The sequence below is a fragment of the Microbacterium karelineae genome (assembly GCF_009745985.1).
GTDB lineage: Bacteria > Actinomycetota > Actinomycetes > Actinomycetales > Microbacteriaceae > Microbacterium > Microbacterium karelineae.
Map to the genome: position 1 here is coordinate 627,820 of NZ_WFIX01000190.1, position 103,366 is coordinate 731,185.

Genomic DNA, 103,366 nt, shown 5'->3' on the forward strand with positions numbered 1-103,366 from the left:
TCCGCGCCGCACGCGACGACGACGTCGCCGGGCGCGTCGATCGGCGGCTGCTCTCCCCAGTCGCCGAATCGGAAGGATCCGTCTCCCGACAGATCGCCCGCGAGGAAGTCCCGCGGCAGAGGATCCCCCACCGCGGAGATCGTCATCTCCCCCTGCGGTGTGTCTCCGGTGCCGAGGTAGACGGACGTCGTCTCCGCGTCGGGAGCGGGTTCCATGACCGCCACGGACTCGACCGACGTCAGCAGCGTGCGCACGAGCTCCGCGGGGTCGAGCAGCGGCTCCCATTCGGCGAGCACGGCCCCGGGCGTGGGAAGGCACACCCAGCCGGAGGCCACGCGGCCGATGCCGATGTGGTCGGCGTAGGCGGCGTCGCCGGTCACGTAGGTGCCCCGCTCCGTGGCGATGATCCGGACGGTCATGCCATCGGCCGAGAGCTCGGCCATCATCTGCCCATCGGAGCCCGTGTACGCGACCTCGAGGGTGCGTCCCGGCGTCGGATCCTCCCGGGTGTTCTCCGGGACGATCAGCTCGGTCACCGTTCCCGAGTACGTCACGGCACCCGCCTCGCGCACCGCGCGCGTGATCTGCGAGATCACCCCGTCCTGAGGGATGAGCCAGATGCCGTTGCCGGGGTGCTCGGGGTCGAGGCGACCGACGTCGACGGCCGGCGGCACCGCGTCGTTCTTCTCGCGGTCGGCGGAGCAGCCCGACAGCGCGAGAGCGCTCGCGACGGCGACGGCGAGGATCCGCGCGCCGCGCATCAGGATCCCGCGTCGGCGATGCAGGTGCTCTGCGCGCCCTGCGCGGCGAGCTCGGCGGCGCCCAGCGTGACCGGGAGCTCGACGTGCTCGGCGCTGCGCACGACGAAGCAGGTCGTGTCGGTCCAGGTGCCGGTCGCCGAGGGCAGCCACGCGTCGGTGCTCGCCAGAACGAACTGCGTGAGGTCGGTCACGGCCCCGTCGCCGTCGACGGCGTACAGGTTGTAGGCGGCGTCGGGGCCGCTCCAGTCGACGCGCGCGTTGCCTCCGTCCAGCTCGATCGAGATATCGCTCACGACGACGTCGCTCGAGAGGATCGACGACACGATCATCCAGGCGGTCATGCCGAGGAGCGCCAGCACCGTCAGGATCGTCGAGACGAGCAGAGCGGGGTGGCGCCACCACGCCCGGGGTCTCTGCTGCCTGGCCGTCAGCTGGGGGAGCGGCCAGCCGCCCGGGCCGAGCGGCGGCTTGGCGCTCGGCGTGCGCAATCGCGTGTGGCCGGTCTCGCCGCCGATGACGACGCCGCGCGCGGCGCCCGCGCCGAACTGCGGATCGCCCGTGCTCGACGTCGCGCTCATGTCCCACCCCCACTGAAGCTGCGGTCTACCATGGTAAGCCGCTGCTCGGCGGCGTCTGTGACGAGCGGTATGGCGGGAGGGTGAATGCGTGCACGATCGGTCGGCGCTCTGGTGTGCGCCGCGCTCGTGCTCCTGCCCGTGAGCATCGCCGCGGCGGAGCCCGGCGACTCGGATGCCGAATCGGAGCGGCGGCGCACGGTGCTCTACGAGGGTCCCAACGCCGTCACGGTGCCCTATCTCGGCGAGGCCGAGACGGTCGTCGCGGACGGATGGCGGATCACCGACTGCGACGCCGTCGCGCGGGGATCCGACCTCATCGTCGGATGCTCGGAGGCGGGCTTCGTCGCGCGCGCCGACAGCTACGATCCGCGCTACGGGCACGACATCGTCGACGTGCCGATGACGAACGGCCGCACCACGACCACGATGCAGTACGTCGTGCAGCTCGAACCGCCGGAGGCGCCGGATTCGGCGCTCGCCCGCTATCCGAACCCCGCCCCGGCCGGAGGGGTCCTGATGATCCCGCTGAGCGATCTCGCGATCGACTGCGCGGCGTGCGAGGACGGGGGAAGGGTCGAAGCGTTCTCGGTCGCTCCCGCCGGCGCCGCCGATGTGTCGGTCACCGAGACCCACGTGATCGTGCGTGCGCGGGCCGAGGATCCGGAGGACCTCGAGATCGTCCTGCGCGTCGCCGACCAGTTCGGCGGCTGGTCGCAGCAGATCGCCTTCCGGGTGCCCGTGTCCTCGCCCTCGGGTGATCCGCTGCGCGGGCTCGCCGTGTTCCACGAGATGCCGGGACGCGACGGGACGACGATCGCCGTCGACGACCTCGTCGTCGGAGACGCGGATCGGGTGACGGTCATCGGCTGCGGCGAAGCGCTCGACGGCACCGTCTCCTGCGGGACGGGCGACGGGGTGCGATACCGCCCGGGCGGCGCCGACGTCGACCAGGTGAGCGTCCAGCTCGCGCGCGGCGCGGATCAGGCCACGGCGTCGATCACCTTCGTGCGCGCCGGCGATGACGCGCCGCTTCCGACGGACGGGGTCGTTCCGACGGTCCCGTTGGGTGAGATCGATTGGGCGTCCACCGCCGAGCTCGAATCGCTGCAGTCCGCGGAGGATGAGCGTCAGGCGGAGGAGGACGAGTCGGAGGGTGCGGCGCCCGAGGGAGATGCCGACCAGAGCGATGCGGAGCTGATCGGGATGCGCGTGTCGACGCCGATGCCGTTCCCGCAGCCGCCCGCCGAGCAGACGGGCGAGGCCGGCATGTTCGCGGTCTTCCGCGAGATCCTCGACCGAGTCGGGCGGGGAGCATGAGGGTGGACCGCGGCGCTCGCCGCGGGGGTGAGCAGGCGAAGGAGACGAGATGAGCGTACGGGTGACGCTGGGCGCCGGTGGCGCGGAGGAGCGGTCGTGGCTCCTCGACGTCGACGAGGCGACGACCCTCGGCGAGGTCGCGGAGTCGCTCGACGTCGCCCCGCAGGCGCTCGTCCCCGCAGCGGCGCCCGATACCGTGCTCGCGCAGTCGGGCCTGCTCTCGGGTGCCGTCATCCCGCCCCGCGACCTCTCGGAGGAGGTCGCGGGGACGGTGCGCATCGAGATCATCGGCGGCCCGTTCGCGGGTGCGACGGTGCCCCTCGCGCGCGGCGGACAGATCGCTCTCGGATCGGGTGAGCAGGCGGACCTCCGCATCATCGATCCCTCGCTCGCGCCCGTGCATCTGGGGATCCATATCGCGGCGGGCGAGCCGGATGCGCCGCTCCTGGCGATGCTGACGCCCATCGGCGACGCCGAGGTGCTCGTGAACGGCACGCGCGTCACCGAGCCGGAGCGGATCGTGCCCGCCGACCTCGTGCAGATCGGCAGCGTCGTCCTGCGCATCGGCATGGCGCCCGTCTCCGATGCCGACCTCACCGAGACCGTCGGCGGACGCGGGTTCAACCGGCCGAGCCGCATCCTCCCGAGCAAGCCGCAGCCGCTCATCGCGCTGCCCGGCGACAAACCCGACGATCAGGACCAGTCGCCGCTTCCCTGGCTTTCCGCCGTGATCCCGGTCGTCCTCGGCGTCACGATGGCGATCGTGTTCAGCCGGCCCATCATGCTGATGATGGCGGCGGCGAGCCCCATCATGGTGATCGGCTCGTTCCTGACACAGCGTCGTCTCGCGAAGAAGAAGGGCCTCAAGACCGAGCAGCAGTGGATCGACGAGATCAATCGGGCGGGCGAGCGCATCCGTGAACTCGTGACGCGGCAGCGCCTCGAAGCGTGGTTCCGTCTGCCGGACCCGGTCGTCATCCGCGACATCGCCCTGCGACCCCTCGCGCGCCTGTGGGAACGTCGTCGCGCCGACGCAGACGCCGCGACGCTGCGCGTGGGCGTGACGGAGATCGCCCTCGATGTGAACTTCGAAGGCGGCGGCTCCGATCGAAGCGCCGATCGTCGCGTGGGCGTCTCGCCCGCCCCCGTCGGCATGGATCTGCGCCAGGGCGTCGCGGGGATCGCGGGGCCGTCGGATGCCGTCCGCGCGCTCGCCCGCTCGATCGTGACGTCGTTCGCGACGCTGCGGAGCCCGCGCGAGTCCGAGCTGATCGTGCTGTGTGACGACGGGGGCGACGTCGAATGGGGGTGGGCGTCGTGGCTGCCCCACACGCACATGGGCGACAGCATCCCCGCGATGATCGGGAACGACGACGACACCCGCCGCGAGCGGCTGCGCGAGATCAGCGTGGCGCTCGACCTCCGGATGCGCATGAAGGGTCAGCGCGGATACGCGCCCCCCACCGAGGTGCTCGTCGTCGTCGACGGCGCCAGGCGCCTGCGCATGCTCCCCGGCATGGTGCCGCTCCTCGAGCACGGTCCGGCGCACGGCATCCACGTTCTCGCGCTCGACAGCGACCGAGCGCGGCTGCCGGAGGAGGCGAAGAACGTCGTCGTCGTGGACGGCGACGACCCTGCCCTCGCGACGCTCGAGACCCCCACCGCATACTTCTCGTCGGTGCTCCTGGACGGGACGAGCGTCCCGCAGGCAGAGCGCATCGCACGCAGCCTGTGCTCGATCCAGCACGTCTCGGGCGTCGGCGACGAGGCGCTCCTGCCCACGAGCGTCCGCATGGTCGACCTGCTCGGGATCGATCTCGAGGACCCGTCTCCCCTCGTGCGCCGGTGGACGGCGTCGCCGAGGAACACCTACGTGGTGGTCGGCGCGAACGCCGACGGGGAGTTCGCCGTCGACATCTCCCGCGATGGCCCGCACGCGCTCGTCGCGGGCACGACGGGATCGGGAAAGTCGGAGTTCCTGCAGGCGCTCGTGGTGGGGCTCGCGATGGCGAACCGTCCGGATGCCCTCAACTTCGTGCTCATCGACTACAAGGGCGGATCCGCCTTCGCCGACTGCGAGCGCCTGCCGCACACGGTGGGCATGGTCACGAATCTCGATGCCCGCGAGACGGAACGTGCGCTCGCCTCGCTCGACGCCGAGCTGAAGCGCCGTGAGCAGGTGCTGCGCGACATGGGGGCGAAGGATCTCGACGCGGCGTGGGCGCGGGATCCCGAGGGGGCGGCTCAGCGCGGCCTCGCGCGGCTGATGCTCGTGATCGACGAGTTCGCCGAGCTGAAGACCGAGCTGCCGGCGTTCATCGACGGCCTCGTCCGGATCGCCCGCGTCGGGCGGTCGCTCGGGGTGAACCTCGTCCTCGCCACGCAGCGGCCGGCGGGCGTCGTGACGCCCGAGATGCAGTCGAACATCAATCTGCGCGTGGCGCTGCGCGTGACCGACCGCAGCGATTCGAGCGACATCATCGGCTCCGCCGAGGCCGCCCTCATCAGCCCGTCGACTCCCGGCCGCGGATACGTGCGGGCGGGATCGTCGTCGTCGCCCGAGGCGTTCCAGACGGCGCGCGTCGCCGGGATCCGCCCCGGGGCGAAGCGAGACGTCAAGGTCCTTCCGCCGAAGGCGCCCATCGAGTGGGACCTCCTCGGCTTCCCGCCGCGATTCCCGCCCGCGCAGAAGCAGGCCGAGAACAGCGACCATGACGACACCGATCTGCGCGCCCTCGTCGACCTCGTGACGGCGGCGACCGACGAACTGGGGATCCAGAAGAACCCGAGCCCGTGGCTCATGCCGCTTCCCGCGGTCCTGCCTCTCGACAGATTCGACGCGGAGCCGCGCGCGGACGGCGAGATCGTGCTGGGGCTCGAGGACGTGCCCGCATACCAGGCGCAGCGCACCCTCACCTGGAATGCCTTCTCGGGTTCGCATCTGATGTTCATGGGCGGCGCGCTCTCGGGCCGGACCTCGGCGCTTCGGGTGCTGCTGGCACAGGTCGTCAGCCGGTTCGCCCCCGAGGACGTGCACCTGTATGTGTGCGACTTCGGCAACGGCGCCCTCCTTCCCCTCGCCGATGCTCCGCACTGCGGCGCCGTCGTCACGCCGCTCGACGGCGAGCGGCTGCCGCGCCTCATGCAGCGCGTGCTCGACGATCTCGCCCACCGGCAGTCGGTCATCTCGGCCGCCGGCGTCGGCAACATCGGGGAGCAGCGCCGCGCCGCGGGCCCGGGCGAGGCGTTGCCGTATGCGGTCATCGCCATCGACGGGTGGGAGCGCATGCTGTCGACGATGAACCCGGATCAGCTCCTGACGTTCCGCGACCAGGTCATGCGGGTGCTTCGCGAGGGTCCCGCCGTCGGCGTGCGCGTTCTCGTGACGGGTGACCAGGGGGTCGTGGGCGACAAGATCGCGACGTTCATCGATACGCAGTACGTGCTGCCGGTCCGCGATGTCGCCGACTATCGCACGGCCGGGATCCATGCGAAGGACGTGCCCGACGACCTGCCGGCGGGACGAACCCTCTTCGGATCCGACGCGAAGGAGGCGCAGCTCGCGGTGCTCGGTCGCGACACGAGCGGAGAGGCGCAGACGACCGCGTTGCGACGCGTCGTCGAGGACGTGCTCGATCAGCACGATCAGCGCGTCGCGGACGCGGGCGGCGTCGTCCCGGTGCCCGTTCCGTTCCGCGTCGACCCGCTGCCGAGGTTCCTCGCGATGAGCGCCGCCCGCGAGCTGCCGGTCGCCGAGGGGTGCGCACCGGACGGACTCGTCGTGGCCGTCGGCGGCGACCGGCTGTCGCAGTACACCCTGGACTGGCCCATGGACGGCGGATTCATCGTCTCCGGCGGCCGCCAGACGGGCCGCTCCTCGACGCTCGCGGCTCTGCTCGACCAGCTCGTGGCGAGGGGGTCCGCGACGCTCGTCGTCGCGCTGCGTCCGTCGATCCTCACGGAGCGCGCCGAGGCCGCCGGTGTCCGCGTTCTCGGATCCGACGCGCTGGCGTGGGGCCCCATGGAGATCGCGTCGGCGCTCCCCGATGCCGACGGGCGGACCCTGTCGATCGTCGTCGACGACGTCGAGCAGCTGAAGAACTCGCCGCTGGACGCCACCCTTGCCTCGCTGAAGGATCGTGCCAGGTTCCTCTGCGCGGTCGACATCGAGATGACGGCGACGCTGTTCGGCGGTCCGTTCGCCGAGGCGAAGCGCGCCCGCCGTGCCGTGGTCCTGCGGCCGGGGGCATCGCTGCACGGAACCCAGGTGACCGGCACGCCGATCCCGAAGTTCATGCTCGGTGCGACACCCGCCGGCGGCGGCGTCTTCGCCGCGTCGCACGGGTGGATGCCCGCTCGCGTGCCTGACCTGCGCGAGTAGCCGCGCCTCGCACCCCTCGTCGCCCCTCCAGGAGATCACCGATGGCATCTGCCCGCTGCGTTCACTGTCGTTCCACGCTCGAGCCGAACAGCATGTACTGCCTGGGATGCGGGCAGCTCATCGGCTCCCGCATCGAACGCGAGGAGGTCGACGAGGGGTGGCGGTCGCGCCCCCGCCCGACCAGGCGGCAGCCGGATCCGGCCCCCGCGGCGGAGGATCGGACGATTCTCGCGCCTGAGCCGCCGCTTCGGCGCCGGTCGGGCAGGTCGTGGCCCGCGCGCGTCGAGCTGCGGTTCTCGACGGGGTTCGAGGCGATCGTCGGTGGGAGCGCCGTCATCGGCCGCAAGCCGGAGCAGGCGGCCGCGAACATGGGGGCGCAGGCGATCGAGATCGACGACACCACGCGATCCATGTCGCGTGTGCACCTCTACCTCTCGCTCGACGGCGGGCATCTCCGCATCGGCGACGCGGGATCGAGCAACGGCTCGACGATCGAGCGCGGAACGCGGACGATCCCGCTCGAGGGCGGCGGCGAGCACCGGGAGGTCCTGCCGGGAGACGTCGTGACGATGGGCGATGTGCGGATCTCGATCACTCCGGCGTGATCGGCGACCTCGCGCTGGCAGAGGCATGGGCAGTTCTGCCCATGCTCTGTGCGCGTGGTTCGGGATATCGTGACAGCGAGCTTTCCATCACACCCCGGAGGAACCCATGGCAGAAATCAAGGTCACATCCGACTCCCTCGCCAGCGTCGCGGGCCAGCTGTCGAGCGGGTCGCAGTCGATCGAGTCGCAGCTGTCCAACCTGAAGACCCTCGTCGAGGGGCTCATCGCGGGCGACTGGAACGGCCAGGCATCGCAGAGCTTCAACGAGCTGTACTCGCAGTGGGACCAGGCGGGCATCCAGCTCAAGGAGTCGCTGCAGGGCATCAGCGACCTGCTGAACCAGGCTGCGCTGTCGTACGAAGACAGCGAGACGGCGATCGCGGGCACGTTCCAGGGCTGATCTCGCATCGGTCGGCGGCGCAGAGATGTGCCGCCGACCTTTCGTCGGCGTCTAGGGGGATCTCATGGTGCATTTCAGCGTTCGAGCCAGCTCGCTGACCGAGGTGGCGGCGCTGCTCGGCAGCGTCGTCGCCACGTTCGACTCCCACGTGGCGTCGGTCGACTCGTCGGTCCAGAGCACGCTCGGAACCTGGAAGGGCGACGACGCGACCGCGCTCCAGGAGAACTGGAAGACCTTCGTCTCGCTGTCGGAGGCCGTGCGCATGTCGTTGACCAACCTGCAGACGGGCCTCATGCACGCCAGTGCGGGGTACGACACGACCGAGACCGGCGTGCGGCGCTCGATGGCGCAGGCGACCCCCAGCGTGCAGGGGCTGCGCAAGCACGCCCAGAAGTTCGGCGCGGGCGTCGCGCGCGGCGAGGAGCGGGCCGAGGACATGGCCGAGTTCTTCGGGCGCGACTATGCGGGCGATGACGAGGTCGAGGAGTTCGGAGGCGGCGCCGTGCGCGGCTCCAATGGGCGGTACACCGGCGGGCGCCGCGGCGACACCGACGGTGACGGCGACGACGACTCGATCGGCACCGGCCCGTTCCTGTCGAACGAGTCGATCGAGGAGCTCGGCGACGCGACGGATGCGGAGCCGGCGGGCTTCGTGCACGGCGACGACGGCACGATCTCGCAGTCGCCTGACGCCGAGGGCGGATCGGTCGAGCCAGAGTCGCCGGAGACCGACGGCGGCGACGCGCCGGAGGCCGGCGGCTCTCAGGAGGGCGCGGTTGACGCCGACGGCGCCGAGGGATCCGAGAGCGACGCCGACGGCGCCGAGGACGGCGGCGATGCGCCGGACGGATCCGATGAGGCCGATGGCGAGGTCGACGGATCCGCTGACGAGGCGGGCGATGCCGACGGCGCGCCGAATGGGATCGGTGGCTCGGGCGGCGACGGCGATGGATCCGACGCACCCGTGTACGAGGGTGGGCCGGCTGAGGTCGCACCCGACCAGCTGAGCGGCGACCGGGAGTTCTCGACGATGCCCGCGTCGGCGGATGGCGTCGATCTCTCGGATGCGCCCGGGGCGACGGGTGACGGCGGGTTCTCGAGCATGCCGGCGTCGGTGGACGGGGTCGACTTCTCGAACATGCCGGCCTCGACCGGCGACGGCGAGTTCTCGACCATGCCCGGCTGGATGTCGGATACGGGGCTCGCCGGAGGCGATGCGCCGAGCTTCGACGCGATGCCGGGCGACGTCGACGGAGCAGAGGCATGACCTGGGCGATGGCGGTGAACGGGGGAGCGCATGGTTGATCAGCACGCCGATACGACGGACCTGAACGCACTCGTCCAGTCCCTGACCGAGCTCGTGACGTACTGCGAGGCGCTCAAGAGCGGCGCCTCCGGATTCGCGTACATGCTGCCGAACGATTGGCAGGGGCCGGCGATGTCCGCGTTCCTCGGCGCGTTCAACACATGGGCGCTCGGCGCGGACGCGATGGTTCAGCAGGCCGAGGCGCTGAGGAAGCAGGCCGATGCGGCCCACAAGGCATACGACGGGGCGATCGGCGACATGGATACCTACTGGAGCTCGCTCGAGGGATCGCTGGGTGACTGATCATGGGAACTGAAGTCAAGATCACCGCGAGCACGATCGAGTCGGATGCTGCGACGTTCCGTCTGACGGCCATGGACATCGAGTCGGCGATCAGCACGCTCCAGGGCGTGCTGAACGCGAACGCGGGCATGGCGGGCGACGACAACGCCGCCGAGGAGTTCGTCGAGGGCGAGGACGGCTACGACGCCTCCGCCGAGGGGCTGCTGACCTCCGCGCAGTCGGTGGCGAACGGGTTCTGGGTCTATGCCGCCGCGCTCGAGAACACGGCGCGCACGTACAACGCTGCGCAGGCCGCCGGGGCGGGCGAGCAGCCGGACGTCACCAAGTCCGAGGCGAGCGAGGTGAAGGACCCGCCCGATCAGCGGGTCTCGTCGGCCCTCGGCCCGGGGTGGCCGGGTGCCCTGGGCGAGATGCAGGAGGTCATCGAGTGGGGCCTGCAGCAGGTCGGCGTCGTCATCCCCACGGGTGACGAGGACAAGCTCAAGAGCGCCGCGAGCGGGTGGGAGACGTTCTCGAGCAGCCTCAGCGCGGCGTGCCGGCGATCCTCCGGAGGTCTCACCTGGGCCGGGTCGATGGTGATCCCCCAGACCAGCGGAGTCGAGGCATCGCGCAGCGGGCTCAACTCGTCGATCACGAGCCTCCAGGGCTACGCCGACGGCATGGTGACGTGGGTGAACGACTATGTCGACCAGCTTCACATCATGCGCGAGCAGCTGAAGGACTTCCTGCAGCAGATGGCGATCGAGCTCGCGGCGGATCTCGCGATCACCGCGATCCTCAGCGTCTTCACCTTCGGCCTCGGCGCGATCGCGGGATCCGCGAAGGCCGCGGCGACGGTCATCAAGTGGGCCAAGCGCATCAAGGAGCTCATCGACAAGCTGAAGAACTTCCTGCGTGGCCTGCGCGGGATCGGCGGCATCTCGGCTCGCGCGGCCGTGCGCGCCGGCAAGGAGGGCCTCCAGGCGGCCGTCGCGAGCACCTTCGCGACGAGCGTCATGAACGCGACGCACGGCGACAGCGACTCGGCGGGTGACCAGGCCTATCAGCAGCAGGACGTGACGACGGCCTTCTTCTCCGCATTCGCGGGCGGCGCGGTCGCGTCGCCGATCACGCGGGGCCTCGGCGGATCCCCGAACGCGACCGGCGTGCGCGCGGGTCTGCGGCGGTACGGAGGCGAGGTCGTCGGCGGCGGAGCGGACGGCATCGCGGCGGCCGGCGTCGAGTACGTCGCGGATCCCAGCCAGGGGTTCGACCCCCTCAGCGCGGCGGTCGGCGGATCGATCATCGGCGGCATCATGTCGCCGATCGCGGGCGGTGCCCAGCGGGTCATGCCGTCTCGCCCTCGGCGTCCCGCCGGCGACGGCCCGAACATCGACGTCGATGGCCCGGGCGGCGACAGCTCGTCGTCGCCCGCCGACGGCGGCGCGCCGGGGACGATCCCTGCCCGACCGCAGCGGCCCGCGGGCGATCGGCCGACGGTCGACGTGGACGGCCCGAACACGAGCGGCGGATCCACCTCTCCGGCGGGCAATGTCGGCGGGGGGACTGCCGCGCCCGATACGTCGAGCAGTTCGCCGACGCCGGGCGGCGGAGGCGCGACGCCGACCCCGGCAGGCGGCGGATCCGGCTCGGGATCGAACACATACGACGGTCCGCAGCCCGGCGGCGGCGCCGGAGCCGCGCCTCAGGGCGGGGGCGGATCGGGGTCGAACTCATACGACGGCCCGCAGCCGGGCGGCGGCGACGCCGGCGGCTCCACGGGAGACGGCGGCGGCGTCGATGTCTCGAACGACGCACCCACCGCGCCCGACAGCCTTCCGAGCGACGGACCCGGCGGTATGCCGGATGGTGCGCAGCCCGATGGGGCGATGCCGGATGGCGCCCAGCCCGACGGTGCGATGCCGGATGGTGCGACGCCGGATGGCGCCCAGCCCGATGGTGCGCAGCCTGACGGTGCGATGCCGGATGGTGCGCAGCCTGACGGTGCGATGCCGGATGGTGCGCAGCCGGACGGTGCGATGCCGGATGGCGCGCAGCCTGATGGCGCGACGCCCGATGGCGCCCAGCCTGACGGTGCGACGCCGGATGGCGCGATGCCCGATGGTGCGCAGCCCGATGGCGCGACGCCTGACGGTGCGACGCCGGATGGTGCGCAGCCTGACGGTGCGATGCCGGATGGCGCGCAGCCGGACGGTGCGATGCCGGATGGCGCGCAGCCGGACGGTGCGACGCCGGATGGCGCGCAGCCTGATGGCGCGATGCCCGATGGCGCGCAGCCTGACGGTGCGACGCCGGATGGCGCGATGCCCGATGGTGCGCAGCCCGATGGCGCCCAGCCCGACGGTGCGACGCCGGATGGTGCGCAGCCCGATGGCGCCCAGCCCGACGGTGCGACGCCGGATGGTGCGCAGCCGGATGGCGCCCAGCCCGACGGTGCGATGCCGGATGGTGCGACGCCGGATGGCGCCCAGCCCGACGGTGCGCGGCCCGATGGCGCAGACGCCGATGCGGCCCCACAGGACGCGAGCCCGGAACCTGACTCCGCCCGCTCCGAGGACGCCCCTGCTGGTGGGGTGCCACGACGGGATACGGGGTCGACGGATACCGACGCGACCGCGGACCCAGAGGGGGCGACTCCCGACGCCGAGGCTCCTACGGCGGCCGACATCGACGGTGCGCGCTCTGATGGTGCTGGTCCGGATGGTGCGACGCCGGACGGTGTGCTGAGCGACGGGACGACGCCGGAAGGCGTCCACCAAGACGGAGCCACGTCCGATGGGGCCGGCCCCGACGGCGTGTCGCCGGATGGAGCGACCACCACGGACGCGTCACCGCGCGACGGTGAGGATGGTCCTGATGCGCCGATGTCGCCGGAGGCCGCCGTTGCGGCCGCCGCGGTCGCGGGTGGTGCCGCCCTTGTCACACCCACGCTCAGTTCGCCGGCGCCGGGACGGGGCGCGCCGACGACGCCGCGTTCGCCCGACGCCGCCGCGAGGAATGCCTCTCCCGAAGCCTGGCATGCGGACGACATCGTCGACTCGTCCGATCCTGCGGGCGACGGATGGGAGCGTCTCCAGGATGTGCAGGACCTCCCGGAAGGCCAGGGGCGTCGCACGGAGTGGGACAAGCCGATCGATCCGGATTACGGAAAGCCGGACTCTGACCGTGGGGCACCTGACTTCCAGGACGGGTGGCAGGCGCATCCGGGGCTGGACGCTCTCTCGCCGGAGGTCCGTGCGCTCGTGTCCGATGCGGATGCGCCGTATGGGCGTGACAGCGAGGGCAACCCGCTCAGCGAGCAGGGATTCCGCGAACGCTTCCTCGAACCCGATGGCGGGTACGACTACCCGGGCAACGCCGGCGCCGTGCCTGGTTCGTCGGTCAGGATCACCGACCTGGGTGCCTTCCGCGAACAGTACGGGAACCAGATCGACCGTCTGGGAAGCGACAGGGGCGATTACTTCGGGCTGCCCGGCTCGTCGTTCGAGTCACGCTCCCTCCCGCCGAGCAACCTGACGCAGCCATATACGATGTCCGACCTGCGAAGCCTCCCCCCGGGCGGTTCCATCGAGGTGTCCCGGATCGCTCCCGCATTCGGACGGGATGGCGGGGGACTCCAGTTCCGCATCCTTGACAGCGATGACAGGCCGCAGTCCAGGCAAGCGCTGCTGGACAACGGGCACCTGGCGCCCTCGACGCGAGACTCGTCGTCCGCGCGAAGCGGTGGCCCGGTCGCGGAGAGTCCCACACCCTCCCGCGTGGATCGCCTGGACGGTGGCCCGTCAGGCACCTCGACGACCTCGGATGGTACGCGCGCCGATGCCGGACGCGATGGAGATCCAGCGGCACGCGACCAGGAATCCACCCCACACTCAGATGGCGATGCGCGCGACGGCGGGTCTGATCGCGCCGACGGCCCAGATGATTCGTCGATCGATGATTCCAGTGTGTCCGACGCCGATTCGTCGGGAGATCCATCCGACGAGCCATCGGCGATGCGTGACCCCGAGTCACCGTCGTCGACGGATACGCCGGAACAGATCCGCGACAAGATCGACGAGGCGCTGACGCAGTCGAACACGGGCTTCGACCCGCACGACCTGTCGAACGGGTACGCGACCAACTGCGGGAACGTGTCGGTGAACATGCACGACTTCCTGAACGGGAAGCCGATCGCCGATGCCGGCACGGGCACGCTCGACATCCCCGATGTCGAGGCGCGAACGGGTCTTCCGCAGACCGAGGCGACGCCCTCGCAGATCGAAGCGTCGCTGCGCGCCCAGGGACCGGGTGCGAACGCGGTCATCGGCATCGACCGCGGCCCAGATCAGCCGGGCCACTGGTTCAACGCTGTCTTCGACGGCGAGCAGGTGTGGGTCGTCGACGGCCAGGACGGCACGCGCTCGCCGTGGCCGCCCCACGAGCCGGATGCGACCTACTGGGATGCATCGATCGACCCGTCGAACCTGGTCGACGCGGGGGAGACGCCCGATCGCGGCCCGGGCGCCGAGTCGACGTCCGGTGACGGTTCTCGTGAGGGCAGCAGTGCGCGCACCCGTGTGACGGGCGGAGAGGGCACGCCGAGCAGCCCGTATCAGGTCGACTGGAACAGATCCCAGACTCCCTTCGCGCGCCAGACGGATCTCGAACCCGATTCGACCTACGAGGTCCCTGGGCGCGGAACCTTCCACACCGGCCCCGACGGTCGAGTGGTGCGCGTCGAAACCACGTACGGCCCGACGAAGCTGAACTTCGAGCTGCACAAGCTTCAGCCGGACACGACCTACGTCGTGACGACCGAGAACGGCGCGAGCACCCACACGTTCCGGACGGATGACCTGGGCCGCACGATCTCGGCACACACCGACAACCTCGACTTCGACGATGCACGGCGTGCGGAGGGCGTGCAGAGCTCGATCGGCGGCGAGGGTGGTTCCTTCTTCGACGGAGGGCATCTCTTCGGGAATCAGTACGGCGGCGGCGGCGAGCGCGTCAACGTCGTCCCGATGCTCCGAGACGTGAACCAGGCGCTCAACCCGGGCAGCTTCTACGCTCTCGAGTCGCACTGGGCCGACCTGAAGAGGGCGAACCCTGACACGCCGCTGGAGGTGCTCGTCGAGCCGATCTACGGCGACGATTCCACGACGCCGATGCTGATTCACGTCAGCTGGGTCGAGAATGGCATCGTGCACACCGACACGTTTGAGAATTTCGATGACTGATGCGAATGTCCCGCCGATGATCGCCGAGGCGGAACGCCGAGCTGCGATCGCCCAGGAGCTCGTGGCTGCCGCGCCCGAAGGCTGGGCACGAGTCGTCCTCTCCGCGGCGAGCGTCGGCGGGGCGACGGACGTGCTCGTGACGGTCGTGCTCGAGGACGGCGATTCGCGGTCGATCGGCGCGCCTTCGGGGATTGCACTCCCTCTCTCACGACTGCGCCGAGTCCTGTATGAGGCGGGACGCGGCACATGGTTCTCGATGGAGCTCGTCGTCTCGAGCGGAGGGGCCGCCGAGGCGAGCTACGACTATGACAACCCGCCGCGGAAGTTCGCGGCCCTCGTCCCTCATCTATGGCTCGCGGACCAGAAGCGGTTCCCGCGCTCTCCCGAGAACCGCCCTGCGTGGCTGCAGGCGAAGCTCGCCGAGGCGGGGTTCGTCGAGGAAGGGCCGGATCTCGATCGTCTCGTGGCGGTCGGGACGGAGCTGTGGCGGCGGATGGTGCCGCCGGACGCGCCGCTGACGCATCGGGAGGTTCCGGAGATCGGCGGTGTCGCGGTGTCGCATGCGGTGCGCGGCGGCGGCACGATCTATGTCGGTCCTGATGAGGGCGTGCTGTTCTCGTCGTCGAGCGCGACGGCGGACCAGTCGATCGAGGTGTTCCGGACCGGAAGGCGCACGCCGCTGGAGCACTTCCGGCCGGCTGAGCCGCGGCGGGCCCGATGACTGAGGTCGATGTCGAGTACGCGGTGGCGTTCGCGGACCGCGTCGGCGCAACCACAGGACTTCGGCACTGGGATCCGCGGGGCGCGCAGCTGTTCGCCCTCTATGATGGCGAACTCGGTTACTCTGCGGAGCCGGTTGCTGGTGGGTTCGCGCTGCATCTCCGGAACCGTGGGGGCGGGGGTGAGATCGGCGTCGCGTCGCATGTCGATGATGTCCTTCGCCTGCTCGCCATCGACGTCGGCTGGACGGCTGAGATCGGTCTGATGCGATGGGGCGCGCCACGCGGGTTCGCGTACGAGGAAGCGGCTCGCGGCGTCGTCGCTCGCTGGGAGGACCGTTCGGGAGCGGAGCGTGCTGTCTCTGTCCGAGGGGGGTCGAATGCGCGCGACACAGCGTTGAAGCTGGGTACGTGGGCTCTCAAGGACCTGGACGAGATCGTCGATCTGGTCGAGGAGGCGCACCGCCGTCGCGAGGAGCGCCGAACCCGCTGACCTACTCCTCGGCGCGGAAGCGCTCGAGAGATCCGCTCACGAGCAGGTCGCGGATCCCCGTGAAATCCTGCGCGAGCGTGCAGCGCAGGCCGCCGCCCGCTTGGCCGAACCACGGCTGTGCGACCTCGACGCGAACGAGGATGTCCGCGCGCGTGAGGAACGCATGGCGACCGGAACCCTCCGCGAGGGTGCCGAACGGCGGCAGCGAGCGCGCCTCGTAGGACGTGCCGTACGGGAAGAACATCGTGCCGTCGATCGCGCCGATGCGGTCGACGACGACGCCCGCGGGGATCTCGATGAGGAGGGATCCTTCTGCCGCCCGCGCCCTGAGATCCGCGAAATGGGGCGTCGCCGCCGCCACGGCCTCGTCGACCTCGGAGGGCGGGAACAGGGCCAGCGGCGGGAGGGGACGATCGAGATACGCGAGCACGATCTCCGCGGCCTGCTGCTCGTCCTCGGCGGATCCCAGGAGAAACGCGGTGCCGTAGTCGACCGTCTCGAAGAGCCAGCCGTCGCCGTCCTGGCGCAGCCGCAACGCGCCCTCCATCGGCGGGTTCTCGTCGCCGGGCAGCGATACGGCGGCGGCGGGAACCAGCCGCCTCGACAGCTCGTGGCGCAGAGTCTCGAACATGCTTCGAGCCTACTGGGCGCGCCCCGGCGAGCGCGTCCGTCAGCCGGGCAGGAGTCCCCCGTCCGAGGCGTCCCGTTTCGTTACGATGGGCGGACACCCCCCCGTCGTCAGAAGGAGCACCTGTGGCCGAGACGCTCGAACAGCGCTGCGAGCGACTTCGCGAGCCCATCCTGCAGCTCGCCGCGCTGAGTCTCGGATCCGCCGTGAGCCCGAAGGACATCGACGAGACGCTCGCCGCGGCGAGGCGCGTGCAGCAGATCCTCGACGACGACACGTCCGGCATCGCGCCCGGCGGATACCTCGACTGGGTCCCGACCGGACGCCGCGTGATCTCGGACATGGTCGCCGCGCTCGAGCGGGGAGACCGGGCCGAGTCGTATCGGCTCTTCACGGACAAGACCGATGGCTTCTATCGCCTCGGCCTGGGGTGCGCCGGCTTCCCCGGCTGGTGACACGGAGACGAAGGACGACGAGAACGTGCAGGAGATCGAACGCGCCTATCTGCGCGCCCAGCCCGACCGCTTCATCCGCGTGGCCTCGCGGCGCAAGCGCACCGGGTTCCTCATCGCCGCAGGGGTGTTCCTCGTCGTGGCTCTGGGCGTCGCCGTGGGCGCGCCGGCGATGTGGGCGCACTTCAGCGGGCAGGCGCAGGCGGGATACGAGTCGGTTCGCCCGTTCCGCGGATCCGGGATGGCGTTCTTCGGCATCATGATCGTCGGCGCCATGTGCCTCATCCTCGGCGTGATCTGCGCCTGGCTGGCGGCGACGAAGGCGGCCGACTGGATCGATTCCCGCACGGGGAACCGCCTCCGCACCGGTCGCGTCGCGCGGTTCCCCGACGCCGCGGCGTTCGAGCGCATCGCCCGCGAGATGTATGCGGGAACGCTGGCCGAGATCCCCGAGATCCGCGACCAGGCGGGATCCGGGAAGATGATCCTGCAGACGATGGAGGATCGCGAGGCGCAGCGCGTGCACGTGTGGCTCGAGTCATCGGACGGGCGCACGGCCTCGGCGGAGCTCCACGGGGCGGCGTGGGGTCGCCTCGCGACCCATCGCACGGTGTGATCGTGCGGATCGACGACACCGGCGTCCAGAGGGAGGCGGCGTGAGCGGCTGGGCGATCATCGACGACCGCGAGGCGGCGCCCGAACCGACTCCGGTGAGCGCGGAGCGCGCCCACCTGCTCGGGATCCGGCGCGCGCCGTTCGGACGACGGGTCGCGGCGACGATCATCGACGTCCTGCCGATCCTCGCGTTCATCGCGCCGCTCCCGTTCGTCGCGACATCGCTCGTCGGGCCGGACGGGCGCATCGACGTCCTGCTGCTCATCGCCGGATCCGTATGCGCCCTGCTTCTCCTGCTCTATGCGATCCTGCAGCTCGCCTCTCACGGTCGCCGTGGGCAGACCCTCGGCAAGCAGGCCACGCGCCTGCGCACGCTGCGCGCGACGACGCTGCGCCCCATCGGCTTCGGCCGGGCGCTTCTGCGGGTGTGCGTGTTCGGTCTCTCCGGCGTGCTGCCCGGCGTCGGACCGCTCCTCCTCGCACTGTCCGCGCTCTGGGATCCGCAGAGGCGAGGGCGCGCCTGGCACGACCACGTCGTCGACACCTGGCTCATCGACATGCTGGAGGTCGATCCGACCGATCCGGTCGCGTTCGACGCCGCCCGCGCGCGTGCGCGCGTGCAGAGCGTCGCGCTCGGGGCGGCGCCGGAGGGCGCGTCGGTCGCCGCGAGCCCGCTGATCTCCCGTGTCCCGCTCGCGAAACGCGTCCCGCCGTCGGATCCGCAGCCAGAACGCCTGCGCCCAGAGGACCAGGCGGGCGAGACCGTCGGGCGCGGCCACGATCCGTCGCGCCCGGAGATCGAGGCCGCCTCGCCACCCACGCTGACGCTCGACGATGGCACGGCGATCGTCGTCGCCGGGCTGACGCTCCTCGGGCGGCAGCCGGCCGCCGCGCCGGGTGAGATCGCGCACCTCATCCCGATCGCGGATGGTTCGAAGTCGGTGTCGAAGACGCACATCGCGCTCGATTCCGACGCGCATGGCCTCATCGTCACGGATCGCGGCTCGGCGAACGGCACGACGATCGTCCGCGGAGCGGCGTCGTCTCGGGCGACGCCGCGGGTGCCGCTTCGCGTGCGCCCCGGCGACGAGATCCACATCGGCGAACGGACCCTCACCGTCGGCTGATCACGGTGTGATCACGATTAATATCGCGTCGGCTTCGGATATCGGGGCGAAGTTTGCCATGATGGGCCCATCATGAGCGAACGCGAGTTGCCCCAGGTTGATGACGGCGTCGAGGTCGACACGGCGATTCCCGGGCGTGAGCAGAGGGCGGCCCTGAGCGCCGTGCGCGTCGAGTTCTCCGGCGAGACCTACTCGGTGGACCCGGGGGAGACGTTCACGATCGGGCGCGAGGGCGACCTCGAGGTCGACGACAATCCGTACCTTCACCGGGCGTTCCTCGAGCTCTCGTGCGTCGACGGCATGTGGTGGCTCGCGAACATCGGGTCGCGGCTGTCGGCGACGGTCTCGAGCGCCGGCGGCGCCGTGCAGTCGTGGCTGTCTCCGGGCGCGCGCCTCCCCCTGGTGTTCGAGAACAGCGTCATCGTCTTCACCGCGGGGCCGACGACCTATGAGGTGTCGGTGCACGTGCACTTGCCGACCTACGCCGTCTCCAACCAGGTGCAGACCTCGGTGTCCGGCGAGACCACGGTCATGCCGGTGCGCTTCACGCCCTCTCAGAAGCAGCTGATCGTCGCTCTCGCCGAGCCGATGCTCCGGCGCGAGGGGGTGTCGGTGAGCGATCTGCCGTCGTCCGCGTCGGCGGCTGAACGCCTCGGCTGGTCGATGAGCAAGTTCAACCGCAAGCTCGACCACGTGTGCGAGAAGCTCGACCGCATGGGCGTGCAGGGTCTGCGGGGGGCACCGGGGAAGCTCGCGATGAACCGTCGCGCGCGCCTCGTCGAGTACGCCGTGTCGTCGCAGCTCGTGAGCCGGGCCGACCTGCCCCTCCTCGACGCGGGCGATCTCGACGAGGACTGAGAGGCGCCTACAGCCTCCCGTCCAGCACCTCTCCGAGGATCCGCGCGGCGTCCGGGAACCGGTCTGGTGACGGACCCGAGTAGTTCAGGCGCAGGAACGGGCCCGAGGGCTCGGCGGGGAACCACTCGTCTCCGGGGGCGACGAGGAGCCCCCGGCGCTCGCACGCGGCCGCGACGTCGCCCGCCGAGAGGTCGTCAGGGAGGCGCGCCCAGAGGTTGAGCCCGCCGGCCGGAACCGCCTCGACATACGCCTGCGGCGCGTGCTCGGCGACGGCGTCGGCCAGCAGATCGCGCCGTGCGCGCAGCGCCTGCCGCAGGCCGCGCAGGTGCGTCGCCCACGCGGGCCGCGTGACGACGTCGAGCGCGACCTCCTGCAGCACCCCGCTGACGTACATCGACTCCGCCTGCGTCTCGGACAGGATCCGCTCGCGGGCGGGACCGCGGGCGATGAGCCCCGCGACCCGCACCGCGGGTGAGATGCTCTTCGTGAGCGAGCGCAGGTAGACGACGTGGCCGTCGACGTCGCGGGCGGCGAGGGGGCGGGGATCCGTCGTGATCCCGAAGTCGTGCGCCCAGTCGTCTTCGATGATGAACGCCCCGTGGGACACCGCCAGCTCGAGGACGCGGTCCGCCACCTCCTCCGACCACTGCGCCCCCGAGGGGTTCGCGTAGGTGGGGTGGGCGTAGAAGGCGCGGGCGCCGGTGCGGGCGAAGGCGCGCTCGAGCTCGTCGAGATCCGGCCCGTGCGGGCCGGAGGGGACCGGGATGAGGTCGACGCCGACGCGCGCGGCGGCCGCGATCGCGCCCCAGTACGTCGGCGACTCGACGAGCAGCGGCCGACCCGCCCCGACGAGGGCGTGGAACGTCGTGCCGAGCCCGGTCTGGCTGCCGGGGATGACGATCGCGTCGCTCGCCGCGGGCGGCGTGTGCCCGCGGGGCGCGAGGCGGGCGAGCTCGGTCGCGAACCACGCCTGCAGCTCCGGCAGGCCGGCGACGGGCGCGCGGTCCTGCGCGGCGTGATGGCGGGCCGCGCGCGCGAACGCGGAGCGCACGAGCGCCTCGGGCAGCAGCTCGCGATGCGGATATCCCGTGTGGAGGGCGTAGCGGCTCTCGCCCGCGCCGCGCAGGGCGGCGGGGGAGCGGGGGATCCGGTGCGTGCGCGGGGCGAGCGCGGCGCTCTGCCATCCGAAGTCGCTCGGGCGCGCGACGGGCGCGCGGCGAGCGAACGTGCCGACCCCGGGCCGCGTCTCGATCAGTCCCTCGGCGCGCAGGGCGCGCAAGGCCTTCTGCACAGTGACGGGGCTCGCGCCGTACTCGGCCACCAGCTCGCGCGTCGACGGCAGCTGCGCGTTCGCGGGCGCGGAGCGGATCCGCTCCGCGAGCCCGCGGGCGATGCGCGAACTGCTATCGTTGCTCATGAGAGTAAACGATAGCGCTACTGTTCTGAATCGGCCAGTGGTATCGGCCGGTGTCGCCTGGGGCTTCCTGGGCGTCGCGGCGTTCTCCTTCACGGTGCCGCTCACCCGCGTGGCCATCGACGGGGGCCTCGATCCGCTCTTCGTCGGATCCGCACGTGCCGTCGTCGCCGCCGCGCTGGCCGCGATCGCGCTCGCCGCGACGCGACAGAGGCTCCCTCGGATCCGGCAGTGGGCGCGGCTCGCGATCGTCGCTCTCGGCGTCATCGTCGGCTTCCCGATCCTCACCTCGTTCGCGCTCGTCACCGCCGACGCGAGCCACAGCGCCGTCGTCATCGCCCTGCTCCCCGCCGCCACGGCGGTCGCCGCGGTCGTCCGGGCCGGGGAGCGACCCGGCCCGGCATTCTGGACGGCGGCCCTGCTCGGCGCCGCCGTCGCGGTGGGCTTCGCGATCGTGCAGGGCGGCCTCGACGGGCTCGCCTGGGCCGATCTGCTGCTGTTCGGCGCGGTCGTGGCGGCCGCGATCGGCTATGCCGAGGGCGGCCTGCTCGCCCGGGAGCTCGGTGCCTGGCAGACGATCTCGTGGGCGCTCGTCCTCAGCGCGCCGGGGATGCTCGTCCTCGCCCTCGTGTCGCCTCCGTTCGGGGGGCCGATCGGCGCCGTGCCGTGGCTCGCCTTCGGCTATCTCGCCGTCGTGAGCATGCTCCTCGGCTTCTTCGCGTGGTACCGCGGCCTCGGCATCGGACCCATCGCGACAGTGAGCCAGATCCAGCTCGCCCAGCCAGCCCTCACGGTCGCGTGGGCGGTGATCCTCCTCGGCGAGCCACTCACGCTACCGACGGTCATCGGGGCGATCGCCGTCGTCGCCTGCGCGGCGATCGCAGTGCGGGCGCGATGACGCGACCTACTTCAGCTTCGACCGGACGATGCTCTCGGCGAGGCCCGCATACGTCGCGGGGGTGAGGGCGAGGAGTCGCTGCTTCGCCGCATCGCCGATGTCGAGGCGCCCCACGAACTCGGCGAGATCGTCGGCGCCGATGCGGTGCCCGCGGGTGAGATCCTTGAGGAGCGCGTAGGGGTCGGCGATCTCGGAGCGCCCCGCGACGACCTCGGCGCGGATGACGGTCTGGATCGCCTCAGCCAGGACCTCCCAGTTGCCGTCGAGATCGGCGAGCAGCACGTCGCGGGCGAGCGCGATCTGGTCGAGGCCGCCCGTGAGGTTCGAGAGCGCCAGGAGCGAATGGCCGAAGGCGACGCCGATGTTGCGCTGCGTCGTCGAGTCGGTCAGGTCGCGCTGCAGGCGCGAGGTGACGAGCGTCTGGCCGAGCGTCGTGAACAGGCCGCCCGCGATCTCGAGGTTCGCCTCGGCGTTCTCGAACCTGATGGGGTTGATCTTGTGGGGCATCGTCGACGATCCCGTCGCGCCGGCGACGGGGATCTGCGTGAAGTACCCGAGCGAGATGTACGTCCAGATGTCCTGCGCGAGGTTGTGGAGGATCGCGCCCGCGTGCTTGACGTGGTCGTACAGCTCGACCTGCCAGTCGTGCGACTCGATCTGCGTCGTGAGCGGATTGAAGGTGAGGCCGAGGCCACCCTCGACGAACTCGCGCGTGATGGTCGGCCACGCGGCCTTCGGCTCGGCCGAGAGGTGCGCCGACCAGGTGCCGGTCGCACCCGAGAACTTCGCCATGTACTCCGTCGCCTCGATGCGCGTCAGCACGCGCTGGAGGCGCCACACGAAGACTCCGAGCTCCTTGCCCATCGTCGTGGGCGTCGCCGGCTGCCCGTGGGTGCGGGCGAGCATGGGCGCATCGGCCAGCTCGAGCGAGATGCCGCGGAGCTTGTCGATCGCGGCGCGGAAGGCGGGCAGCCATACGTCCTCGACGCCGCGCTTGATCGTGAGCGCATATGCCGTGGAGTTGACGTCCTCGCTCGTGCACGCGAAGTGCGTCAGCTCGGCGAGGTGGTCGAGGCCGAGCTGGGTGAGGCGGTCGCGCACGAAGTACTCGACCGCCTTGACGTCGTGGCGCGTGACACGCTCGCGTTCGGCGAGCCAGTCGATCTCCTCCTGGCCGAAGCTCAGGTAGGCGAGGCGCAGCTTCTCCTTCGTCTCGAGCGGCAGGGGCTCGGTGCCGAAGAGCTTGCTGTCGGTGAGGTGGATGAGCCATTCGACCTCGACCTCGACGCGGGCGCGATTGAGGCCGGCCTCGGAGAAGAACTCCGACAGGGGAGCGACGGCAGGACGGTAGCGACCGTCGAGCGGGCTCAGCGGCTGGGTCGGAAGAGTGGTCATGGGCACCTCCGGATCGAGGCGGGCAGGATGCGACTCCCAGCCTAAAGGGATGCCCCGACATCCGCCGCCGGCCGCCGGGGTCAACGTGTCCACAGGCGCCGATCTCGCCGAGTTATCTGAGGATCCGCGCGATCGGCCAGGCAGAGGACGCGCGCCGCCCGGCATCCTGCCGCCATGAGCATGTCGAACTTCGAGGCGGCGCAGCTGCTGTGGCAGGCGCGGGACGAGATGGACGCGGCATCGGACGAGATGCGCGCGGCCCAGGAGGCGATGGCGGGCGCCGCCGGCGACATGGCCTGGCGGTCCGTCGCGGCGCGTCGATTCAGCGAGCGCGTGGCCGAGCTGGCCGACGAGGCCGCGTACGCCATGTCCACCTGCGCCGATGAGGCGAGCGTCCTGCTCGCCCGGGGGAACGCGGCGGTGCTGTCGTGACTCTCGACGTCACGCAGGGGTCGATCGTAGCGGTCGACCCGGATGAGCTGCGCACCCTCGCGGACAGGATCCAGATGGCACGCGATGGCGCCGAACGCGCCGTCGCGCGGGGCGAGCAGTCCGCGTTCCTGCAGAGTCAGCTGCCCGTCGAGCACACGGTGTTCTGGGCCTGGCCGGGTCAGGCGCGCATGCGCTGCGGCGGCTTCGCGGACGGCGCGGCCGAGCTCGTCACGGGGCTGCGGGTCGCGGCCGACGCGTACGAGGCGGTCGAGCTGCGCACGATGCTCGCGATGCACGGCGAGGATGCCCAGACCCCCGACGGCGCCCTCGCGCGCGACCGCCTCGACGACCTCCTCGAGTCCAATCCGGCGGCGAGGGCCCAGGCCGATCACCTGTGGGCGGCCTGGCGCGCGATGGAGGGCCGCGACCTCGTCGAGCACTGGTCGGGCGCGGGCAGGGCGGGCGCCGTCGCGATGATGGGGCTCCTGGCCGCGATCCCGCGTCTCCGCGGCGCGCTCGGCATGGGGGCCGGATCCCTCGGCGAGCCGGACCGGGCGCGGATGCGCGAGGGTCGCGTGGCCGGATCCTCCGACAGGTTCGTGCCGATGAAGGAGGGGTTCGAGATCCGCGGCCAGGCTCCGACGGGGCTCGCCGATGCCATCACACGCATCCCGAACGCGGAGGGGGCGTGGAACTTCGACGACAATGCGCGCGTGCGGATCGACGCGTACACGATGCCCGACGGCGATACGCGCTACGCCGTCAGCATCGCCGGCTCGAGCGAGATGCCGTGGGACACGAGCGACCCGTTCAACTGGGGCAACAACCTCGGGCTGTACGCCGGCACGCCCGAGTCGGAGGGATACGACTTCGTGCTCGAGGCGCTCGAGCGAGCGGGGGCAGGGCCTGGTGACGTCGTCGACGCGACGGGCTTCTCGCAGGGCGCGATGATCGCGCAGCGGCTCGCGACCGACAGCGACTTCGAGGTGCAGCACGTCACGACGATCGGCGCGCCCCTGCGTCTCCCGCTGGGCGACGGCGTGACGTCGATCACCCTCGCCCACGACGACGATCCCGTCGCGGCGCTCGCCGACGGCGGATCCCCGATGTCGCTCGGTTCGGACGAGAGCCTGCTCATCCGTCGCCCCCATGAGGAGCGCGACACCGGCATCCTCGAGTGGGACGCCGAAGCCCACCGCGTCGGCTCGTACGCCGAGACGGCGCGCATCTTCGAGGAATCGGGCGACGCGCGGGCCGCCGCCGTCCGCGCCTATTACGAACGCCTCGGCGAGGCGACGTCGGTGCGATCCACCACCTTCTACGCGCCGGAGGACCGCCCGCCGCGCGTCGTCGCCGATCCGCCGCCCGGGAAGGACGGGTCGTGAGTCAGCGGCGCTTCCTGCGCTGGGGGCGCAGGATGATGCCGAAGATCCAGTTGATGATGCTGAGGAGGATCCCGGCGAGGACGCCAGGCCAGAAGGCCCCGACGTCGAGCCCCCAGCTCCAGAAGCCCGTGATCCAGGCGGTGATGATGAGCAGCACGCCGTTGAGCAGGAGGGAGATGAGGCCGAGCGTCAGGACGAAGAGCGGGAAGGCGACGATCTTGATGACCGTGCCGATGATCGAGTTCACGAGGCCGAACAGCGCCCCGAGCGCGACGAGGGTGATGACGAACTGCAGGTCGCGGCCGGGCGGAAACGGCGTGATGGCGATCTGCAGCAGCGGGATCAGCGAGAGCACCCAGAGGGCGAAGCCGTTGACGACCGATCGGATGATGAACCCCATCTTTCGAGTGTCGCACCGCCCGGCAGGAAGTGCGCCTGTTCACGGCGCCCGCACAGCGACCACGCGACCGAGACGGAGGCAGAGACCGGCCCGCCGGCAGGGTGCCCTCCGGCCCATGCCGCCTTAGGATCGTCGGGTGAGCTCCGACCCCGTGCTGCCCCGAGTCCGCCCCGAGATCGCGGCACTGCCCCCGTATCGGCAGGGCAGGCCCGCCGCGCCGGACGGCTTCAAGCTGTCGAGCAACGAGAACCCGTTCGACCCGCTGCCGGGAGTGCTCGACGCCGTGCGGGGCGCGGACGCCCTCAACCGCTACCCCGATGCCACGGCCGGCCGCCTCCGCGCGGCGCTCGGCGCACGCTACGGCGTGGCCGCCGATGAGGTGATCGTCGGCGCGGGCAGCGTGTCGCTTCTCGCCGCCTTCATCCAGGCCGCAGCCGGCCCCGGCGACGAGGTGCTGTACGCCTGGCGTTCGTTCGAGGCGTATCCCGGCCTCGTCCTCGTGGCGGGCGCCGCGAGCGTGCAGGTGTCGAACCGCGAGGGCGGCGGGCACGACCTCGACGCGATGGCGGCGGCGATCACCGACCGCACGCGCGTCGTCATCGTCTGCACTCCGAACAACCCGACGGGGCCGATCGTCACGAGCGAGGAGTTCGCCGCGTTCCTCGCCCAGGTGCCGCGCGACGTGCTCGTGCTGCTCGACGAGGCCTACGCCGAGTTCGTCACCGACGACGCCGCCGTCGACGGGCTGGGCGAGCGTCTGCCGGAGCGCCACCCGAACGTCGTCGTCCTCCGCACGTTCTCGAAGGCGTATGGCCTCGCGGCCCTGCGCGTCGGATACGCGATCGGGCATGCGCGTGTGCTCGACAGCGCCCGCGCCACGCAGATCCCCCTCTCGGTCACGGCCCAGGCCGAGTCCGCGGCGCTCGCGAGCCTCGAGCGCGAGAGCGAGATCGACGAGCGCGTCGCCGACCTCGTCGGGCGCCGCGAGCGACTCCTCGCCGGTCTGCGCGATGCGGGCTGGGACGTTCCCGCCTCGCAGTCGAACTTCGTCTGGCTCCCGACGACCGACCCCGCGGCCGCGGCGTCGTTCGACGCGGCCGGTCTCGTCGTCCGCCCCTTCGACGACGGCATCCGCATCTCGGTCGGCGAAGAGGAGTCGCTCACCCGCGTCCTCGACGTCGCGCGGAGACTCCTGTAGACCCTCGCCACAGGATCCGCGATTCCGTTGTCGAGCGCGTCACCGCGCGGTGGTGCGTGAACGGGCCTAGCGTGGAACGGTGACTTCGGCAGAGACTCCCGCTGTGCGCTTCCTCGCGCCAGACGGCTCGTTCGCACCTTCGCCCGACGCCGAGCCGTATCGCGAGATCGTCGACGGGCTCGACGATGACGCGCTCGGGCAGATGTACCGCGACATGGCGGTGATCCGGGCATTCGACCAGCAGGCGACGATGCTGCAGCGTCAGGGTCAGCTGGCGCTGTGGCCGCCGTCGCTCGGCCAGGAGGCGGCGCAGGTCGGCTCCGCGCGCGCGACGCGACCGCAGGACACGATCTTCCCGTCGTACCGTGAGCACGTGGTCGTGAAGATCCGCGGCGTCGACCCGGTCGACATCCTCGCTCTCATGCGCGGTACGACGCACGGCGGCTGGGATCCGGCGGATCCGAAGAACGGCAACACGCGCCTGTACACGCTCGTGCTCGGCACGCAGACGCTGCACGCGACGGGCTTCGCCATGGCGCTGAACCTCGATGGCCGCGCCGGCACGGGGGACGCGTCGACGGACGAGGCGGTCGTGGTCTACTACGGCGACGGCGCCGCGAGCGAGGGCGATGTGCACGAGGCGATGGTCTTCGCGGCCTCGTACCGCACACCGCAGCTGTTCTTCCTGCAGAACAACCAGTGGGCGATCTCCGTCCCGGTCTCGACGCAGTCGCCGGTTCCGCTCGCCGAGCGATCGGCGGGATACGGGATCCCCACCGTCCGGGTCGACGGCAACGATGTGCTCGCGTCGTATGCCGCCTCGCGCATGAGCCTCGACGAGGCGCGCGCCGGCGGCGGTCCGCGCGCGATCGAGGCCGTCACCTATCGCATGGGCGCGCACACGACGAGCGACGACCCGACGAAGTACCGCACCCGCGATGAGGAGGAGTCGTGGGCGCGTCGCGATCCGATCGCGCGCATGCGCGCGTTCCTCGAGAACCGCGGCGCCGAGTCGGCTTTCTTCGCGGACGTCGACGCCGAGGGCGAGGCGCTCGCGGCGGATGCGCGGGCGCGCGTCGCGACGTTCGAGGCGCCGTCCCCGGAGAGCATGTTCGCGCACGTGTACTCGGATCCGCATCCGCTCATGGAACGGCAGGCGCAGTGGCTCGCCGAGTACGAGGCGTCGTTCGAGGGAGGCGCCGCATGACCCGCGAGACGATGACCTTCGCGAAGGCGATGAACGCGGGGCTGCGGGCCGCGATGGATGCCGATCCGCGCGTGATGCTGATGGGCGAGGACATCGGGAAGCTCGGCGGCGTGTTCCGCGTGACCGAGCACCTGCAGCGCGACTTCGGCGAGAACCGGGTCCTCGACACACCGCTTGCCGAGGCGGGTCTCGTGGGCACCGCGATCGGCCTCGCGATGGGCGGGTTCCGGCCCGTCGTCGAGATCCAGTTCGACGGATTCGTGTTCCCCGCGTTCGACCAGATCACGACGCAGCTGGCGAAGCTCACGAACCGCCACGACGGAGCGCTGTCGATGCCCGTCGTGATCCGCATCCCGTACGGCGGCCACATCGGCGCGGTCGAGCACCATCAGGAGAGCCCGGAGGCGTACTTCACGCACACGGCCGGCCTGCGGGTGGTGAGCCCGTCGACGCCGAACGACGCGTATTGGATGATCCAGGACGCGATCCGCTCGAACGATCCCGTGATCTTCATGGAGCCCAAGAGTCGCTACTGGCAGAAGGGCGAGGTCGAGATCGACGCGGCGCCCGGCTCGCTCCACGCCTCGCGGGTGGTGCGGAAGGGCACGGACGTCACGCTCGTCGGCCATGGCGCCATGGTCGCGGTGCTGCTGCAGGCGGCGGCGATCGCCGAGGGGGAGGGCACGAGCTGCGAGGTCATCGACCTGCGATCGCTGTCTCCCGTCGACTACGACCCCATCGTCGAGTCGGTCCGATCGACCGGCCGCATGGTGTGGGCGCAGGAGGCGCCGGGCAGCACGAGTCTCGGCGGCGAGATCGCCGCGACCGTCGCGGAACGCGCCTTCTACTCGCTCGAGGCGCCGATCATGCGCGTGGCGGGCTACGACGTGCCGTTCCCGCCCGCGAAGCTCGAGGGCGTCTATCTTCCCGACGCCGACCGCGTGCTCGAGGCCGTCGACCGCGCACTCGCCTACTGAACCCGGAGGACCTTCCATGGAGACGTTCCACCTTCCCGACGTGGGCGAGGGCCTGACAGAGGCCGAGCTCGTCGAGTGGCGCGTGAAGCCCGGCGACGTGATCGCCGTGAACGACACGATCGCCGACATCGAGACCGCGAAGAGCGTCGTCGAGCTGCCGTCGCCGTTCGCCGGCACGGTGGGCGAGCTGCTCGTGAACGAGGGCGACACGGTCGATGTCGGGTCTCCGATCCTCACGGTCGCGCAGGCCGGATCCGCGCCCGCCGACGAGCCGGCCCTCTCGTCGGCGGACGGCGGGGCGACGCCCGAGGCGCCGGCCGACGCCTCCGATTCGGCGGTCCTCGTCGGATACGGCAGCGGCGCCGAGGCGAAGACCCGCCGTACGCCGAAGTCCCACGAGACGGTCGTGCAGTCGTCGGTCGGCGTCGTGGCGAAGCCGCCTGTGCGCAAGCTCGCGCGCGACCTGGATGTCGCGCTCTCGGAGGTCACGGGGACGGGACCTGCGGGTGAGGTGACGCGTGACGACGTGCTGAAGCACGCCGAGCAGGCGTCGGTGTTCCGCAACCTGTCGACGCCGGCCTGGCCGACGGAGCGCGAGCGGACCATCCCCGCTCCGCCTGCATCGACGGATCCGCGCTACGAGGCAGTGCCCGTCAAGGGCGTGCGCAAGGCGACGGCGAATGCGATGGTCGGCTCCGCCTACACGGCACCGCACGTGTCGGTGTGGACCGACGTCGACGCGACGCGCACGATGGAGTTCGTCGCGCGCCTGAAGAAGCAGCCGCAGTTCGCGGACATCCGGGTCTCGCCGCTGCTCGTCTACGCCCGCGCCGTGCTGTGGGCGGTCCAGCGCACGCCCGAGATCAACTCGGCGTGGATCGAGAAGGACGGCGGCGCCGAGATCCAGGTGCGGAACTATGTCAACCTCGGGATCGCGGCCGCGACACCGCGGGGCCTGATCGTGCCGAACATCAAGGACGCGCACGATCTCTCGATCCGCGAGCTCGCGCTGGCGCTGCAGAACCTCACGGTGACGGCGCGTGACGGGAGGACGCGGCCCGAGGACATGTCGGGCGGCACCATCACGATCACGAACATCGGCGTGTTCGGCATGGATGCGGCCACGCCGATCCTCAACCCGGGCGAGGCGGGCATCATCGCGATGGGCGCGATCCGGCAGAAGCCGTGGGTGGTGGACGGCGAGGTGCGGCCAGCGTGGGTGACGACGGTGTCGGGATCCTTCGACCACCGGATCGTCGACGGCGACAAGATCAGTCGCTTCGTCGCGGACGTCGCGGCAGTCCTCGAGGAGCCGGCGCTGCTCCTGGACTGAGAGGCGGGCGCGCGCGTCCCTGGGGATCAGACGGGTATACCGTATGACCTCCTTGAGAGCGCGTCCGGGCGGGTCTAGAGTGACGAGAAGCTCGACACGCCCGCGATACCCGCGTGGGCGGTCGAGTGGAACACGGCGTCGTCACGCACCCTGGCAGGGCGGCGCTCAGACCGGTGCGGAGGCGCCGTAGCCCGAGTGCGCCCTCGTGCCGGGGCGTCGTGCGTTCGAGCGCGTCGCCGATGCGACCCCTACTCGGGCAAGGGGAGGCCAGCCATGGCCACGTGGAACCACCTCAGAGACATCACCGAGTCGGCTCGCCGCCGCCCGTGCCGGCGTCGCGCAGTCGAGTCGGCGGATAGGCGACGATGAGCGGCGATTGGCTGGCGCCGATCGAGCGTCGATTCCATGCCGAGCGCGCGCATGTCAGCGACTCCGTCGTCGACTCCCTCGTGGCACGGATCCGAGGGGGCAGTCTGCGCCAGGGCGACCAGATCAACACGGTCGAGCTCGCCCGCGAGCACGGTGTGGCGCGCGCGAGCGTGCGCGAGGCGGTCTTCCGCCTCGAGCGCGTCGGCGTCGTCGTCGCCGAGGCCGGCCGCTACACGCGCATCGCCGATGTGACCTCGGACCTCGTGTCGTGGGTGAGCGAGGCGGCGGCGCACGACCTCGCGTTCGCCGCGAAGCGCGGCGCTCCAGACCTCGATGCGACGGCTCGCGCGCGGGCGCGCGAGCTCGCGGAGAGCATCTCGGACTGCATGGGATGGAGCGAGGCGGTATCGGGGCCGGGGCTCGAGCTCGGCCAGCTCTTCGCCGACGCCCACCCCAATGCGCTGCACCGCACCCGCGTGCGCGAGCTCGCGCCCGCCATCGCATATTTCCTGGGAGCGGCGAAGGTGCGCCCGCACATCGACCTCGATGACGTCGCGGGGCGACTCGTCGAGGCGATCAACGCCGGAGACGGTCCCGCGGCCGCGGGCGCCATGCGCCGCCTCTACACGCCGTAGGCGGTCACCCGGCGACGCCCTCCCACGCCGGGAACGGATCCTCGAAGGCACGCCACGCGGTCGGCCCCGCCGCGAACTCGTCGTCCGTGAGGCAGGCGTCGTCGAGCGCGGCGAACAGTCCCGCACGATCGATGTCGAGCCCGAAGAAGACGATGTCCTGGCCCGCGGTCAGAAGCTCCTCATCGTCTCCCAGCTCGTCATCGGTCGCGGCGGGCGGCAGCGACAGCACGGTGCCGACGTGCTCCCAGTGCGCGGTGATCCCCGGCCGCGTGGCCAGGCGGCAGAACCCTGCGGAACGGAGGATCATGCCGTGCCGGCCCGACTCGACGTGGTCATCGAGAAGCGTCGACAGCCGCGTGGGGTGGAAGGGGCGCAGCGCGGCGTAGTGCACCGTGCTCACGCGCGGGTCGGTCATGTGCGGGGCGAAGTCATCGCTCAGGACTCCGATCCATCCCGGGCGGTTCTGCACCGCCGTGAACGCCGTGGGGATCTCGGGGGCGGGCATCGGCGCCGGGTGCAGGCGGATCCGGGCTCGGGGGCTCAGGGCGCTGACGACCGCCATCGCGATCGACAGCTCCGGTGTCGGAAGCGACTCCCAGCCGACGAGCGCGATGGTCGAGGCGTACTCGATCTGGGTCGCCGTCACGAGTGATCGCGCGCGGCGCTCCTTCTCTCCCGTGCGCGAGGTCCTGACGATGTGGTCCTCGCGCAGGAGGTCATCGATCAGGTGCATCGCGTCGACGACGCACGTCAGCCCGATCAGCCGGGTCGGCGAGGCCGGGTGGGCGAAGCGCCCGATGATCTCCGTCGGCGAGACGGTCGCGGGGAACTCGATGACGGCGCCGGATGCGGTGTCGGCCCACGGTGCGAGCGCCTGCGCCTCGTCGACGGGATCCGGGGACATGTCGAGCCGGCGCGCGGTGAAGAGCGTGCGCGACGCCGTGCGCGCCGCCTCGGCGGCGTAGTTCCTGCGCTCGGGGGCGCAGGTTCCCATCACTCCGACGACATCGACCTGCTCCATCGGCTTCCCTTCTTCGGCGTCAGTGGTCATCCACGTTAGTATAGTGATAACCATTATCAATAGGAGGTCGCCATGAAGGTCCGTTCGTCGCTCAAGTCGCTCAAGAACCAGCCCGGTGCACAGGTCGTACGCCGCCGCGGCCGCGTGTACGTCATCAACAAGCTCAACCCGCGCTTCAAGGGTCGCCAGGGCTGAGCCCCGCGCGGTCGTGCGGGCTGAGCCCTCGCCTGTCAGGGGTCCCGCATAGTGTGAACGCGTGCTGATCCTGACCCCCGAACACGCCGCCGGGCTGTTCCTGCCCGACGATGCCGAGGCGGGGCGCATGCTCGTGGACCGGCTGCCGATCCGGGTGACGCGGTGCGAGCTCGGGCGCGAGGTCTCGACGGCGCTCGTCTCGGTCGGCGCGCTCGCGGTCGCCGTCGAAGCCGAGCTGCACGACGACCACCTGGGTGACATCAGGTGCTGGTGTCCGCACGACGGCGACGCGTGGTGTGGTCACGCCGCGGCGGCGCTGTTCGTGCTCGCCGAGCGCGACGAGCCGTTCGGTGTCGGCGGGGTCGGGCGGCATCCCCCGCGGCCGGCGCCGGCGCACGAGCCGTGGGAGCGCACGCTGCGCGGGCTCTTCGACGACGATCCCGGCGGCGACGGCGCCGACGAGCCGTCCGAGATCGCGCTGCTGTTCGCGGTGCGCCCCAGCGAGCCCGGCGATCCGAAGGGCGAGGGCATCGCTATCCGCCCGGCGGTGCGCGGAAAGCGCGGGGCGTGGATCCGCTCCGCCGTCACCTGGCAGCACATCGCGGATGAGGAATCGGGCGACGCCCGACGCCGCGCCCTCGCCGAGCTCGAGGCGCTCCACGCCTCTCGCGAGAACTTCGCGGCCGTCGGCGAGCGCATGCGCTCGCGTGGCGGGCACCGCTCGTACTACGGCGGCGGCTGGGGCGCACCCGACTGGATCCGCCTCGACGCCGTGCCTTCGCGTGGCCTGTGGCAGGCGCTCGCCGACGCGCACGAGGCGGGCGTCGAGTTCGTCGCCGACGACCCGGCGCAGAGCACGGTGACGCTCGATGCGCGCGCTGCCGAGGGGCGCATCGACCTCCGCACCGTGCGCGGACGCCTCTGGGTCGAGCCGGTCTTCGCGGCGGACGACGCGGAGCCCGTCGGGCGGGCGCTGCCGGTCGGCGCCCCGACCGCCGCGATCGCACGCATCGGCGGCGAGCACGCGAGCGTCGCGACGATCGCGCCCCTCGCCTCGCCCGTCGGGCCCGAGTTCGACACGCTGCGCAGATCGGGCCACGTGTCGGTGCCCGCTGATCGCATCGACGAGTTCGCGCGCGACTTCCTGCCGCGGCTGCGCGAGATCGCGCCGCTCGTGTCGAGCGATGCGAGCTTCGAGATCCCCGCGGCCCCGCGCCCCGTCCTCGTGCTCGCGGTGCGCCACGCGGATCCGGTCTGCCGGCTGTTCTGGGAATGGGAGCGACCCGGCGGTGCGCGGCGTGCGCGCGCCGCCGAATCCGAGATCCTCGACCGCGTCGAACGGGCGGCCGGGCGCTTCCGCCACCTCATCGGGCGGCGGCGCGCCGATGCCGTGCCGCCCGCGCGCGATCTCGGGCGCGACGAGACGGTCGAGTTCCTCGCCGAGGTGCTGCCGGCTCTGAAGGGGCTCGACGATGTGCGGGTCGAGCTGCACGACGAGGTGCCGTCGTACGAGTTCGCGACGGAGGACCCGGTCGTCTCGATCGGCGTCGACCCGTCGGGCCACGACTGGTTCGAGCTGAACATCGTCGTGTCGATCCAGGGCGAGCCCGTCTCGAGCAGCGCGCTGCTGACGGCGCTCGCGCAGGGGCGCACGTACTTCACGCTCATGAGCGGTACGACCTTCCCGCTGCTCGGTGAGCAGTTCGCCCGGCTGCGCGACATCCTGGCCGAGGCGCGGGCACTCGACGACCCGACGTCCGACCGGGTGCGCGTCAGCCGCTATCAGATCGATCTCTGGGAGGAGCTCGCCGAGATCGGCATCGTCGCCGCACAGGAGAGCGCGTGGTTCGACGCGGTGCGCGCGCTGCGCGGCCAGGCGGTGGAACGAAGGGATCCGCCCGCGACGTTCCGCGCAGAGCTGCGCGACTACCAGCGCGACGGCTTCAGCTGGCTCGACTTCCTGCGCCGACACCGGCTGGGCGGCGTGCTCGCCGACGACATGGGCCTCGGCAAGACCGTGCAGGTGCTGGCGGCGCTCGACGCCGCGCACGCCGACGAACCCGCGTCCCGCTTCCTCGTCGTCACGCCGACGAGCGTCGTGGGGCACTGGGTCTCCGAGGCCGAGCGGTTCGCGCCCGAGCTCGGCGCCGTCGCGATCGGCGAGACGGCGTCGAAGCGCGGCATATCGGTCGCCGACGCCGCCGCCGACGCGCGGCTGATCGTCACGAGCTACGCGATCTTCCGCTTCGACCACGATGAGTTCGAGCGGATGGGGTTCCGCGTGCTCGTGCTCGACGAGGCGCAGCAGGTGAAGAATTCGGCCTCGCGCGGATACGCGGCGGCGCGCACGATCGACATCCCCACGAAGTTCGCCGTCACGGGCACGCCCATGGAGAACGACCTCATGGAGCTGTTCGCGATCGCGACGCTCGTGGCCCCCGGCCTGTTCGGCACGCGCGCGCACTTCCGCGAGGAGTATCACCGGGCGATCGGCCGCGACGGCGACCGTGGGCGGCTCGATCGGCTGCGCTCGCGACTGCGGCCGTTCCTGCTGCGGCGCACGAAGGAGCACGTCGCGCCCGAGCTGCCGAAGAAGACCGAGCAGGTCATCGAGGTGGCGCTGCGATCCGAGCACCGGCGCGCCTACGACAAGCGGTTCCGGCGGGAGCAGCAGCGGCTCCTCGGCCTGCTGGAGGACGTCGACCGCAACCGGGTGCAGATCCTCGCCTCGCTCACGACACTGCGGCGCCATGCGCTCGATCCGAGCTTCGCGGGCGTCGACGGGCCGTCCGCGAAGCTCGAGGCGCTCGGTGCGCTGCTCGACGAGATCGTCGCCGACGGGCATCGCGTGCTCGTCTTCAGCCAGTTCACCGAGTTCCTGGGGATGGCGGCGCGCGTCGCCGAGGAGCGAGGCGTGCGGTACGCGTACCTCGACGGATCCGCGAGCCAGAAGCGTCGCCAGGGGATGATCGACCGCTTCCGATCGGGGGAGGTGCCCGCGTTCTTCATCTCGCTGAAGGCGGGCGGCGTCGGGCTCACCCTCACAGAGGCCGACTACTGCGTCCTGCTCGATCCGTGGTGGAATCCCGCCGCCGAGAACCAGGCGATCGACCGCACGCACCGCATCGGCCAGACGCGCCCCGTGATGGTCTACCGCCTCATCTCCGAGGGCACGATCGAGCAGAAGGTCGTCGATCTGCAGGACCGCAAGAGGAAGCTGTTCGAGGATGTCCTGGGGTCCGGTGACGCAGACGGCATCCGCGCCCTCACGGCCGACGACTTCCGTGCGCTCCTTGCGTGAGGGCGGGGTGTGGGGCAGTGGCGTGAGGGGCGCCGGGCCGTGGCGGCCCCTGAGCGCCAGCTGATAACGATTCTCATTGAGTGTAGAATCGCCGCATGCTCAATCGTCGTGCCCTCATCGCCGTTCCCCTCGTCGCCGTTCCCGCGCTCGCGCTCGCGAGCTGCAGCGGATCCGCCGGCGGTTCCGAGGCGGAGGGGGATGGCGCGGGGTACACGATCGTCGCGTCCACGAGCGTCTACGCCTCGCTCGCGGAGCAGGTCGTCGGCGACCACGCCGAGGTGACCGCGATCATCGATTCCGCGACGCAGGATCCGCACGACTACGAGGCCACGGCGCGCGACCAGCTGGCAGTGCAGGGCGCCGACCTCGTGATCATGAACGGCGGTGGGTACGACTCGTTCATGGACGAGCTCGTCGAGGGTGCGAACAACGGATCCGGCGCCGAGGCGATCACGGTCGTCGCCTTCAACCACGACTATCCGAACGACGGCACCGACGGCGACGAGCATGCGGAGGGCGAGCATGCCGACGACGAGCACGCGGAGGACGAGCATGCCGACGACGAGCACGCGGAGGACGAGCATGCGGACGATGAGCACGGCGAGCACGAGCACAACCACATCGAGGGCTTCAACGAGCACGTCTGGTACGACCCGCACACGATCGAGCACTTCGTCGAGACGCTCGCGGAGGGGCTCGAGGAGCGGATCCCTGACGCGGCCGACGAGATCGCCGCGAACGCGGAATCGGTGATCGCCGATGTCGCGGCCCTCGAGGATCAGCTCGCGGAGCTCGAGACCGCCCACGAGGGCGACGCGGTGTTCTTCACCGAGCCGATCGGCGGCTACCTCGCGGCCGGGGCCGGCCTCGAGGACGTGACGACGGAGGGCTTCGCGGAGGCGGTCGAGGAGGGGCAGGACGTCGCGCCCGCGACCCTGCTCGCCGCGCTCGAGGCCGTCGAGGGCGGCGATGTCGACGTGCTCGTCGTCAATGCCCAGACAGGCGGATCTGAGACCGACCGGCTCATCGACGCCGCGAACGGCTCGGGCGTTCCGATCGTCGAGTTCGCCGAGACGCTGCCCGACAGCGCCACCTACTCGGAGTGGATGTCGGACAACATCGCCTCGCTCGCGGCGGCCCTCGACTCCTGACGCTCGCCCGGCCCGCCCGGGTACGACGCGCCACCGTACACGACGCGACATGCCGGCGCTGCAGAGCCCGACCGCCAAGATCGGCGTCGTTGTGCATCTCGTCACAGCCGGATCCGCGACGCCGACACCTCCGCGATGCTGACAACACAACGCAGTCGATCCGACCGCCGGAGGGCCACTGTGCCCGAAATCCCACACTTCGGCGCAGAATCGACTGCGTTGTGCTGCACACAGCGGCCGCCCAGCTGCTTTCAGAGAACGATTATCAGTGCGGGCGTATTCTGGTGTGATGGCTGAACCCGTCCTCCACATCGCCGATGCGGCGCTGCGCCTCCGCGGGCGCGAACTGTGGCGAGGGCTCGACCTCGATGTCGCCCCGGGGGAGTTCGTGGCCGTGCTCGGCCCGAGCGGATCGGGGAAGACGACGCTGCTGCGCGCGATCCTCGGCCTGCAGAAGCTGAGCGCGGGCGAGATCCGCGTCGCGGGCCGCCCCGTTCGGCGCGGGAACAAGCGCGTCGGATACATCCCCCAGCAGCGCCCGTTCCCGCTCGGCACGAACATGCGGGCGAAGGATCTCGTCGCGCTCGGCGTCGGCGGCACGCGCTTCGGGCCGCCCCTCCCTCGCCGCGGGGATGCGCGCCGTGTGAAGGACCTGCTGCACGCGGTCGGCGCCTCGTCGTTCGCCGACGACCCTGTCGGCTCCCTGTCGGGTGGCGAGCAGCAGCGGCTGCGCGTCGGTCAGGCGCTCGTCGATGCGCCGACGCTGCTCCTCTGCGATGAGCCGCTCTCGAGCCTCGACCTGGCGAACCAGCGCGCCGTCACGAACATCATCGATCACGAGAGGCGGGATCGCGGGGCCGGCGTGCTCTTCGTCACGCACGACATCAACCCCGTGCTGGGCGCCGTCGACCGGATCCTGTACCTCGCGGGCGGGCGGTTCCGCCTCGGGACGCCCGACGAGGTGCTGCGCAGCGAGGTGCTCACCGAGCTGTACGGCGCGCCGGTGCAGGTGATCCGCGCGGCGGGGCGCCTTCTCGTCGCCGGGATCCCCGACGCGGAGCCGCACCACCCGCACCACGAGCACCACCATGACGACGACGAGGCGGCGGTGTTCTGATGGAGTGGTCGGACGTGTTCTCGTTCGAGGACTACGGCGCGCTGCTGCAGCTCATGACGAACTCGATCGTGGCGGCCGCCGCGCTCGGGATCGTCGGCGGCCTGATCGGCGTCTTCGTGATGCAGCGCGACATGGCGTTCGCCGTGCACGGCATCAGCGAGCTGTCGTTCGCCGGCGCGGCCGCCGCGCTGCTGTTCGGCGGGTCCGTCGTCGCGGGATCCCTCGTCGGCGCGATCGTCGCGGCTCTCCTGATCGGGGTCCTCGGGGCGAAGGCGCGGGATCGCAACTCGATCGTCGGCGTCCTCATGCCGTTCGGCCTGGGCCTCGGGATCCTCTTCATCTCGCTCTACTCGGGGCGCTCCGCCAACCGGTTCAGCCTGCTCACGGGGCAGATCGTGTCGGTGTCGAATCCCGACCTGAACGGGCTCATCGTGATCAGCGCGATCGTCCTCGTCGGCCTGATCGTCGTGTGGAACCCGCTGCGCTTCGACTCGCTCGACCCGCAGTCGGCGGAGGCACGCGGGCTGCCGACGCGCGGACTCAGCATCGTGTTCATGCTGCTCCTCGGCGCGATCGTCGCGGCCGCGGTCCACATCATCGGCGCGCTGCTCGTGATGGCGCTCCTCGTGACGCCGGCCGCCGCGGCGATGCGCGTGAGCCACGGTCCTGTCGCGGTCCCGGTGCTGGCGGCCCTCTTCGGTCTCGTCTCGGCCGTCGGCGGGATCCTCCTGGCGATCGCGGGCACGCTGCCCGTCAGCCCGTACATCACGTCGATCTCGTTCGTCATCTACCTCGTGTGCCGCGTCGTCGCCGCGCGACGCGATCGCACGCTCCGCATGCGCCTCGACGAGGCCACGCTCGACGCGGCGGGGAAGTAAGGTCGGATCATGGCCCAGCGCAACACGTGGCAGCGGGAGCGCGTGCGCGAAGCCCTCGCCGAGAGCGACGGCTTCGTCAGCGCGCAGGACCTGCATGCCCTCATCCGCGACGACACCGGCATCGGCCTCGCGACCGTCTACCGCGCGCTCGCCGGCCTCGCGAAGTCGGGCGAAGCGGACAGCCTGCAGAGCCCGGAAGGCGAGAACCTCTTCCGCGCCTGCGTGACGAGCGGGCATCACCACCACCTCATCTGCCGGCGCTGCGGGCGCACGGTGGAGATCGAGGCGACGGCGGTCGAGGACTGGGCGCGCGACACCGCGGCGAAGCACGGTTTCAGCGAGGCGGAGCACGTCGTCGACATCTTCGGCCTCTGCGCCGAGTGCGCGGCGAAGCAGACCTGATCCGCACATGACACAGCACCTGCGCCCGTCTCACCAGCACAACGCAGTCGATTCGGGCAGGTCAGCCCGGACACGCCGCTCCGGACGATCCACGCGCAGCGTATTGACTGCGTTGTGTTGTGGGGTGGCGGTCGTCGCGGCCGTGTTCGCGGCCGATGCCCTGATCCCGCAGCTGTTCGCGGATCCGCTCCCGACGCGTGCGCAGGACGGCCTGACGCTCGCGCTCAGCGTCCTCATCGAGTCGATGCCGTTCGTCGCGCTCGGCGTGATCCTGTCGATCGTCATCCAGGTGTGGGTGCCGGCCGAGGTCGTGCACCGCGTGCTCCCGAAGCGCGCGTGGGCGCGCCGTATGGTGCTCGCGGCGCTCGGCATGCTCATCCCCGTATGCGAGTGCGGCAATGTGCCGTTCGCGCGCGGCCTCATGATGCGCGGGCTCACGCCGGCGGACACCCTCGCGTTCCTCGTCGCGGCGCCCATCGTGAACCCCATCGTCATCATCACGACGCACCAGGCGTTCGGCTGGTCGAACGGGATCCTCGTCGCGCGCATCCTCGGCGGATACGGGATCGCGCTGCTGATCGGCTGGCTGTTCAGCCGCCATCCGGATCCGCAGAGCATGCTCACCGAGCGATTCCGCATGACGTGCGAGGAGGCGGCCGATGCACAGGGCGATCGCCTGACGCGCAGCCTCGCTCAGCTGGTCGTCGAGCTGCGCGCCGTCATGCCGGCGCTCGTCATCGGATCCGCGATCGCCGGCGCCGTGCAGGTGCTGATCCCGCGCACGGCGCTCGTCGCGATCGGGTCGAACCCCGTGCTGTCGATCGTCGCGATGATGCTGCTCGCCGTCACGGTCGCGATCTGCTCGAACGTCGACAGCTTCTTCGCCCTGTCGTTCGCGTCGACGTTCACGACGGGATCTCTCGTCGCCTTCCTCATCGTCGGCCCCATCGTCGACGTGAAGATGATCGCGCTGCTGCGCACGACGTTCTCCACCCGCGCGATCGTCGGCGTCGTCGCCGTCGTGGTGCTCGCCGCGTTCGCGCTTGGGACGGTGATGAACCTTGTTGCCTGATGTGGGATCCCGCTGGCTGGGGGTGGGGATCGCGTCGGTGCTGTCGATCGTGACGATCGGGCTGACCGTCACCGATCGCCTGCAGCTGTACATCAACCCCGCACAGGCGTGGTTCGCGTGCGGGATGGCGGTGCTGCTCCTCATCGGCGCGGTCGCCTCGTTCGCGCTCCCGCTCGGATCCGAGCATCACGCGCACGGCCATGATCACGGTCCCGCGTCGCGCGCGAGCGCGGTCGGCATCGCGGCGACGGTCTCGGGTGGCGTCGTCGCGACGGCGGTCGCCCTGGCGGCGGTCGTGTTCCCGCCGGCGACGCTCTCCGCGGAGCTGGCGATGGAGCGCGACACGGGATCCGCGCCCCTGTTCGCGGGGGCGGACGACGTGCAGCTCGGCATCGTCGACACATCGAGCTTCGGCGTCGGCGACTGGTCGGCGACCTTCGCGACCGCGACGAGCCCCGAGCGCTACGCGGGCGAGCCGGTCACCCTCACGGGCTTCGTAGCGTCTGGCGACGGCGGATCCCTCAGCCTGAACCGCCTCGTCATCACGCACTGCGTCATCGACGCACAGCCGGCGTCGCTCCCCGTCGAGGCGGAGGGCGGGCCGGGTGATCTCGCGACGGGGGAGTGGGTCGAGCTGACGGGCGAGATCGTCGTCGACGACGCCGGCGCGCTCCGCATCGAGGCGGCGTCGATGGAGCGCATCCCGGAGCCCGAGGAGCCCTATGAGTACTAGGGCGTCGCGCCGCAGGGCGCGCGGGCGCGGGCGGTTCCTCGCCGCGTTCGCCGTGGTGCTCGGCGCCTTCGCGGTCGTGGGCGCGACTGCGGCGGGCGTCAGCCTGACGCAGGGCCCGCGGGCGACGGAGATCCAGGTGGATCCGGCGGCGGCGACGCGCGAATCAGGCAGCCGGGTCATCTTCACGGCGAACCAGGCCCTCGGCGCCATCGATCCCGCGCAGGTCACGGTCGAGCCCGCGACCGACTTCACCGTCGACGCGGCGGGCCGCACGGTCGGCGTGCGATTCCCGACCGCGCTCGACGCGGGCGTGACGTACTCCGTGCGCGTCGAGGGCGCGACGGGCATCGGCGGCGGCCCGTCGTCGACCCTCGAGACGACGTTCACGACGCCGCCGGCCGAGGTCTTCTCGCTGCAGCGCGACGCGTCGGGAGCCGACACGATCGTGCGCTCGACGGTCGGCGGTGATGCCGTGCCCGAGCCGGTCCTCGAGGCCGAGCAGATCGACGACTTCCGCGCGACGAGCAGGTACCTCGTCGCGACGATCGTGCAGGACGACGGGATGCACGTCGTGGCGCTGGACCTGGAGTCGCGGACCGATGAGGGCGCGACGCCGTACCGCATGGAGGAGATCCGGCTGCCCGGCGCGGGCGTCGTCATGGGACTGCAGGTGTCGGAGCGCGGCCAGCTGTTCGGCTTCACCTTCACCGACCGACACCTCTCTGCCGAGGGCGGGCGCGAGAACGTGCTGTTCACGGGATCCCTGCGCGATGCGTTCGGGGACGGTGCGGAGGTGGATCCCGTCGTCGTCGGCGGCGAGGAGCCGAGCATCGACCGATGGCGCTTCGTCCCCGAGACCTCTTCGCTGCTGCTGAACGACTTCGCGGGCGATCTCACGCTGGTCGATCGCACGACCACGGACGGCGAGGTGTCGTCGTTCGGGACGGCGCTCGGGATCGAGGGCGTCGCGCGGTCGACGTACACCGCGCTGATCGACCGCGCCGATGAGGGCTTCGTCGAGCTCGATCTCGCGTCCGGCGAGCAGGAGCCCATCTCCGACGTCGACCTCGGCGGTGAGACGCTGCTGAATCACATGATCCCGCTGGCGGACGGCGGGACGCTGCGGGCGTATTCGGAGATCGTCGACGGCCTGCCCGCCGACGCGCGCGTCGTCGTCGTCGACGCGGACGGCGAGGTGCGCGACGTCGCCACGGTCGCGCAGGGCGACGCCCTCGAGCAGGTGTGCGCCTCGCCGAGCGCGCAGTACGCCGCCGTCGCCGTCGCGCCGGATCTCATCGGGAATCCGTACGACGGCGGGCTGCAGCCGCTTCCGCAGAACGTCGAGACACGGATATACGACATGGATTCCGGCGATAGGATCGATGTCATCGAGGGTTTCGATCTCAGCTGGTGCGAGGTCGGTCCCTGGTGACGGTGCCGCGCGAGAGGGCACGTCGGGCGGTGCCCGGAGAGGTGACGGATTCTGCTTTCGCGACAGGTCGCACAGATTTTACTTGTCGTGCCGATCGGTATGTTGCTAGGGTCGCGTGCAGGCGGCGGGAACGGCTCGCCGTCGAGTGAAAGGGAAGCACATGGACCTGATCGGCACCATCATCGACCTCATCACCGGCCTCCTCGGTGGGCTGCTTGGCGGCCTCCCCGTCTGAGGGCTCACGTGAAGGGGGAGGCGCGATGGCGCCTCCCCCTTCACGCATGCGCGGCGCGTTCTCCGGGGGTCTCAGCGTCCTCGTCGGTGTGCCGGATGCCCCGGCTGGGGTGCGACCGCGGTCGTCTGTGCTGTGAACGTGCGCGTCAGGGCCTGTGCGTCCACTGGGCGCGAGAGATGTGGGTGTGGTATCGTTGATCTTTGTCTGCGCACGCTCCTGTGCGCAGTTCGTGCGTTTCCCTCTCGAACACAGCCCGGCGACGGGCGGGCGGGGAGCGTGCAGGCAAGAGATCTTGGGTGGCCCGTTCTGGGCCACGGTATCGAAGGAGAGTGAACTATGGCTGCTGTGTGCCAGGTGACGGGAACCACCCCCGGTTTCGGTCACAACGTCTCGCACTCGCACCGTCGCACGAAGCGCCGGTTCGACCCGAACGTGCAGAAGAAGACGTACTTCGTCCCCTCGCTGGGACGCAAGATCACGCTGAACGTCTCGGCTAAGGGCATCAAGGTCATCGATGTCCGCGGCATCGAGTCGGTCGTGAAGGACCTCATCGCGAAGGGTGTGAAGCTCTGATGGCGAAGAAGAGCCAGGACGTTCGTCCGATCATCAAGCTGCGCTCGACGGCGGGCACGGGGTTCACCTACGTGACCAAGAAGAACCGCCGCAACAACCCCGACCGCCTCGTGCTGAAGAAGTACGACCCCGTGGTCCGCAAGCACGTCGACTTCCGCGAGGAGCGTTAAGCATGGCCAAGAAGAGCAAGATCGCGCGCAACGAGCAGCGCAAGGTGATCGTGGATCGCTACGCCGAGAAGCGTCGCGAGCTGAAGAAGACCCTGGTCGACGCGAACGCGAGCGACGAGGCGCGCGAGGCCGCTCGCGTCGGGCTGCAGAAGCTGCCCCGCAACGCGTCGCCCGTCCGCGTCCGTTCGCGCGACGTCATCGACGGTCGCCCCCGTGGCGTCCTGACCAAGTTCGGTCTGTCGCGTGTCCGCTTCCGCGACATGGCGCACCGTGGCGAGCTGCCCGGCATCACGAAGTCCTCGTGGTGATCTGACGGCACCTGCCTGAACGAAAGGCGGATCGGCTTCGGCCGGTCCGCCTTTTCGTGTGTCCGTGACCACTTCCCTACGTGCATAGACCCTATGGATATAGGTATATGATGACGGCGCACGCGACGACGCGGATCCAGAGCACGTACCGAAGAAGGCACCTCCTCTATGTCACAGACTCAGACCACGACCACGAACCGCGATCTGCGCGGTCACCTCGAGCACGCACCCATGACGGCGTATCAGTGGGCGATCGTCGCGATCGCCGTCCTGCTCAACGCCAATGACGGATTCGACGTCGCGGCGATGTCGTTCGTCTCGCTCGGCGTCGAGACCGAGTTCGGCCTCACGGGCTCGGAACTCGGAACCGTCATCAGCGCGACGCTCATCGGCATGGCGATCGGGGCGTTCGCGATCGGTCGTCTGGCGGACATCGTCGGGCGCCGCTGGACGGTGGTCGGATCGGCCGTCGTCTCGACGGTCGGGATGTTCCTCGCCTCGTCGTCGGCCGACGTCGTCCAGCTCGGCGTCTGGCGTGTGCTCACGGGCCTCGGCGTCGGCGGGATCCTCGCGAGCATCACGGTGATCACGGCCGAGTACTCGAACCGACGCTGGCGCGGGTTCGCGATCGGCCTGTACACGGCCGGATACGGCGTGGGCGCCTTCCTCGGCGGCATCGCCGCCAACGGGCTGCAGGAGGGCTACGGCTGGCGCGCCGTGTTCCTCGTCGGCGCGAGCGTGAGCGTGCTGATCGTCATCGCCCTCGCGCTCATCGTGCCCGAATCGGTGCAGTTCCTCGTCGCGCGGCGCCCCGCGTATGCGGACCGGGCTCTGCGGGGGATCGCGAAGCGGGTCGGCTTCGATCCGGAACGCGCCTCCCTTGACGCGTCGGGCGGATCCGGGGCGCACGAGACGGGCGCCTCGCGCATCGGGGACCTCTTCCGGGGGCGGATGCTGCTCGTCACCGTCCTCATCTGGGCGGCGTTCTTCACTGTGATGTTCGGGTTCTACTTCGTCAACTCGTGGACGCCGCGCCTCATGGTCGAGGCGGGGATGACGGCCCAGCAGGGCGTGTACATCGGGATGGCTCTCGCGATCGGAGGCGCGGTGGGATCCGTGCTCTACGGCCTCGTCGCCGTGCGCGTCTCGCGGGAGCGGGCCCTCGTCGGCTTCCTCGTCCTCACCGCGATCGCGATCGTCGTGTTCGTGCTGTCGACCGCAGTGCTCACCGTCGCGTTCGTGCTGGGCGTCGTCACGGGGCTGCTCGTCAACGGGTGCATCGCCGGTCTGTACTCGGTCGCGCCCGCCCGGTACGGCACGGCGACGCGCGCGACGGGCGTGGGGGCGGCGCTCGCCGTCGGGCGCGTGGGGGCGATCTTCGCCCCGATCGCCGGCGGTGCGCTGCTCGACCTGGGGTGGTCGACCTTCGCTCTCTACGCCTCGACGGCGGCGCTCCTCCTCGTCGGGGCGGTCGTCACGGTCGCCCTGGGGTGGATCCCCGGATCGGACGACGGCGACTGACACGTCGCCCGCGCCTGCGCGCGCGGATCCGAAATATCGTCACATCCGTCACGACTGTCACGGATCGAGGGCGACACGCCGGGGCAATTCGCCCGCAGACCGCGGAAATACGCGGAAATCCGGGGCGAAGCGTTAGTTTTGTGCTCGGTCGCACGACCGAGCCGGGGGCTGGCGCTCTCGGTCCAACGATTCGTCACGGCGCCCCGGTGCCGATGGAGGAACACAATGGCCGACAAGAACATCACCAAGACCGAACTCGTCGCGAGCATCGCGAGCGCCACCGGTCAGAGCCAGGCCACCGTCTCGGGTGTCCTCGACTCGCTCTTCACGACGGTCTCCGAGGCCGTCGCCAAGGGCTCGAAGGTCTCGATCCCCGGCTGGCTCGCGTTCGAGCAGGTCGACACGGCCGCCCGCACGGGCCGCAACCCGCAGACCGGCGCCGAGATCAAGATCCCGGCCGGCAAGCGCGTCAAGGTGACCGCGGGCTCGAAGCTCAAGGCCGCCGTCAAGTAAGACGACGTCGTCTGACGCCGCGGGCGCCCTCCCCCCCCGGGGAGGGCGCCCGCGGCGCGTGTGGCAGGGGCGCTTCGCAGCGCCTCCGCTCCCGTCGCTCGCGACGCCCGGGGGCGCGTTCAGCCGACCCGAATAGGATCGTCGGCGTGAACCCCCGCGCGATGCGGGCCGCCGGGCCCCTGCTCCTCCTGCTCGCCGCGTGCGTCGCCCTCATCGGGTCGCTCGTGATCGCGGGTGGCGCGGATCCGCTCGCGCTGCAGGATCCCGGACCGATCGTCCGGTGGTCGCTCCCGGCGGCGAAGCTCCTCGTGAACGTCTCCGGATCCGTGATGCTCGGATCCCTCGTGCTCGCGCTCTTCGCGCTCGGGACCGAGGAGCGCGCGTTCGGCATCGCGCTCGACACGGCCTCGATCGGCGCGGCGGTCTTCACGATCGCGAGCGGCGCGACCACCTTCCTCAACTACATGCTCGGGCTCAACCCGCAGCTGTCGCTCAGCTCGGAGTTCGGCGCGCAGCTCGGCAGCTACCTCACCACGCGCGAGATCGGGCAGGCCTGGCTCATCCAGACGATCGCCGGCGGCATCGTCACGGTCCTCGCCTTCGCGGTGCGCGGGTGGACGTCGACCCTCATCACGACGATCCTCGCCGCGGCGAGCCTCGTGCCGATGGCGACGCAGAGCCACTCGGGCGACCTCGCCGACCACTCCCTCGTGATCACCTCGATCGCGGTGCACATCCTCGGATCGGCCGTGTGGCTCGGCGGGCTCGTCGTGCTCGTCGCGGTCCGGCCGGCGCTCGACGCCCGGCGCATGCGGGTCGTCCTCGAGCGCTACTCGTCGATCGCGCTCGCCGCGTTCATCGTCGTCGCGGTCTCCGGCTTCCTGCGGTCCCTCGCCTCGATCGCGTCGCTCGATCAGCTCGTGGCGGATCCGTACGGGCTCGTCCTGCTCGTCAAGATCGTCATGCTCGCCGCGATGGGCGCGCTCGGCGTCTGGTATCGGCGCCGGCTCATCGCGAGGAGCGCCGAGCGGAACGCGATGTTCTGGGCCGTGCTCGCGCTCGAGTTCGTTTTCATGGGGATCGCCTCGGGCGCGGCCGCCGCGCTCGCGCGATCCGCGTCACCGCTCACGGAGGCCAGCGCGCCGATCCAGGAGACGCCCGCCGAGATCCTGAACGATGCGCCGCTGCCGCCCGAACTCACCGCGCACGCGTGGTTCACCCAGTGGGAGATCGACCCGCTCTGGCTGCTCGTGGGCCTGTTCGCGGCCTTCTTCTACGCGGCGGGCGTGCGCCGCCTGCGGCGCCGCGGCGACGCGTGGCCCGTGTACCGCACCGTCATGTGGATGATCGCGATCGCTCAGCTGATCTGGGTCACGAGCGGCCCCCTCAACGCCTACGGGCACTACCTGTTCAGCATGCACATGCTGCTGCACATGCTGCTCAGCATGGACATCCCGCTTCTGCTCGTCGCAGCTGCCCCCGTCACGCTCGCGTCGCGCGCGATCAGCAGGCGCGACGACGGCACGCGCGGCGGTCGCGAATGGATCCTGTGGGCCGTGCACAACCCGCTCGCGAAGGTCCTCACGAACCCGTTCGTCGCGGCGGGGCTCTTCATCGGATCCCTCTGGGCGTTCTACTTCTCCGACCTGTTCCGCTGGAGCCTCTACGACCACCTCGGGCACGAGTGGATGATCGCGCACTTCCTCGTCACGGGGTACCTGTTCGCGATGACGCTCGTCGGGATCGATCCGGTGCCGTGGCGCCTGCCATATGCGGGACGGCTCGTCCTGCTGATCGTCGTCATGGCCATGCACGCGTTCTTCGGCATCGCGATCATGAGCCAGGAGGGCCTCATGGTCGCCGAATGGTACGGATCCATGGGGCGCGACTGGGGCCCGACACCCCTCGAAGACCAGTACACGGGCGGTGGGATCGCCTGGTCGATCGGCGAGATCCCCACCGTCATCACGGCGATCACGGTCGCGATCCAGTGGAGCCGCAGCGACGAGCGGCAGCAGAGACGGCGCGACCGGCACGCCGACCGGACGGGTGATGCCGAGCTCGAGGAGTACAACGCGCGCCTCGCGCAGATCGCCGAGCGCGACCGGGCGCGCGGGCTGTAGGCGGCGAGCGCCCGCGACCGATCCGGTCGCCGGATGCCGCCTGAGGCCGCTGCCGCCGCTCAGCCGTCGTCGCCGGCGCGGTCGATCGTGATGTGCACCGCGCCGTCGTCGCGCACGTCGACGTCGGCGACCATCGTGAAGTACACCTCGCGCTCGACGGGGACGAGGGCGCCGGAGTAGTAGTCAAGCACCGTGAGCGACAGCCGGGCCATCCCTGACGTCGCCGACACCGTCCAGTCGTCGCCAGCGGGGACGAGCGCCGTGCGCGGCGGGTCGGCGAGCTCCCACACGATGTCGGACTGGGCGATTCCCGTCGCCGAGACCTCGGGCGGCGCGCCGAACGGGCATCCCGAGGGCTGCAGCACCGCCTGTGTCGTGCACTGCGAGACGAGATACTCCTCGACCTTCGTCTGCACGACATCGCTCAGCTCGTCGGTGGGCTGCGTCTGGATGTCGACGGGGATCACGTCGAACGGCTCCGTCGCCCGGACAGGCTGCGGAGCGGCGATCGTCGCCGGGGTGTCGACCGCGATCTCATAGTCGCCGGGGGAGAAGGTCAGGAGGGAGACCGCGTCGAGCGGCTCGGCTTCGAGCCCCGCCGGCGAGATCTGGCGCTTGTCGATCTCGAAGTCGTTGACCGTGAAGCGCCACGCGCCGCGCACCGTCAGGTCGATCACCGAGAGGGGGCTCTCGGCGAAGCCCCACTCGGGCACGATTCCCGTCGCCCCCGTGCGCTCGACCTGGAACACCATCTGCTGAGCGCTGCCGTCGAGCGTGAAGGAGACCGTGACCTCCGTGACCTCGCCGTCGTCCCCCTCCACCGTGCGCTCGCCGACGGCGGCGATGTCGGCGATCTCGCTCGTGAGCGTCGCGGAGCGCAGCAGCGTCTCGGACGCGTATCCGCGCCCGATCGCCTCGAGATCGGCGTATTCGGGGGCGACGCCCGGCATCGCGAGAGCGCCGGACGCATCGGCCTCGGCGATCTTCTCGACGTACCGTTCGGCGAACGAGCTCGCGCTCCAGAACTCCTTGTAGAGCGAGAGGAAGCCGACGACGATCGCCGCGAGGAGCACGCCGAAGAGCACGAGCACGACGACGAGCTGCAGGATCGGATGCCGTGAGCGGCGCGCGGGCGCGTGCTCGTCAGATCCGGTGGACATGGGCACAGTCTAGAAACGCTTCGCCTGTGGAGACGCTCCCCGTCGGCCAGTCGTTGCACGACCGTGCTCTCGTACGATGGGGAGATGCCCGCTCCGACGCTCTCCGCCGAACAGGAGGCCCTGTTCCGGCTGATCGAGGACACGCAGGAGCACGTGTTCGTCACGGGCCGCGCAGGCACCGGCAAGTCGACGCTCCTGCGCCACCTCACGTGGAACACGAAGAAGCAGATCGCGATCTGCGCCCCGACGGGCGTCGCGGCGCTCAACGTCGAGGGGCAGACGATCCACTCGCTGTTCAAGCTTCCGATCGGCCTCATCGCCGACAGCGATCTCGACCAGTCCGATGCGACTCGCAAGCTGCTGAACGCGATCGACACTCTCGTGATCGACGAGATCTCCATGGTCAACGCCGATCTCATGGACGGGATCGATCGCTCGCTCCGACAGGCCCGCGCCCGCAGGCGCGAGCCGTTCGGAGGGGTGCAGATCGTCATGTTCGGCGATCCGTACCAGCTCGCTCCCGTGCCGCCGCGGGGCGACGAGGCGAAGTACATCGACGACCACTATCGCTCGTTCTGGTTCTTCGACGCGAAGGTGTGGGCGGGCGATCAGGCGGGCGACGGCCTGATCGAGATGGGGCGGCACGGCGCCGAGCTGCACATCCGCGAGCTGACGCAGATCCATCGTCAGGACGACGATGCGTTCAAGGCGATGCTCAACGCCGTGCGCTACGGCCGCGTCACGGCCGACATCGCGCAGGCGCTCAACGACGCCGGGGCGCGCACGCCGCCGGAGGACGCTGGCGACCCGGTGATCACGCTCGCGACACGCAACGACCGCGTCAACTCGATCAACGCGAAGCACCTCGACGCGCTCCCGGGGCGGGAGCAGACCGCGGTCGCCGAGGTCACGGGCGACTTCGGTCGCGGCGACATCTACCCGGCGGACGAGCACCTCAAGCTCAAGATCGGTGCGCAGGTGATGTTCCTGCGGAACGACACCGGATCGGGCGGAGAACCGCCCCGCTGGGTCAACGGGACGATCGGCACGGTCACGAAGATCCAGGGCGACAGCGTGCGCGTCGATGTCGACGGCGACGAGTTCGACGTCGAGCCGGCGGTGTGGGAGAAGTATCGCTACGCGTACGACCCGTTCCAGAAGAAGCTCTCGCGCGATGTGGCGGCAGAGTTCACGCAGTTCCCGCTGCGCCTCGCGTGGGCCGTGACGATCCACAAATCGCAGGGGAAGACATACGACCGCGCCATCGTCGATCTGGGATCCGGGGCGTTCGCGCCCGGCCAGACCTATGTGGCGCTGTCGCGGCTGACCTCGCTCGACGGCCTGTACCTGACGCGCCCCCTGCGGCCGCGCGACATCCGGGTCGATGAGAACGTGCGGCGATTCATGAGGAACGCGTGGGAGAAGCAGGGCGCCGAGATGCGCGCCGCATCCGGGTGATCCCCGATAGGCGCACACGCACTCGCCGCATAGACTCGGGGCAGTCTGCATTCCAGGGGGTTACATGGCTTTCTCGCTTCGCCGCGGACGCATCGTCGGCGTCTCGTCCGTGCTCGTCGGCGCGCTCGCGCTCGCCGGATGCACCGGCGGCTCGAACCCGGAGCCCGCAGACATCTCGAACCCCCTTCCGGGCGACGTCGTGGAGCAGATGCAGGCGGCGACGGAACGGGCGATGGCGGGCGGCGGTGCGCCGGGCGCGATCGTGGGCGTGTGGGTGCCGTGGGCCGGCGAGTGGGAGGCGGGCCTCGGTGAGACGGCCCCCGGATCCGGCACTCAGCCGACCACGTCGATGTCGTTCCGCGCGGGCGAGATCACGCGGTCGATGACGTGCGATCTGCTCTACGCGATGGACGGCGGAGTCGTCGATCTCGACGACGAGGTCACGACCTTCGTGCCGACGGTGCCCCAGCTCGAGGGCGTGACGCTCGTCGACCTGTGCGACGGGCTGTCGGGCCTCGCCCAATCGGAATCCCGACTCTGGAATCACCTGCTCGGCAATCTCGACCGCGTCTGGAATCCGCGCGAGTTCGCGGGGGCGGGCCTCGGCGCCGGGGTCGGGAACCGCGACGCCTGGTCCGACTCGGACACGGCCTACTTCCTGCTCGGCATCGCGCTCGAGAACGCGTCGCACACATCGCTGCGCGAGCTGTACGCCGAGCACATCGCCGAGCCCCTGGGGCTCGATCGCACCTACCTTCCGGCGGACGCGGCGGCGACCCCGGGCACGGACACGCTGCCCGGCTTCTACTCCGGCTCGCGGACCCAGCAGGAGGGCTGTGTCGCGGAACCGCGCGACGTGACCGAGCTGTCCGCGTCGATCGGCTACGCAGACAGCGGCGTCGTGTCGAACCTGGACGATCTGCGCGACTATGCGGCCGATCTCGCGGAGCGCGCCGGATCGAGCGAGGAGCTCGAGCCGCGATGGGCCGAGTCGATCCCCGTCGATGCCGGCGGTGACCAGTGGGTGCGCGCCGCGGGAGGGGATCGCCTCCTCGGCTCGATGATCGGCCAGCAGGGCGAGATCCTCGGCTACAGCACGGCGGCCTACAGCGACGTCGACACGGGCCTGACGGTCGTCGTCGCCCTCAACAACTCCGCGGGCGGCGGCGAGCTCGCCGGCGCGCTGGCGCGGGAGCTCGCGGCGATCGCGATGGAGGCGCCGAGCGATGACCGGCCGGAGGTGTCGCTTCCCTGGACGGCCGAGCAGGCGCACGGGCTCGTCGGCGACGCCGCGGTGTGCCCGATGGAGTGACCGGCTCCACCGCTCCGTGTATTGTTCCATTGACAGGACAATTGCGGATCACGTGGGGCGAAGGGGCGCGACGATGGGCGAGAACCGAATTCAGGCTGGCGACACGGCACACGATCAGTGGGCGATGGACGTCACGCCCGAGCGCGCCGGGTGGGCCTGCAGCGGCATCCGCTCGATCGAGCTGAGCGCCGGCGAATCGGCCGCGTTCGCGACGGGCGACGACGAGGTCATCCTCGTGCCGCTCGAAGGCGCCTACCGCGTCGCCGTCGACGGCGAGGGGGAGTGGGACCTCTCCGGGCGGACCGACGTCTTCGCGGGGCCCACGGACGTGCTCTACGTTCCCCGCGATTCGGCCATCACGGTCACCGCCCAGACCGCTGGCAGGCTCGCGATCCCGACGGTCCGCGCGGAGAACCGCCATCCCGTGCAGCATGTGGCGGCCGATGACGTGCCGGTGTTCGTGCGCGGCGCGGGGCCGTGGTCGCGCCGCGTGCGCGACTTCGGCAACGCGAGCGTCATCGACGCCGACCGCCTCATCGCCGTCGAGGTGATCAACCCCGGCGGCAACTGGTCGGGGATCCCGCGGCACAAGCACGACACGGCCAGCGCGCACGAGTCGCAGCTCGAGGAGATCTACTACTTCGAGGCCGCGCCCACGCCAGGCGGCCCAGGATACGGCCTCATGCGGGTGTCGTCGTCGGAGGCGGGCGACATCGACGTGACCGAGGAGGTGCGCTCGGGCGACGTCGTTCTCGTGCCCTACGGGTGGCATGGCCCGGTGACGGCGCCGCCGGAGAGCGACCTGTACTACCTCAACGTCATGGCGGGATCCACGGGGCGCAGCTGGAACATCACGAACATCGCCGAGGATGCGTGGGTCTCGGAGCGCTGGGCCGACATGGAGCCTGACCCGCGCGCCACCCGCGAGGGCCTCCCGAGCGCCCGCTGACCCGGCGGCCGCGGATCCGCCACAATGAGGGGATGAGCCCCTCCCGCCGCGCGACGATCCGCGATGTCGCGGCGGAGGCGGGGGTGTCCAAGTCGCTCGTCTCGCTCGTGTTCTCGGGTGGGCGGGTGAGCGACGACCGCCGCGCCCGGGTGCTCGCCGCCGCGGAGCGGCTCGGGTTCCGCCCCAACTACGCGGCCCGGTCCCTCGCGGCGACGGACGGCGGATTCACGGGGATCCTCGTCGCCGACCTGCACCATCCTGCGCTCGGCGAGATCGTCGATGCGGCGCGCGTCGAGCTCGCGCGCTCGGGGCGCAGCGCGCTGCTCACCGCCGCGACGATGCCGGGCGACGATGGATCCGCTGGCCTCGATCGCCGCACACTGCACGTGTTCGGCGATCTGCGGCCGCGCAGCATCATCGTCATCGGATCCGTGCCCGACGCGGGCGCGATCGCGGAGTCCGCGCCGGGGATCCCGATCGTCGTCGCGAGCGCCGTCGCCGACGCGGCGGATCCCGTCGCGACGGTGCGCTCGGACGACGAGGCGGGCATGCGGCTCGTCGTCGATCATCTCGTCGAACGCGGGCATGCCCGCATCGCGCACGTGGGCGGGCGCGGCGGGATCGTCGCGGAGCGACGCGCGGCGGCGTATGCCGCCGCCATGACCGCGCATGGACTGGGCGACCAGGTGCGGGTCGCCGACGCGGGCTTCTCCGAGAGCGCCGGATACGCGGCGGGGCGAGCCCTGTGCGCGGACCCGCCGACGGCGATCGCGTGCGTGAACGACGCGGCGGCCGTCGGCGTGCTCGCGGCCGCGGACGATGCGGGCGCGCGGATCGCCGTCGCAGGCTACGACGACTCGCCCATCGCGCGGCTGCGGCAGGTCTCGCTCACGAGCGTGGATCCGCACGCCGCGGAGATCGGCCGCGCGGCGGCCCGACGCGCGATCGACGCCGAGGAGGGGCGCGCGCCGATCGCGCGTGAGACCCTCGTGGAGCCCGCGCTCGTCGTGCGGGCCTCGACGGCGGCCTGACGAGCGGATCGCGTCAGCCGCGCACCATGCGCAGCAGCTCGGCGACGATCTCGTCGCGGCGCGCGGCGGGATAGGGCGCCTGCTGCATCGCTTCGTCGATCCAGATCCCGTCCGCGGCGGCGAGGGCGACCTGCTGCTGCAGCGTGAGCGTCGCGACGTCGCCCACCCACCGGTCGCGGAAGTCGATCCACACGCTCGCCAGCTCGCTGTCGTGCATGACGTCGACGAGCACCGAGAGGTCGCCGACCGCGTCGAGTTCGCCGTCGGTCTCGATCGACGACAGCAGGAAGGCGGCGATGCGGTCCTCGCGAGAGGCCGTCTCGAGGGGCGCCCCGAGCTGCCGCTTCGCGTCCTCCTCCCAGGCGCCGATGAGGCGCTCGATGACCGCGCGCGCGAGGTCGTCCTTCGAGGGGAAGTGGTAGAGGACCCCGCCCTTGGTCTTGCCGGATTCGGCCGCGACGGCGTCGTAGGTGAGGGCGCCGAGTCCGACCCGCGACGCGACGCGCAGCGCGGCCTCCTCGACCTCCGCTCTGGCGCTGGGGCGACTCATGGGATCCTTTCGCAGCCCGATCGGTCCAGGCTAGCGGCTGCTGGCCAGGGGCTCGTCGGCGGCTTCAGCTGAGGAGGCCTTTGAGCGCATGGAGGTGCGCTCGGGTGAGCCCCGCGGCGGCATCTGCGTCTCGCGAACTGATCGCCGCGCAGATGTGTTCGTGAACGCCCTGGTCATCGTCGTCGCCGTGGTGGCCGCGGAGGTGGAGCATGTCGGTCATGGATTGACGGCTGCGGGGGGCGAAGCTGTCGAAGAGCTCCAGCAGGATGGGGCTGTGCGCCGCCGCGACGATGCCCCGGTGGAAGGCCATGTCGGTCGCGACGTGTTCGTCGATGTCGGCGCGGCGGGCAGCGCGCATCTCCAATGCCTGTCGCAGCGCTGCCAGTTCGGCAGAGGTGCGGCGTTCGGCGGCGAGGGCGGCGGCCTCGACCTCGATGGCCGTGCGGGCCTCGATGACCCCGACGATGTCGGCGTATCGGAGGGAGGCGTTCCAGGCCTCGGCGGCGTCGGCTGTCGCGATGACGAACACGCCCGCTCCTTGGCGAGTGGCGAGCACGCCGCGGCCAGCGAGGAGGCGGATCGCTTCCCTGGCGGTGGAGCGACCGACGCCGAGCTGAGGGGCGAGCGTCGTCTCGCCGGGCAGCTTACCGCCGACCTCCCATTCCCCGTCCTGGATGCGGACGAGGATGAGTTCAGCGGCCTTCTCGGCGAGGGATTCGCGGCGAACGGTCGTCATGCGGTCATCCTCCCACGGACGAGCACTCCTCTACTTGTCTGAGGAGTTGTGGTACCCTCGACTCATGCCCACCTCCTGCGTCCTTCTCCTTCGCCGCCACGGCGGGGCTTAGCCGGACCGGCTCCCCGACGTGGAGCCGAAACACCTGCCGGTCGATCACATCCGAACGATCCGGACAGGAACCAGACCATGACCAGCACCGCGTTCCACACTCTCTCGACGCCCGAAGGTCCGATCCCGGCTGAAGCGCCGATGTGGAATCGCCAGCGGCATTCGCAGATGCCCTCCCATCGGTACCGGGACGTGTACTCCCGTGTCCAGGTGCCGCTCGTCGACCGCGACTGGCCGGGCAGCAGGCTGAGTCACGCACCCCTGTGGGTGCCAGTGGATCTCCGTGATGGCAACCAGGCGTTGTCCGAGCCGATGGACCCCGGGCGGAAGCGGCGCTTCTTCGAGCTGATGGTCGCCATGGGGTACAAGGAGATCGAGGTCGGATATCCATCTGCCTCGCAGACGGACTACGACTTCGTGCGCCTGATCGCGGAGGCCGATATCGCGCCCGACGATGTGACGATCGTGGTGTTCACGCCGGCGCGACGCGAGCTGATCCAGCGCACCGTCGAGTCCATCCGCGGTATCCGGAACCCGGTCGTCATCCACATGTACACCGCCACGGCACCCACCTGGCGCGAGGTCGTCCTCGGGCGCGACCGAGACGCGCTCGCGGACCTGATCCTCGCCGGCGGCCGCGATCTGCTCGCGCTGGCGGGGCACCTCTCGGGTGTGCGGTTCGAGTTCTCGCCAGAGGTGTTCAACCTCACGGAGCCCGACTACGCTCTCGAGATCTGCGACGCGGTGACCACGCTGTGGGATGCCGCCCCCGACCGCCCCGTGATCCTGAACCTCCCGGCGACTGTGGAGATCGCGACGCCGAACGTCTATGCCGATCAGATCGAGTACATGCACAAGAACCTCGCGCGCCGCGACGCCGTGATCCTGTCCGTGCATCCCCACAACGACCGCGGAACCGGTGTCGCATGCGCAGAGCTCGCCGTCCTCGCCGGTGCGCAACGTGTCGAAGGCTGCATCTTCGGCAACGGCGAACGCACCGGGAACGTCGACCTCGCAACGCTGGCGTTGAATCTGCATGCCCAGGGCGTCGACCCGATGATCGACTTCACCGACATCGATGAGATTCGGCGCACCGTCGAGAACTGCAACCGCATCGAGATCCACCCTCGCCATCCCTACGTCGGAGACCTCGTGCACACTGCGTTCTCGGGGACGCACCAGGACGCGATCAAGAAGGGCTTCGCCGAGCACCGATCACGCGCCGCCGCCGAGCGTCGCCTCGAGCGGGATGTCGAGTGGCGCGTACCGTACCTGCCGATCGACCCGGCCGACATCGGACGAACCTATGACGCCGTGATCCGCGTCAACTCCCAATCCGGCAAGGGCGGCATCGCCTACCTGCTGGAGGTCGAGTACGGCATCGAACTGCCTCGCCGTCTCCAGATCGACTTCGCGCACCACATCCAACGCCGCGCCGACGAGACGGGGAGCGAGGTCACTGCGGGGCAGCTCTGGCACATCTTCCAGGCCGCCTATCTCGCCGCACCGGCTGAAGCCCTGGTCGAACTCGTCGCCGCCGACTCGACCGAACAGGGCACGACGATCACACTCCGTGCGAACGGCGCCGAGAGCACCAGCGTGCACGACGGTGTGGGTCCCGTCGAGGCGCTCACTGCTGCGCTCGCGCAGATCGGGTCCGCAGTCGAGATCCTGAGCCTCCACCAGACCGGCGCGAGCGCCGGCAGAGGCGGCGATGCGATCAGTCTGGTCGAGTATCGCGGCCGACGCGGCATCAGGTGGATCGCGGGCAGAGGCCGATCCGTTCTCGCCGCCTCCCTCGCGGCCGTCACGAATGCGGCAGCGGTCGAGGCGGCAGCGCTCGCATGGTGAGCAGGAGGCGGAACGCGACGCGTCTGCTGCTCACCATCTGCCCAGTTTCTATACCGACCGTACGGTACAGTAACTCGCATGGTCCAGACAGATGTGATCGCGCGCGAGGCGCGCGCGGGCGTGCGGCAGTGGGTCGCGCTCATGGTCCTCACGCTCGTCATCGTGCTGCTCGCCGTCGATGCGACGGTGCTCGCGCTCGCCATCCCCGCACTGACGGAGGCGCTCAGCCCCTCCGCGACGCAGGTCCTGTGGATCGGTGACGCGTACTCGTTCGCGATCGCCGGCCTGCTCGTCACGATGGGCAACCTCGCCGACCGCATCGGGCGCAAGCGCCTGCTGCTGATCGGCGCCGTCGCGTTCGGCCTCGCGTCGATCGTCGCGGCCTTCGCCCCGACCGCGGCCATGCTCATCGCGGCGCGCGCCCTGCTCGGCGTCGCGGGCGCGACGATCATGCCGTCGACGCTCGCGATCATCCGCGACATGTTCCGCGACGCCCAGCAGCGCACGCTCGCGATCGCCGTCTGGTCGGTCGGCTTCACGGTCGGCGCGGCTGCGGGGCCCCTGGTCGGCGGCGCGCTGCTCGAGCACTTCTGGTGGGGATCAGTGTTCCTCATCAATGTGCCCGTCATCGTCGCCTCGGTCGCGCTCGGCATCTTCCTGCTGCCCGAGTCGCGCAGCGCGCGCCCCGGCCCCATCGACATCGCGTCCTCGCTGCTGTCGGTCGTCGCGATCGTCCCCGTGGTCTACGCGATCAAGCAGGTGGCGAAGGGTCAGCTCGGGCTCGACGCGGCCCTCGCGGTCGTCGTCGGCGTCGCGGCCGCGTGGGTGTTCGTGCGGCGTCAGCGGGCGCTCGAGGTGCCCCTCGTCGACATCGCCCTGTTCCGGGTGCCGGCGTTCTCGGGGGCGATCGCGGCGAACCTCGTGTCGATCTTCGCGTTCAGCGGCCTCATCTTCTTCTTCTCGCAGTATCTGCAGCTCGTGCGCGACTTCTCTCCGTTCCAGGCCGGCCTCGGCGAGCTTCCCCTGTCGATCGGATCCGTGCTGGTCGTCGCGTTCATCGCTCTCATCGTGGCGCGCTTCGGGCAGGGGCGCGCAGTCGGGGCGGGCCTCGTCGCCGTCGCGGTCGGCCTCGCGGGACTCGCTGCGGCCGAGGCGCTGCCCGGCTACGCGTGGATCGCCGTGGCGCTCGCCGTCATCGGCGTCGGCATCGGCGTCTCGACCGCCGTCGCGACCGACGCCGTCGTGGCGGCCGTCCCGCGAGACCGGGCCGGCGCGGCATCGTCGATCTCCGAGATGGCCTACGAGCTCGGCGTGGCGCTCGGGATCGCGGTGCTGGGATCCGTGCACACCGCGATGTACCGGGGTGCGCTCGAGCTGCCGCAGGGCACGCCGGCGCCGCTGCGCTCCGCGGCTGGGGAGTCGCTGCCCCAGCTGTCGAGCGCGGCGCACGCCGCGGGCGGATCCGAGGCCGTCCTCGAGGCGGGGCGCGAGGCGTTCACGATCGCGATGCAGCAGGCGTCGATCGTCGCGGCCGTGCTCGTCGCCATCGCGGCCGTCATCGCGTGGCGCGTGATCCCGTCCGCGCGGGCAGCGCGGTATAGCGGCCGGGACGGTGGTTCACCGCGATGATGAGGTTCATCACGACGACGCCGATCGCCGAGGCGACGACGGCCGGCCACGCGGCGACCGAGAAGGACGCCAGCACCACGATCGTGTCGAGCACCATCATCACGTAGCCCGCGCGCAGGTGGAATCGCTCCTGCAGGAGCAGGCCGACGATGTTGAATCCACCCATGCTCGCGCCGTGGCGGAACATGATGATGACGCCCACGCCGGCGACGACGGATCCCGTGATCGACGCGTAGAACGGATCGAGCGCGACGTCGCCGAGCACGCCGATCCCGGGCGTCGCGTGGAAGGCGGCCGCCGCCGAGACGAGCGTGATGGCGAGGCAGCTGCGCAGCACGAAGCCCCAGCCCTTGCCGCGGATGGCGAGAAGGAAGAACGGCACGTTCACGGCGAAGAACAGGACCCCGAATGGGATGGGGGTCGCGTAGCTCAGCAGGAGGGCGATGCCCGCCGTGCCGCCGGAGACGACGCCGCCCGCGCGCAGCAGGAACAGTCCGATCGAGATGACGACGGTGCCGCACAGGATCCCGAGGATGTCGTCCACGATCGAGTGCGCGGGCGCCGGGTGGGGGACGGGGATCGAGCTCGTCATCCCTCGAGCCTGCGGTGTGGTGAGCGGATCGCACAAGCTGTGCGGAGAATGATGAGCTGATTGACGGTTACCACCCGCGCATCTTTGGCGATATGGCACCAGCGCGGTGGGCCGTGTCGCGCGCCGTTCAGAGCAGGCGTCGCGCCGACGCCCACGCCGTGAGCTCGTGTCGGGACGAAAGCTGCAGCTTGCGCAGCACGGCCGAGACGTGCGACTCGACGGTCTTGACCGAGATGAACAGCTCTGCCGCGACCTCCTTGTAGGCGTAGCCGCGGGCGATGAAGCGCATGACCTCCTGCTCACGGGCGGAGAGGCGGTCGAGTTCGTCGTCGGCCTGGGCCGTCTCGCCGGCGGCCGCGCCGAACGCGTCGATCACGAAGCCGGCGAGGCGCGGGGAGAACACGGCGTCGCCGCTCGCGATCGTGTGGACGGCGCGAGACACCTCGGATCCGGAGGCGCCCTTCGTGATGTAGCCGCGGGCGCCCGCACGGATCACCCGCACGACGTCCTCGGCCGCGTCGGAGACGCTGAGGGCGAGGAAGCGCGTGTCGGGCACGGCGGGCGCGGCGCGGCGGAGGACGTCCTCGCCGCCCGTCGCGGCGGTCGCGGATCCGGGAAGATGCACGTCGAGCAGGACGACGTCGGGCCGCGTCTCGGTGATCGTCGTGACGGCCGCATCGACGTCGGCGGCCTCGCCGACGACGTCGATCGTGTCGTCGAGGTCGTGGCGCAGCCCGGATCGGAAGATCGAATGATCGTCGACGATCACGACGGTGAGGTCAGCCACGGACGCCCTCCGGCATCGAGGCGTGACGGATGTGCACCTCGGTGCCCCCGGCCACGCCCTGTGTGACGGCCGCCGACCCGCCCGCGCGGCGCATGCGCCCGATGATCGACTCGCGCACGCCGAGGCGATCCTCCGGCACGGCGTCGAGGTCGAAGCCGGGCCCGCGGTCGCGCACGAAGACGTCGACGGCTCCGTCGGATCCCTCGATGTACACCGACACGTCGCCGCCCGCGTGGCGCGCGGCGTTGAGCATCGCCTCGCGCGCGGCGGCGGCGACCTCGCCCGTGGCGCGCTCGGTCGATGCGCCGGTCGCGACGACCGTGACGGCCGCCGAGTAGTCGAGCTCAAGTGCCGACCCGTAGTCGCGCAGATCGGTCGCGAGGTCGCTGTCGGCCGGGGTGTCGCCGTCGTAGAGCCACGCGCGCAGCTCGCGCTCCTGCGCGCGCGCCAGCCGCCCGGCCTCGCTCGACGCGCCGGCGCGGTTCTGGATGAGGGCGAGCGTCTGCAGCACCGAATCGTGCAGGTGCGCGGCCATCACTGCGCGCTGCTCTTCGCGGATGCCCTCGATGCGGGCGACCTGCAGCTCGCGGAAGCGCTGGATCCAGGTCGACGACCACACGAGCGCGATGCAGGCGAGGGCACCGAGCGCGAGGAGGCCGAGGGCGAACTGCTGCGTTCCGGATGTCGCGATCACGGCGGCGAAGGCCGCGCCGACGAGCAGGATGGTCGCCGCGGTGCGCGTGATCGCGGAGTGCCGGGGGCCGCGCGCGGGATCGGCGCGGTCGACGAGGGCGGACCACAGGCCCGCGCCCGTCGTGAGGGCGACCCCCGCGAGAAGGGACAGCGCGAGGACAGGGGATGCGTATCCGAATCTCACGATCTCGACGACGTAGGGGATCGTGATGACGCCGCACATCGCCGCCGTGACGAGCAGGGCGACGGCGACCGGGATCCGCCGTGTCACGCGCTCGCCGCCGGCCTCGAGGGGTGCGAACGCCCACAGCCAGATGTAGAGCAGCGCGCCGAGGCCGCCGAGCGCCGTGCCGACGGCGAACAGCGCCCGCATCGGCCCGGTCCGCAGCCCGAGGTGGTCGGCGAGCCCGCCCGCCACGCCGGCGATCGCCGCGCTCCGGCGTCGCGTGAGCGGCGGGGCGGGCGGCGGCGAGGCCAGGGCGATCGCGGTCATAGGTTCATGTAACCACCCACCGCCGACATCCGTACGGGAGATCAGGGTCGGTTCAGGGGCATCCCTCATGGCGAGACCGGCAGGCGACCCGGCACGATCGACGTATGACCGACCCGCAGCCCGCCGTGCCCCGCGAGGGATCGTTCCGCGCGTGGGTGAACGACCTCGGCTATGTGCGCCGGGACGGGTGGGTCGGCGGCGTCGCCTCCGGCATCGCCCGCCGGATCGGCGTGGATCCGATGATCGTCCGCGGCGCCTTCGTCGTCACGGCTCTCATCGGCTTCCCCGCCCTGTGGGTGTACGCGTTCGTCTGGGCGGCGCTGCCTGATGCCGACGGCAGGACGGTCTTCAACCGCGGACGCGGCGGGGCGCGGGTGGGGCTGCTGCTGACGGCTGTTCTCGCGGGGATCGGCACCGTGGCGACGGTGGTCGCCTTCGGCGTCCTCCTCGACGCGAGTGTGATGTACGGCATGACGGCGAACATCATTCCCATCCTGACCTGGGCCGGATTCCTCGTGGCGACGATCGCGGTCCTCGTCTGGTCCGCGCGCCGCACGCCGGCGCACATCGACTCCCCCCTCATCGAGGGGGCGCGTGGCGAGGCCGTGGGGGCCGACGCCACCGGCGGGGCGGCCCCGGGTGCCGCCCCGCCCTCTTCTCCGGGCGAGGCGCCGACGCCTCCCGACGGATCCGGCGACATGGCCGCGTGGCGCGAGCAGTACGCCGCGTGGCGGCGGCAGCACGACGAGTGGCGCCTGGCGCTCGCCGCGCAGGAGCAGGATCCGCGTGCGGCCGAACGCGCGATGCGGCGCGAGCAGCAGGCGGCGTTCCGCGCCGAGTCCGCCCGCGTGCGTGCCGAGCGCCGCGCGGCCAGGCCGCGCACCTCCCTCGCCTACATCGGTGTCGCCGTCGGCCTCGCGCTGCTCGCGGGCGGAGCGACGGGCGTCGCCGTCATCTCCGGGCACGGCATCGAGACCGCCGTCACGGCGGGAGCGTTCGCCGGATCCTTCGCGCTCGCGGCCGCGATGGTGACGGCGGGATTCCTGCGCCGCCGCAGCGGCTTCCTCGCGCTCCTCACGATCGCCGCGCTGCTGCTCGGCGGATCCGGACTCGGCCGCGCCGCCCTCGACGACTTCGTCCTGCCGGGGGCGACGCGCTACCCGGGTGCCGTGCCGCTGACGATCGATCAGCCGTTCGGCACGCTGTTCCTCGAGGTCGGACCATGGGACGGCGGCGACGGTGTCACGACCGTCACGAAGGGCAGCGGCGACACCTATGTCATCGTCGCGCCGGATGTCGACGTCGACGTCCGGGTGCACACCGACGACGGCGGCGTGAGCATCATGCGCTGGGTGCAGGGGCGGGGCGAGACCGAGCGTGTGCTCGACGCACGTCCCGACGGCGCCTACCGCTGGGTCGTAGACGCGGAGGACGAGCGCGCCACGCGCACGATCGAGATCGCGCAGAACAGCGGATACGTCTACATCCACGTGCAGGAGCGATGATGGCCGACAGCGGACGACGACCTTCCATCCGATGGGCGGGCATCGCCTTCGGCGCCCTCTTCGCGCTCGCCGCGACGGCCGGGCTCGTGATCGCGCTCGACGAGGGCATCCTCGGCGCGGTCCAGGAGTGGGCTCGCCCGTACGCGTTCAGCATCGGCCCGTCGACCGGTCCCTTCGCCCTCGTCATCGCACTGGGCGTCGTGATCCTCGCGCTCGCCGTGGTCGCGCTCGTGCGCCGCGCCCGAAAGGCCGACCGCGACTAGGATCGCGCAGGTGGAACACACCAGCTATTTCGAGCGCATCGGCGCGCGCGAACTCCAGCCGACGCCCGCCACAAGCGGCGCCTGGAACCCCGCCGAAGTGCATATCGCCCCATTCATCGGCCTGCTCCTGCACGAGATCGAGCGCGACGCGGCCGACCGCCGCGGAGACGACGCCCTCGTCGCCACCCGCGTCGCATACGACATCTACGGCGCCTTCCCCGTGGCGCCCCTGCGTGTCGACACCCGCGTCGTGCGTCCCGGGCGCACGATCGAGCTCGTCGAGGCGAGCCTCAGCCAGGGGGATCGCACCGTGCTCGCGGCGCGGGCGTGGCTGCAGCGCGCGGGCGACACCGCCGCGATCGCGGGCTCACACGACGCGCGGATCCCCGGCCCTGACACGATGCCCGTCGCCTCGCAGGAGGCGTGGTCGGGTGGCTTCGTGCAGTCGATCGAGGTGCGCCGCGGCGAGTGGCAGCCTGGCCGCGGCGCCTTCTGGGCCCACAGCGATCTCGCCCTCGTCGCCGGGGAGGAGGAATCGGATCTCGCGCACGCGGCGCGTCTGTTCGATCTCGCCAACGGTATGGCTCCGCGGGCCGCCCCCGACGAGGTGCTGTTCCCCAACATAGACCTCACGCTGCACGTCTTCCGGCGTCCCCGCCGCGGGTGGGTGGGCTTCGACACCTCGGTCGCGTTCGGCCCGGACGGCCACGGGCTGACGTCGGCCATCCTGCACGACGACGAGGGATCCTTCGGGCGGGTGTCGCAGACCCTGACGGTGCGGCCGCGCTGAGGCGGTGCGCTCACCCCACCAACACAACGCAGTCGATCTGAGGCCGATCCAGCGGGAACCCGGTTTCCCGGCCGCCCGAAGCTCGAATCGACTGCATTGTGTTGCGCGCCGTGGGAGCAGAACCCTTGACTAACCCGGTTAAGTGCTGTTGCGTGCCGTGTTGTCGGCGACCAGCCGACGTCGAACTCGAAGAGGAGATCACATGTCCAGGACCACGAGTCCCACGTCGCGCGCACGTCGCACGCTCGCCGCAGCCGCCGTCGCGGCCGGCGCTGCGGCCGTCGCGATCGGCGGCCCCGCCGCAGCCGCCCCCGGCGCCCCCGGCGTGCCCGCCGAGCAGGCCGCCGACGCCGCCTTCGCCGCCACGGGGAATGGCGACCCGCTGACCGTCGCGTACGTCGAGGTCAACAGCAACGAGCTGCGTCACGTCGGCGACTATGAGCTCGAGGACGGTTCGAACGCGCTGGACGTCGCGATCATCTTCGCGGCGAACATCAACACCGACGCGTCGGGCGAGGCCTATCTCCATCTCAACGAGAAGGTGCAGGCGACCCTCGACGACGCGGCCACCCAGATCCGCCCGCTGCAGGAGAAGGGGATCAAGGTCACCCTCTCGCTGCTCGGCAACCACGATGCCTCGGGGTTCGCGAACTTCCCGACGCGGGAGGCGGCTGAAGCGTTCGCCGACGAGGTCGACGACGTCGTCACCACCTACGGCCTCGACGGCGTCGACATCGACGACGAGTGGGTGCGGTACGGATCCGATGGCGTGCCCGCGGCCAACGAGCACTCCGCCGCGTGGCTCGTCGATGCGCTCGACGCGAAGCTGCCCGAGGACAGCATCATCTCGCTGTACGACATCGGCGAGACCGCGGCGACGCTCAAGGACGCTCCGGAGTCGACGATCGACAAGCTCGACTACATCTGGAACCCCTACTACGGCCAGTACAACCCGCCGCAGTTCCCGACCGTCGAACCGGCGCGCCTCGGCGCGGCAGCCGTCGACCTGACCGCGACTCCCGAGGCGACGGCGGCATCGCTCGCGGAGCGCACGGTCGACGACGGCTTCGGCGCCTACGTCACGTACAACCTCACTGCGGGCGACCACAGCGCGTACATCTCGTCGTTCACGCGCGAGATGAACGGGCAGGAGACGGTCTACGTCGGCTGACGCGCACCCGCTCGTATGACGCTCCTCGACCACCCCGATCGAGTGGTCGGGGAGCGTCATATGAACGGCGGTTGACATGGCCGAAACCGACGCGCGGGTGCGGGAGAGCGGTCGGTGTGGGGCATGTGAGCGGGATCGCAGGGCGATCGATGCTTGACTAAAGCGGTTCAGTTCGGAACGATCATCGCGTGTCGTCATCGTCGCCTTCCCCCACGCGCGGCGTGCCCGCCTTCGCCCCCGCTTCGACGGCAGAGCCGGATCCCGAGCGCTGCCTGCGCCTCCAGCTGCCGCGGGGAACCGGCGCCGTCGCGATCCCGGGCCTCGAGGATCTCGTCGTCGGGCCCGGAGACGAGCTGGTCTGGGACGTCCTGCCCGTCGCCGGCGCCGACGATCGCTGGGCGGCCACCGCCTTCGCGGTCGACGTCGTGTTCGACGACGGATCCACCGTGAGTGCGAACGCAGCCGATCAGCATGGCGCGGCGCTGACTCCCGGGGCGCAGGCGGATGCGAAGCGGATCTGGGTCGACCAGTGGAATCGCCGCATCGTCGACCTCGCCGACTTCGCGGGCAGGCGGATCCGCGAGGTGCGAGCCACGTGGAGCGCGGACGAGGCCGTCGAGGTCTTCCTCGGCGAGGTCGCCGTGCGCCCGGCTCCGGTGCGCCCCGCGGATCTCCTCGGCTGGGTCGATACGCGCCGCGGCACGCACTCGTCGGACCGGTTCTCGCGGGGGAACACGGCGCCTGTCGTCGGCCTCCCGCACGGCGGCGTCTTCGCGCTGCCGATGACCGATGCCTCGGCGGGGAACTGGCCGTACCGCTATCAGATGTCGCGTCCGGCGCTGCAGGCGTTCGCGACGAGCCGGATCCCCAGCCCGTGGATCGGCGACCGCGGCGTGTTCGAGCTCATGCCGAGCCCGCTCGCGGAGCCCGACACAGATCGGGAGGCGCGCGCCCTCCCGTTCGAGCGCGCCGACGAGCACGCCGGACCCGACGCGTATCGGGTCGCTCTCGGCGGACCGGACGGCCGGATCGACGCCCTCGTCACCGCCGGCGATCACGCCGTCGGCATGCGGTTCCGCTCCCGCGGAGGGGCGCTGTCGATCATCGTCGACCACCTCGGCGAGGCGGTCGCCGCGCGGTGGGCCATCGAGGGCGACGCGCTGCGCCTCGACGTGCGCCTGCGCGAGGCCGCGGGCGGCCTCGACCACCACGTGCACGCGGTGATCCCGCGCCCGGAGGCCGTCCGCCTCACGCACGTCGACGGCATGCTCCGCGGATCCGTGCTGCTGTCGACCGACCGCGCCGATGTCGTCGTCGGCACCTCGACGATCGATGCCGCGCAGGCGCGGCGGAACGCGGACGGGCGGCGCGGCGCGCGGGACGAGGCCGCCGCCCGGACGAGGGGGGAGGGCTGGGGATCGGACGCCAGCGCCCGGATGGACGCCATGCTCCGCGACGCGGGATCGGCGTGGCGCGCCGCGCTCGGCCGGATCGAGATCCCCGACGCCGACGCGGTGCCGGCCGATGTGATGCGGTCGCTCGCCGGATCCCTCGCGCGCGTGTTCACCTATCCCAACGCCCACGATGAGCCCGCCCCGGGCGGACGCCGCTACCGCAGCCCCGCCGACGGCCGCGTGCGCGACGGCGAGTACGGCGCGAACAACGGCTTCTGGGACACCTATCGCACGGCGTGGCCCCTGCTCGGCCTGCTCGCGCCGCGCACGGCGGGGCGCCTCGCCGACGGCTTCGTGCAGCACTTCGCCGACGCCGGGTGGGTCGCGCGGTGGAGCGCGCCGGGCCCCGTCGACTGCATGACGGGGACGACGAGCGACACCGTGCTCTCGGGCCTCGCGGCGCAGGGCGCGCCGCTCCGCCTCGCGGAGTCCTACGCGTCCGCCCTGCGCCACGCGACGGTGCCGGCCGCGGATCCGCGCGTCGGCCGGAAGGGGCTCGGATCCGCCCGATTCCGCGGATACGTCGACACCGACACGCACGAGGGGCTGTCGTGGACGCTCGACAACGCGATCAACGATGCCTCGGCGGCGCGGCTTGCACGCTCCCTCGCCGCGGAGGCGGTCGATCCGGATCGGCGTGAGCGGCTCGAGACGGAGGCCGAGTATCTCGCCCGTCGCGCGCTGTCGTATCGCGACGTGTTCCACGCGCGGCTCGGCTTCTTCCTCGGGCGGAGGTCGGACGGCGGCTGGCGCGTCGGCGAGGACCGGTTCGATCCCGCCGAGTGGGGTCACGACTACACGGAGACGAATGCATGGGGCACAGCGTTCACGGCTCCGCACGACGGCGCCGGCCTCGCAGAGCTCCACGGCGGAGAGGCGGCGCTCGGAGCGAAGCTCGACGCCTTCTTCGCGACGCCCGAGACGGCGGATCCCGCGAACGTCGGATCCTACGGATTCGTCATCCACGAGATGGCGGAGGCCCGTGACGTGCGGATGGGGATGCTCGGCCTGTCGAATCAGCCCGCTCATCACATCCCGTTCATGTACTGCTTCGCGGGGCGTCATGACGATGCGCACCGCATCGTCGTCGAGGCGCGGGACCGGCTCTTCGTCGGCTCCGAGATCGGTCAGGGGTACCCGGGCGACGAGGACAACGGCGAGATGTCGGCCTGGTACCTCTTCGCGGTGCTCGGCCTGTACCCGCTCGTCCCCGGCTCGGGCGAGTTCGTGCTCACACCGCCGCTCCTGCCGCGCGTCGCGCTCCGGATCGAGGGGCGGGAGGAACCGCTCGTCATCACGGCCGAGAATGCGGGAGCACCACACATCCGCGGCGTGCGGATCGACGGTGAGCCGTGGGACCGGATCGCCGTGCCGCCGGAGAGGATCCGGCGCGCGCGGCGCATCGAGTTCGCGCTCTGCGACGAGCCCGCCGGATGGGCCCGCGGCTCGCGGCCGTCGTCGTTCTCGCAGGAGTTCGGCGTCGACGAGCCGCCGCGTGACCTGCTCGACGCGGTGCCGGGCACGCTCGCGGACGACGTGGGCGAGTCCGCGCGCGACCTCGCGCCCGGTGACGCCGTCGAGGTCGCCCTCGAGCGCCCGTCCACGATCGACCATTACACCGTGACGCTCGCGGGCGGCCCGGCGCCGTTCCCCGCGCGACCCGACGACGCGATCGTCGTCCGCTGGCGCCTGGAGGGGACGACGCGGAACGGGCGCATGATCGCCCTCGACGCCCGCGACGAGGCCTTCGTCGCGTCGGGGCAGACGCGGCCCTTCCGGATCCGTGAGGGGCATGCCGAGGAGCTCGTCGCGATCCGCCTCGTCGCGGACGCGCCCATGCGCCTCGCGCAGCTCGAAGCGTTCGCCTGACCGGGAGGAGAGGGACGGACCTCGGGCGGGCGCGCGGCGCTGTCAGCGCGCGGCGGCCGTGCTCTCGCGAATCGAGAGCGTGGGTGCGAGCGCCGCGGTCGACGGCACCGGATCGTCCGAGTCGATGCGTGTCATGAGCGTCCGCGCCGCGAGCTCCCCGAGCGCATACGTGTCTCGCGTGAGCGCGGTGATCGACGGGCGCACCAGCTGCATCGCGACCGAATCGTCGAAGCTCGCGAGGGAGAGGTCGCTCGGCACATCGATTCCGAACTCGTCCACGACACGGAGGCCCGCGAGGGCCATGACATCGTTGTCGTACACGATCGCCGTCGGGCGGTCGTCTCGCGCGAGCAGGTCTCGCGTCGCCTGCGCCGCCTGCTGGGCGGAGTAGTCGGTGTCGATCGAGGCGGGGACGGCGCCCTCGAACGCCTCCGCGCACTCGCGCAGGGCGCGCCGGCGCAGCTCGGTGTGCTCGAACTCGCGTCGCCCCATCACGTGCGCGACGCGTCGGTGGCCGAGCTCGAAGAGCTGCGCGAACAGCGCCGTGGCGACGGCGTGATCGTCGATCCACACACTCGGCACGGCGCTGTCGGCGCTGGGGTGGCTGCCGATCTGCACGGCCGGGAGGCCGAGTTCGGTCAGGCGGGGGATCCGCGCGTCCTGTCGGCGCGGATCGACGAGGATGACGCCGTCGACCCGGTGCGCGGACTGCCAGGCCTCGTAGGCGGCGAGCTCCTCTTCGAGGGATGAGACCACGAGCGTGTGCAGCCCGGTGTGCGTCGCGGTGAGGCCAGCCTGGATACCCGCGATGAGCTCGGGGAAGAACGATTCGGTCCCGATCGTGCGGGCGGGGCGATTGATCACGAGGCCGATGACGTCGACACGCGAGCTTCCGAGCGCGAGCGCGGCGGAGTTCGGGCGATAGTGCATCTCGGCCGCGACCTCCAGAACGCGCGCGCGCAGCTCCTGGCTCACGCCGGGTCGGTCGTTCAGCGCGAACGACACCGCCGCCTTCGATACGCCGAGTCGGCGGGCGATGTCGTTGAGCGTGGCACGTCTGCGCTGACTCTCCATCGAGATCCTCCGGTATGTCTGAACCGGTTTATGTCGGTATTGACTAACCCGGTTTAGTTGCTCAGGATAGTCCAGTCGCCTCGATGACGCGAGCAACGCGGTTCTCGAGCGCGCGACTGCATCGCACACAAAGGAGTTGCATGACCATGAAGATCAAGCGCACCCCCCTCATCGCGGGAATCGGCGTGCTCGCGGGGTCGGCCCTGTTGGCCGGCTGCTCGTCGCCGGCACCGGCGGGCGGCGCCGATGCGTCCGGCGAGGTCGACGGCAGCATCAGCTTCCAGACCTGGTCGCTGACGCCCACCTATCAGGACTATCTCGACGAGGCCATCGCCGCGTTCGAGGAGGAGCACCCCGATGCGAGCGTCGAGCTCCTCGATCAGCCCGGCGACGGGTACTCCGAGAAGGTGCTGTCGCAGGCGTCCACTGGCTCACTTCCCGACGTCGTCAACCTGCCGCCCGACTTCGCGCTGCCCCTCGCCCAGCAGGACATGCTCTACGACGCCAGCCAGGCGACCGACATGGAGGGGACGTACGTCGCCGGCGCCGTCGAGGCGTTCCGCTTCCCCGGCGTCGACGGCGTCTACGGGTACCCGTGGTACCTCGGCACCGACGTGAACTACTGGAACGCCGAGCAGCTCGACGACTGCGGGCTCGATTCCGAGAACCCGCCGGCCACGACGACGGAGCTCTTCGACCAGGCGTCGATCATGGCCGAGAACTGCGCGGACAGCTACCTCATGAGCCGCCTTCCCGGCATCGGCGACTTCACGCTCGAGGGGATCGAGATCCTGAACGAGGACGGCACCGAGTTCGTCTTCAACACACCGGAGGCGGCCGCGATCATCGATCGATACGCGGAGGCGTTCGAGAACGGCGAGATGCCGCCGTCCGTCCTGAGCTCGGACTATCTCGGCAACTCTCAGCTCTTCACCCAGGGCAAGGTGGCGTGGACGACCGGCACCGCCACCTCGATCGACGACTTCGAGAAGAACAACCCGAGCCTGACAGGCAATGTCGTCGTCAGCCCGGCCCTCAACATCTCGCCCCTCTACGTGCAGGGCGTGAGCGTCGCCGCGAACAGCGACGAGCTCGCCACCGCCGTCGCGTTCGCCGAGTTCATCACGAACTCCGACAACCAGAACGCGTTCGCGCACATTGCCAACGTCTTCCCGTCGACGCTCGGATCCGATGAGGACCCCTACTTCTCCGAGGATGACGGCACGCCGTCGGGCGAGGCCCGCGTCACCGCCTTCGCATCGCTCGAGACCGCCGAGGTCCTCCAGCCCTACGTCGTCAACGACGCCATGAAGACCTACCTCGATCAGCAGATCGCCCTCGCGATCCGCGGCGACATCTCGGGGCAGGAGGCCCTCGACACGTCGGTCGAGAAGCTCAACGACATGCTCGCGCGCCTGTAAGGGATTCCCGGGATGTCCGCACCTGACCTCACCGTGGCCGGCCGCCGGCCGGCCACGGGCCGCCCGCCCCTCTCGGCGACACAGCGCCTCGTCGCCCCGCGTTCGCCGCGCCGCGGCCCCGCCGGGACGACGAAGTGGTTCACGCCGTGGCTCATGATCGCCCCGGCGCTCGGATGGCTCCTCGTGTTCGTGGTCTGGCCGTCGATCAACACGGTCCGGCTGTCGTTCACGAACGCCAAACCGCTGGGAGGCGAGGAGCGCTTCGTCGGGTTCGACAACTTCGGATACATCCTCCGCGACGACCAGGTCATGGGCGCGCTGCTCAACAGCGTCGTCTTCATGCTCGTCTGCCTGCCGCTGCTCACGATCCTGCCGCTCCTCATCGCGATCCTCGTCGAGAAGAAGCTGCCCGGCATCACCTTCTTCCGCACGGCCTTCTACACGCCCGTCATCGCGTCGGCCGTCGTCGTCGCGCTGATCTGGACGTTCATGCTCGACGACCGCGGACTCGTCAACGGCCTGGCGCAGACGCTGTCGATCATCCAGGAGCCCCTGCCCTTCCTCACCGACCGCTGGCTCATCATCATCAGCGCCGTGAGCCTGACGGTGTGGAAGGGGCTCGGCTACTACATGATCATCTATCTCGCGGCCCTCGGGAACGTCAGCCGCGACCTGCATGAGGCGGCGGCGATGGACGGCGCCGGCGCGATCCGGCGGTTCTTCGTCGTGACGCTGCCCGCCGTGCGCGGCGCCATGACGCTCATCGCGATCCTCGTCTGCATCGCCGCCCTGCGCGTGTTCAGCGAGGTCTTCGTCATGACCGGCGGCACCGGAGGCGCCGGGGGAGAGGCGATGACGCTGGTCATGCTGATCCAGCAGTACTCCCGCGGCTTCACGGGCGACCTCGGGTACGCGAGTGCGCTGAGCATCCTCATGTTCTTCGTCACGCTCGTGCCCATGCTCGTCCTCGCCCGAATCAACTCGAGGAGCGACTCGTGAGAGCCACCATCGATACCAGGCCACCCCGCCGTCGATCCCGCGCGTTCGGCGCGCTGCGCCCGGGCGAGCGCATCGCGCGGTACGCGCTGCTCATCGTCGTGCTGTTCATCTCGATCGGCCCGTTCCTGTGGCAGCTCTCGACGTCGCTCAAGAGCACCGGCGAGGACATCTACACCCGCATCCCGCAGCTGTGGCCCAGCCAGCCGACGCTCGACAACTACGCGCGCGTCATGGACGCCATCCCCGTGTGGCAGTTCATCGGCAACTCGCTGTTCGTCGCCGCGCTCGCCGTGGGCGGCAACGTCGTCTTCTCGACCCTGGCCGGCTTCGCGCTGTCGCGTCTGCGGTTCCGTGGCAGGAAGGTCGTCATCGGCCTGTTCCTCGCGACCCTGATCCTCCCCGCCGAGGCGACGATCATCGCGAACTTCGTCACCATCCGGAGCGTGGGTCTCGCCGACACCCTGCTCGGCGTCGCGCTGCCGGGCATGGTCGCCACGCTCAACGTGCTGCTCATGTTCAACGCATTCCGGATGCTGCCGGAGGCGATCGATCACGCGGCGGTCATCGACGGCGCGAACGCGATGCAGCGCTTCTGGCACGTCTCGCTGCCGTCCGTCAAGGGCACCGTCGCCGTCATCGCGATCTTCAGCTTCATCGGCGCATGGGACGACTTCCTCTGGCCGCTCATCGTTCTCACGAGCCCTGACCAGTTCACGCTGACGATCGGCCTGCAGTACCTCTCGGGGACCTTCGCCAACGATCAGCGGATGATCGCGGCGGGTTCCATGATCGCCTTCATCCCCATCGCGATCGTGTTCGCGGTCCTGCAGCGGCACTTCTTCAAGGGCGTCGAGGAAGGCGGCGTGAAGGGATGAGGTTCGGCGTCAACTACACCCCGCGTGTGGGGTGGTTCCACTCGTGGCTCGACTTCGACGCGGATGCCGTGCGGCGCGACTTCGCACAGATCGCGGAGCTCGAGGTCGACCACGTGCGGATCTTCCCGCTGTGGGATCTCATCCAGCCCAACCGCGGCCTGATCCGGCCCGTCGGCCTCGCGGCCGTCGGCCAGGTCGTCGACGTCGCGGCCGAGTTCGGTCTCGACGTGAACGTCGATGCCCTCCAGGGCCATCTGTCGAGCTTCGACTTCCTGCCGGCCTGGGTGTCGACGTGGCACGGGCGCAACATCTTCGCGGAGCCCGACGTCGTCGCGGGCGAGGAGGCGTTCATCCGCGCGCTCGGCGACACGCTCGCCGGACGCGACAACATCCTCGGCCTCACCATCGGCAACGAGGTGAGCCAGTTCGCCGCGCGACCGCATCCGGATCCGCATGAGATCGACCCCGCGCAGGCGGAGGCATGGCTCGCGCGGCTGATCGGCGCGGCGCGCGACAGCGCGACGGGGCTCATCACCCACGCCACCTATGACGCCACGTGGTACGACGAGCGTCAGCCGTTCCTCCCGCGTCACGCGGCCGAGCTCGGCGACGAGACGGTTGTGCACTCCTGGGTGTTCAACGGCGCCGCGCAGCGTCACGGCGGGCTCGGAACCGGATCCGTGCGTCACGCCGAGTACCTCACCCAGCTGGCCGCCGCGTGGCACACATCGGGGGATCGGCGCGTCTGGCTCCAGGAGATCGGCGTGCCCGTCACGGTGGTCGATCGGGGCGACGCGGTCGAGTTCCTCGAGCGCACCGTCCGCCACGCGGCCGGCGTCGCCGGGATGTCGGGCATCACCTGGTGGTGCTCGCACGATGTGTCGAGGACGATGCTCGACTTTCCCGCGGTCGAGTACGACCTCGGCCTCATCGACGAGAACGGACGGATCAAGCCGACCGGCCGGGCGTTCGCCGAACTCGCGCGCGAGCTGCGCTCGGCCCCGTCGCCCGCACCGGTCGCCACGGCGCTCGTCCTCGATGACGCCGCGGCGACGCATGCACGATGCGCGCCAGGCGGCGGCTTCTTCGAGGCATGGATGCGCGCCGCGGCACGCGACGGTGTGGGCCCGCAGATCGTTCTCCGCTCCCGCGCGCAGGATCGCGCGCTGCTCTCCGCCCGCGGGATCCGCCGTCTCATCGACACCGATGATGCTGCCTCCAGCGCGGCATCGGCGACCGGTGGCGGAGCCGCGGCGACAATGACCTCCTGACACCGCCCGACGCACTCTCCCACCCGAACAACGGAACTGGATCCACCCATGCACGACGACATCCCCCTCACCACAGGCCGGGCGACCCGCGTCCTCACCGAGCGCATCCGGCCCGCCGTCCACGGCGCGCGCGTGCCGCTCGAGGTCACGTGGAACGAGCTTTCCGGCGAGCCGATTCCGCCCGCAGACGGCATCGCCCTCGAGTACGAGTCGTTCGAGGTCGGATCCGCCTGGGGCGCCGCGTGGGGGACGACCTGGTTCCGCGTGCGCGGCACCGTGCCGCCGGAATGGGCCGGGCGCCGCGTCGAGGCGGTCGTCGATCTCGGCTTCGACATCAACATGCCCGGCTTCCAGTGCGAGGGCCTCGTCTATCTCGCGAACGGCGAGCCCGTGAAGTCGCTCAATCCGCGCAATCAGTGGGTCCGGATCGCGGAGTCCGCGGTCGGCGGGGAGGCGATCGAGTTCTTCATCGAGGCCGCGTCGAACCCGGTCCTGCTCGACTACCATCCCTTCCTTCCGACCGACGAGGGGGACATCCGCACCTCTTCGCCGAAGCGGCTCTATCAGACGCGCCACGTCGATCTCGCGGTCTTCGAGCCGGAGGTGCACGAGCTCGCCCTCGACATCGAGGTGCTGCTCGAACTGCAGGCCGAGCTGCCCGAGTCGTCGCCGCGGCGCATGCGGATCCTCCAGGCGCTCGACGATGCGCTCGACCGGCTCGATCTGCAGCGGATCCCCGCGACCGCCGCGGACGCGCGCGCCGCGCTCGCGCCCGCCCTCGCGTCGCCAGCCGAGGCGAGCGCGCACGAGATCTCGGCGGTCGGGCACGCGCACATCGACTCCGCATGGCTGTGGCCCGTGCGCGAGACGATCCGCAAGGTCGCCCGCACGACCTCCACGATGACCGAGCTGCTCGGCGAGGAGCCCGAGTTCCTGTACGGGATGTCGAGCGCCCAGCAGTACGCGTGGATCAAGGAGCACCGCCCCGAGGTGTACGAGAAGGTGCGGGCGGCCGTCGCCGATGGCCGCTTCCTCCCGCTCGGCGGCATGTGGGTCGAGTCGGACACGGTGATGCCGACGGGCGAGGCCCTCGCGCGCCAGTTCCTCTACGGCCAGCGCTTCTTCGAGGAGGAGTTCGGGATCCGGTCGAAGGGCGTCTGGCTGCCCGACTCGTTCGGCTACTCGCCCGCACTCCCGCAGCTCATGCGTCGCGCCGGGTTCGAGTGGTTCTTCACGCAGAAGATCTCGTGGAATCAGGTCAACAGGTTCCCGCACCACACCTTCGACTGGGAGGGCATCGACGGGTCGCGCATGTTCGCGCACTTCCCGTCGATGGACACGTACAACTCGCAGCTGTCGGGCGAGGAGGTCGCGAAGGCGTCGCGCCAGTTCCGCGAATCGCGCGTCGCCTCCGGGTCGATCGCTCCGGTCGGCTGGGGAGACGGCGGCGGCGGGACGACGCGCGAGATGACCGGCAAGGCGCGCCGCCTCGCCGACCTCGAGGGCAGCGCGCGGGTGCGCTGGGAGCATCCCGACGCGTTCTTCGACAGGGCGAAGGCCGAGCTGCCGAACCCGCCGGTCTGGGTCGGTGAGCTGTATCTGGAGCTGCACCGCGCGACGCTCACGAGCCAGCACAAGACGAAGCAGGGCAACCGACTCACCGAGCACCTGCTCGTCGAGGCCGAGCTGTGGTGGGCGACGGCGGCGGTGCGCACCGGCGCCGAGTATCCGTACGACGAGATCGATGCGCTGTGGAAGCAGGTGCTGCTGCAGCAGTTCCACGACATCCTCCCCGGGACCTCGATCGCATGGGTGCATCGCGAGGCCGTCGAGCAGTACGCGCGCGTCGCGGAGGCGGCCACGGCGCTCATCGAGCGCGCGCAGGAGAGGCTCGCGGGATCCGGTGGCGAGCGGATCGTCTTCAACGCGTCGCCGCTCGAGCGCGACGGCGTCCCAGGGCTCGGAGCGGCAGCAGCCGCTCCGTCGAGCGACGAGGTGCGCTGCACCGAGACGGACGGCGGGTATGTCCTCGAGAACGCGCTCGTGCGCGTCACGATCTCGTCGGACGGCCTGATCACCTCCGCCATCGACCTCGCGTCGGGCCGCGACGCGATCCCCGCGGGCCAGCCGGGGAACCTGCTGCAGATGCACCAGGACTTCCCGAACATGTGGGACGCGTGGGACGTCGACCGCTTCTACCGCAATCGCGTGGACGACCTGACGAGCGTCGACTCCCTCGACGCATCGCTCGCAGGCGGATCCGCCGTGGTGCGCGTGGAGCGCTCGTTCTCGGCCTCTCGTGTCACGCAGACGATCACGCTCCGGCCCGCATCCCGCACCCTCGAGTTCGCGCAGGAGACGGACTGGCACGAGACCGAGAAGTTCCTCAAGCTCGCGTTCCCGCTCGCGATCCAGGCAGAGCACACGGCTGCCGAGACCCAGTTCGGTCACGCGAAGCGCGTCACGCACACGAACACGAGCTGGGAGGCCGCGAAGTTCGAGACGTCGATGCACCGCTACGTGCACGTGTCCGAGCCCGGCTTCGGCGCGAGCCTCGTCACCGACTCGACGTACGGCTACGACGTGACGCGCGATGCGGATCCCGACGCCGGCGTCACGACGACCGTTCGGCTGTCGCTCCTGCGCGCGCCGCGGTTCCCGGATCCCGAGACCGACCAGGGAACGCAGACGCATCGCTACGGCTTCGTGGTCGGATCGACGATCGACGACGCGACGGAGGCGGGGCTCGCGCTCAACCTGCCGGCGCGCGAGCGCACGGGGAGTCCTGTCGCCCCGCTCGTCTCGGCGACGGACGGCATCCTCGTCTCGGGGGTCAAGCTCGCCGCCGACCGCACGGGCGATCTCATCGTGCGGGTGTACGAGCCGCACGGACGGCGCGTGACGGGGTCCGTGTCGTTCGATGCGCCCGTCGCAGAGGTGCGTGAGGCGAGCCTCATCGAGGACACCGGAGCCCCGGCCGACCTCGATGACATCACCCTCACCCCGTTCGAGGTGCGCACCTACCGCGTGGCGTTCGGCTGACCATCCGCCACAGCACAACGCAGTCGATCCAGGGTGGAACCGGAGAGAACCCGGTCTCCCGGCCGTTCATAGCCCGAATCGACTGCGTTGTGTTGTGGGTCATCCGGTCATCCGGTCATCCGGCAGGCCGGCAGGCCGGCAGGCCGGCAGGCCTCAGTCGCGGGCGAGCGTGAGCTGGAACTCGACGGCGCCCGCCTCCTCGACCGAGACGAAGCCGAGGTCCGGGGCCTCCACCCCGTAGTCGGCGAAGGTGATCGGGATGGCGCCCGCCAGCTGCCCCACGTCGCCGTCGAGCGCCGCCTCGAGCTCGAACGTCACCTCGTTCGAGACGCCTGCGATCGTGAGCTCCCCCGTCGCCTCGAAGGTCTGCACGCCCCCGACGGGGACCTCGTCGGCGGTCACGGGCTCTGTGAGGGCGAAGGTCGCGGTGGGGAACTCGTCGGCGCGCAGCGCGGTGTCGCGGAAATAGGCATCGCGCTGGCCGGAATCGGTGGCGATCGAGGCGACATCGACGGTGATCTCGGCGTCGGTGAGCGTGAGCCCGTCGACGACGAGCGTGCCGTCGACGTCATCCGTGCGCCCCGTGACGGTCACGTCCGTGCCGTTGAGCACCTCGTCGACCCGGTATCCGGCTTCCGATCCGCCGGCGACGGTCCACGTGCCGGAGACATCGACCGGATCCGCGTCGCCGCCCGCGGGGGCCTCGCCGGAGTCCGGCGCGGGCGAGATCGTCGGCGCGGCCGCAGCCTCGCCCGCGATCAGGTCGCGGTAGATGATCGGGCCCGCGACGGCGGCCGTGCCGACCACGACGACGCCCGCGACGACGGCGGTGACGATGATCTTCGTCTTCTTGTTCATCAGCAGTGCGCTTTCCGTGGTCGAGGTGTGTGCGGATCCTATCGGCGTCAGGCGAGCTGCGCGCGAACGACGTCGACCAGCGGGGTCGGCGCGCGGCCGATGAGGCGCGCGAGGTCGTCGCTGTCGGTCTCGAGCTCGCCGGCGGCGATCGTCGCGTCGAGCGCCGCGAGGAATCCCGCCGTCTGCTCATCGACGCCGGCACCGATGAGGGCCGCCGTGTACTCGTCCGCGGGCAGGGGCGTGTGCGCGACCGTGGTGCCCGTCGCGTCGCTGATCGCGCCGGCGAGGTCGTCGAAGCTGAATGCGGCGCCGCCGAGCTCGTACACGCGGTCGCCGTCGGCGTCGTCGAGGAGCGCGGCGGCTGCGGCGATCGCGTAGTCCTCGCGAGCCGCGCCGGAGACCTTCGCGTCGCCGGTCGCGCTGAGGATCGCGCCGGTCGCGAGGTACTGCTGCGCCTGGCCGGTGTAGTTCTCGATGTACCAGCCGTTGCGCAGGAGGGTGTGGGCGATTCCCGACGCCCGCAGCGCCGTCTCGGTCTCGACGTGCTCGGGGGCGAGCGGGTTCTGCGTCGTGTCTGCGCCGAGGATGCTCGTGTAGACGATGCGGCCCACGCCGTCCGCCTTCGCCGCGTCGATCACGGCGGCGTGCTGCGCGGCGCGCTGTCCGACCTCGCTGCTCGAGACGAGCAGCAGGCGATCGACGCCGGCGAGCGCGGCGAGGAGCGTGTCGGGGCGCGTGTAGTCGCCCTCGCGGACCTGCACGCCGAGGTCGGCGAGATCGGCGACCTTCTCGGGGGTGCGCGCGATCGCGACGATGTGCTCGGGGGCGACATCGCGTGCGATGAGCTCGGTGACGGTGAGGTGTCCGAGGTGTCCGGACGCTCCGGTGACGCCATAGATCGTCGACATGGTGCTCTCCTGTTCGTTGGTACTAACTTCTGGAAAGTACCATACATACAGGAAGCGGAGATATCATCATCGCGATCGCGTGAGAACGCTGGGAGGTCAGTATGTCGACACCGAACGGAGAGGTCGAGCCGGCGCAGCCGAGCGTCGAGCTGGTGGCGGACGTGTTCGCGCGCGACTGCCCGTCGCGCGCGGCCTTCGACGACGTCACCTCCAAATGGGGCTCGCTGGCGATGCTCGCCCTCGCGGAGGGCACCTATCGGTTCAACGCGCTGCGTCGCCGTGTCGACGGGATCAGCGACAAGATGCTCTCGCAGACGCTGAACACGCTCGAACGCGGCGGATTCGTCGTACGCGAGGTCGTCGACGTGATCCCCGCACGGGTCGAGTACGAGCTGACCGACCTCGGGCGCGATGTCGCCGCGCGGCTGCGCTCGCTGGCGGATCTGCTGGAGGCGACCGTCGCGGGAGAGGGCGCCGCGACGCCGTCGGAAGCGCCGGCAGGGCCGACCTCCTAAGAACCCCCTCATAGGCCCGTCATAGGGGTCTCATCGCGCGCCGCCACTGTGGATGGCGTGACACAGACAGCGAACTCCGAGCGGCGCCCGCGCGTCGCGCTCTATTCGCACGACGCGCAGGGCCTCGGGCACATCAGGCGCAACCTGGCGATCGCGCACGCGCTGCGGGGCGGCGGCCGCGACCTCGATCAGCTGCTGCTCACCAGCGCGCCCGACGTCGCCCACGCGGGGCGGCCGGACGGGTGCGACATCGTGTCGCTGCCGGCCCTCGCGAAGGATCCTGCGGGTCGCTACGGTGCGCGACACCTCTCGGTCGGCGCCGACCAGCTCGTCGCGATGCGCTCCGCCGTCCTGCACGCGACGCTCGCGGCGTTCGCGCCCGACGTGCTCATCGTCGACAAGCACCCGCGCGGCTTCCGCGGCGAGCTCGAGCCCGCACTCGCCGCCGTGCGGGCTGGCGGAGGCCGCGTCGTCCTCGGGCTGCGGGACGTGCTCGACGATGCGACGACCGCGGCCAGGGAGTGGAAGGACGCGCGGGCCGCGAAGGCCCTGCGGGCCTGGTACGACGAGGTCTGGGTGTACGGCGATCCTCGCGTGCACGACCCCATCGCCGACCTCGACGTGCCCCGGCGCGTGCGGGTGCGGCACACCGGCTACCTCGCGCACGGCCGCCCGGCGGCGAGGATCCGCACCCGCGTCGGCGCGGGGCCGTACGCCCTCGCGATGGTCGGCGCGGGCGAGGACGGGAGCGATCTCGCGCGCGCGTTCGCGACCGCCGCGATGCCCGCCGGCCATCGCGGCGTGGTCGTCGCCGGGCCCCACATGAGCGCCGACGCGGTCGCGGATCTCCGGCGCATCGCCGCCGCCCGGGACGATCTGCAGGTCGTGCGCTCGGCGCCGGACGCCGCGGGCCTCATCGCCGGCGCCGCGGCGCTCGTCGGAATGGGCGGCTACAACACCGTCTGCGAGGCGCTCGCCGCCGCGACGCCGATGCTCGTCGTCCCCCGCATCGAGCCCCGGCGCGAGCAGCTGCTGCGCGCCGAGGCCCTCGCGCGGCACGACGCGGTCGACGTCCTGATGCCCGACGACCTCGCGCCGGGGCGTGTGGGGGACTGGCTCGCGTCGGCGGTCTCGCGCCGGGAGCGCACCGGCGCCCCGATCGACCTCGCGGGCCTGTCCCGCATCCCCGACCTCCTCGCCGACCTCGTCGGCGCCGACACCCTGGAGACCCGCCATGTCGCGTGACCGCATCGGATACGTCGTGAAGATGTACCCGCGCTTCAGCGAGACGTTCGTCGTCTCGGAGATCATCGCCCGCGAGCGGCGCGGCGCGGACATCCGCATCTTCTCGTTGCGGCCCACGACGGACGCCCGCTTCCACGACACCCTCTCGCAGGTCGCGGCCCCCGTCGAGCAGGTGCCGCGCGCGGCGAAGGCATCGGAGATGTGGGAGCTGCTGCGCCGCGCCGAACCCGAGCTGCCGCTGCTCCCCGACGCCCTCGGCGAGCTCCTCGCCGCCGAGCACGACGATGCGGGGCAGGCCGTCGAACTCGCCCTCGCGATCCGCCGGCACGGGATCACACGCCTGCACGCGCATTTCGCGAGCGTCGCGACCACGGTGGCGCGGCTGGCGTCCCGCCTCACGGGGATCCCCTACGCCTTCACCGCGCACGCGAAGGACCTGTTCCACGAGAGCGTCGACCCGGCGGACATCGACCGCAAGATCGCGGACGCCTCACACGTCGTGACGGTGTCCGACTTCAACGTGCGGCACCTGCGCGCACGCTACCCCGCCGCGGACCGCACGCCCGTCCGCCGGGTCTACAACGGCATCGACCTCGAGCGGTTCGTGTACGACCCGCGCCGTGAGGGCGAATCGGGGATCCTCGCGGTCGGGCGGCTCGTCGAGAAGAAGGGCTTCGCCGACCTCATCGCGGCCTCGGCGATGCTCCGCGACGCGGGGAGGCCGACGCCGTGCCGGATCGTGGGCGGCGGCGACCTCGAAGACGCACTGCGCGGCCTCGCGGCGCGCCTCGGCCTCGACGATCTCGTGACCTTCACCGGCCCGCTTCCCCAGCGGGAGGTGCGGGCCGAACTGGCCCGCGCCCGCGTCTTCGTCGCGCCGTGCGTCGTCGGGGCCGACGGCAACGCCGACGGCCTGCCCACCGTACTGCTCGAGGCGATGGCGATCGGAACGCCGTGCATCTCGACGGACGTCACGGGGATCACCGAGGCCGTGCGCGACGGCGACACGGGCCTCGTCGTTCCGCAGCGCGCGCCCCGCGCCCTGGCCGCGGCGATCGAGCGGATCCTCGACGAGCCCGCGCTCGCCGCGCGCCTCGCCGCGTCGGCGCGCGATCTCGTCGCCGCCGAATTCGACGTGCGGCGGCAGTCCGCGCGGCTCGAGGAGGTGGCGTGATGCGCATCGCGTATGTCTGCGGCGACCCCGGGATCCCCGTGTTCGGCGCGAAGGGCGCGTCCGTGCACGTGCAGGAGGTCGTCCGCGTGCTGCTGCGCGCGGGGCACGACGTCGACCTGTTCTGCCGGCGCACGGGCGGCGAGCCCCGGGATCTGGAAGCCGGTGCGGGCGGCCGGCTGCGCGTGCACCATCTGCCGGCGCCGAAGGGCGGCGGCGCGCGCGCCCGCGAGCTCGCGCTGATGGCGCGTGAGCACGAGACGCACCGCGCCCTGTCGTGCGAGCACGCGCGCGAACCGTTCGGCCTCGTCTACGAGCGCTACTCCCTCTTCGCCGTCGCCGGCACGTCGTTCGCGCGAGAGACCGGGATCCCGGCCGTCCTCGAGGTGAACGCGCCGCTGCCCGTCGAGCAGGCGCGGCACCGCGAGCTCGTCCACGCGCGGGCCGCGGACGCCGTCGCGCGACGGGTGATCGGCGATGCGAGCGCCGTGGTCTGCGTGTCGGAGGGCGTCGCCGACTGGGCGCGCTCGCAGGCGCCCGGCGCCCGCGTCGTCGTCGAGCCCAACGGCGTCGACGTCGCGCGCTTCGACGGGGCGGATCGCGGCGCGGACGGACCGTTCACGGTGGGATTCGTGGGCACGCTCAAGCCGTGGCACGGAACGGAGACCCTCATCGACGCTTTCGCGCTGCTCGCGCCTGGGCATCCGGACGCACGCCTCGTGATCGTCGGCGACGGGCCGGAGCGGCCCGTGCTGGAACGTCGAGCCGACGAGCGCGGGATCGCCGATCGCGCCCGGTTCGTCGGCGCGGTCGCGCCTTCCGACGTGCCGAGATGGCTGCGGTCGATCGACGTCGCCGCGGCGCCCTATCCCGCCGCGGGCGATCCGTACTTCTCCCCGCTCAAGGTGCTCGAGTACCTCGCGGCCGGATCCGTCGTCGTCGCCTCGCGCGTCGGACAGCTGCCCGAGCTCGTCGCTGACGGCCGCACGGGCCTGCTCGTGCCGCCGTCGGATCCGTCGGCGCTCGCCGCTGCCCTGCGCCGCCTAGCCGCAGACGCCGACCTGCGGCGGTCCCTTGCGGAGGCGGGCCGGGCAGAGGTCGAGGCGCGCCGGACCTGGCGCCACGTCGTCGATCGCTCCCTCGCGGCGGTGGCGGCATGAGCCGCCGCGAGCGGCGCGGACGCCGCCTGCTGCGCTTCCTCGGCCCCTATCTGCGCCCCGAGCGCCGCCTCATCGCGGGCGGGTTCTTCGCGATGTTCGCCGAGGTCGCCTTCCGCCTGCTCGAGCCCTGGCCGCTGAAGATCGTCATCGACGCAGTGATCGTCCCCGGCGCCGCGCAGAGCCCGGGCATCGTCGGCCTGCTCGCCCTGTGCGCGCTCGGCGTCGTCGGCGCCGCGGGGCTGCGCGCGCTGTCGTCGTATCTCATGACCGTGTGCTTCTCGCTCGCCGGCACGCGCGCGATGAACGCGGTGCGGGCCGACGTCTTCGCCCACACGCTGCGCCTGCCGCTGCGCTTCCACACGGGGATCCGCTCGGGCGACCTCATCAACCGCCTCGTCTCCGACGTCGGGAAGCTCCGCGACGTCGCGGTCACGGCGGCCATGCCGCTCATCGGCAACGTCGTCACCCTCGCGGCGATGCTCGTCGTCATGTTCGTCCTCGACTGGCGCCTCGGCCTCATCGTGGCGGCCGCGCTCCCCGTGTTCCTGCTGCACTCGCGGCGGGCCTCGAGCCGCATCACCGACGCCGCGCGCATCCAGAGGTCGCGCGAGGGCGAGCTCGCCGGCTCGGCGGGGGAGTCGTTCGGGGCGATCAAGGTCGTGCAGGCGTACACGCTCGAAGGCGAGCTGGAGCGCGGCTTCGCTCGATCGAACGAGCGCGAGCTGTCGGAGGGCGTGCGGGCGACGCGGCTGTCGGCCGGGCTCGAGCGGTGGACGGACGTGCTCGTCGGAATCGCGACCGCCGCCGTCCTCTTCGTCGGGGGATGGAGCATCGTCGAGGGGCACCTCACACCCGGTGAGCTCGTCGTCTTCGTGCAGTACCTCAAGGGCGCGTTCAAGCCGATGCGGGATCTCGCGAAGTACACCGGCCGCATCGCGAAGGCGGCCGCGTCGGGCGAGCGGATCATCGACCTCGTCGGCACCCGCAGCGACCTCGCCGACCTGCCGGGCGCGCACCGGATGGGCCGCGTCGACGGTGCGATCTCGTTCCGTCGCGTCTCCGCCTCGTACGGCGACGGCGAGCCCGCCCTGACCGACATCGACCTCGAGATCGCGCCGGGGGAGCGGATCGCGCTCGTCGGCCACTCGGGATCCGGCAAGTCGACCCTCGCGTCGCTCCTGCTGCGCCTGCAGGATCCGGTCGCCGGGTCGGTGCGCATCGACGGGCGCGACCTGCGCGCCTATTCTCTCGACTCGCTGCGGGCGGGGATCGCCATCGTGCTGCAGGAGTCCGTCCTGTTCACGGGATCCATCCGCGAGAACATCCGGATGGGACGCCCGGGCGCGACCGACGAGCACGTCGCGTGGGCGGCCCAGGTCGCGAACGTCGACGAGTTCGCGGATCGGCTGCCCGGCGGGCTCGACACGGAGGTCGGCGAGCGCGGCGAAACCCTGTCGGGCGGGCAGCGACAGCGCATCGCGATCGCCCGCGCGGTGCTGCGAGACGCACGGATCGTGATCCTCGACGAGGCGACGACGGGCCTCGACACGACGAGCGCCGCCGCGGTGCGCGAGGCGCTCGAGCGCCTGTGCGCGGGACGGACGACCCTCGTCGTCACGCACTCGCCCGACGATGCGCTCGCGTGCGACCGCATCGTCACCCTGCGGCAGGGCCGCATCGTCGACGTGAAGGAGAGCTCTCATGCATGACCCCGCGCTGCCCGGGCTCGGGACCATCCTCGGCCTCGAATCGTCGTACCTGCGCTACAAGCCCGGCACCTCGGCGGTCGCCGGCCTGCGGGTCGGCGACCGGGCCGCCCAGGCCGTCGCCTACCCCGTCGGCGTGCACGAGAAGCTCGCAGGCCTCGCCCGCCGGGCGCGCGCGACGGGCGACCTGATCCGCGTCGATCACGGGCTCGGTGTCGCGATCGTCGCGGCCCCCGCCGATCGGGACCTGCCGGGGATCCGAGCAGCCCTCGAGCGGCACCCGGACGCGGAGACCCTCGTCTACAAGCCCGGCCGACGCTGGGTGGCGCGATGCGTCGCCTGTCGTGTGATCGTCAAGGTGCACACACCCGAGCGAGCCGCGGAGGCGCTGCGCGCCCACGACGCCGTGGGCCCCCTGCTGCCGACGGCCGAGGTGGTGTTCCGCGATCCGCAAGGCGTCGTCGAGACGCGCCTGCTCGACGGGCGGCCCGCCCGCGGCGATGCCGATGCGCGGGCGACGGGGGCGGTCATCGCGCGCCTGCACGCGGCGCCGGCGCCGATCGCCGACGTGCGCGACCACCTGCCGGGGGCCGACGGGATCGCGGCGATCCTGCCCGACCTGGCACCGCGGGCCGAACGGCTGGCGCGGGGCATCGCGTCCGCGCTGGCGGGCCGCCCGATGACGGCGCCGATCCATGGGGACCTCTCCGCGGATCAGGTCATCGTCGCGCCCGGCGGGGCGCACCTCATCGATCTCGACCGCGCGGGCGTCGGCGACCCGATGGCCGACCTCGGATCGTGGGCGGCCGACGAGATCTCCCGGGGCGTGCCGCGGGCGTCGGCGGGCGCGGCGCTGCGGGAGGGCTACGCCCGCGCGGGCGGCACGGTCGACGAGGCCGCCCTGTACGCGCAGACGGCGGCGGGGCTGCTGCGGCGCGGCGCCGAGCCGTTCCGCCGGCGCGACGAGGGATGGCGCGGAGAATGTGCGCGTCTGCTCGACGAGGCGCAGGCGCTCCTCGCCCTCGCGGGGGTGCGCTCCGACACGGCGCTCCCCGGCGCGAGCGAGGCCGTCGCGGAGGCCGAGGTCGTCGCACACCGGCCGGGGCGGCGCGCTGTGCTGCGCACGGCCGACGGATTCGTCAAGCTCACGCGGCGCTCGCGGTTCTCCGGCGTCGCCGACCGCGCCGAGCGCGTCACCGCGCTCCGCACTCTGCGCTCGCCGCGGGTGCTCGCCCGCGACGACCGGGCCGCGACGCTGCGGCTCTCCGCCGTCGGCGCGCGCACGCTGCTCGAGGCCGGGCCGACCCTCTCCGAGGCCGATCTCCGCGCCGTGTGGACGCGCGTGGGCGAGGGGATCGCCGAGCTGTCGGATCTCGATCCCGCCGGTCTGCCGGAGCACGGCGTCGCCGAGGAGCTGGGAGCGATCGAGCGCGCCCACGCGCACGGGCTGCTCGACGTCGCGGCGGCGTACGAGCGCGTCGCGGCGGGCCTCATCCGGGCCGCGGGGCCGCGCGGCGTGCTGCACCGCGACCTGCACGACAAGCAGATCCTGCTGCCGGCCGACGGCATCGACCCGATCGGCCTCATCGATGTCGACACGCTCGCGATCGGCGAGAAGGCGCTCGATGCGGCGAACCTGCTCGTCCACCTGGAGCTGCGTGAGCTGCAGGGGCTCATGCCGGGCGAGCGGGCGCGCGCGGCCGCCGAGGCGCTGCGGCGAGGGCTGGGCGGCGGATCCGTCTGGGACCGGGTTCCGGCCTACGCCGACGCGACGCGGCTGCGTCTTGCGGGCGTCTACGCGGCGCGCGACGGCTGGGGCGAGGTGGCGGCGACGCTGCTGGCCCGTGTGGGCTGACGGCGATCAGTCGTCGTCGTCATCCCCGTCGTCGTCATCCCCATCGTCATCGTCGTCGTCCCCGTCGTCGTCATCGTCGACCTCGACGGGCGCGGCGGGCGGCACCCGCTCGGGCTCGGTGCCCGCGGGGGGAGCGGTGCCCGCACCGCCCGGATCCTGTGTGGGCGTGGGTGTGGGCGTGGGCGCGGGCGTGGGCGTCGGCCTCGGCGTCGACGTGACCGTCGGCGCGGCGGTCGGCGTCTCGGACGGCTCCGCGTAGTCGCCGGTGATCGACCCGCCGTCGAGGATCTGCTCGTCGCCGGTGCGGGGCTCGAGCACCGCCGCCGCGGCGACGGCGCCGCCCGCGATCACGACGAGAGACAGGCCGCCGATGATCGCGGCTGTCGCTGCTCTTGTGGCCATGGCACCCAGGATCCCGCACGCGCGTAAACGGCGCCACAGCGATCGATGAGAAGGCTCTTACGTTCGCCCGATCATGCCGGCGCGGGCGGCGCGCGCCGTGATACTGGGGAGGTGGCGCGCAGAGGGGGAGAGCATCGGCGCGTACCCGTCGTGTCGGTGCGGGTGCGCCTCGTCGCCGTGATCACGCTCGCCGCCGTCCTCGGCCTCACGGCCGTGGCCGCCGCCGTCTACATCGTCGAACGCTCCGCGACGCTCGCGGAGGTGGACGAGAGGCTGCGCGCGAACCTCGACTCGGCGCGCTTCATCGTGGCCGGTGCGGACGACGCACCGCAGGCCTGGGGATCCTCGCGCGACGCCGTCGCGGACATCGTCAGCCGGATGAGCCCCGACGACAACACCGGCGTCGTCGGCGTGATCGACGGATCAGCCGCATACGTCCCCGGCGTGCCGCTCGACGTCGATCTGCGCAGCGCGCCCGGCTTCGTGCCGTTCGCCGTCGAGGCCGCCGCGAGCGGGGAGCCGGTGCTCGGAACCTACGCGGAGGAGGGCGTCGAGTGGCGCTTCCTCGCGACCCCGGTCGACGTCGCGGGCGCTCCCGAGCGCGATCGCGTGCTCTTCGTCATGGCATACGACGTCGACGCGGAGCTCGCCGAGATCAATGGGCCCGGGCGTGTGTTCATCGTGGCCTCGATCGTCGTGGTCGCCCTGATCGCGGGCGTCGCGACCATCGTCGCGGGCCGCCTGCTGCGCCCGCTGCGGCGCATGAGGGAGACCGCGGAGCGCGTATCGGGGCAGTCGCTGTCGGAGCGCCTGCCGGTCGAGGGGCGCGACGACGTGTCCGAGCTGTCGGCGACGATGAACGCGATGCTCGACAGGCTCGACGGCGCCCTCGACTCCCAGCGCCAGCTGCTGAGCGACGTGGGGCACGAGCTCAAGACCCCGCTCACGATCGCGCGGGGGCATCTCGAGCTCATGGATCCTGAGGATCCGGGCGATGTGCGCGAGACGCAGGCGCTCGCGGTCGACGAGCTCGACCGGATGAGTCGCCTCGTGCAGGACCTCTCGTCGAGCGCGTCCCTCCACGGCCCGGCGCCCGTGAGGCCCGCGCCGACCGACGCCGCGGACCTCCTCGCGCAGATCGTGCGGAAGGCCGAGGCGATCGACGGCGCCGATGTCGCGGCGGGCCCGATCGCCGATGTCGTCGCCCCGCTCGATGCGGCGCGCGTCACCCAGGCGATGCTGCAGCTCTCGCAGAACGCGGTCACGCACGGCGGCGGGCGGTTCGTCGTCGGCAGCAACATCGACGCCGGCGCCCTCCTCCTGTGGGTGCGCGACTACGGCCCCGGCGTGCCCGAGGCCGAGAAGCTGACGGTGTTCGACCGCTTCCAGCGCGGATCCGGCGGCTCGCGCGCGCCCGGCAGCGGCCTGGGCCTCAACATCGTGCAGGTGATCGCCCGCGCGCACGGCGGATCCGCGACGGTCGCCGATGCGCCGGGCGGCGGGGCGATCTTCACGATCGCCGTGCCCCTCGACGAGCCGAAGGAAGGGATTCTCGATGGCATCGATCCTCATCGCCGATGACGAGCGGCGCATCGCGTCGTTCATCGACAAGGGCCTGCGGGCGGCCGGCTTCGCGACGCACATCGCGTATGACGGGGCCGAGGCGCTCGCGCTCGCGCAGACCGACGAGTTCGACCTGCTCGTGCTCGACGTGAACATGCCGGGGCTGGACGGCTTCGAGGTGCTCGAGAACCTGCGCGGCTCCGGCTCCCGGATGCCGATCATCATGCTCACCGCGCGCACCGATGTGGGGGACACGGTCGCGGGGCTCGAGGGCGGGGCGGACGACTATCTCGGCAAGCCGTTCCGGTTCGACGAGCTGCTCGCGCGGATCCGCCTGCGCATGCGCCGCGACGACGAGGCGGGCACCTCGGCGGAGGGGCTGCGGCACCGCGATCTCCTGCTCGACCTGCGCACCCGCCAGGCGCGGATCGACGGCGAGGCGCCCATCGACCTGTCGTCGCGCGAGTACGCGCTCGCCGAGGAGCTCGTCCGCCATGCGGGCCAGGTGCTCAGCCGCGAGCAGCTGCTGAGCCGCGTGTGGGGCTTCGACTTCGACCCCGGTTCGAACGTGGCTGACGTCTACATCGGCTACCTGCGCCAGAAGCTCGGATCCGACCGGATCGAGACGGTCCGCGGAGCGGGGTACCGGCTCGTGTGAGCGCGTGACGTCACCGTCCACGACGCCGTCCGGCGCGACGGTCGGACTGCGGCGGTTCGAGTCCGGGCGTTCGCGTCAACCGCGCCGACCGCGCGCTGATTCGAGGTACGCCAGGATGCCGCGGTGCAGTTCGGTCGCGAGGGCGCGCCGAGCGTCGGGATCCTCCGCGGCGGCGATGGCCGGGACGACCCCGCGAACCATGCTGAGGACGACGGTCGCGATCGTCGCGACGCGCTCGTCGTCCGCGCCGGGGATGACGAGGGCGGTCGCGGTGCGGACGCGCTGCTCGATCGCCTCGTGCACGGGCGCGACCGCCTCGCGCATCGACGCCGGCATGTCCGAACGAGCGAACAGCGCCTTGAACCCGGGGTGGTCGATGTTGAACGTGACGAGGCGGTCGAGGATGGCGCGGAGCGAGTCGTCGAGGGCGTCTGCTGAGAAGTCATCGAAGATCTCGAGGCCTCGCAGCCGTGCCGCGTACATGTCCGCGAGCGCACGGCCGATCTCGTCCTTGTTGGCGAAGAACTGGTACAGGGATCCGGGGGAGATCCCCGCTCGTGCCGCGATCGCGTTGGTCGTCGCTGCCTCGTATCCGCCCTCGCCGAAGACGTCCGCCGCCGCCTGGAGGATCTGCTCGATGCGCGCACGCCCGCGTGCCTGGCGCCGCCGTGCGCCGGACTGCTCGGTCATCCCTTGACCGCCCCTCAGATTAATGCGAGCATTTACTCGCGTTTGAAATACGACTTTCCGCTCGCATTCTAGGGGGATCCCAATGTTCATCCGCGCTGTCTCGTCGACCCCACGCCGGATGCTGGTCATCACAGCACTGCTGTTCACCCTCACCGCCGCCGTCGGCGTCGGCGCGTTCGATGCCCTGTCGCTCAGCCGCTACGAGGCGCCGGGATCCGAGTCGATCGACGCCCGATCCGAGCTCGCCGAGACCTTCGACACCGGCAGTCCGAACATCGCCGTGCTCGTCGAAGCAGATGAGGGCGTCGACGCGCCGGGCGTCGCGGAGATCGGCCGTGAGCTCACGGCGCTCGTCGACGGCTTCGCGGGCGTGGGCGACGCGTGGTCCTATTGGTCGGATGGTGCGCATGCATCGCTCGCCGCCGATGATCGATCGTCCGCACTCGTCCTGGCCTGGGCGCCGGGGGACGCCGACGCCGTGCGCGGCGAGACGCTGCCCGCCCTCGACGAGGCGATCGCGGAGCGCTTCGACGGATCCTCGGTGCGGCTCACGCTCGGAGGCTCCGATGAGGTGTTCCGCGCGGTCGCCGACCAGGCGCGCGCGGACTTCGTGCGCGCGGAGCTCGTGATCCTCCCGCTCGTCCTCGTGCTGCTGTGGATCCTCTGCCGGAGACTGCGCGTCGCCGCCGCGATCCTCGGGGCGGGTCTCTCCGCGGTCGCGGGCACCCTGGCGATCCTGCGCCTCGTGAGCGAGTTCACGGACATCTCGACCTTCGCCGCCAACATCGCGCTCGTCATGGGGATCGGGCTCGGCGTCGACTACGGCCTGTTCATGACGCATCGCTTCCGCGAGGAGCTGCGTCGGGGTGCGGATCCGCACCGGGCGACCGTCGCCGCGGTGCGCTGGGCCGGTCGCACGATCCTCTTCAGCGGGGCGACCGTGGCGGCATCGCTCGCCGTGCTGCTGGTGTTCCCGCTGTCGTTCCTGTCATCGTTCGCCTACGCCGGGATCGCCGTCGTGCTGACGGCGGTCCTCGGATCGACCGTGTTCCTGCCCGCCGCGCTGCGGCTGCTCGGCGAGCGCGCGCTCCCGCGGAGGAGTCGGACGGGCCCCGTCGAATCCGGCCGATGGGCGCGGCTCGCGGCGCGGGTGATGCGCCGCCCGATCGCGTTCGGCGCGCTCGGCCTCGCGGTGCTGATCGGTCTCGGCGCGCCCGCAGCGGGCATCGAGTTCGGCGCCCCGGACGATCGCGTGCTTCCCGCAGGCCAGCCCGTGCGCGACATGTACGACACGATCCGGGGGGAGTACGCCGCCGAGGATGCCGACGCCATCTCCGTCGTCTCGCCTGACGCCTCGGACGGCGAGGTCGCCCGCTTCGCGCGGGAGGCGTCGGCGGTCGCTGGGGTCCTCCGCGTCGACTCGTCGGCGGGATCCTTCGCGGTCGGCGCGGCGATCGGGACGGAGGCGTTCGACGCCCGCTTCCGATCGGGCGATGCCGCCTATCTGACCGTGCTGCCGACGGCTGAGCGGCTCGCGTCGGATCCGGCCGGACTCGTCGCCGAGATCAGGAGCATCGATCGGGACTTCCCCGCCGTGATCGGGGGCTACCCCGCGGAGCTCGCCGACTATCGCGCGGTGGTCGCCGAGCGCCTGCCGGTCGTGCTCGCGCTGATGCTCCTCGTCACATTCGCCCTGCTGTTCCTCATGACGGGGAGCGTGATCGCGCCCCTCAAGGCGACGGCGCTCAACCTGCTGTCGCTGTCGGTCATGTTCGGGACGCTCGTGTGGGGCTTCCAGGAGGGTGGCCTCGCGCCCCTTCTCGGCTTCACGCCCACGGGCGTGATCGAGCCGAGCATCCCGCTGCTGATGCTCTGCATCGCCTACGGGCTGTCGATGGACTACGAGGTGTTCCTCCTCGCGCGCATCAAGGAGGACTTCGACCGCACCGGGGACATGCGCGGATCCGTCGTGCGGGGCATCGGGAGATCGGCGCCCCTCGTCGGGGCGGCCGCGGTGACCCTCGCCGCATCGTTCCTCGTCTACGTGACGAGCGAGGTCGTGTTCCTGCAGCAGCTCGGCATCGGGATGGCGCTCGCGGTCATCGTCGACGCCACCGTGATCCGGGGAGTGCTGCTTCCCGCATTCATGCGGCTCGCAGGCCGGGCGAACTGGTGGGCGCCCGGACCTCTGCGGCGCGTGCACGACCGCGTCGGGTGGCGGGAGGAGGCGGCCGATCGCGCTCCTGCGGGGCATCGCTGAGGGTCGTCAGGCGATCGGCGCCGCCTCGATGCGCGCCCGCGTCATCAGGATCACGCCCGAGCCGGCCGAACCCGCAGAGCCGACCTCGGGTGAATTCGCGGCGCCCTCGCCCGAATCCCCGGCTCGCGCCCGTCGACCGATGATCGACGGGCGCGAGCCGGAGACGTTCAGCCTGCGCTCTCCTCGGCGCCATCGGGACCGCCCTCGGGCATCTGGCCGTCGGCCGGCGGCTCGCCGCCTCCCATGCCGCCGGTGGCAGCCTGCTGCTCGACGCTGTTCGCGTAGTCGTTCGTCGGATCACGATAGATGGTGTGGACGTGGCCCCATCCGCTCGTCGTGACGCCGTCGACATCGGCGCCCGCCGAGCCCTCCTGCGCCTGGAATGCGAGATACACGTCCGGCCCGGAGACGGAGAAGTCGATGCCGTCGCCCGAGCTCATGTCGTAGGTCGTCTCGCCCGACCAGGCGATCACGGTCTCGTCGAGGGTCGCCTCGATCTCCGCCAGCTCGGTCTCCGTGGTCTCCTCGTCGGCCATGCCGGCCCAGTTCGCGATGAGCTCGAGCAGCAGCTTGCTCTGCTCGTCGGTCAGATCGGCGCCTGACAGTCCCGATCCGGTCTCGAAGTCGCAGGTGTCGCCGGGGGCGCAGAAGGTCACGTCGCCCGTGGTCAGCGTCGTCTGCTGATCCTCGGTGAGGCTGTCGTAGAACGCGAACGCGTCCGTGTAGATGTCGTCGAACGGCTGAACCTCCTCGCCCTCCGAATTCGTGTACACGGCCGGCTGCACGCCGAGGTGGCTCGGCGCGAAGGTGATGGCGTTCTCCGTCCCGTTCAAGTCGGCGTTGATCCCCAGATGGTGGCCGCCGAACTGCACGGAGTAGGCATCGGTGTCGGATGCCTCGCCGAAGATCGCGATGTAGTACTGGCCGAGCGATGTCTCGGTCGTATCGCTGTTCTCGAGGAGATACTGGTCGCCGCCCATGATCGACGTCACGGTGGCGTACGCGTCCTCGCTCAGAAGTGCCTCCAGCACTGCCATCGCGGCCTCCTGCTGCTCGTCGGTCAGGTCGGCGAGATTCAGGCCGGCGCGCTCGACGAACGTCACGGGGAAGTTCGACCACGACGTCGTCTTGGTCTCATCGTCGTAGTCGTATGTCAGATCCTCGATCTGCTCCTCCGTCAGCGTCGCGAGGAAGGCGTCGACGGCGGCCGTCGTGTCGGCGATCGTCTCCTGCGTGGTCGTCGCATCGCCGGACTCCGTCGAGGAGGTGGCGATCGCGTCGCCGTCGATCGAGGTCGACGAGGTGCTCGACGAGGTGCTCGGCGTGGTCTCGGCCTCCGTCTGCGCGGCGGTCGAGCACCCGGCGAGCGCGAGACCGCCGACGACGAGCATCGACGTGATCCACAGGGGCTTGCGGCGGAAGGCGGATCGGCTTCGCGCCTGAGGGGTTTCGGTGTTGTCGTTCTCCATGACGACGACGATAGGAATCGTCACTATGGAGCCCCTATGGCGAGTCGAGCAGCGAACTACGAGATCTGTGCCGGACGCGGCGCTCAGGCTCAGCGGGATCGCCCACGAATCGGGGTCCGCGGGATCGCCCCCGCGATGGATACGACGCGAGGCCCCTGCGAGTCGCTGTGCGACGAGCAGGGGCCTCCGTGACGCGAGGGGCTGACGGGAATCGAACCCGCGCTGTCTGCTTGGGAAGCAGAAGTTCTACCATTGAACTACAGCCCCGAACGTGTCGAGCTTACCTGGCTCCGCGCGGGGCGGCAAAAGCGGGCCCTCCGCGAGGCGCCCGGACGCGGCGACTTCGGCGCCGGGGCCTGTGGATGTCGGAGATCGTCGCTATGGTGACGGCCATCGGCCACGGCCGACGGATCAGACGACGTTCACGCGACGAGACGAAGACAGATAGAGGCGAGCGACCCGATGAGCACGCAGACCCCGGCCCCGGCATCCCCGCCCGCGGCGACGAAGACGAAGGCGAACTTCCCCGTCCTGATCGGATCCTCGATCGGCATCCTCGCGATCGCGATCTGGGCGATGCTCGATCCGACGGGCGCCGAGACGGTCATCTGGACGGTCGTCGCGTGGGTCGGCGGATCCTTCGGCTGGTACTACACGGCGCTGGTCGTGGCCGTGCTGGTGTTCGTGATCATCATCGCGGCCTCCAAGGTCGGCAGGACGCGGCTCGGGCCCGACCACTCGCGGCCGCACTTCAACCTCTTCACCTGGACGGCGATGCTCTTCGCGGCGGGCATCGGGGTCGACCTCATGTTCTACTCGGTCGCCGAGCCCGTCACGCAGTACATGAGTCCGCCGACGGGTGAGGGCGAGACGGTAGAGGCCGCGCGCCAGGCGCTCGTGTGGACGCTGTTCCACTACGGCCTGCTCGGGTGGGGCCTGTACGCGCTCATGGGGCTCGCGCTCGCGTACTTCGCGTACCGCCACAACCTCCCCCTGAGCATCCGCGCGGCGCTGTATCCGATCATCGGCAAGCGCATCAACGGCGGCGTCGGGCACGCGGTCGACATCGCGGCGATGCTCGGCACGATCTTCGGCATCGCGACGAGCCTCGGCATCGGCGTCGCGCAGCTGAGCTACGGCCTGCACTTCATGTTCGGCCTCCCCGACAACCTCACGATGCAGATCGCGCTCATCGCCCTCGCGGTCGTCATGGCGACCATCTCGGTCGTCTCGGGCGTCGACAAGGGCATCCGACGGCTCTCCGAGATCAACATCATCCTCGCGATCTCCCTGCTCGCCTTCGTCCTCATCACGGGCAAGACGACGTACCTGCTCGACAGCATCGTGCAGAACGTCGGCGACATGCTCGCGCGCTTCCCGGGCATGGCGCTCGACACCTTCGCCTACGACCGTCCTGACGACTGGCTGAACGCGTGGACGCTGTTCTTCTGGGCGTGGTGGATCGCGTGGGCGCCGTTCGTCGGGCTGTTCCTCGCCCGCATCTCGCGAGGGCGCACGATCCGTCAGTTCGTCACCGGTGTGCTCGTCGTGCCGTTCGCGTTCATCGCGCTGTGGATCTCGATCTTCGGCAGCGGGGCGCTCGACATCGTCATGAACGGGGCCGACGGCGCCGCGTTCGCGGAGGTGGCGATCAATGCGCCCGAGCAGGCGTTCTACGGCCTGCTCGACCAGTACCCGCTCGTGCCGCTCACGGCGGGGATCGCGACATTCACGGGCCTGCTCTTCTACGTCACGAGCGCCGACTCGGGTGCGCTCGTGATGGCGAACTTCACGTCGAAGCTGAAGGACTCCGATTCGGACGGCCCCAACTGGCTGCGGATCTTCTGGGCCGTCGTCACGGGCGTCCTGACGCTGGCGATGCTCCTCGTCGGCGGCATCAGCGCCCTGCAGTCGGCGACGGTGATCATGGGCCTGCCGTTCTCGGTCGTGCTGATCTTCATCATGATCGGGCTCGCGAAGGCGCTCCGAGTCGAGGGCGCGCTCGTCGACTCGTACCGACGCGGTCTGCCTGCGGCCGTCGCCTCGCGCGGGCCGACGGGCGAGAGGCGCCGCGGCTGGCGCGAACGACTGTCGCGGGCGATGAGCTATCCGTCGAGCAGGCAGACGCAGCGCTTCATCGTCGAGACGGCGCTGCCCGCGCTCGAGGAGGTGCGCGCCGAGCTGGCCGAGCAGGGCGTCACCGCCACGCTCACGTCGAATCGCGTCGACGAGTTCGGCATCGACACGGCCGACCTCTACGTCGACTTCGGCGACGACCGCGCCTTCAAGTACCAGGTGTTCCCCGTGCAGCAGGAGATGCCCTCGTATGCGCGGGCCAGCGCGGCACGAGACAAGTACTACCGGGTCGAGCCGTTTACCCTGGAGGGGAGCCACGGCTACGACCTGTACGGATACTCGCGCGACCAGGTCATCTCCGATGTGCTCAACCACTACGAGGTCCACCTCGAGTTCCTCCACACCGCGACGGGCGCCCTGCCGACGACCTCCGTCGGCGAGCAGCACAACGTCACGACCGAGTGGGGGCACGACTACGACTCCGCACCCGAGCCCGATGCCTCGGGCGACGAACTCACGAAGGAGGGCGAGGCATGACCGACGCCACGACTCTGTACATCGACGGCGAGTGGGTGGCCGCGTCGAACGGGGCGACCCGATCGATCGTCTGCCCCGCTGACGGCCAGGAGACCTCCGTGGTCTCAGAGGCGACCCGCGAGGACGCCGAGCGGGCGATCGCGGCCGCGCGCCGCGCGTTCGACTCGGGCGTCTGGTCGTCTGTTCCCGCGCCCGAGCGCGGCGCCTTCCTCCTGCGGGTCGCCGCGCGCCTGCGCGATCGGAAGGACGAGTTCGCGCGCGCCGAGTCGGCCGACACGGGCAAGCGCTTCGTCGAGTCGCAGATCGACATGGACGACATCGCCGCGTGCTTCGAATACTTCGGCCGCCTCGCCGGGCAGGACGCCGGCCGCATCGTCGACGCGAACGACAACGCCGTGCTCAGCCGCATCGCCTATGAGCCGGTCGGGGTCTGCGGCATGATCACCCCCTGGAACTATCCCCTCCTGCAGGCCGCGTGGAAGCTCGCGCCGGCGCTCGCCGCGGGGTGCTCGCTCGTGCTGAAGCCGTCCGAGCTCACGCCGTCGACGGCGATCCTCATGATGGATGTCTTCGAGCAGGAGGGCCTGCCCGCGGGCGTCGCGAACCTCGTCACAGGCGCGGGCCCGGAGGCCGGTGCGCCGCTGTCGGAGCACCCCGACGTCGACCTCGTGTCGTTCACGGGCGGGCTCGCGACGGGTCGGCGGATCGCGGCGGCGGCCGCGGCGACCGTCAAGAAGGTCGCCCTCGAGCTGGGGGGCAAGAACCCGAACGTGATCTTCGCCGACGCCGACTTCGACGCGGCCGTCGACAACGCGCTCAACGGCGCCTTCGTGCACTCCGGCCAGGTGTGCTCGGCGGGCGCGCGCATCGTCGTCGAGGAGTCGATCGCGGAGCGCTTCGTCGACGAGCTCGTGCGCCGCGCCGAGCAGATCCGTCTCGGCGGCCCGTTCGATCCGGAGGCCGAGACGGGGCCGCTCATCTCGGCGGCGCACCGCGACAAGGTGCACGCCTATGTCGAGGCGGGCATCGCGGAGGGCGCGCGCGTGCGCTGCGGCGGACGCTTCGCCACCGACGACAACGGCGAGGGGCTCGGATCCGGCATCTACTATCTGCCGACGATCATCGACCAGGTGCGGCGCGGCATGTCGGTCGTCGTCGACGAGGCGTTCGGCCCGACCGTGACGATCGAGACCTTCGCCACGGAGGACGAAGCGGTCGAGATCGCGAACGACACCCACTATGGCCTCGCGGGGGCCGTCTGGACGCAGGACGCGGGGCGCGCGCAGCGCGTCGCGGGCCGCCTGCGCCACGGGACGATCTGGATCAACGATTTCCACCCGTACCTGCCGCAGGCCGAATGGGGCGGCTTCGGGCAGTCCGGCGTGGGCCGCGAGCTCGGCCCGACAGGCCTCGCCGAGTACCAGGAGGCGAAGCACATCTACCAGAACACCGCACCGGCGGTCACCGGCTGGTTCGCCGACCGCGGCGCGAACTGACCCAGACGAGGAGATCCGATGAGCAGCGAGCACACGCTCACCCAGACCGACTTCGACTACATCGTGATCGGCGGCGGGTCCGCCGGCGCCGCCGTGGCCGCGCGCCTGAGCGAGGATCCCGCGGTCGAGGTGGCCCTCGTCGAGGCAGGTCCCGACGACGCCGACCTGCCCGAGATCCTGCAGCTCGATCGCTGGATGGAGCTTCTCGAGTCGGGCTACGACTGGGACTACCCGATCGAGCCGCAGGAGAACGGCAACTCGTTCATGCGCCACGCGCGGGCGCGCGTCATGGGCGGCTGCTCGAGCCACAACTCGTGCATCGCGTTCTGGGCACCGCGAGAAGACCTCGACGAGTGGGAGCAGAAGTTCGGGGCGACGGGCTGGAACGCCGAGAACCTCTACCCGCTCTTCCAGCGCCTCGAGACGAACGAGGACGCGGGGCCCGATGCACCGCATCACGGCGACTCCGGGCCGGTGCATCTCATGAACGTGCCGCCGAACGACCCGTCGGGCGTCGCGCTGCTCGACGCGGCCGAGCAGGCAGGCATCCCGCGCGCGACGTTCAACAGCGGCGAGACGGTCGTCAACGGCGCGAACTTCTTCCAGATCAACCGCCGGGCCGACGGCACGCGCTCGTCGAGCTCGGTGTCGTACATCCACCCGATCCGCGACCGGAAGAACTTCCACCTCCTCACGGGGCTGCGCGCCAAGGAGCTCCTGTTCGACGGCGATGCCTGCGCGGGCGTCGCCGTCGTCGACAATGCGTTCGCCCGCACACACGCGCTGTCGGCGCGCCGGGAGGTCGTGCTCTCGGCGGGCGCGATCGACTCGCCCAAGCTGCTCATGCTGTCGGGCATCGGGCCCGCCGCGCACCTCGCCGAGAACGGCATCGAGGTGCGCGTCGACTCGCCGGGCGTCGGCGAGAACCTGCAGGACCACCCCGAGGGCGTGATCCAGTGGGACGCGAAGAAGCCCATGGTCACCGAGTCGACGCAGTGGTGGGAGATCGGCGTCTTCACCCCGACCGAGGAGGGCCTCGACCGGCCCGACCTGATGATGCACTACGGCTCGGTGCCGTTCGACATGCACACGCTCCGGCAGGGATATCCGACGACCGAGAACGGCTTCTGCCTCACGCCGAACGTCACGCACGCGCGCTCGCGCGGCACCGTGCGCCTGCGCTCGCGCGACTTCCGCGACAAGCCGAAGGTGGATCCGCGCTACTTCACGGATCCTGAGGGCCACGACATGCGCGTCATGGTCGCGGGCATCCGCAAGGCGCGCGAGATCGTCTCGCAGCCCGCGATGGCCGAGTGGGCGGGGGAGGAGCTGTACCCGGGCGCCGACGCGCAGACCGACGAGCAGCTGCAGGACTACATCCGCAAGACGCACAACACCGTCTACCACCCGGCCGGCACGGTGCGGATGGGGGCGGCCGACGACGAGATGGCTCCGCTCGACCCCGAGCTGCGGGTCAAGGGCGTCACGGGCCTGCGCGTCGCCGACGCCTCGGTCATGCCCGAGCTCGTGACGGTCAACCCGAACATCACGACGATGATGATCGGCGAGCGCTGCGCCGACCTGATCCGCGGGGCCTGACTCCGGCCCCCTGCATCGCCGCCCGCACGCGATCTCGTGCGGGCGGCGATGCGCGTCGGTGGGCCGCGGAAGTAGACTCGCTGACGTGCTGCTCTCCGATCGCGACATCACCGCCGAGCTCGACGCCGGGCGCATCGCCCTCGAACCGTCCGATCGGTCGATGGTGCAGCCATCGAGCGTCGACGTGCGGATCGACCGCTACTTCCGGCTGTTCAGCAACCACAAGTACGCGTTCATCGACCCGGCGGAGGATCAGCCCGAGCTCACGCACCTCGTCGAGGTCGAGCCGGACGAGGCGTTCATCCTGCACCCCGGCGAGTTCGTGCTCGCGAGCACCTTCGAGGCCGTCACCCTGCCCGACGACATCGCCGCCCGCCTCGAGGGCAAGTCGTCGCTCGGGCGGCTCGGCCTGCTGACGCACTCGACGGCCGGCTTCATCGACCCGGGCTTCTCCGGCCACGTCACTCTCGAGCTGTCGAACATGGCGACGCTGCCGATCAAGCTGTGGCCCGGCATGAAGATCGGCCAGCTGTGCTTCTTCCGGCTGTCGTCGCCCGCCGAGAAGTCCTACGGCGCGTACGGCAACAGGTACCAGGGCCAGCGCGGACCGACGGCGAGCCGCTCGCACATGCGCTTCCACCGCGCCGACGTCGCCGTGACCGACGCCGGCTCCCGCGGGGCGTAGCCCCGGCTCGAGACCTCTTGCCGCGCCCGCGGTGCCGACCGGCATCGCGGGCGTTCTCGTGTGTCGCGTGTTCTCGCGTGAGGCGACTGGGATCTCGGGGGGCCGAAATTGCTTCGAGCGCCCGGGATCGGGCCGCAGAGTATCTCGAGATCGCCCCCGACGACCGATATCAGCCACCGTACCTGAACCGCGCGGAAAACTCTCGGAAAAGTTGGAGGAACCCCTAGACAAGCCCACACGGAGTCGACAGGATCACGAGTGGGTCAGTGTCTGTCGGCGACGCTCCACTTGTGCCGACCGATATCTCTGATCCCGATCGACACAAGGAGAGGGCTATGCGAAGGCACATCGGTAGAGTCCGACAAAACCAGCACTGGTCACGACGAAGGCTCGGCAAGAAGGCGATGGCCGGCGTGGCCGTCGGCGTCGTCGGCGCCATGGTCGGGTCCGCGAACGTCGCGATGGCGGCGGGCGTCAACACCTATCCGGATGACCTCGCCGAGGCGGAGGCGAGCTTCCTCGAGCTGGCGCTCGCGGGCGACGAGCTCATCGGACTCGGTGCGTCGGAGGCCGGTTTCGACACGAATCCCGGCCCGAACCAGCAGCCGTTCAGCGGCGAGATCGCCGGAACCGACATCGTCGACTTCGGCTCGGGGTTCACGATCCCCCTCGACCAGCTGCTCGCCTTCGGTGAGCTCTCGGCCCTCCTGAGCCAGTCGACGGCGAGCGACAGCATGAACGCCGAGGGCCTCGCGTCCCTGGCGGGCGCCGACGGCGCCGTCGCGCTCGACAGCGTCGGCGACGCCGACTTCGGCAATGCGACGATCGACCTCCTCTCGCTCTTCGACGCGGCCGGCATCGACGGCATCACCGATCAGATGATCGACGTCGCGTCGATCGAGGTCGGCGTCGCGGGTGCCTGGGAGCAGGCGATCGACGGTGTGATCCAGGATCCCGACGGTGTCGGCGGCCTCGGACAGTACCGCCTCGCCGACATGCTCCTGCAGGTGCACTCGCCCGCGATCGAGACGGCCGCCGATGGTCTCAGCGACGCGGTCGGCCAGATCGAGGACCAGCTCCTCGGGCTCATCGAGGACGGACTCGGTCTCACCGAGCTGTTCTCCGTGATCCCCGGGACGAGCGTGACGGCGAGCATCGACAGCAACCTCCAGCAGGACGTGCTGGACGCGGTGCTGCTGGCCCCCATCTCGACGGATGACGGGCTCGCGACGATCAACCTCGGAGACGGATCCCTCACGTTCGACCTCGGGCGGTTCGGCGGCAACGACGATGGCGTCCGCGATGGACCGGTGGGCCTGAACAACCAGGACCCGAACACCGAGCTCGTCGACGATGAGACGTACCCGTTCATCGCCTCGAGCATCCACGACGTGATCGAGGTCGTCCTCGACGTCGCCTGGGATGCCGTGCTCGAGTCGCTCCAGACGGTCACGATCAGCATCGACGTTGAGGCACCCGACGGCACGACAGCCGGTGTGACGACGAACCTCACGGGGGAGACGCTCGATTCGTACTGCAACCCGTCCGGGATCACCGGAGCCGTCACGTGCGCGACGCTCACGCCGATCCTCAGCACAATCGCCGGCCTCACGTCCGGCATTGTCAGCGAGATCCTCAACGCTGATCCGAACCCCCTCTACGAGATCTTCGAGACGGTCAAGACGGATCTGATCACGGTTCCGGTGCGCGCGGCGGTGGATCCGTTCCTTGAGATCCTCACGAACTTCATCTCGCTGCAGATCAACCACCAGCCCGAGCCCGTGCTCTGCACGACGCCGGGCGGCGAGGAGCTGGTCGCGCAGCACGAGGTCTCCGCGCTGAGCCTCGGAGTGCTCGGAGGAGCAGCTCGACTCGGACTCGGCAACGCCGGCGTCCGCATCGACGCGTGTGGTGTCGTCGCAGCCGTCGGCACGCTCGAGGCGACCTCGCCCGAGCCCGCCGGTGGCGAGACGGAGGTGACGGGATCCGGTTGGGCCGCCGACACCGAGGTGTCGCTGCAGCTGACGGACCCGGACGGCCTGCCCGTGGGTGACGCGGTTCCGGTCACGACCGACGCGGATGGCAACATCCCCGCCGGCACGGTTCTTCCGATCCCCGCGGATGCGGTTCCCAGCCCGGACTACTCGGTCGTCGGCACAGAGCCCGGCGGAGAGTTCACCGAGGCGCCCCTCGAGGTGTACGCGCCGGATCTGACGGCGGAGACGCCGGTCAACCCGGGCCAGTGCACGGCGATCACGTCGGGCGGCTGGATCCCTGGTTCGGACGTCACCCTTCAGCTGACGGACGCCGCGGGTGCTCCCGTGGGCGACGAGCTGGTCGTCACGGTCGACGCGGACGGCAACGTCCCCGCCGACACGTGTGTGACGGTCCCCGAGGGCACCGAGGCCGGCGACTACACGGTCGTCGGAACGGACGACAACGGCGCCGAGGTCTCGGCCCCGGTCGAGGTCGTCGAGGTCGGCACGCCGATCCTCGACGCGACGTCGCCGGTTCCCGCCGGTGGCGAGACGGAGGTGACGGGATCCGATTGGGCTCCTGACACCGAGGTGTCGCTGCAGCTGACGGACCCCGCGGGTGAGCCCGTAGGTGACCCGGTTCCGGCCACGACCGACGCGGATGGCAACATCCCGGCCGGCACGATGGTTCCGGTTCCCGAGGGATCCGAGCCCGGCGACTACACGGTCGTCGGCACGGACCCGGACGACAACACGGCATCGGCACCCCTCGAGGTGTACGCGCCGGCGATCGAGGCGACGAGCCCGGTCGAGGCTGGTGACGACACGACGGTGACGGGATCCGGTTGGATCCCCGAGTCGCCTGTCGAGCTCCAGCTGACCGACCCGGCTGGCCTCCCCGTGGGCGACCCGGTTCCGGTGACGACGGATGCGGATGGCAACATCCCGGCCGACACGCTGGTTCCGGTTCCCGCTGACGCTGAGCCTGGCGACTACACGGTCGTCGGCACGGACGAGAACGGCGCGGAGGTCTCGGCTCCGCTCGAGGTCCTTGCGCCGACCGAGCCGGTCGTCGAGATCGAGCCGAACGTTCCTGCGGGAACGTGCGCGGAGATCACGTCGAGCGGTTGGGCTCCGAACAGCACGGTCACGTTCACGCTCGTGAATGAGACCGGTGAGGAGATCAGCACGGTCACGTTCGACACGGACGCAGACGGCAACGTCGTCGGCGAACCGGTCTGCATCGAGATCCCCGAAGGCACCGAGCCGGGCGACCACACGGTCATCGGCGAGGACGA

Annotated in this window: 85 protein-coding genes and 1 tRNA gene (1 of these 86 cut by a window edge); 66 read left to right on the forward strand and 20 right to left on the reverse strand. The window is 71.0% G+C overall.

What is annotated here, in order from left to right; translation table 11 throughout:
• Both GB932_RS16050 and GB932_RS16055 read right to left on the reverse strand, forming a co-directional pair.
• Nucleotides 1–761: the 5' portion of a hypothetical protein gene (locus GB932_RS16050; protein ID WP_156761673.1), read on the reverse strand. It extends 4 nt beyond the left edge of the window; 761 of the gene's 765 nt are visible here — the first part of the coding sequence; the start codon lies at nt 759–761; its stop codon lies off the left edge, out of view.
• Nucleotides 761–1,339, reverse strand: coding sequence for a hypothetical protein (locus GB932_RS16055; RefSeq protein ID WP_156761674.1), 579 nt, complete (start codon nt 1,337–1,339; stop codon nt 761–763). Before GB932_RS16055 ends, GB932_RS16050 begins: the two co-directional genes overlap by 1 nt.
• An 84-nt stretch (nt 1,340–1,423) precedes the next feature.
• On the opposite strand from GB932_RS16055, the gene GB932_RS16060 reads away from it, so the two are divergent.
• The 9 genes from GB932_RS16060 (at nt 1,424) to GB932_RS16100 (ending at nt 16,085) form a co-directional block, all read left to right on the forward strand.
• Nucleotides 1,424–2,656, forward strand: a complete 1,233-nt coding sequence (locus tag GB932_RS16060; protein WP_156761675.1) for a hypothetical protein — start codon at nt 1,424–1,426, stop codon at nt 2,654–2,656.
• A 49-nt stretch (nt 2,657–2,705) separates the two neighbouring features.
• Nucleotides 2,706–7,037 (forward strand): type VII secretion EssC family protein, encoded by a 4,332-nt coding sequence (locus GB932_RS16065; protein WP_156761676.1) that lies wholly within the window; start codon nt 2,706–2,708, stop codon nt 7,035–7,037.
• Nucleotides 7,038–7,078: 41 nt separating this feature from the next.
• The gene (locus tag GB932_RS16070; RefSeq protein ID WP_156761677.1) at nt 7,079–7,642 is read left to right on the forward strand and encodes an FHA domain-containing protein; all 564 of its coding nucleotides are present in this window, start codon (nt 7,079–7,081) and stop codon (nt 7,640–7,642) included.
• A gap of 106 nt (nt 7,643–7,748) precedes the next feature.
• Nucleotides 7,749–8,042: a WXG100 family type VII secretion target gene (locus GB932_RS16075; protein WP_156761678.1), complete on the forward strand. Its 294-nt coding sequence runs from the start codon at nt 7,749–7,751 to the stop codon at nt 8,040–8,042.
• Between the two features lie 64 nt (nt 8,043–8,106).
• Nucleotides 8,107–9,309: a hypothetical protein gene (locus GB932_RS16080; RefSeq protein WP_156761679.1), complete on the forward strand. Its 1,203-nt coding sequence runs from the start codon at nt 8,107–8,109 to the stop codon at nt 9,307–9,309.
• A 30-nt stretch (nt 9,310–9,339) separates the two neighbouring features.
• Complete coding sequence (locus GB932_RS16085; RefSeq protein ID WP_156761680.1) at nt 9,340–9,651, forward strand: WXG100 family type VII secretion target; 312 nt, start codon at nt 9,340–9,342, stop codon at nt 9,649–9,651.
• A 2-nt stretch (nt 9,652–9,653) separates the two neighbouring features.
• The gene (locus GB932_RS16090) at nt 9,654–14,873 is read left to right on the forward strand and encodes a DNA/RNA non-specific endonuclease (protein ID WP_156761681.1); all 5,220 of its coding nucleotides are present in this window, start codon (nt 9,654–9,656) and stop codon (nt 14,871–14,873) included.
• Complete coding sequence (locus GB932_RS16095; RefSeq protein ID WP_156761682.1) at nt 14,866–15,594, forward strand: hypothetical protein; 729 nt, start codon at nt 14,866–14,868, stop codon at nt 15,592–15,594. The genes GB932_RS16090 and GB932_RS16095 overlap by 8 nt, the downstream gene beginning before the upstream one ends.
• Nucleotides 15,591–16,085, forward strand: coding sequence for a hypothetical protein (locus GB932_RS16100; RefSeq protein WP_156761683.1), 495 nt, complete (start codon nt 15,591–15,593; stop codon nt 16,083–16,085). The genes GB932_RS16095 and GB932_RS16100 overlap by 4 nt, the downstream gene beginning before the upstream one ends.
• A 1-nt stretch (nt 16,086) precedes the next feature.
• Here the strand turns inward: GB932_RS16100 and GB932_RS16105 are convergent, their stop codons facing one another.
• Complete coding sequence (locus GB932_RS16105) at nt 16,087–16,716, reverse strand: TNT domain-containing protein (RefSeq protein WP_156761684.1); 630 nt, start codon at nt 16,714–16,716, stop codon at nt 16,087–16,089.
• 122 nt (nt 16,717–16,838) lie between these two features.
• Here GB932_RS16105 and GB932_RS16110 point away from each other — a divergent pair, with 122 nt between their 5' ends.
• From GB932_RS16110 to GB932_RS16125, 4 genes are all read left to right on the forward strand, one after another.
• Nucleotides 16,839–17,168 (forward strand): hypothetical protein, encoded by a 330-nt coding sequence (locus tag GB932_RS16110; RefSeq protein WP_156761685.1) that lies wholly within the window; start codon nt 16,839–16,841, stop codon nt 17,166–17,168.
• The gene (locus tag GB932_RS16115) at nt 17,119–17,781 is read left to right on the forward strand and encodes a hypothetical protein (RefSeq protein WP_156761686.1); all 663 of its coding nucleotides are present in this window, start codon (nt 17,119–17,121) and stop codon (nt 17,779–17,781) included. The genes GB932_RS16110 and GB932_RS16115 overlap by 50 nt, the downstream gene beginning before the upstream one ends.
• Nucleotides 17,782–17,821: 40 nt before the next feature.
• Nucleotides 17,822–18,907, forward strand: a complete 1,086-nt coding sequence (locus GB932_RS16120; protein WP_156761687.1) for an RDD family protein — start codon at nt 17,822–17,824, stop codon at nt 18,905–18,907.
• A gap of 153 nt (nt 18,908–19,060) precedes the next feature.
• On the forward strand, nt 19,061–19,765 hold the full coding sequence (locus tag GB932_RS16125; RefSeq protein ID WP_156761802.1) for an FHA domain-containing protein: 705 nt from the start codon (nt 19,061–19,063) through the stop codon (nt 19,763–19,765).
• Nucleotides 19,766–19,772: 7 nt separating this feature from the next.
• Here GB932_RS16125 and GB932_RS16130 read toward each other — a convergent pair whose 3' ends face one another.
• Entirely contained in the window at nt 19,773–21,182 is a 1,410-nt protein-coding gene (locus tag GB932_RS16130) for an aminotransferase-like domain-containing protein (protein ID WP_156761688.1), read from the reverse strand.
• Here GB932_RS16130 and GB932_RS16135 point away from each other — a divergent pair.
• Entirely contained in the window at nt 21,181–22,077 is an 897-nt protein-coding gene (locus tag GB932_RS16135; RefSeq protein ID WP_156761689.1) for a DMT family transporter, read from the forward strand. The two genes, GB932_RS16130 and GB932_RS16135, sit on opposite strands and share 2 nt — an antisense overlap.
• Before the next feature lie 6 nt (nt 22,078–22,083).
• Here the strand turns inward: GB932_RS16135 and purB are convergent, their stop codons facing one another.
• The gene (purB, locus tag GB932_RS16140; RefSeq protein ID WP_156761690.1) at nt 22,084–23,472 is read right to left on the reverse strand and encodes an adenylosuccinate lyase; all 1,389 of its coding nucleotides are present in this window, start codon (nt 23,470–23,472) and stop codon (nt 22,084–22,086) included.
• A 174-nt stretch (nt 23,473–23,646) separates the two neighbouring features.
• On the opposite strand from purB, the gene GB932_RS16145 reads away from it, so the two are divergent.
• Both GB932_RS16145 and GB932_RS16150 read left to right on the forward strand, forming a co-directional pair.
• Nucleotides 23,647–23,904, forward strand: a complete 258-nt coding sequence (locus tag GB932_RS16145) for a hypothetical protein (RefSeq protein WP_156761691.1) — start codon at nt 23,647–23,649, stop codon at nt 23,902–23,904.
• Complete coding sequence (locus GB932_RS16150; RefSeq protein ID WP_156761692.1) at nt 23,901–25,289, forward strand: hypothetical protein; 1,389 nt, start codon at nt 23,901–23,903, stop codon at nt 25,287–25,289. The genes GB932_RS16145 and GB932_RS16150 overlap by 4 nt, the downstream gene beginning before the upstream one ends.
• Nucleotide 25,290: 1 nt before the next feature.
• On the opposite strand, the gene GB932_RS16155 is transcribed toward GB932_RS16150, so the two are convergent.
• Nucleotides 25,291–25,689, reverse strand: coding sequence for a phage holin family protein (locus GB932_RS16155; protein WP_156761693.1), 399 nt, complete (start codon nt 25,687–25,689; stop codon nt 25,291–25,293).
• Nucleotides 25,690–25,825: 136 nt separating this feature from the next.
• Here GB932_RS16155 and GB932_RS16160 point away from each other — a divergent pair, with 136 nt between their 5' ends.
• The 5 genes from GB932_RS16160 (at nt 25,826) to GB932_RS16180 (ending at nt 31,408) form a co-directional block, all read left to right on the forward strand.
• Nucleotides 25,826–26,887: a histidinol-phosphate transaminase gene (locus tag GB932_RS16160; protein WP_156761694.1), complete on the forward strand. Its 1,062-nt coding sequence runs from the start codon at nt 25,826–25,828 to the stop codon at nt 26,885–26,887.
• 79 nt (nt 26,888–26,966) lie between these two features.
• A complete protein-coding gene (locus GB932_RS16165) occupies nt 26,967–28,094 on the forward strand; it encodes a thiamine pyrophosphate-dependent dehydrogenase E1 component subunit alpha (protein ID WP_156761695.1) in 1,128 nt (375 codons plus the stop codon).
• A complete protein-coding gene (locus tag GB932_RS16170) occupies nt 28,091–29,071 on the forward strand; it encodes an alpha-ketoacid dehydrogenase subunit beta (RefSeq protein WP_156761696.1) in 981 nt (326 codons plus the stop codon). Before GB932_RS16165 ends, GB932_RS16170 begins: the two co-directional genes overlap by 4 nt.
• A 16-nt stretch (nt 29,072–29,087) precedes the next feature.
• Nucleotides 29,088–30,404 carry a dihydrolipoamide acetyltransferase family protein gene (locus GB932_RS16175; protein ID WP_156761697.1) on the forward strand — a complete coding sequence of 439 codons (1,317 nt, stop codon included), beginning with the start codon at nt 29,088–29,090 and terminating at the stop codon, nt 30,402–30,404.
• 365 nt (nt 30,405–30,769) lie between these two features.
• Nucleotides 30,770–31,408 (forward strand): GntR family transcriptional regulator, encoded by a 639-nt coding sequence (locus GB932_RS16180; RefSeq protein ID WP_156761698.1) that lies wholly within the window; start codon nt 30,770–30,772, stop codon nt 31,406–31,408.
• A 4-nt stretch (nt 31,409–31,412) separates the two neighbouring features.
• Here the strand turns inward: GB932_RS16180 and GB932_RS16185 are convergent, their stop codons facing one another.
• Nucleotides 31,413–32,459 carry a GTP-binding protein gene (locus GB932_RS16185; protein ID WP_231916257.1) on the reverse strand — a complete coding sequence of 349 codons (1,047 nt, stop codon included), beginning with the start codon at nt 32,457–32,459 and terminating at the stop codon, nt 31,413–31,415.
• 42 nt (nt 32,460–32,501) lie between these two features.
• Between GB932_RS16185 and ykgO the strand changes: the two genes are divergently transcribed.
• The 15 genes from ykgO (at nt 32,502) to GB932_RS16260 (ending at nt 48,153) form a co-directional block, all read left to right on the forward strand.
• Nucleotides 32,502–32,624 (forward strand): type B 50S ribosomal protein L36, encoded by a 123-nt coding sequence (ykgO, locus tag GB932_RS16190; RefSeq protein WP_017883994.1) that lies wholly within the window; start codon nt 32,502–32,504, stop codon nt 32,622–32,624.
• A 61-nt stretch (nt 32,625–32,685) separates the two neighbouring features.
• Nucleotides 32,686–35,925, forward strand: a complete 3,240-nt coding sequence (locus GB932_RS16195; RefSeq protein ID WP_156761699.1) for a DEAD/DEAH box helicase — start codon at nt 32,686–32,688, stop codon at nt 35,923–35,925.
• Nucleotides 35,926–36,020: 95 nt separating this feature from the next.
• The gene (locus tag GB932_RS16200) at nt 36,021–37,076 is read left to right on the forward strand and encodes a metal ABC transporter solute-binding protein, Zn/Mn family (protein WP_156761700.1); all 1,056 of its coding nucleotides are present in this window, start codon (nt 36,021–36,023) and stop codon (nt 37,074–37,076) included.
• Between the two features lie 289 nt (nt 37,077–37,365).
• A complete protein-coding gene (locus tag GB932_RS16205; protein WP_156761701.1) occupies nt 37,366–38,193 on the forward strand; it encodes a metal ABC transporter ATP-binding protein in 828 nt (275 codons plus the stop codon).
• Nucleotides 38,193–39,071 carry a metal ABC transporter permease gene (locus GB932_RS16210; RefSeq protein WP_156761702.1) on the forward strand — a complete coding sequence of 293 codons (879 nt, stop codon included), beginning with the start codon at nt 38,193–38,195 and terminating at the stop codon, nt 39,069–39,071. The genes GB932_RS16205 and GB932_RS16210 overlap by 1 nt, the downstream gene beginning before the upstream one ends.
• A 9-nt stretch (nt 39,072–39,080) precedes the next feature.
• On the forward strand, nt 39,081–39,473 hold the full coding sequence (locus tag GB932_RS16215; RefSeq protein WP_156761703.1) for a Fur family transcriptional regulator: 393 nt from the start codon (nt 39,081–39,083) through the stop codon (nt 39,471–39,473).
• A gap of 7 nt (nt 39,474–39,480) precedes the next feature.
• Nucleotides 39,481–40,545 carry a permease gene (locus GB932_RS16220; protein WP_156761704.1) on the forward strand — a complete coding sequence of 355 codons (1,065 nt, stop codon included), beginning with the start codon at nt 39,481–39,483 and terminating at the stop codon, nt 40,543–40,545.
• On the forward strand, nt 40,535–41,278 hold the full coding sequence (locus tag GB932_RS16225; RefSeq protein WP_231916258.1) for a TIGR03943 family putative permease subunit: 744 nt from the start codon (nt 40,535–40,537) through the stop codon (nt 41,276–41,278). The genes GB932_RS16220 and GB932_RS16225 overlap by 11 nt, the downstream gene beginning before the upstream one ends.
• On the forward strand, nt 41,268–42,710 hold the full coding sequence (locus GB932_RS16230) for a hypothetical protein (protein WP_156761705.1): 1,443 nt from the start codon (nt 41,268–41,270) through the stop codon (nt 42,708–42,710). The genes GB932_RS16225 and GB932_RS16230 overlap by 11 nt, the downstream gene beginning before the upstream one ends.
• A gap of 571 nt (nt 42,711–43,281) precedes the next feature.
• Entirely contained in the window at nt 43,282–43,518 is a 237-nt protein-coding gene (gene rpmB, locus GB932_RS16235) for a 50S ribosomal protein L28 (RefSeq protein ID WP_156761706.1), read from the forward strand.
• Nucleotides 43,518–43,688 carry a 50S ribosomal protein L33 gene (rpmG, locus tag GB932_RS16240; RefSeq protein WP_029153448.1) on the forward strand — a complete coding sequence of 57 codons (171 nt, stop codon included), beginning with the start codon at nt 43,518–43,520 and terminating at the stop codon, nt 43,686–43,688. The genes rpmB and rpmG overlap by 1 nt, the downstream gene beginning before the upstream one ends.
• 2 nt (nt 43,689–43,690) lie before the next feature.
• Nucleotides 43,691–43,996: a 30S ribosomal protein S14 gene (gene rpsN, locus GB932_RS16245; protein WP_156761707.1), complete on the forward strand. Its 306-nt coding sequence runs from the start codon at nt 43,691–43,693 to the stop codon at nt 43,994–43,996.
• A gap of 168 nt (nt 43,997–44,164) precedes the next feature.
• Complete coding sequence (locus tag GB932_RS16250) at nt 44,165–45,517, forward strand: MFS transporter (RefSeq protein WP_156761708.1); 1,353 nt, start codon at nt 44,165–44,167, stop codon at nt 45,515–45,517.
• Nucleotides 45,518–45,742: 225 nt separating this feature from the next.
• A complete protein-coding gene (locus GB932_RS16255) occupies nt 45,743–46,030 on the forward strand; it encodes an HU family DNA-binding protein (RefSeq protein WP_156761709.1) in 288 nt (95 codons plus the stop codon).
• A 146-nt stretch (nt 46,031–46,176) separates the two neighbouring features.
• On the forward strand, nt 46,177–48,153 hold the full coding sequence (locus GB932_RS16260) for a bifunctional copper resistance protein CopD/cytochrome c oxidase assembly protein (protein ID WP_156761710.1): 1,977 nt from the start codon (nt 46,177–46,179) through the stop codon (nt 48,151–48,153).
• Between the two features lie 59 nt (nt 48,154–48,212).
• On the opposite strand, the gene GB932_RS16265 is transcribed toward GB932_RS16260, so the two are convergent.
• Complete coding sequence (locus GB932_RS16265) at nt 48,213–49,313, reverse strand: hypothetical protein (protein WP_156761711.1); 1,101 nt, start codon at nt 49,311–49,313, stop codon at nt 48,213–48,215.
• 84 nt (nt 49,314–49,397) lie between these two features.
• Between GB932_RS16265 and GB932_RS16270 the strand changes: the two genes are divergently transcribed.
• The 4 genes from GB932_RS16270 to GB932_RS16285 all read left to right on the forward strand — a co-directional run bounded on the left by GB932_RS16270 (nt 49,398) and on the right by GB932_RS16285 (nt 54,063).
• A complete protein-coding gene (locus GB932_RS16270; protein ID WP_156761712.1) occupies nt 49,398–50,771 on the forward strand; it encodes an ATP-dependent DNA helicase in 1,374 nt (457 codons plus the stop codon).
• A gap of 64 nt (nt 50,772–50,835) precedes the next feature.
• A complete protein-coding gene (locus GB932_RS16275; protein ID WP_156761713.1) occupies nt 50,836–52,083 on the forward strand; it encodes a serine hydrolase domain-containing protein in 1,248 nt (415 codons plus the stop codon).
• 73 nt (nt 52,084–52,156) lie between these two features.
• On the forward strand, nt 52,157–53,032 hold the full coding sequence (gene iolB, locus GB932_RS16280) for a 5-deoxy-glucuronate isomerase (RefSeq protein ID WP_156761714.1): 876 nt from the start codon (nt 52,157–52,159) through the stop codon (nt 53,030–53,032).
• 32 nt (nt 53,033–53,064) lie between these two features.
• Nucleotides 53,065–54,063 (forward strand): LacI family DNA-binding transcriptional regulator, encoded by a 999-nt coding sequence (locus tag GB932_RS16285; RefSeq protein ID WP_156761715.1) that lies wholly within the window; start codon nt 53,065–53,067, stop codon nt 54,061–54,063.
• A 13-nt stretch (nt 54,064–54,076) separates the two neighbouring features.
• Here GB932_RS16285 and GB932_RS16290 read toward each other — a convergent pair whose 3' ends face one another.
• Both GB932_RS16290 and GB932_RS16295 read right to left on the reverse strand, forming a co-directional pair.
• Entirely contained in the window at nt 54,077–54,613 is a 537-nt protein-coding gene (locus GB932_RS16290; RefSeq protein ID WP_156761716.1) for a TetR/AcrR family transcriptional regulator, read from the reverse strand.
• A gap of 64 nt (nt 54,614–54,677) precedes the next feature.
• Complete coding sequence (locus GB932_RS16295; protein WP_156761717.1) at nt 54,678–55,349, reverse strand: FadR/GntR family transcriptional regulator; 672 nt, start codon at nt 55,347–55,349, stop codon at nt 54,678–54,680.
• 189 nt (nt 55,350–55,538) lie between these two features.
• On the opposite strand from GB932_RS16295, the gene GB932_RS16300 reads away from it, so the two are divergent.
• Nucleotides 55,539–57,311, forward strand: a complete 1,773-nt coding sequence (locus GB932_RS16300; protein WP_156761718.1) for a 2-isopropylmalate synthase — start codon at nt 55,539–55,541, stop codon at nt 57,309–57,311.
• A 78-nt stretch (nt 57,312–57,389) separates the two neighbouring features.
• Nucleotides 57,390–58,940 (forward strand): MFS transporter, encoded by a 1,551-nt coding sequence (locus tag GB932_RS16305; RefSeq protein ID WP_156761719.1) that lies wholly within the window; start codon nt 57,390–57,392, stop codon nt 58,938–58,940.
• On the opposite strand, the gene GB932_RS16310 is transcribed toward GB932_RS16305, so the two are convergent.
• The 3 genes from GB932_RS16310 to GB932_RS16320 form a co-directional block, all read right to left on the reverse strand.
• A complete protein-coding gene (locus tag GB932_RS16310; RefSeq protein ID WP_156761720.1) occupies nt 58,867–59,532 on the reverse strand; it encodes a YitT family protein in 666 nt (221 codons plus the stop codon). The genes GB932_RS16305 and GB932_RS16310 overlap by 74 nt on opposite strands.
• 127 nt (nt 59,533–59,659) lie before the next feature.
• The gene (locus tag GB932_RS16315; protein ID WP_156761721.1) at nt 59,660–60,319 is read right to left on the reverse strand and encodes a LuxR C-terminal-related transcriptional regulator; all 660 of its coding nucleotides are present in this window, start codon (nt 60,317–60,319) and stop codon (nt 59,660–59,662) included.
• Entirely contained in the window at nt 60,312–61,505 is a 1,194-nt protein-coding gene (locus GB932_RS16320; RefSeq protein WP_156761722.1) for an ATP-binding protein, read from the reverse strand. Before GB932_RS16320 ends, GB932_RS16315 begins: the two co-directional genes overlap by 8 nt.
• A 104-nt stretch (nt 61,506–61,609) precedes the next feature.
• On the opposite strand from GB932_RS16320, the gene GB932_RS16325 reads away from it, so the two are divergent.
• The 5 genes from GB932_RS16325 to GB932_RS16345 all read left to right on the forward strand — a co-directional run bounded on the left by GB932_RS16325 (nt 61,610) and on the right by GB932_RS16345 (nt 68,557).
• A complete protein-coding gene (locus GB932_RS16325; RefSeq protein ID WP_156761723.1) occupies nt 61,610–63,010 on the forward strand; it encodes a PspC domain-containing protein in 1,401 nt (466 codons plus the stop codon).
• Entirely contained in the window at nt 63,010–63,273 is a 264-nt protein-coding gene (locus GB932_RS16330) for a hypothetical protein (protein ID WP_156761724.1), read from the forward strand. Before GB932_RS16325 ends, GB932_RS16330 begins: the two co-directional genes overlap by 1 nt.
• 10 nt (nt 63,274–63,283) lie before the next feature.
• Nucleotides 63,284–64,063, forward strand: a complete 780-nt coding sequence (locus tag GB932_RS16335) for a thioesterase family protein (protein ID WP_156761725.1) — start codon at nt 63,284–63,286, stop codon at nt 64,061–64,063.
• Nucleotides 64,064–64,265: 202 nt separating this feature from the next.
• The gene (locus tag GB932_RS16340) at nt 64,266–65,234 is read left to right on the forward strand and encodes an endo-beta-N-acetylglucosaminidase H (RefSeq protein WP_156761726.1); all 969 of its coding nucleotides are present in this window, start codon (nt 64,266–64,268) and stop codon (nt 65,232–65,234) included.
• Between the two features lie 188 nt (nt 65,235–65,422).
• Entirely contained in the window at nt 65,423–68,557 is a 3,135-nt protein-coding gene (locus tag GB932_RS16345; protein ID WP_156761727.1) for a GH92 family glycosyl hydrolase, read from the forward strand.
• Nucleotides 68,558–68,599: 42 nt separating this feature from the next.
• On the opposite strand, the gene GB932_RS16350 is transcribed toward GB932_RS16345, so the two are convergent.
• Nucleotides 68,600–69,631, reverse strand: coding sequence for a LacI family DNA-binding transcriptional regulator (locus GB932_RS16350; protein ID WP_156761728.1), 1,032 nt, complete (start codon nt 69,629–69,631; stop codon nt 68,600–68,602).
• Nucleotides 69,632–69,771: 140 nt separating this feature from the next.
• Between GB932_RS16350 and GB932_RS16355 the strand changes: the two genes are divergently transcribed.
• The 5 genes from GB932_RS16355 to GB932_RS16375 are packed head-to-tail and all read left to right on the forward strand — an operon-like array spanning nt 69,772 to nt 77,239.
• On the forward strand, nt 69,772–71,052 hold the full coding sequence (locus GB932_RS16355) for an ABC transporter substrate-binding protein (protein WP_231916259.1): 1,281 nt from the start codon (nt 69,772–69,774) through the stop codon (nt 71,050–71,052).
• A 12-nt stretch (nt 71,053–71,064) separates the two neighbouring features.
• On the forward strand, nt 71,065–72,051 hold the full coding sequence (locus GB932_RS16360) for a carbohydrate ABC transporter permease (protein WP_197517522.1): 987 nt from the start codon (nt 71,065–71,067) through the stop codon (nt 72,049–72,051).
• Entirely contained in the window at nt 72,048–72,926 is an 879-nt protein-coding gene (locus GB932_RS16365) for a carbohydrate ABC transporter permease (protein WP_156761729.1), read from the forward strand. Before GB932_RS16360 ends, GB932_RS16365 begins: the two co-directional genes overlap by 4 nt.
• Nucleotides 72,923–74,197 carry a glycoside hydrolase 5 family protein gene (locus GB932_RS16370; RefSeq protein ID WP_156761730.1) on the forward strand — a complete coding sequence of 425 codons (1,275 nt, stop codon included), beginning with the start codon at nt 72,923–72,925 and terminating at the stop codon, nt 74,195–74,197. Before GB932_RS16365 ends, GB932_RS16370 begins: the two co-directional genes overlap by 4 nt.
• 48 nt (nt 74,198–74,245) lie before the next feature.
• On the forward strand, nt 74,246–77,239 hold the full coding sequence (locus tag GB932_RS16375; protein WP_156761731.1) for an alpha-mannosidase: 2,994 nt from the start codon (nt 74,246–74,248) through the stop codon (nt 77,237–77,239).
• A gap of 153 nt (nt 77,240–77,392) precedes the next feature.
• On the opposite strand, the gene GB932_RS16380 is transcribed toward GB932_RS16375, so the two are convergent.
• Nucleotides 77,393–78,097 carry a YceI family protein gene (locus GB932_RS16380; protein WP_156761732.1) on the reverse strand — a complete coding sequence of 235 codons (705 nt, stop codon included), beginning with the start codon at nt 78,095–78,097 and terminating at the stop codon, nt 77,393–77,395.
• Nucleotides 78,098–78,144: 47 nt separating this feature from the next.
• On the reverse strand, nt 78,145–79,005 hold the full coding sequence (locus GB932_RS16385) for an SDR family oxidoreductase (RefSeq protein WP_156761733.1): 861 nt from the start codon (nt 79,003–79,005) through the stop codon (nt 78,145–78,147).
• Between the two features lie 101 nt (nt 79,006–79,106).
• Here GB932_RS16385 and GB932_RS16390 point away from each other — a divergent pair, with 101 nt between their 5' ends.
• Genes GB932_RS16390 through GB932_RS16415 form a run of 6 tightly spaced genes read left to right on the forward strand, consistent with a single transcriptional unit; the run spans nt 79,107 to nt 86,657 of the window.
• Entirely contained in the window at nt 79,107–79,520 is a 414-nt protein-coding gene (locus tag GB932_RS16390; RefSeq protein WP_156761734.1) for a winged helix-turn-helix transcriptional regulator, read from the forward strand.
• A gap of 57 nt (nt 79,521–79,577) precedes the next feature.
• A complete protein-coding gene (locus GB932_RS16395; RefSeq protein ID WP_156761735.1) occupies nt 79,578–80,765 on the forward strand; it encodes a glycosyltransferase family protein in 1,188 nt (395 codons plus the stop codon).
• Entirely contained in the window at nt 80,755–81,939 is a 1,185-nt protein-coding gene (locus GB932_RS16400; protein WP_156761736.1) for a glycosyltransferase, read from the forward strand. The genes GB932_RS16395 and GB932_RS16400 overlap by 11 nt, the downstream gene beginning before the upstream one ends.
• Nucleotides 81,939–83,096 carry a glycosyltransferase gene (locus GB932_RS16405; protein WP_231916267.1) on the forward strand — a complete coding sequence of 386 codons (1,158 nt, stop codon included), beginning with the start codon at nt 81,939–81,941 and terminating at the stop codon, nt 83,094–83,096. Before GB932_RS16400 ends, GB932_RS16405 begins: the two co-directional genes overlap by 1 nt.
• A complete protein-coding gene (locus GB932_RS16410) occupies nt 83,093–84,805 on the forward strand; it encodes an ABC transporter ATP-binding protein (RefSeq protein ID WP_156761738.1) in 1,713 nt (570 codons plus the stop codon). The genes GB932_RS16405 and GB932_RS16410 overlap by 4 nt, the downstream gene beginning before the upstream one ends.
• On the forward strand, nt 84,798–86,657 hold the full coding sequence (locus GB932_RS16415; protein ID WP_156761739.1) for an aminoglycoside phosphotransferase family protein: 1,860 nt from the start codon (nt 84,798–84,800) through the stop codon (nt 86,655–86,657). Before GB932_RS16410 ends, GB932_RS16415 begins: the two co-directional genes overlap by 8 nt.
• A 6-nt stretch (nt 86,658–86,663) precedes the next feature.
• On the opposite strand, the gene GB932_RS16420 is transcribed toward GB932_RS16415, so the two are convergent.
• Entirely contained in the window at nt 86,664–87,059 is a 396-nt protein-coding gene (locus tag GB932_RS16420; RefSeq protein WP_156761740.1) for a hypothetical protein, read from the reverse strand.
• Between the two features lie 111 nt (nt 87,060–87,170).
• Here GB932_RS16420 and GB932_RS16425 point away from each other — a divergent pair, with 111 nt between their 5' ends.
• Together GB932_RS16425 and GB932_RS16430 are read left to right on the forward strand one after the other, a co-directional pair.
• Nucleotides 87,171–88,640, forward strand: coding sequence for a HAMP domain-containing sensor histidine kinase (locus GB932_RS16425; protein ID WP_156761741.1), 1,470 nt, complete (start codon nt 87,171–87,173; stop codon nt 88,638–88,640).
• Nucleotides 88,615–89,280 carry a response regulator transcription factor gene (locus tag GB932_RS16430; RefSeq protein WP_156761742.1) on the forward strand — a complete coding sequence of 222 codons (666 nt, stop codon included), beginning with the start codon at nt 88,615–88,617 and terminating at the stop codon, nt 89,278–89,280. The genes GB932_RS16425 and GB932_RS16430 overlap by 26 nt, the downstream gene beginning before the upstream one ends.
• Nucleotides 89,281–89,355: 75 nt before the next feature.
• On the opposite strand, the gene GB932_RS16435 is transcribed toward GB932_RS16430, so the two are convergent.
• Entirely contained in the window at nt 89,356–89,970 is a 615-nt protein-coding gene (locus tag GB932_RS16435; RefSeq protein WP_197517523.1) for a TetR/AcrR family transcriptional regulator, read from the reverse strand.
• 82 nt (nt 89,971–90,052) lie between these two features.
• Between GB932_RS16435 and GB932_RS16440 the strand changes: the two genes are divergently transcribed.
• Nucleotides 90,053–92,230 (forward strand): MMPL family transporter, encoded by a 2,178-nt coding sequence (locus GB932_RS16440; protein WP_231916260.1) that lies wholly within the window; start codon nt 90,053–90,055, stop codon nt 92,228–92,230.
• A gap of 167 nt (nt 92,231–92,397) precedes the next feature.
• Here the strand turns inward: GB932_RS16440 and GB932_RS16445 are convergent, their stop codons facing one another.
• Both GB932_RS16445 and GB932_RS16450 read right to left on the reverse strand, forming a co-directional pair.
• On the reverse strand, nt 92,398–93,723 hold the full coding sequence (locus GB932_RS16445) for a DUF3500 domain-containing protein (RefSeq protein ID WP_231916261.1): 1,326 nt from the start codon (nt 93,721–93,723) through the stop codon (nt 92,398–92,400).
• A gap of 172 nt (nt 93,724–93,895) precedes the next feature.
• Nucleotides 93,896–93,966: transfer RNA gene (locus tag GB932_RS16450), tRNA-Gly, on the reverse strand.
• A 195-nt stretch (nt 93,967–94,161) separates the two neighbouring features.
• Between GB932_RS16450 and betT the strand changes: the two genes are divergently transcribed.
• The 5 genes from betT to GB932_RS16475 form a co-directional block, all read left to right on the forward strand.
• The gene (gene betT / locus GB932_RS16455; protein WP_156761745.1) at nt 94,162–96,312 is read left to right on the forward strand and encodes a choline BCCT transporter BetT; all 2,151 of its coding nucleotides are present in this window, start codon (nt 94,162–94,164) and stop codon (nt 96,310–96,312) included.
• Nucleotides 96,309–97,808, forward strand: a complete 1,500-nt coding sequence (locus tag GB932_RS16460; RefSeq protein ID WP_156761746.1) for an aldehyde dehydrogenase family protein — start codon at nt 96,309–96,311, stop codon at nt 97,806–97,808. The genes betT and GB932_RS16460 overlap by 4 nt, the downstream gene beginning before the upstream one ends.
• 18 nt (nt 97,809–97,826) lie before the next feature.
• Nucleotides 97,827–99,407 carry a GMC family oxidoreductase gene (locus GB932_RS16465; protein WP_156761747.1) on the forward strand — a complete coding sequence of 527 codons (1,581 nt, stop codon included), beginning with the start codon at nt 97,827–97,829 and terminating at the stop codon, nt 99,405–99,407.
• A gap of 85 nt (nt 99,408–99,492) precedes the next feature.
• Complete coding sequence (gene dcd, locus GB932_RS16470; protein ID WP_156761748.1) at nt 99,493–100,092, forward strand: dCTP deaminase; 600 nt, start codon at nt 99,493–99,495, stop codon at nt 100,090–100,092.
• A gap of 335 nt (nt 100,093–100,427) precedes the next feature.
• Nucleotides 100,428–103,366, forward strand: a 2,939-nt coding sequence (locus GB932_RS16475; RefSeq protein WP_156761749.1) for a choice-of-anchor G family protein, incomplete at its 3' end; no start/stop codon positions are given.

Excerpts from the sequence above, each read along its gene's own strand:
- GB932_RS16055 (WP_156761674.1), bottom strand. The coding sequence starts at position 1,339 with ATGAGCGCGACGTCGAGCACGGGCGATCCGCAGTTCGGCGCGGGCGCC.
- GB932_RS16060 (WP_156761675.1), top strand. The coding sequence starts at position 1,424 with ATGCGTGCACGATCGGTCGGCGCTCTGGTGTGCGCCGCGCTCGTGCTC.
- GB932_RS16065 (WP_156761676.1), top strand. The coding sequence starts at position 2,706 with ATGAGCGTACGGGTGACGCTGGGCGCCGGTGGCGCGGAGGAGCGGTCG.
- GB932_RS16070 (WP_156761677.1), top strand. The coding sequence starts at position 7,079 with ATGGCATCTGCCCGCTGCGTTCACTGTCGTTCCACGCTCGAGCCGAAC.
- GB932_RS16075 (WP_156761678.1), top strand. The coding sequence starts at position 7,749 with ATGGCAGAAATCAAGGTCACATCCGACTCCCTCGCCAGCGTCGCGGGC.
- GB932_RS16080 (WP_156761679.1), top strand. The coding sequence starts at position 8,107 with ATGGTGCATTTCAGCGTTCGAGCCAGCTCGCTGACCGAGGTGGCGGCG.
- GB932_RS16085 (WP_156761680.1), top strand. The coding sequence starts at position 9,340 with ATGGTTGATCAGCACGCCGATACGACGGACCTGAACGCACTCGTCCAG.
- GB932_RS16090 (WP_156761681.1), top strand. The coding sequence starts at position 9,654 with ATGGGAACTGAAGTCAAGATCACCGCGAGCACGATCGAGTCGGATGCT.
- GB932_RS16095 (WP_156761682.1), top strand. The coding sequence starts at position 14,866 with ATGACTGATGCGAATGTCCCGCCGATGATCGCCGAGGCGGAACGCCGA.
- GB932_RS16100 (WP_156761683.1), top strand. The coding sequence starts at position 15,591 with ATGACTGAGGTCGATGTCGAGTACGCGGTGGCGTTCGCGGACCGCGTC.
- GB932_RS16105 (WP_156761684.1), bottom strand. The coding sequence starts at position 16,716 with ATGTTCGAGACTCTGCGCCACGAGCTGTCGAGGCGGCTGGTTCCCGCC.
- GB932_RS16115 (WP_156761686.1), top strand. The coding sequence starts at position 17,119 with ATGGCTTCTATCGCCTCGGCCTGGGGTGCGCCGGCTTCCCCGGCTGGT.
- GB932_RS16135 (WP_156761689.1), top strand. The coding sequence starts at position 21,181 with ATGAGAGTAAACGATAGCGCTACTGTTCTGAATCGGCCAGTGGTATCG.
- GB932_RS16130 (WP_156761688.1), bottom strand. The coding sequence starts at position 21,182 with ATGAGCAACGATAGCAGTTCGCGCATCGCCCGCGGGCTCGCGGAGCGG.
- purB (WP_156761690.1), bottom strand. The coding sequence starts at position 23,472 with ATGACCACTCTTCCGACCCAGCCGCTGAGCCCGCTCGACGGTCGCTAC.
- GB932_RS16145 (WP_156761691.1), top strand. The coding sequence starts at position 23,647 with ATGAGCATGTCGAACTTCGAGGCGGCGCAGCTGCTGTGGCAGGCGCGG.
- GB932_RS16155 (WP_156761693.1), bottom strand. The coding sequence starts at position 25,689 with ATGGGGTTCATCATCCGATCGGTCGTCAACGGCTTCGCCCTCTGGGTG.
- GB932_RS16170 (WP_156761696.1), top strand. The coding sequence starts at position 28,091 with ATGACCCGCGAGACGATGACCTTCGCGAAGGCGATGAACGCGGGGCTG.
- GB932_RS16175 (WP_156761697.1), top strand. The coding sequence starts at position 29,088 with ATGGAGACGTTCCACCTTCCCGACGTGGGCGAGGGCCTGACAGAGGCC.
- GB932_RS16180 (WP_156761698.1), top strand. The coding sequence starts at position 30,770 with ATGAGCGGCGATTGGCTGGCGCCGATCGAGCGTCGATTCCATGCCGAG.
- GB932_RS16185 (WP_231916257.1), bottom strand. The coding sequence starts at position 32,459 with ATGACCACTGACGCCGAAGAAGGGAAGCCGATGGAGCAGGTCGATGTC.
- ykgO (WP_017883994.1), top strand. The coding sequence starts at position 32,502 with ATGAAGGTCCGTTCGTCGCTCAAGTCGCTCAAGAACCAGCCCGGTGCA.
- GB932_RS16200 (WP_156761700.1), top strand. The coding sequence starts at position 36,021 with ATGCTCAATCGTCGTGCCCTCATCGCCGTTCCCCTCGTCGCCGTTCCC.
- GB932_RS16205 (WP_156761701.1), top strand. The coding sequence starts at position 37,366 with ATGGCTGAACCCGTCCTCCACATCGCCGATGCGGCGCTGCGCCTCCGC.
- GB932_RS16210 (WP_156761702.1), top strand. The coding sequence starts at position 38,193 with ATGGAGTGGTCGGACGTGTTCTCGTTCGAGGACTACGGCGCGCTGCTG.
- GB932_RS16215 (WP_156761703.1), top strand. The coding sequence starts at position 39,081 with ATGGCCCAGCGCAACACGTGGCAGCGGGAGCGCGTGCGCGAAGCCCTC.
- GB932_RS16220 (WP_156761704.1), top strand. The coding sequence starts at position 39,481 with ATGACACAGCACCTGCGCCCGTCTCACCAGCACAACGCAGTCGATTCG.
- GB932_RS16230 (WP_156761705.1), top strand. The coding sequence starts at position 41,268 with ATGAGTACTAGGGCGTCGCGCCGCAGGGCGCGCGGGCGCGGGCGGTTC.
- rpmB (WP_156761706.1), top strand. The coding sequence starts at position 43,282 with ATGGCTGCTGTGTGCCAGGTGACGGGAACCACCCCCGGTTTCGGTCAC.
- rpmG (WP_029153448.1), top strand. The coding sequence starts at position 43,518 with ATGGCGAAGAAGAGCCAGGACGTTCGTCCGATCATCAAGCTGCGCTCG.
- rpsN (WP_156761707.1), top strand. The coding sequence starts at position 43,691 with ATGGCCAAGAAGAGCAAGATCGCGCGCAACGAGCAGCGCAAGGTGATC.
- GB932_RS16250 (WP_156761708.1), top strand. The coding sequence starts at position 44,165 with ATGTCACAGACTCAGACCACGACCACGAACCGCGATCTGCGCGGTCAC.
- GB932_RS16255 (WP_156761709.1), top strand. The coding sequence starts at position 45,743 with ATGGCCGACAAGAACATCACCAAGACCGAACTCGTCGCGAGCATCGCG.
- GB932_RS16265 (WP_156761711.1), bottom strand. The coding sequence starts at position 49,313 with ATGTCCACCGGATCTGACGAGCACGCGCCCGCGCGCCGCTCACGGCAT.
- GB932_RS16270 (WP_156761712.1), top strand. The coding sequence starts at position 49,398 with ATGCCCGCTCCGACGCTCTCCGCCGAACAGGAGGCCCTGTTCCGGCTG.
- GB932_RS16275 (WP_156761713.1), top strand. The coding sequence starts at position 50,836 with ATGGCTTTCTCGCTTCGCCGCGGACGCATCGTCGGCGTCTCGTCCGTG.
- iolB (WP_156761714.1), top strand. The coding sequence starts at position 52,157 with ATGGGCGAGAACCGAATTCAGGCTGGCGACACGGCACACGATCAGTGG.
- GB932_RS16285 (WP_156761715.1), top strand. The coding sequence starts at position 53,065 with ATGAGCCCCTCCCGCCGCGCGACGATCCGCGATGTCGCGGCGGAGGCG.
- GB932_RS16290 (WP_156761716.1), bottom strand. The coding sequence starts at position 54,613 with ATGAGTCGCCCCAGCGCCAGAGCGGAGGTCGAGGAGGCCGCGCTGCGC.
- GB932_RS16295 (WP_156761717.1), bottom strand. The coding sequence starts at position 55,349 with ATGACGACCGTTCGCCGCGAATCCCTCGCCGAGAAGGCCGCTGAACTC.
- GB932_RS16300 (WP_156761718.1), top strand. The coding sequence starts at position 55,539 with ATGACCAGCACCGCGTTCCACACTCTCTCGACGCCCGAAGGTCCGATC.
- GB932_RS16305 (WP_156761719.1), top strand. The coding sequence starts at position 57,390 with ATGGTCCAGACAGATGTGATCGCGCGCGAGGCGCGCGCGGGCGTGCGG.
- GB932_RS16310 (WP_156761720.1), bottom strand. The coding sequence starts at position 59,532 with ATGACGAGCTCGATCCCCGTCCCCCACCCGGCGCCCGCGCACTCGATC.
- GB932_RS16320 (WP_156761722.1), bottom strand. The coding sequence starts at position 61,505 with ATGACCGCGATCGCCCTGGCCTCGCCGCCGCCCGCCCCGCCGCTCACG.
- GB932_RS16325 (WP_156761723.1), top strand. The coding sequence starts at position 61,610 with ATGACCGACCCGCAGCCCGCCGTGCCCCGCGAGGGATCGTTCCGCGCG.
- GB932_RS16330 (WP_156761724.1), top strand. The coding sequence starts at position 63,010 with ATGGCCGACAGCGGACGACGACCTTCCATCCGATGGGCGGGCATCGCC.
- GB932_RS16340 (WP_156761726.1), top strand. The coding sequence starts at position 64,266 with ATGTCCAGGACCACGAGTCCCACGTCGCGCGCACGTCGCACGCTCGCC.
- GB932_RS16350 (WP_156761728.1), bottom strand. The coding sequence starts at position 69,631 with ATGGAGAGTCAGCGCAGACGTGCCACGCTCAACGACATCGCCCGCCGA.
- GB932_RS16355 (WP_231916259.1), top strand. The coding sequence starts at position 69,772 with ATGACCATGAAGATCAAGCGCACCCCCCTCATCGCGGGAATCGGCGTG.
- GB932_RS16360 (WP_197517522.1), top strand. The coding sequence starts at position 71,065 with ATGTCCGCACCTGACCTCACCGTGGCCGGCCGCCGGCCGGCCACGGGC.
- GB932_RS16370 (WP_156761730.1), top strand. The coding sequence starts at position 72,923 with ATGAGGTTCGGCGTCAACTACACCCCGCGTGTGGGGTGGTTCCACTCG.
- GB932_RS16375 (WP_156761731.1), top strand. The coding sequence starts at position 74,246 with ATGCACGACGACATCCCCCTCACCACAGGCCGGGCGACCCGCGTCCTC.
- GB932_RS16380 (WP_156761732.1), bottom strand. The coding sequence starts at position 78,097 with ATGAACAAGAAGACGAAGATCATCGTCACCGCCGTCGTCGCGGGCGTC.
- GB932_RS16385 (WP_156761733.1), bottom strand. The coding sequence starts at position 79,005 with ATGTCGACGATCTATGGCGTCACCGGAGCGTCCGGACACCTCGGACAC.
- GB932_RS16390 (WP_156761734.1), top strand. The coding sequence starts at position 79,107 with ATGTCGACACCGAACGGAGAGGTCGAGCCGGCGCAGCCGAGCGTCGAG.
- GB932_RS16400 (WP_156761736.1), top strand. The coding sequence starts at position 80,755 with ATGTCGCGTGACCGCATCGGATACGTCGTGAAGATGTACCCGCGCTTC.
- GB932_RS16405 (WP_231916267.1), top strand. The coding sequence starts at position 81,939 with ATGCGCATCGCGTATGTCTGCGGCGACCCCGGGATCCCCGTGTTCGGC.
- GB932_RS16410 (WP_156761738.1), top strand. The coding sequence starts at position 83,093 with ATGAGCCGCCGCGAGCGGCGCGGACGCCGCCTGCTGCGCTTCCTCGGC.
- GB932_RS16415 (WP_156761739.1), top strand. The coding sequence starts at position 84,798 with ATGCATGACCCCGCGCTGCCCGGGCTCGGGACCATCCTCGGCCTCGAA.
- GB932_RS16420 (WP_156761740.1), bottom strand. The coding sequence starts at position 87,059 with ATGGCCACAAGAGCAGCGACAGCCGCGATCATCGGCGGCCTGTCTCTC.
- GB932_RS16430 (WP_156761742.1), top strand. The coding sequence starts at position 88,615 with ATGGCATCGATCCTCATCGCCGATGACGAGCGGCGCATCGCGTCGTTC.
- GB932_RS16435 (WP_197517523.1), bottom strand. The coding sequence starts at position 89,970 with ATGACCGAGCAGTCCGGCGCACGGCGGCGCCAGGCACGCGGGCGTGCG.
- GB932_RS16440 (WP_231916260.1), top strand. The coding sequence starts at position 90,053 with ATGTTCATCCGCGCTGTCTCGTCGACCCCACGCCGGATGCTGGTCATC.
- betT (WP_156761745.1), top strand. The coding sequence starts at position 94,162 with ATGAGCACGCAGACCCCGGCCCCGGCATCCCCGCCCGCGGCGACGAAG.
- GB932_RS16460 (WP_156761746.1), top strand. The coding sequence starts at position 96,309 with ATGACCGACGCCACGACTCTGTACATCGACGGCGAGTGGGTGGCCGCG.
- GB932_RS16465 (WP_156761747.1), top strand. The coding sequence starts at position 97,827 with ATGAGCAGCGAGCACACGCTCACCCAGACCGACTTCGACTACATCGTG.